The sequence below is a fragment of the Streptomyces lincolnensis genome (assembly GCF_021173675.1).
Classification (GTDB): Bacteria; Actinomycetota; Actinomycetes; order Streptomycetales; family Streptomycetaceae; genus Streptomyces; species Streptomyces lincolnensis_B.
On record NZ_JAIHON010000002.1, the window covers coordinates 113,394 to 228,736 of the forward strand.

Sequence of the window (115,343 nt, forward strand, 5' to 3'; positions counted from 1 at the left end):
TGAGCGTCGGCGCCGCCGAGGTAGCGGTAGAGGGGTTGGCGGTGCGCCGCCGCGGCGGCCTTGGCGGCGGCGAGGGAGACGCCGAGGATCGCGTTGGCGCCGAGCCGGGACTTCGTGGCGGTGCCGTCGAGGGCGACGAGCGCGGCGTCGAGACCCGCCTGGTCCGCCGCGTCCCGGCCGCGCACGGACGCCGCGATCTCCCCGTTGACATGGGCCACCGCGCGGTCCACGCCCTTGCCGTGCCAGCGCGCGGAGTCTCCGTCGCGCAGCTCCACGGCCTCCCGGGCGCCGGTGGAGGCGCCGGAGGGGACCGCCGCGCGCCCCAGGGAACCGTCCGCCAGGACGACGTCGACCTCGACCGTGGGGTTGCCCCGGCTGTCGATGATCCGGCGCGCGGTGACGGTCTCGATGGTTGCGGCGACGGTTCCGGCTGTCTGTGCGGACATGGGAGTCCCTTCCCGTGGTCGTGTGCCGTGGCCCCGGCTGCGACAACGCTGGCGCTGAGCCCGACAACGCCAAACAATACAGCAATGCTGTTCAGTTATGCTGCGCAGTATGGCTGTGCAGTATTGCTGTACAGTCCGGGTGTGCGGCATTGCTGACCAGCGAGATAAAGTGCCCTATGCCCACCCCGGAAGCCGCCGCCATCGCCGCCGAACTGCGTACCGCGATGGGAAAGCTCACCCGGCGCGTCAAACACGAGGACCAGATCCCGCTGGGTCAGGTCGCCGTGCTCGGCGCACTCGACCGCAACGGCGCCATGACCACCAGCGACCTCGCGGCCGATCAGCGCGTACGCCCCCAGTCCATGGCCCGGTCGGTCGGGCTGCTCATGGAACAGCACCTGATCACACGCCGGGCGCATCCCACGGACGGCCGCAAGTCGCTGGTCGAGCTGTCGGACGCGGGCCGCGCGGCGCTCGAAGCGGAGCGCGGCCGCAGGGCCGGCTGGCTCGCCCAGGCCATCGAGGCGGAACTCACGGAGGAGGAGCGGGAGCTGCTGGCACGGAGCGCCGTCCTGCTGGAGCGGCTCGCGACACGGTAGTGCCGCGGCGCGGGGTATGTGCCTCGTCGCGACGCTCCGGTTCGCGTGGGGCGTCGTCGGACATCGCAGGAACGAGCGAAGGTGTCAGTCGGAGTCCGGCTTCACCAAGGTGTACATGACGGAACGCTCGTGCTTGTGGCGCCTGATACGTCCCTTGGCGACCAGGGATTCGAGGGTGTTCCGCACCACCTGAGGTGTGGGGTTGCGATCCGGATGTTTCTCGAGCAGTTCGTCCCGCAGCTCACTGGCCAGACGCGGCTCGTCGTACTGGCTGAGCAGGTCCGCCAGCAGGTCCCCGAGCAGAGGCTGACGCGACTTTCCCTTGGCGCGGGCCTTCGCGGTCTTGCCGGACGCAGCGCTCCTGACCGCTGCCGTGCGGCGCGCAGCGGCTTTGGCCGGGGCCTGCTCCGCCTCCGCGACGACGGGCTCGTCCTGCGACTGCTCGGGCAGACGGGAGGCGTCCGCGAAGTTCTCGTACCGCTCGGCGAGGCTGAGGATGTCTGCCAGGAGAGCCTCCTCCTGCTTCAACACCGTGATCCTCTCCGCCAGCTCCTGCTGTCGCCGACGGTTCTCCTCCAGGTCTGCCGCGGCTTGTGCGGCGTACCGCGCTCGGAGCGTGGCGGCTGATTGGCTGGTCACAATCGTTCACTTCCTCGATATGAATGCCGTTGCGCAGGGGACCCACGCCGAGGTGCCGTGCGGGCACGTGTCAACGCGGGTGGTCGGTGCTTGCGCGAGTTTCTCTCCGGGTGTGCTGCCCGGCAAGTGTGTGGTTGAACGCGGGTCATGGCAACCCGGCATCCCGTCAGGCCATACCTTTACACACACGTATGCCGGGGCAGGGTCCGCGCCGAATACGTGTGACGGGTTCCCCTCGTCAGGCCGCTTGGAATCGATCACCTGGGCTGGCGCGGTGACTGATGAGCAGGAGCGGGTGCAGCCGTCGGGAGTGTGGGCCACGGCGGTGGGGGTGGCCAGGGTGCGGGCGCTGGAGACCCAGCGGGAGAACGCGCTGTTCCGGGACCCACTGGCACGGGCCTTCGCCGCCGCCGGTGGCCTGTGGCCCTCCTCGGCGCCGCTGCCCGACGACGAGGGCGCGCGACGCCGCCGGCTGGCCGTGTCGTTCTCCATCGTCATCCGGACGAGGTTCCTCGACGACCTGTTGGAGCAGGCCGCTGCGTCCGGGGTCCGTCAGGTCGTGCTGCTCGGCGCCGGCATGGACAGCCGGGCCTTCCGGATGGACTGGCCCGAGGGCACCCGGCTGTTCGAGGTCGACACCGCCGCGCCACTGGAGTTCAAGGCTTCGGTGCTGCGCCAGGAGCGGGCCGTCGCACGCTGCGAGCGGATCACCGTAGCGGTGGATCTGCATGAGGACTGGCCAGGCGCGCTGGCCGCCGTCGGGCACGACCCGATCGTGCCGACCGCGTGGATCGCGGAAGGACTACTGATCTATCTGTCCGAGGAAGCGGTGGATCTACTGCTGGCCCGGATCAGCGCACAGTCGGCGGCAGGCAGTCGGCTGGGGCTGACCTTGGGCTCGCGCGGCGTGATCGAGCGGTTCGGCGCGGACGCCGCGCGGGGTTCGGCGGCGTCCCTGTGGGTCTCGGAGATGCCCGACGACCCGGCGGGCTGGCTGGCCGGGCACGGCTGGGAGGCCGACAGCCACACCCTGCGCGAGCGCGCTGCCGCCTACGGCCGCCCGATCAGCACCCCGCCGCAGCGCCAGGAGCGGCCCGGCGGACTGGTCTCGGCGGTCCGCCGGTAGCCGGTAGAGGCGCCGTCTCCGGGTTCCCTGGGTGATCGCCCCTCCGTCCGGCAGGGCCTGCCCGCCGCCGTCGAGGAGCGGCTCGCCGCACATGCTGTCCGGGCCGGGATGGCCGTCCACCATGTGGTCGCCGCGGCGTACGAACACACGCTGACGGCAGACTGGGGCGGCGGTCCGCACCCCCTGGTGAGCCTGATCGAGGCCGGTTCACCGATACTTCAGCAGGCGCGGTATGCGACGGAGCTTCTGTCGCCCCGCGACAGGACATCCTTGAGGAAGGCTGAACACGGTGACGACCGCCGCATATCAGGGTGAGCCCGGATCCAACTCGGCGACCGCCGTGCGTGCTCTCTTCCCCGAGGGCCGTGAACTGCCGTGCACCGGCTTCGAACAGGCCCTGGACGCGGTGACGCTGGGCACCGCCGACGTCGCCGTGATCCCGGTGGACAACTCCGCGGCCGGACGCGTCGCGGACGTGCACCATCTGCTGCCGGAGACGGGCCTGTTCATCGTCGCCGAGCACTTCCTCGCCATCCGCTTCGACCTGATGGGCGTGCCCGGCGCGACTCTGGACCAGGTGGAGTGCGTCCGCAGTCATGTGCACGCCCTGGGGCAGTGCCGCAAGGTGCTGCGGGAGGGCGGCTGGCGCACCCTCGTCAGCGACGACACCGCCGGCGCCGCCCGTGAGGTGGCCGAGCTGGGCGACCCGCGGCACGCGGCCCTCGCCCCGCCCGCCGCGGCCGACCTGTACGGCCTTGAGGTGCTGCGCCCCGAGGTCGAGGACGACCCGGACAACACCACCCGCTTCGTCGTCCTGTCCCGGGACGCCGCGCAGGCCCCGCACACCGGGGCGCCGACGATGACGAGTCTGTTCTTCTGCGTGCGCAACATCCCCAGCGCCCTGTACAAGGCGCTCGGCGGGTTCGCCGGCAGCGGTGTGAACCTCACCAAGATCGAGAGCTACCAGATGGGCGCGGGCCTCAGCCCCAGCCGCTTCTACGTCGAGATCGAGGGCCACCCCGACGACGAGCGCGTCGCCCTCGCCCTGGACGAACTGCGCTTCTTCTCCTCCGAGGTGCGCATCCTGGGCGTCTACCCCGCACACCCGCACCGCGCGAGGAGCTGACCAGCAGGAGCTGACCGGGGAGCACTCGCCCCGCAGGCGCAGGCCGTCGGTGCCGCGCAGGGAGCCCAGGACGTCCACCACTTCCCCGTCACGGCCGCCGGGGGCCAGTACCGGGAGTCCGTCGGCCCTGCCCCTGACGTCTGCCGAGGACTTCGCACGACCGATCTGTCCGCACACGTCCTGTTCGGCGCCGCCTACGGCCGGGGCGCGGCTACGGCGAACTCGCCCGCCTGGGCGCCGAGTTCGACCGGGCCGGAGACCTCATCGCCGGGATCACCCCGGACGCCGACATCGCGATGCTGTACTCGGCACAGCCCGCTCCGGCTCCCGGCCGGCGCGGTGGCCACCCGCGTGGCCAGCGCGCACCCCGGGCTTCGGCCGGCCGGGCCTGCCGGACTCGATCACCGTCGCCACCGGCACCGCCCCCCGACCACTGTGCCGAGGAACAACACCACGCGCGATGTCGACCCCGGGGGTCGCGTCATGGCGTGGCAGCGCCGCCCCGGCCGCGGCTCTGGAGGAACTGTTGTTGGCCGCCCAGGAACCCGTCCGCGAAGAGCGAGCGGGGGGCGATGAGCGCGGTGAGCGTGGTCCTGAGGTCCGACTGCTCGATGGACCGCTTGACCAGTGAATGGGCCGCGTCCGGGTAACGCTCGACCGTCAGCGCGCCGCCCGCGTCCAGCACCTCGCGGTAGACGCGCTCCGTGTCGGCGGTGTCCACGTTGAGGTCGTGGCCCGCCAGGATCAGCAGCACCGGTATGCCACGCAGGGCGCGGAGGTCCTGGGTGGCGTCCGCGGTGTAGTTCTTGGCGATGAAGCTCCAGCGGTCGGCGGTCATGCCGTCCGCGTCGCCGTCCATCGCCCTCATGTACTCCCCGAAGGTCGCGTGCTGGTGCAACAGCCGTCGGACGGAGTCGCTCTCGGCGATCTCGGCCGTCGTGCGGGCCGCCGACGCGCCGTCGGCGCGCAGCTCGGCGAGGAGGTGGTAGCGGCCCTGCCGGAGCCAGTTGATCGCGGGCGAGACGGCGATGACGAAGCTCACGCGCGTCTTGGCGGCGATCTTCGGCAGGACCCAGCCGGCCTGGCTGGCGCCCCAGAGACCGATCCGGTCGGCGTCGATGTCCGGGCGGGCGCGCGCCCAGGCGATGGCGGCGGCCGCCTCGTCGGCACGGTCGTCCATGGACTGGTCGAGCCAGTTTCCGGCCGCGCCCGCGACGCCGGGCTTGTCCCAGGACAGGGAGGCGTACCCGGCCTTGGCGTTCGCCTCCCACAGGGGCTTGTACCCGTCGTCGTGGGTGGCGCTCACAGGGCCGTCGCCATGGACGTAGACGATCAGGCCGTGGTGCTTACGGCCGTCCTTGGGAGTGGCCAGTACGCCGTTGAGGGAGTGGCCGCCATGGCGGATCGAGACCCGCTGCTCGTCCATGTCGTCGGAGTTCTGCCACAGCACCACACCGACGAGACCGGCGGCCACGATCAGGACCGTGACGAGGGACCACACGGCGACGCGGAGCCCGCGCCGTCGGGGATGGACCTTGGGACACATGAGATCTGACCGCCTCTGATCGCGTTGACGATCCATCAAAACTATCACTGCGCAAACGATCGTCGATGAGATGATAGTTTTGAACGGAGGATGCAACACGAAGAGGGGGACCGGCATGGGACTGGAAGCGACGGGCACCGGCACAGGACCGGTGACGCTACGGCGGGGCGTTCCGGCCGGAGCCGAGCGGCGGGCGGCCGAGTTGTACTGGGACGCCTTCGGGCGCAAACTCGGCCCCGCCCTGAACCCGCCGGACAAGGCGGTGCCGTTCCTCGCCGCCCACCTGAACACCGATCGCGCGGTGTGCGCGCTCCTCGACGGGCGGCTCGTCGGACTCGCCGGCTACCAGCTCGACGGCCGGGCCCTCACCGGGGGATCGGCCTCCGCCGTGCTGCGCGCGTACGGACACCTGCGGGGACTGCACCGGCTCCTGATCCTCGCCCTGTTCGAACGCCGACCGGCACCGGGGCAGCTCGTCATGGACGGCATCGCCGTGGACCCGCGCCTGCGCGGCCGAGGCGTGGGGAGCCTGCTCATCGAGGAAGTGGCCGCCGTCGCGGCGGAGCGGGACTGCCGGGAGATCAGACTCGACGTGATCGACGTCAACCCGCGCGCCAGAGCCCTCTACGAGCGACGCGGCTTCAAGGCTGTACGGACCGAGCACACGCCCTGGCTGCGCGGGCTGCTGGGATTCGGAGCGGTGACCACCATGCACCGCCCCGTCGAGGCCAACGGGCCGGGAGGAACGCGCACATCATGACCGACCACATCGAGATCCCCACCCGTATGCTCGTCCACGCACTGGTCCGCGAGGACGGCACCGTCGGCGCGGACGAGCTGTACACGGTCGCCAACTCCCTGGGCATGAGCGACCAGCAGGTGCGACTGTGCCTCAAACGGCTCGTGGCCGAGGGCCGGTTCACCCATGAGGGCCGCGGCCGCAAGGCCGAGCTGCGCGCGAGCGCGGACACCGTGCGGGCCCTCGCCCCCAACGCGGACTTCCTCCGGCACGCCTTCCAGCAGGATGCCGGGCTCGCACCCTGGGACGGCGTCTGGCACCTGGCCGCCTTCGCGGTGCCCGAATCGGCGCGCACGGCCCGGGACTCCTTGCGGGAGACCCTCGTCCACCTCGGCGGTGCCCCGCTCCAGGGCGGACTGTACGTCTGCGCCAACGCCTGGGAACCGTACGTCGAAGAAGCGGCCCACCGCCTCGGCGCCCAGGACGCGCTCACTCTCCTCACCACGACGGATCTGCGCAGGGGCGGCGTCCAGAAGCCCGCCGAACTCGCTCGCGGCCTGTGGCCCCTGCCGGAGATCGCCGACCGGTACCACCGCCTCGGCCGCCTCACCCGGCCGCGCCTCGAGCGGCTCACCGGCCCCGACGTACTCTCCCCGTCCGCGCTCCTCACCGTCGCGGTCGAGCTGGCCGCCGAGCTCACCCGCGCCATGGAGCCCGACCCCTTGCTGCCGCCCGAGCTCCTGCCCCAGCCCTGGCCCGGCACTCAGGCCCGGGAGCTCATCGCCCAGTGCTGGGCGGCCCTGCGCGAACGAGAGAGCGGCGAAACCCGCCCGGTCCTGTTCCGCCGTTACGCCGACATCACCCGAGAAGTGGCGGACCGGGCCGTGCGCTGAACGCGCTCGCGAAGCGCTTCGACGTCTCAAACATGGGACCAATCTTGGGAGTGGCCCTTGTGTACGCCTGGGCGCTCACTTAACCTCGCAGCAATATCGATGCGCTTCGACAGTGAGTCCTGTCGCAGTGAATGGATGTCTGATGCGAAAGCTCAGCCAGTTCCGGTCCACGACACGGCAGCCGACGGCCTACCGCCGGGTGTCCAGGTGCGCCATGAAGGGTTGACGCAATGACGCCGAACGCCGCCTCCCCGGGCCGAGCCGGACTCGACCCGTACGACTCCCGGCACATCGTCTTCGGCACAGTCATCACCGGTGACCCGCGCGTGTGCGGCAGGGTCCACCTCGCCACCAACGGACGCGACGGAGAGCCCGTCTGACGCCTGCCCCTCAGGGGACGACCCGAGGGTTGACAAGCCCGGCCCATCGAATAGTCATGTACCTGACATGACTCGAAAGGAGCCCACGTGCCCAGACGATCAGGCAGACGACTGCTCCGCCTCCTCGCGGCCGTCGTGCTGACGGCCACCGCGTCCTTCACCGCCGCGGTCCACTCCACCGCCTCGGCCGCGCCCGGCAGCCCGGCGCTCACTCCACCGCTGGGCTGGAACAGCTGGAACAGCTTCGGATGCGGGATCACCGAGGCGCAGGTCCGTCAGGCCGCCGACGCGATGGTGTCGTCGGGCATGCGGGAGGCCGGCTACCGGTACGTGGTGGTCGACGACTGCTGGTTCGACCCGCAACGCGATCCGGCGGGCAACCTGCGGTCCAACCCGACCAAGTTCCCGAGCGGGATGAAGGCCCTCGGGGACTACATCCACGGCAAGGGCCTGAAGTTCGGCATCTACCAGGTACCGGGCGAACGCACCTGCGCGCAGACCACCGGCGCCTATCCCGGGTCGACGGGCAGCAGGGGGCACGAGGCCCAGGACGCCGCCACGTTCGCCTCGTGGGGCGTCGACTACCTCAAGTACGACTGGTGCTCCTCCAGCGGTACCCGCGACGAGCAGATCGCGCGCTTCACGCTGATGCGCGACGCCCTGCGCGCCACCGGGCGGCCGATCGTCTACAGCATCAACCCCAACAGCTTCCACGAGATCACCGGCGCCACGTACAACTGGGGCGAGGTCGCCGACCTGTGGCGGACGACCGAGGACCTGCTCGACATCTGGCAGAACGGCAACACCAACAGCTATCCGATGGGCGTCGGCAACGTCCTGGACATCACCGCGCCCCTGGCGGCGCAGTCGGGTCCGGGACACTGGAACGACCCCGACATGCTGGTCGTCGGCCGCCCCGGCCTCTCGCTGACCGAGTCCCGCTCGCACTTCGCCCTGTGGGCACTGCTGAGCGCACCGCTCATGGCCGGCAACGACATCCGCACCATGTCCGCCGACGTGAGCGCGATCCTGCGCAACCCCCGTCTGCTGGCGGTGAACCAGGACTCGCTGGGCGCGGGCGGGCGCCGGGTGCGCGACGACGGCAACACCGAGGTGTTCGCCAAGCCCCTGTCCGACGGCTCGGTCGCGGTGGGCCTGTTCAACCGGGGCGGCGGTACAGCGACGATCACCACCACGGTCGCGCAAGTCGGCCTGTCCGGCGGGCCGTTCACCCTCACGGACCTGTGGACCGGATCCACGTCGAGCACGTCCGGGCAGATCTCGGCGAGCGTCCCCGCGCACGGCGTGGCCGCGTTCCGGGTGAGCGGTGGCAGCCCGCTGGCCGCCACCACCTCGCGGCTGCGCGGCACCGCCTCCGGCCGCTGCCTGGACGTGGACAACGCCTCCACCGCGGCCGGGGCCGCCGCCCTGCTCTGGGACTGCCACACGGCCGCCAACCAGCTGTGGACCACGTGGGCCGGCGGCGAGATCCGCGTCTACGGCGACAAGTGCCTCGACGCCTACAACCAGGGCACCACCAACGGCACCCGGGTCATCACCTGGCCCTGCAACGGCCAGAACAACCAGAAGTGGACCGTCGGCTCCGACGGATCGATCCGCAACGTCCACGCCGGGCTGTGCCTCGACGCCAACGGGGCCGGCACCGCCAACGGAACCCCGCTGGTCCTGTGGAGCTGCAACAGCCAGGCCGGCCAGAAGTGGACTCGCACATGAGGCCCGTAGCGCACGGGCCGGCGGCTCAGCCACCGGCCGGCATTCCCCGGAGGCCACGATGACGACGATTCGGCCGTTACCGGCCACCCGCACCAGCCTCACCCGGGCAGTCGCCTGGATGGTGGGCCTCCTGCTGGCGTTCGCCGTCCTTCCCGCCGCCGTGCAGCCCACGGCGGCCAGGGCCGACAACCCGATCGTGCAGCACATCTACACCGCCGACCCGGCCCCGCTGGTGCACAACGGACGGGTCTACCTCTACACCGGGCACGACGAGGACGGTTCCACCTACTTCACCATGAAGGACTGGCGGGTGTGGTCCTCCGCCGACATGGTCAACTGGACCGACCACGGCTCACCGCTCGGTCTGAACACCTTCAGCTGGGCGTCCGCCGACGCGTGGGCGGGGCAGGCCGTGCAGCGCAACGGCCGGTTCTACTGGTATGTGCCGGTGAAGAACCGGGCCACCGGCCGGATGGCCATCGGCGTGGCGGTGTCCGACAGCCCGACCGGTCCCTTCCGGGACGCCCTCGGGCGCCCCCTGGTGGAGAACGGTGAGATCGATCCGACCGTCTTCGTCGACGACGACGGCCAGGCCTATCTGTACTGGGGCAACCCGAACCTGTCGTACGTCAGGCTGAACGCCGACATGACCTCCTACTCGGGAGGCGTCACCCGGATCCCGCTCACCACCGCGGGGTTCGGCACCCGCACCGGCGACCCCAACCGCCCCACCCTGTACGAAGAGGGGCCGTGGGTGTACAAGCGGAACGGCCTGTACTACATGGTGTTCGCGGCCAAGTGCTGCTCGGAGTTCATCGCCTACTCGACGGCGCCCGGCCCGACCGGGCCGTGGACCTACCGCGGGACGGTCATGCCCACCCAGGGCAGCAGTTTCACCAACCACCCCGGGATCGTGGACTTCAAGGGCAGCTCGTACTTCTTCTACCACAACGGCGCGTTGCCGGGCGGCGGCGGCTTCACCCGCTCGGTCGCGGTGGAGAGGTTCTCCTACAACGCCGACGGCACGATCCCGACGATCACCATGACGAACGCGGGTGCCCCGCAGGCCGGCCCGCTCAATCCGTACGTACGCCAGGAGGCCGAGACGATCGCCTGGGGTTCCGGGATCGAGACCGAACCGTCCAGCGAAGGCGGCATGAACGTCGGCTGGATCGACAACGGCGACCACATCAAGGTGAAGGGCGCAGCCTTCGGGTCCGGCGCGGCCTCCTTCACCGCGCGCGTGGCCTCGGCCGCCACCGGCGGCGGCACCGTCGAACTGCGCCTGGGCGGTCCGAACGGCACGGTCGCGGGCCGGTGCGCTGTGCCGAACACCGGCGGCTGGCAGACCTGGACGACGGTGACCTGCCCGGTCAGCGGCGCGACGGGAACCCAGGACCTGTACCTGCGGTTCACCGGCGGCAGCGGCTACCTGCTCAACATGAACTGGTGGCAGTTCACCCCGGCGGCCACCGTCACCCCACCCGGGTAGTCCGGCGCAGAGGCACGTCCTCGCGATCCTGGTTGCCCGGGGAGGCGGGCAACCAGGTCACCGTTGTACCGCGTGGGGATCGTGAGCCCGTCGGGGTTGCCCGTGGCGTCGAACAGCACCGGCTCGTCGTAGGTGACCATCTCGATCTGCCGGGGCAGCCCGCGGGAGAACCGTCTCGCTCCAGGTCATCGGGATGCGGACGCTGTGGAAGCCCTCCGCCCGGACGGCTTTGCACAGCTCTCTGGTGGCCTTGGGATGGCCCCAGGACGTCTCGTCCGCAATCGCGTCCAGGGTGTTGCCCAGGTTCCGGCTGGGCTGCATCGCCGCGACGGCGTCCATGGCGCGGGCCGGAACCCTGACCGTGGAGCCTGCCTGCTGTGCCGTGCCGCCGGGCGCGGCGAGCGCGTGCTGCCGGACAGTTCCAGGATGACGAGCAGCGCCACCAGCAGGCCGGCCAGGCTTCCGGTACCCCGTCTGCGGTGGTGTGCGGGTTGCCGTACGTCCTTCACGTGTCGTTTCCTTCGGTCGAGCGGGAGGGGGCTGGTTCAGCCGTCGAGGGGCTCGTAGTCGAACCAGTCGAAGTGGACGGTGCCTGCCGCGGCGTACATGCCGATGACCCGGCCGGTGAAGCCACCGGCGACCTCGGTCGACAGGTAACGGCCGTCGAGGGCCGCGAGCTCGGTGAACGTACCGTCGGGCTGCTCGACGCCGAGGGAGACGACGTCGGGTCCCGTGCACGGTCCGTGCGGAGACGGCGGTTCCGTCATCGTGACGGCGAGGACCACCGGCCCGGCGGGCACGGAATGTTCGGCCACGACGGTGCGCAGGGAACCGACACGCGCGACCACCCGCACCCGGGCGCCGGACACCTCGATCGCGTAGTGGTGCCGCTCGTCGAGCCGCACGGCCAGGCCGCCGCTGCCCTCCGCGGCGTCGACCAGAGTGCGCGCCCGGCACGACAGGTGCTGCTGGCGCCGACCGGTGAACACCACCTCGGGTTCGTCCAGGGAGCCGCCCCGTGCGCGGAGCGTCAGCCATCCGGGGCGCTCCTTGGTGGTGCAGTGTTCGGCGGGCCGGTCACGCAGGGAGATCCAGGACGGGCGCAGTTCGGCGTGCTCGAAGTCGTCCCGGTGTTCCTCGGCAGGGCCGGGGGAGAGCGGCCACGGGAGTTCGGGCAGGTCCAGGGTGACCTCGCCGACGACCGGCCAGTCGTCCACCCAGGTCACGGGGGCCAGGAAGGTCTCCCGGCCGAGCACGTGCCAGCCCGGGGTGCCGCCGCCCGGCCGGACGCCGAGCAGCACCATCCACCAGGAGCCGTCGGGGCCCTGGACCAGGTCGGCGTGCCCGGTGTTCTGGACGGGGTGGTCGGTGCCGCGATGGGTGAGGACCGGGTTGGCCGGGCACGGCTCGAACGGGCCGGCGGGTGTACGGCCGCGGGCGATCGACACGCCGTGGCCGCGCTCGGTGCCGCCCTCGGCGATGAGCAGATACCAGTAGTCGCCGATCCGGTACAGGTGGGGAGCCTCCGGGGCCTTGGCGCCGGGCCCGCCGGACCAGAGCCGGTGCGGTGTGTCGTACGTCTGCCCGGTGGCCGGGTCGAGACGGACCTGCGAGACCCCGGCGACCGTGCACCAGCAGGTGCCGTCCTCGTCCCAGACCAGGTCGGGATCGATGCCGGGTACGCCCGGCGCCGGTATGGGGTCCGACCACGCTCCGGCGGGGTCGGTGGCCGTGACGATCAGGTTGCCGCCGCCCTCGGTGCAGTTGGTGACGATCAGCCAGAAGCGGCCGTCGTGGTGGCGCAGGGTGGGGGCGTAGATCCCGCCCGAGGACCACGCCTCCGTCAGAGGCAGCTGCTCCGGCCGGTCCAGAGCGTTGCCGATCTGGGTCCAGTGCACCAGGTCACGGCTGTGGAAGAGGGGCACCCCGGGGAAGTACTCGAAGCTGGAACAGGCCAGGTAGTAGTCGTCGCCGACGCGGCAGACGCTGGGGTCGGGGTGGAAGCCGGAGATCACGGGGTTCACGGGGTTGGTGACGCGTCCGTCCGGTTGGCGCAGAGGGGGCACCCGAGAAGTCCTCTCGTCGGTTCGTGATACGGGCGTGGATGGTTCAGGGAGCGTCGGGAGCCCTGGGGGTGATGCGGAGCAGGACGGCGGACGGTGCGGTGGGCAGGGTCAGGCTCAGCTCGGCGGTGTCGGGTGTCCAGGCGGACTCGGCCCGGCCGGCCGAGGGGTAGAGCAGGTCGACACCGGCGGCGGTGTCCCGCAGGTGGGGCAGGTGAAGCGTCGCCGTGGCGTCGGCTCCGGGGCGGCGCCAGACGGTGAGGTACGTGGTGGCCGGGGACCGCAGGGCCAGGGCGATCCAGGTGTCGTCCCAGGCGGGAAGGCCCAGTGGCCAGGACGGCACGGCTTGCGGCAGGTCGGCGCGGATGGCCTTGTACGCGGCTACCGCCTCGTGGACCAGGGCGCGGGCTTCAGGCTCGAGTTCGGGAATGCGGCCGGAGAGATGGATCCGGCCGAGGAGCGCGTTGGCCATGGTGAAGGCCACCTCGTCGAGGGAGTCCTCCGGCTGCGGGTATGCCCAGACGGCGCCCTGTTCGGGGGTGGCGGCGGTGGGCGCGGAGGCCGCGATGGGCGCGTAGAGGTGGAGGTTCTGCTGGTCGCTGGTGGACTGCAGCTGCGTCCGGGACAGCAGCGCGTGGTCCCAGCGCATGCCGCCGGAGGAGCAGTTCTCCAGGACCAGGTGCGGGTACCGGTCGAGGATGCCGTCGAGCCAGTCGAGGTGCGCCCGGTTGTGGCCGAGCAGACCGGCGGCCGGGGTCTCGCCGGGGTGGTCGCTCGTGCCGGAGCCGGGGTCGATGTTGTGGTCGAGTTTGAGGTAGCCGACGCCCCAGTCGCCGACCAGGCGGTCCACGACCTGGTCCAGGTGGGCACGGGCGGCCGGGTGGCGCAGGTCCAGGTGGTGCCGGCCGGTCTCTGTGACGCGGACGCCGTCGCGGCGGAAGAACGCCTCGTCGGGCAGCGACTCGGCCATGGGACTGCGGACGCCGATCACCTCCGGCTCCAGCCACAGACCGGGAACCATGCCGCGCTCCCGGATGCGGTCCAGTACCTCGTGGATCCCCTTCTCCCCGGGGAAGCGTGAGGCGGCCGGTTCCCAGGCGCCGACGGTGGTCCACCAGCCGCCGTTGTCGCCGTCGTACCAGCCGGCGTCGATCACGAAGTACTCCGCGCCCGCGTCGGCCGCCGCGTCGATGTGCGGCAGCAGCTTCTCGGTCGTGGGGTCGCCCATCAGGCAGTTCATGTAGTCGTTGAAGATGACGGGCAGGCGCTGGTGGTCGGCGTGCGGGCGGCGCTGGGCGCGGCGGTAGCGGGTCAGCGCGGCGAACGCGGCGTCCGGACCGCCGTCTGCGCTGAACGACAACGCGGCGGGTACGGTGCGGAATTCGGTGCCTGGTTTGAGCGAGTGCCGCCAGCCGTGGTGGGTGTCGGTGGGGCCGAACAGCGCCGCGTAGGCCGCCTTGTCGCGCTCGCCGGACTCCCAGTGCCAGCCCCCGCCGTTGTGCTCGACCTGCCACACCCATGTGCGGCCCGTACGCCGGTCCGTCAGGCCGCCCATGGGGAGGTGTCCGCAGCTGGACCAGGTGCCCTGTCCGTTCAGGGCGAAGCCGGACTTGCCGTGCCCGTTGCTCACGCGTCCGCTGTGGACCGGCGTGGTCAGGCGCATCGGCTGTCGGCGCCAACGGCATTCGGAGAGCCAGTCGTTCTCCGCCCACAGCAGGTCCGCGGCGTCGATGGCCACCGGGTCCTGCGGGGTGAGACCGCCCACCGCGAGCGAGCTGACCGACTCCAGGTGCAGCGCGGTCCGCCCTTCGTGGCGCAGGGTCACCTCGCCGCGGAGCACCGGGATGCCGTCCGCCGATCGGTAGGTCACCTCCGCGAGCAGCCCGGTCTCCGGATCGTGGAGGTGCACGGTCAGTGTGTGCCAGTCGCCGTCGCGCGTCGCGTGGTGGGCACGGTGGCGCAGCCTCCCGCCGATTTCGGTGCCGACGAGGCGGTTGCCCGACCAGTCGCGGCCGTGACCCGCGGCCCTCACTTCCACCAGGGGTGAGGGGGGCGAGGCGCGCCGCTCGGGAGGCGCCTCGCCGGGGAGGCCGATACGGGTGAGGTGGGCGGTGCCGTCTTCGCCGACGCCTATCTCGACCTGAAGGGCCTGGTGACCCCATCGGAGGGTCTGCGGTGCGCTGGTCATGGCTGGCCTTTCTGGCGGGGGAGAGGGGGACGGTGCCGTGTGCTCTGTGCCATGTGCTCCGGCCTCTGGACTCAGGCGATACGGAGTACGGCGCAGCCGCCGCCGGGCAGTTCGGACACCGTGCCGCCCGTGAGCAGGTCATGGGCGGGCTCGGGCAGGGGCACGGGTTCGGGGCGGTGGCTGATCAGGAAGCGCCAGCGGCGTCCGTCCGGAGCGTGTCGGGTGACGGCCTCGACCTGCGGGGGCAGGCCCGGAAGTCCGGGGCCCACGCCGGCCTCGTCGAGCAGTCGGGCGACCAGGGCGCCGTAGCCGGCGTCGGTGAGGTGCGTTGAGAGGTACCACCCCTGCCCGGTGCCGAAGTGGTGACGGGTCAGCGCCGGGCTGCCGTTGAGGATCCCGTGGGTGTAGGCGGCGAGCGTCTCGGCGCCCTCGGTGCGCAGGGACTCGCTCCAGGCGGTGCCCTGGGTGCCGTCCGACAGGGTGATCCGCTCGCCGCGCCGTAGCGGCCGGTACTCCTCGACGCGGATGCCCAGCGCCTCGCGCAGAGGAGCGGCCGGGTAGCCGCCGAGGCGGGCGTGGAGACGCTCGTCGACATAGCCGCTCGCGTGCTGGACGACGAGCGTCCCGCCGCCGGCGACGTACCGGCGCAGATTCTCGGCGGCCCGGTCGGAGAGGAGGAACAGGGCCGGTGCGACGACGAGGCGGTAGTGGCCCACCTCGTGTGCGGGGTGGGCGAAGTCGACCGTGACGCCGGCGTCCCACAGCGCGCGGTGCGCCCGGCCGAGTGTCGTGTGGTAGTCGAGTTCCGCGGAGGGCAGGCCGTCCACGTCGAGTGCCCACCACGCGTCCGGGTCGTGCAGGACGGCCACCTGCGCGGACACCGTCGATCCCGCCAGCTCGCCGAGGCGGGCGACCGCCTCCCCGGTCTGTGTGACCTCGCGGAAGATCCGGCTGTCGGGTCCCGCGTGCGGAACCATCGCCGAGTGCCAGGTCTCGGCGCCGGCCCGGGACTGGCGCCACTGGAAGAAGAGGGCGCCCTCCGAGCCGCGGGCGATGTGGCCGAGGGTGTGGCGCAGGATGTCACCGGGGTCCTTGGCGAGGACCCGGTCGCCGTCGTAGACGGTGCTCGTGCCCTGCTCCATCAGCAGCCAGGGACGGCCGCCGCCCAGGGAGCGGGCGCGGTCCGCGTGGAAGGCGACGTCGGCGGCGGCGGACAGGCCGGGCGCACCGGGGTACTGGTCGATGGTGACCACGTCGAGTTCCCGGGCCAGCGCCCACACGTCGATGTTCTGGTACGAGGGCAGCATCAGGTTGGTCGTCACCGGCCGGTCGCTGTGCGCGCGGATCGCGTCCCGCTGCTCGCGGTAGGCGGCGGTGACCTCGTCGGCCCAGAAGCGGCGGAAGTCCAGTTCCTGGCCGGGGTTCTTGTGCCAGTTCGTCGCACGCGGCGGCAGCACCTGTTCCCAGGAGGTGTAGCGCTGACTCCAGAAGGCCGTTCCCCACGCCTCGTTGAGGATGTCGAGCGAGCCGTGGCGGGCGCGCAGCCACACCCGGAAGGAGGCCGCCGTGTGGTCGCAGTAGCACAGGGTGGCGTACTCGTTGTGCACGTGCCACAGCGCGAGGGCGGGATGGTCGCCGTAGCGTTCGGCGAGCGCCCCGGCGATCCGGCGCGCCGAGTCGCGGTACGCGGGTGCGGTGAGGCAGTACGTGTCCCGGCTGCCGTGGACGAGCCGCGTGCCGTCGGGCCGGACCGTCAGCGCGTCCGGATGGGCCAGGGTGAACCAGGGCGGCGGGGACGCGGTGGGGGTGGCCAGGTCGACGGCCACGCCGTTCGCGTGCAGGCGCTCCAGATGGGCATCCAGCCACGCGAAGTCGTAGTGGCCCTCCTCCGGCTCCAGCAGCGCCCAGGAGAAGACGCCGACGGTGGCCAGATTGACCCTGGCCCTGCGCATCAGCTCGTCGTCCTCCTTCCATACCGGCTCGTCCCACTGCTCGGGGTTGTAGTCCCCGCCGAAGGCCAGGCCGCCCAGGCGGTCAGTGATGCTGCGAGTCGTCATGGCGGTTCCTCGGTACGGGGGAATCGGGCAGCTCGCCCGGCCGTGGGGGCGGGCGTGTCGCTCGGCCAGCCGCTACGCGGCCTCGCTGCGGCCGCTCCTGCGATCGAGGGCCGCTGCGTGTCGAAGCGCTTCACTTGCAGGTGCAAGACAAGAAACAAGCGTCATGCGAAACAAGGGCCTCCATGGGGAGAAGCCCTTTGCTGCTTGCCTGTTATCAGCCTGCCAGAAAAGAAGGCCGTGTTGAAGCGCTTCGACAATGTCGCTTCAGAGCCCTGGAACGAGGTCGGCGGTGGCCTGGTCGGTCTACGGACGGACGGTGCCGCCGGTGGCCCAGTAGACCGTGTAGTTGTGGCTGTGCGCGTCGTGGAACGGGCCCACGTCGACGGTGGAGCCGGCCGGAGAACCGCTGGGGAACCCGAGCCCGGAAAGGGCTCAGGTCCCGGGCGTGCGGGTCATCCGGCGGTCAGGGTGGTCCACTTCTGGTTGGAGCCGCCGGTGCAGTCCCACAGCTGGAGTTGTGTGCCGTCGGCCGTGGAGGAGCCCGGAACGTCGAGGCAGCGGCCCGAAGCGGGGTTGCGGTAGCCGCCGTTGTAGGGCTGCCAGACCTGGTTGGCGCCGCCGTGACAGGACCAGAGCTGCACCTTGGTTCCGTTCGCGGTGCCATAGCCGGCGGCGTCGAGGCACTTGCCCATGGAGCGCAGCGTGCCGTCGGTGTAGGCGGACCACACCTGGTTGGCATCGCCGCCACAGCTCCACGTCTGGACGGCGGTCCCGTCGGCTGTGGCGGCGCCTTTGACGTCCATGCACTTGCCGGCGATGCCGGACTGTACGCGTGCGGGGGCGGGGGCGGGGGCGGGGTTCTTCAGCCATCCGGCGCTGTCCGCGGCCCGGACGCCGCGGTGGAAGGCGTCGGCCATCTTCCGGTAGCCCGAGTCGTTGGGGTGCAGGGCGTCGGCCAGGTCGGCCGTGGTCAGGCCGCTCATGTCCACGTACGCGACGTGCTTGCCCGCGGACTGTGCCTCGCTCACGATCTGGGGGATGGCCCGGTTGTAGGCGGCACGGTACTGCTCCTCCGAGCCGCTGGTGGACACGACCAGGGAGGCCACGAGGACGGTCGCGTCGGGGACGGCGGCGGTGATCTGGGTGACCAGCGACTTCAGGCGGGCGGTGGCGGTGGAGACCTGGTAGCTCTCGTTGAGGTCGTTGGTGCCGATCATCAGCGTCACGACGTTGGGCCGGTAACGGGTCAGCGAGGCGTCGGCGAGTGCGGCGATCTGGTGGATCTTGTATCCGGAGTGACCTTGGTTGTCGGGGTCGGACATCGAACCGCCCCGCAACGTGCCCACGAAGTCCAGCGGATGGCCGTCTGTCGCAAGCCTGTTCCACAACGGGCCGCGGTAGCCGTCGCCCGTACTGCTGCCCACACCCCAGGTGATCGAGTCGCCCAACGGCATGACCCGTAAGGGCGTGGTCGGGGCGGCGGAGGCGGGCGTCACACCGGTCGCCGTCACCCCGAGCGCGGCGGCGACGAGCGTGATCAGGGGGAGAAACCAGGGCTTTCTCATGCAGGCGTCCTCTTCTTCGAGTTCTTCCAGTGCTTTGGGTTCTTCGAGTGCTTCCGGTTCTTCCGGTTCTTCGGGTGAACGACGATCACCAGACCCTCGGCAGGCCGGCGATGAAGGAGGTGAGGCGGTCGGAGATGACCCGGTCGTCGTGGGCGGAGTAGTGCCAGTCGCAGCCGAGGAAGTCCAGGCCCGTGTCGTCGAGGAACCAGTGGCGGACCCGGCGGTCGCCGGCGTCGTTGCGCGCCTTGACCACCTGCCGGACATGGTCGGCGTACTGGCCGGAACCCACCGCCACGATGGTCGTGTCGGTCCCGTAGCGCGTGCGCAGCTTCTGGAGGAAGTCGCCGTAGGCGCTGCGGTAGGCGGCCGCGAGGCTGTCCGGCGTCCAGGGCTCACCGGGGTTGACGGCGGTCGAGAAGTCGTTGGTGCCGAGGTTGACCACGACGACCTGGGGCCGCCAGGTGCCCGGGTTCTGCCAGACGTCGCCCGGCACGTTCTGCAGGGCACGGTCGTAGAAGGTCCGGTACGTGACGTCCGACCGGCCTCCGTTGTAGTTGCGCACCATGCCGAGGCCCGAGTAGCCGTTGATCTGGTAGTCGGCGTTCAGTCGCCGGGCGGTGAGGGCGCCGTAGCTCACATCGGAGTTGGTGGTCCGCCTCAGCTGGTCCGAGGTGCAGGTCCGCGAGGTCGAGAGGTTGCCGTAGCCGACGGTGAGCGAGTCCCCGATGAACTCGATCTGGCGTTTGCGGGCGGCGGGTCTGCTCAGTACGGCGCCGCCGGGCGCGGCCACGAAGCCTCCGAAGGCGCTGGTGTACCAGGGGGTGTCGTTGCGCTTGACGAGCCGGACGGTGTGCGTGCTGTTCGACAGGCCGTTGATCCAGTGGGTGGTGTTGCCGGGTGTGACGAGTGTGGCGACGGTGGTTCCGTCGACCTGGACGTCATAGTCGGCGGCCGAGTCGTTGAGCACGATGCCCACGCCGGTGCCGCTGACACGGCCCTCGAAGTACACGCCGGGCCAGCTGTACTGCACGGTGTTCCCGGTGTCCTTGACCCGCCCCGCGGTGTGCGCCTGGGCGAGCACTCCTGTCGGGCGGACGAGATGGCGGGCCGACTGCGCCACCGGCACTCCCTCGGCGGTGCTCGCACCCGACACCAGCGACGCCGCCACACCGGCCACCGCCGCCCACACCCCCATACGCCACCCACGCCCACACCCGACGGCACTGAATAGCATGCGCATGTCACTCAATTGCATCTATGTCCCTTTCGCCGAGTATGGGCTGCCCCGCTACGGCATCGCGTTCGGCTACAGCGCGGCGAAGCTCCACAGCAGGTTGGTGCTGCTGCCGTACGTCCACTGCTTGGTGGCGGAGCCCGAGGAGACGTTGCCGCCGCCGTCGAGGACCAGGCCGGTGGTGCGGTTGGCGATCGAATAGCGGTCGCCGCCCCGGTGGGTGATGGTCCACTGCTGGTTGCTGCCGCCGTTCCAGGCGGCCTGTCGGGCGACGGAGCCGTCGGAGGTGGCGCCCCAGCCGTCGGCGACCATGCCGTTGGCGCGGTTGACCAGCCGGTAGTAGCCGCCTTCGACCTGCTCCGCCTGCCACTGCAGGTTGGGGCTGCCGTTCCAGGTCCACTGCTTGAGTCCGGAGCCGGAGGCGACGTCGCCGCCGCTGTCCAGGGCGAGCCCGTTGGTGGCGTTGGTGATCCGGAAGTAGGTCGCCGGGTCGAACCGGACCCTCAGTGAGGTGATCCGGTCGTTGGCGCCGGTGTCCCTGAGGTCGGGGTGGTCGTCGGTGAAGGTCCAGGAGGTACCGGTGAAGTCGTCTCCGGAGTAGCCGATCACCTGGTAGCCGGGGGCCGCCCGGAGGGAGGACAGTGTGTGCGGGCCCGGTCCGGCGGCGGTCAGGTCGGCCGCGGTGTGGTCGCCGACGGTGAGGACGGCGGCCTTGCCGGTGTAGCCGACGTCGGTGAAGGCGACGGCGCCGGCCAGCGGCCGCAGACCGGGGATCGTGCTGGAGAAGGCGAGCTTCAGCACGTAGGCATGGGCGCTGTACGGCGCGGAGGAGGGCAGGGTGACCGTGAGGCCGGAGGCGTTCTGGGTCGGTGTGGGCAGGTCGATGTAGGTGCCGGCGGTGGTACCGAGGAGCTTGACCGAGGTCAGCGACGAGAGGTTGATCCGGTCCGAGGTGAGGGTCTTGATCGTCAGGGAGCTGCCGGGCCAGCCCAGGACGGTGGCGTACAGGACGTTGTCGGCCTTGTTGCGGGTGAAGCGGATGTCCTGCGGGGTGCCGGCGTGCGGGGTGGTGAAGGAGCCGCCGCCCATCTTCGTCGGGCCTTCGCCGTACGCGGTCCAGGCGCGGGTCGCGTACACCGATTCGCCGAAGCGCTTCAGGTGGTCGCCGAGGGCGAGCAGGATGTCCTTCTGTGCCTGGGGGATGGTGCCGTCGGCCATCGGTGCGATGTTGAGCAGCATGTTGCCGTTCTTGCTGATCCGGTCGAGGAACGAGTGCAGCATCTGCTGGATGGTGTAGTAGCCGATGCCCTGGGTGTAGCACCAGCTGCTGCTGGAGATGCTGTCGTCGGTCAGCCAGTACGGGGTGGTGAGGTCGGCCGGGCCGCCGCGTTCGTAGTCGAAGACCTCGCCCTTGCCGTTCATGCCGTCCTTGTAGGTGGCGACGACCTCGCGGCCCCAGCTGTTGGCCTGGTTGTAGTAGTACGCCAGGAAATTGAGGCGCTGTTGTTCGTCGACGGCGGTCAGGTTGAAGTCCTGCCACAGGATGTCGGGCCGGGCGCGGTCGACGACCTCCTTGAGCTTGTCGAACCAGAGCTGGTTCTCTGCGGCCGACCCCAGTTGTCCGTAGAGCTTCTTGAGGCTGCCGTCCGTCTGGGCGGGGGCGAATTCGTAGAAGCCGGTGAAGTTGAAGGCGTGGTGCATGGCCACCAGCAGCTTGAGGCCCTTGGCGCGGATGGCCGTGGAGAAGAGGTTCAGCAGGTCGAGACCGGGCCCCTTCTGGACCGAGTTCCACTCGTTGACCTGGCTGTCCCACATGGAGAAGCCGTCGTGGTGCTCGGCGACCGGGCCGGCGAACCTGGCGCCGGCGTCGACGAAGAGCTGCGCCCACTCGTCGGGGTCGAACTTCCCGCCGGCCGACTTCAGCTTCGGGGCGAACTCCACGAAGGTGCCCGCCAGGTCCCGCGCTCCGTTGATGAAGTTGTGGTACGGCCACGCAGTCGGCCGGCCGTAGGTCGCGATGTGGTGCTGGTTGGCGTTGTTCCCGCTCTCGTACATGTTGCGCGGGTACCACTCGTTGCCGTAGGCGGGGACGCTGAAGACGCCCCAGTGGAAGTAGATCCCGAACTTCGCGTCCTGGAACCATTCCGGAGCCGGCGGGTGCCGGTCGACGGAGTCCCAGTCGGGCGTGTACGCGCTGGGCATCGCCGCGGCCCCTCCGGCACCGAGCGCACCTCCGGCAATGGTCGCCGTGGCCACGCAGGTCGCGGAGGCCAGCAACTGGCGTCGGTTGATCGAGTTGGACATGAACACATCCCTGATGTGAGAGGGGTGGGGGGAACGCAGAGCCACGCATGAAGGTCGGTCATGTCGTCATGGGATGTCAACAAGGGTGCAGGGATGAAAAGCACCACGTGGCCGGGATGTTTGCGTCACTTGCCGCACTTTTTGTACGTATTACGTGCGCTCAGACATTCCATGTCTGGCGGCCGCCGGGGCCATGTCCCGGCTCGCCGGGTAGCGCGAGCGAGGCGTGATCCGCACCGCGACCGCCGTCCCGCACAGGCATCCCAGTATCATCGGCGTCACTCTCGGCATGCGGACTCCGGAACAGGTCGGACGCGCTCGTGGGGCACGGTGAGGGGAGGGAGTCGCGGTGTCGTTGACGGACAAGGCCATCGATGAGATCCGTGAGCTGATCCGGAGCGGTGCTCTGCCGCCGGGTTCGAAGCTGCCGCCGGAGCAGGACCTGGCCGCGCAGTTGGGGCTGTCGCGCAATCTGGCACGGGAAGCGGTCAAGGCGTTGGCCGTCGCCCGGGTGCTGGAGGTGCGGCGGGGGGACGGCACGTATGTGACCAGTCTGGCGCCGAGTCTGCTGCTGGAGGGGCTGGGCGGGGCGGTGGAGCTGTTGCAAGGCGACTCGGTCGCCCTGCGGGATCTGATGGAGGTGCGGCGGCTGCTCGAACCGGTCGCCACGGCCCTGGCCGCCACCCGCATCTCCAGCGTCCAACTGGCCGAGGTGGAACGGCACTTGGATGCCATGCGCGAGGCCCGCGACGATGTGGAGCAGCTGAACGCCCACGACGTGGCCTTCCACCGCGCGGTCGTCTCGGCCACCGGCAACGAAACCCTCCATGCCCTCCTGGAGGGCATCTCCGGCCGCACTCTGCGGGCCCGTATCTGGCGTGGTCTGGTCGACGACAGGGTCGCGGGCCGCACCCTGGCCGAACACGAGGCGATCTTCAACGCGCTGTCCGCCCGTGACGCCGCTCTCAGCCAGGCCGCCGCGCTGCTGCATGTGAGCAACACCGAGCAGTGGCTGAGGGAACACCTGCGCTCGGGCGAAGCCCTCTCCGCCAGGACGACAGCGGGGACGTGACGGACCGCGAGCCGGTCGGCCGGAAACCTCCCGCCGACCGGCTCGCGCATCCCTGGTCGTGGCCTCAGCAGGTCGAGTTGGTCTGGGTGAGGAGGCCGAGCCGCCACGGGAGGAGGTTGTAGTCGCCGCCCGCGTTGGGGTTCATGCCCTGGTAGAGGTACTGGAGCCGGCAGGACGGGATGGTCAGTGTCTGGTCGTAACCGGCACGGATCATCTCACCGTGACTGATGTCCCTGGTCCAGGCCCCCGACGGGAAGGTGACGTTGTTGGCCCTGGCGAACGGGTTGCTCTCGGACGCGGCCAGCGGGGTCCAGGAGCCGGCGAGGCTGGTCGTCGTCCAGGAGCGGAAGTAGCGTCGGCCGTCCGATCCGATGGCCTCGACCAGAAGCAGGTACTGGTTGGACCCCTGCACCTTGTACACGTTGCTTGCTTCGAACAGTGCGTACTTGGAGTCCTGGGCCGCGATGACGGTGTTGGTGAAGCCGTTCGGGAACTGGCCCACGGTCGTCTGGGAGCGGTACAGATGCCCGTTGTCGTCGGAGGAGAACAGATAGCAGTTGGCGCTGTCGCAGATCACCCACATGTCGACCCAGTAGCCGTTGCCGATGTTCTGCCTGATGATGTCCGGCATCGACGCGTAGAAGTTGCGCGGGGCGCTCCACCCGTTCGGATTGCTGATGTCCGGGTTCGTGGAGTACGACGCGTTGCCGGTCTGGTACACGAGGTACCACAGGCGCTGCGGTGCGTAGTAGAAGACCTGCGGTGCGGCCCGGTACCCGCGTCCGATGGCACTGCGGTCGAGGTAGTGGTGCGTGGCCGAGCCGGCCTGTGACCAGTCACTGAAGTTCAGGTACACCAGGTTGTACCCGGAGGAGCTCGCCGTGCTGGCGAACACGTGGTACTTGCCGTTGTACTGGACGACCGTCGGATCCTTGATGCCGGCGATGTTGTGGGTGGCGTCCGACTTCGGGGAGATCAGCGTCCCGCTGGAGCTCCAGGAGAAGCGGGAGGGCAGTGCGGCGGCGGACCGGGGCGAGGGGGCGTCCGCCTGCTGCGTCGCGACCGCACCGCCCATGGAGGTGAGCGTCGACTGGTAGGCGGGCTTCTTGTTGCCGTTGCGGTCGAACAGCAGGGGGTTCTCCCCGCTGCGCCAGGAGTCGCTGTCGCGGATGCCCCAGACGGTGATGCCGGTGCAGCGCGCCACGTTCATACAGGCCCTGACGGTGTTGGCGTACGCGTTCGGCGGTGCCTGCGCGATGTCCAGTTCGGTGATCTGTACGTCCACGCCGAGGGCGGCGAAGCTCGACAGCGTCGTCTGGAAGCTGGCCGGCGGGCCGCCGGCGCCGAAGTGGGCCTGGAGGCCCACGCAGTCGATGGGCACACCGCGCGCCTTGAAGTCGCGCACCATGCGGTAGACGCCCTGGGTCTTGGCGGCGTTCCAGTCCTCGATGTTGTAGTCGTTGTAGCAGAGCTTGGCCGCCGGGTCGGCGGTCCGGGCGGTGCGGAAGGCCTGCTCGACGAAGCCGGTGCCCAGCACGTCCCGGAAGACCGAGCCGCGCATCTGGCCGCTGCCGCCGTCGGCGAAGGCCTCGTTGACCACGTCCCAGGAGTGGATCCGGCCCTTGTAGCGGTTCATCACCGTGGTGATGTGGTTGTTCATCACCCCGCGCAGCGTGTTCGCGTCCCGGATGGAGCTGACCCAGCCGGGCAGTTGGGAGTGCCACACCAGCGTGTGGCCCCGCATGCGCTGACCGCGGGCCGCCGCCCGGTTCATGATCTGGTCGGCGGCGCCGAAGGTGAACTGTCCGCGGGACCGCTCGGTCGCGTCCCACTTCATCTCGTTCTCGGCCGTCACCGAGTTGAACTCGCGGTCCAGGATGCCGGTGTACGTACCGTCGCCGAGCCTTCCGGCGGCCACCGCCGTCCCGAAGTACCGTCCGGACTGGGCGGCTTGCGCGCCGAGGGTGGAGGCGCGCACGGCGTCCGGCGCCTCGGACGTGGCGGTCGAGGCCTTGGGCGCCGCGGCCGCGGCTTCGGGCGCATCAGGGGCGGCGGTCGCGGCCTCGGGCGCCACCAGGGCGGCCAAGGCCAGGAGTGACAACACCGAGGCCCGGCGACGACCGAGCCGTTTCAGCGGGTTCATGGTTCTCCTCGTGCGGTGAGCGGGGGGTTGGGTCGGTGCGATCGGTGGGACGGGTGGGACGGATGGGATCGGGTCAGGGCGTGGACAGCTCGAACCGCTGGACGCGGACCGCGCCGCCGAGCGCCTGGGTGGCGTGGTTGAAGAGGGCGAATCGGTACCCCATGAAGAACCGCCAGTCGTTGCCCATGGAGAAGGACGGGCCGAGGCGGACGAAGGTGGTGCCGTCGGTGCTGTAGGAGAAGGTGCCGGGGCGTGCGGCGCCGGGACGGATGTCCGCGGCCGCGCGCAGCCGGACGCGGCCGCCGGTCACGGTCACGGCGGCGACCTCGGTGCCGGTGCCGGTGGTGTTCCAGTTGCCGTCCATGGTCAGCCCGTTGACCATCACCACCCGCGTCACGCCACCGTCACGTTTGACACCGATCCAGGCGGAGGAGTCGCGCAGCAGCGCGAGCCCGGCCCGGTCGCCGTCACGCATCGCCGAGAAGTCGAGATCCACCGTGGCCGTGGAGGTCGGACCCTGGATGCGGTGGGTGAGCGTGTTGCGGGCCCAGTACAGGTCGTTGGTGACGGTGGCGGTCCGCAGGGTCAGTCCGTTGCCGACCGACCACTTGCTGTTGTCCGGGTTGTGGTTCCACTCCCACTTCGGCTTCAGGGCCGTGCCGTCGAAGGTGTCGACACCGACCATGGGGGTGACCTGGCGGGGCGGAGTGGGCACGGCCGGGCTGGGATAGGAGGTACCCCAGGCGCCGTTGACGAGTTGCACGACGGGCCAGCCGTCCGAGGTCCAGCTGATCGGCGCCAGGGCGGGCACCCGGCCGCCGGGGTAGGCGTCCACGAAGGCCAGGTAGTACCAGGCACCGCTCTGCGTCTGCACCAGCCCGCCCTGGTGCGGGACGCCGCCGCCGGGGATGGGGCCGCGCAGGTCGAGCAGGACCTGGCGCATCGTGTACGGACCGAAGGGGCCGCTCGACGACTTCAGGATGTACTGGCCGTTCGCGGGCCGGGTCAGAAAGATGTAGTACTGCCCGTTGATCTTGTAGAAGCGCGCGCCCTCCAGGGTGCCGACACTCGACGGCGTGGTGAACACCTGCTGTGTGCGGACCTGGGTGCGGCCGTCGGGGGAGAGCTGGGCCACGCTGATGGTGGTGTTGCCGTACGCCACGTACAGGGTGTCGTCGCTGTCGACGAGCAGCCCGGCGTCGTAGTAGGGCGTGCTGATGGTGGTGAGTCTGCTCCACGGTCCCTCGACGGCCGTGGCGGTGTAGATGTAGGTCCTGGCGAAGTCGATCTGGCCGAGCCAGTAGAAGGTTCCGTTGCTCGGACGGTGGGCCAGTGAGGACGCCCAGATGCCGCGGACGTAGCCGCGGCCACCGTTCAGGTCGTACTTGGCTCCGAAGTCGAGGGTCGGCACCGAGTGTCCGGCGATCTCCCAGTTCACCAGGTCGTACGAGCGCAGGACGGGGGCGCCGGGCGAGTAGTGCATCGTGGAGGCCGAGGCGTAGTAGGTGGCGCCGACGCGGATGACGTCGATGTCCGCGAAGTCCTGCCAGATGACCGGGTTCGTGTACTGCGCCGCGGCCGCGACGCCGCGCTCCGCTCCGATGAGGGGAAGAAAGGAACCCGTCACCAGACCGGTGGCCGCGGCCAGCGCTCGACGACGATTCCAGTGTTGATGAGGGCATGACATATCCATGGCGTTCTCCTTGCGCGGCCGGGCCGTTGTGGGTGGCGCGTGGAGTCGCCGTCGGCCTCAGGGCCGAGCGGCAGGTGCCGTTCGCGGTGTCGGCGTCCAACCGACACATTGAGCACTCTGGATGATAGGAGACCGATACATCCCGTCAATACCTCTCGCATGATTCGGTCCACACATCGAAATATTTCGTTCGTCCGGCGCGCTGCAGACGGTCGGCTTCCACCGCCTTCTGGCGGTCTCACACCTGGTCAGCACCTGTCCGGAGCCGATGCCTTGATCGCGGATCGGGTAAATCGGCAGAGTGCTGACCTGCTCGGCCGGCTCCCTGTAGCCCGGGGCATCCCTGGGACGGATTCCACTTCGATCGTGATAATGGCCGAATCTTGCGGAGACGCCGGGATGCCCCGTGGGCGCCCGGCGCCGCTCACGGCACGTCATGCCCGGGCGCAGGCCGTCCCGTTGAGGCTGAAGGAGCCCGGCGCGGCGAAGGCGCCGCTGTACGTGCCCTGGAACCCGAATGTCTGGCTGCCGCCGGGGGAGATGCTCGCGTTGTGCGTCAGACCCCTCGCCGTGACGGCTCCCGAGAACAGCGTGAGGGCGAGGCGCCAGCCGTCGACGGGTGCCGAACCGGTGTTGGCGACGGCCACGTTCTAGGTGAAGCCGCCCTTGGTGATGTCGGACACCTTGAACAACCTGTTCGAGGCGACCAACGTGTACAAGGTGGCCGGCAGCGACCAGTACCTGCTGCTCCAGGAGGACATCAGCCACGGTGAGTTGGTCCACGCCGGCAACGACCAGACCCTGACCATCGATCCGTGCCGATTGCGGTACGTCTACCAGGGGCCATAGACCCCAGAGCCGATGAGGAGTACATCAGCCTGCCGTGGCGGATGGGTCTGCTCACCCAGACCAACTTCCCCTGCTGACCGCCTGACCGACCGCCTGCACTCGTGAGCCGGACGGTGTTATTCGCCGTGTCCGAGGCGAAAGCGGTGTTGAACTGCCGGTAGGGCGGAACACATGTTCCTGCGGCGCGACTCGGGGCCGTCCGGAACATGGCTCGATACGTAGCGGTGTCCGAACCCCGTGACGGGCGAAGATCGTTGCACTGGCGTGGAACATCTCCTACCTACGACACAAGGGGTAACTGTGACGGATCTTGCGGCCGCGGAGGAGTCGGTGGCACAGCTGTGCACGGTCTGGCGTGCGATGGTGCTCGACCGGGACGCGGACGCGGACGTGCGCGATCTGCCGGGGGTCGCGGTCCGCTGGGCCGACTGCCGTTTCGCCTTCTGGAACGCGATCACCCTGACCGAGGCCGGTGCGGACCGGGAGCTCCTGGAGAAGCGGCTGAGCCAGGCCGCCGACATCATGCGTGCGAAGAACCGGCCGGGCTTCCTGTGGCTGTTCGAGGACCTGCTCGCGGACGACGCACGCGCCGCACTCGACGAGGTGGCGCAGCGCGCGGGCCTCGTCCACGCCTTCCCCGGCACCGGCATGGCCGGCGACCTGCTGCCCATCCCCGAGCCCCACCACCCCGACCTCACCTTCGAGCGGGTGTCCACCGAGGACCAGCTCACCGCCTACGCCGACCTCAACTCCCGCGCCTACGGCTTCGACCTGGCGGACGGCCGCGACGGGCTGGCCGGCTCCGCGCTGTGGAAGAAGGAGGTGTACGCGTACCTGGCGCTGCGGGACGGGGTGCCGGTCGCGTGCGCCGCGACCGTCGAGGCCGAGGGCCGGCTGTTCGTCGTACTCGTCGCCACCGACCCCGACCACCAGCGCCGGGGCTACGGCGAGGCGGTGACCCGCAAGGCGCTGTACGAGGGCGCCCGCGCCACCGGCCTGACCCGCGCCACCCTGCACGCCACCGTCGCCGGGACACCGGTCTACCCGAGGATCGGTTTCGAGCCGAACTCACCGATGCACTTCTACGGCCTCAAGGGCTGAGAGGCTCCAGGAACCGCGTCGTCCCACCGAGCCGTACGACGGGCAGCTGGACGACGCCCTGCTCGACCGGCCGGCGCGCATCGTGCAGCACGAGACCGACCACCTCGACGGCAGGCTCTATCGGAACCGGGGTTCGAGCTGCCGTGCCCCCCGCCGGCCCGCTCGCCGTCGGGCGCCTCGGTGATCCGTGCTTCGGCGAGGCGCTGCTTTGCGCAACCATGGTGGTCGTCACGCATCGGCTGTCGGTTGATCTCTTGTGGGGCGCAGGGCACGTATGGACGTTCGGCAGCTGGAGTACTTCCTCGCGATTGTCGATCGCGGGGGGTTCAACCGTGCGGCCTCGGCTCTGTACGTGTCGCAGCCGTCGCTGTCGCAGGCCGTGCGGGCACTGGAGCGTGATCTCGGCTCCGAGCTGTTCCGTCGCATCGGGCGCAGGGCGGTCCTGACGGAGGCCGAAGGGCCCTGATCGAGCCCGCCCGGGAGGCCGTGCGGAGTCTGGAGACGGCGCGGGCGAGTGTCGCGGCGGTGCATGAGCTGCGTGCGGGGCGCGTGGATGTGGCAGCGATGCCGTCGCAGGCGGTGGAGCCGCTGACGACCTTGGTGAGTGCCTTCAGCCGCCGGTATCCCGGCGTCTCGGTGGCGATCAGAGCGGCGTTCACGTCGCGTGATGTCATCGACATGGTGCGCACGGGTGCCGTGGAGCTGGGGCTTCTGGCCTCCGCCGGTCCGGTCTCCGACAAGGAGGTCGTCTCACACGCGCTGGGACGGCAACGCTTTGTGCTGGTGGTTCCGGCCGACGGCCCGTTCGCCGGTCGGACGGCGGTGGAGTGCCGGGAGCTTGCGGGACAGCGGCTGATCGTCGGGCAGCCGGGTACCGGGATGCGCGCCTACGTCGACGCGCTGCGGGAGCAGGGCGTCGAGTTCACCGTCGCCGCCGAGACCGAGCACCGCGTGTCGCTCATGCCGCTGGTCCTGGCCGGGGTGGGGCTCGCGGTGGTCGCGGATTCCTGGCGGGACCTCGCCCGGCGGCTGGGCGCCCGCGTCCTGGACATCGAGCCGGAGAGCACCTTGGACATCGCCCTCGTCAGCCGCCGCGGGGGCCTGTCGCCCGCGGCCACCGCGTTCGTCGAGGCCGCCACCTCTGCCGCGGAGAGCTGATAGGCGCTGCTTATAAGGGGGACCCGCTTTGCGTCTTGGACGCCCCACGGACCGCCTTGTTGCAATCGACGGCATGACGAACCACCGCATTGCCCTGATCCCCGGCGACGGCATCGGCGCCGAGGTACTGCCCCCGGCACGGCAGGTGCTCGACGTACTCGGCCGCCGCCACGGCTTCGCCCTGTCCTACACGTCGTACGACGACTGGTCGTGCGAGCGGTACCTGCGGGAGGGCGCCATGATGCCCGCCGACGGGATCGACCAACTGCGCGACAAGGACGCGATCCTGCTGGGCGCGGTGGGATACCCGGGGGTGCCCGACCATGTCTCGCTGTGGGGGCTGCTGATCCCGATCCGGCGCAGCTTCCGCCAGTACGTCAACCTCCGGCCCATCCGCGTCTTCGAGGGCATCGACAGTCCGGTGCGCGGCGCACGACCGGGCGAGGTCGATTTCGTCGTCGTGCGCGAGAACATGGAGGGCGAGTACAGCGAGGTCGGCGGCCGGCTCAACCGCGGTTTCCCGGACGAGATGGCCGTGCAGGAGGCCGTGTTCACCCGGGCCGGTGTCACACGTGTGCTGGACTACGCCTTCACGCTCGCCTCCCGGCGCGGTGGCCGGCTGACCTCCGCGACCAAGTCGAACGGCATCGTGCACACCATGCCGTTCTGGGACCAGCTCGTCACCGAGCGGGCCGCCTCGTTCCCGCGGGTCTCCTGGGACCAGGAGCACATCGACGCGCTCGCGGCCAAGTTCGTCCTGGAACCGGCCCGCTTCGACGTCGTCGTCGCCTCGAACCTCTTCGGCGACATCCTCAGCGACCTCGCGGCCGCGGTCGCCGGATCCATCGGCGTCGCTCCGGCGGCCAACCTCAACCCCGAGCGGGACTTCCCCTCGATGTTCGAGCCGGTGCACGGCTCCGCGCCCGACATCGCGGGCCGGGGCATCGCCAACCCGCTGGGCGCGATCTGGTCCGCGGCCATGATGCTCGACCACCTCGGCCATCCCGCCGCGGCCAGGGACATCACGGACGCGATCGCCACGGTCCTCGCCAAGAGCGACATCCGCACCCGTGACCTGGGCGGAACCGCGACCACCGCCGAGTTCACGGAGAAGCTGATCGAGCTCCTCTGAAGCATCTCCTGCTCCGCGTCACGGCCGGTGTGCCCGTCACGCGCCGGGGACAGCTGCTTCCTGCGCGTCCAGGACCAGCACCGCGACGTGCAGGGACGTGCGCTGCAGACCGGATTCCAGGTCGCAGCCGAGGAGCCGTTCGATGGTGTGGAGGCGCTGGTAGTACGCCTGCCGGGACATGCCGGCGCGTTTCGCCGCGACCGACTTGTTCCCGGCCGCCGCCAGATAGGCGCGCAGTGCCGGGAGCAGGTCGCCGTTGTTGCGGTCGTCGTGCTCGATCAGGCGGGTCAGTTGCCGTTCCGCGTACCGCTGAAGACGGGTGTCCGCCCGCAGGACACCGAGCAACTCGGGAAGCCGGACGTCGGCGGGGACGTAGAACCACCGCTCGGGAGAGGCCGGTGTGATGGCCTCGGCGGTCTGCTCCGCCTCCTGCCACGACCGGGCGATCCCGGCGAGGTCGGTCACTCCGGGGCCGACGGCGACGACGGCGTCCGGTCCGAGTTCCTCCCGGGTCAGACGGCCGATCCGCTCGGCGACCGGCTGCCAGGCGCTCGCCTGTGCCAGTGCCAACAGTACGCCGATCCGGCACGGGGCCGTCTCGCCGACCAGGGCGCGGACGCCGGTCTGCGCCAGCGCCTTCGCGATCCGTTCGTCGAGGTGTTCGCCCTCGGTGCCGGTGTGCCGGTGGCGGATGACCACGGCGAAGAGCCGGTGCCCGAAGGCGGGGAGTCCCAGCGCCTCGGCACGGGCGCGCGCGTCCGCGGGGGAGCGGAAGCGGCGTTCGTACAGATCCCGCAGGACGGAGCGGTGGGCCCGGCGCTCCCACCAGGCGGGCCCGGCCAGGCGCGCCATGGTCAGCGCGACCGCCGCCCGCTCCAGCACCAGGACGTGTTCCGGGTCGGGCTCGGCATGGAGCCGGCCCCCCAGCAGGATCAGCCGCCCCCACAGCCCCTGGTGGTCCTGCACCGGCGCGATCAGCCAGCCCTCCGGACCGCTCGGCGTGATCCTCTCCGGTGTCGGGGCGGCCCGCGAACGCCGCGACCAGGCCGACACCACCGGCTCGTACGGCCGACCGAGCAGCTCGCACATCAGGACCCGGTGCGTGAGGTCCTCCAGCACCACGGGGGCGCCGGTGAGCTCCGCGGTGGTGTGCACCAGCTCCTCGGGGTCCGCGCCCCGCAGCGTCAGGGCGGTGAAGATGTCCTGGATGTCCCGGCCGCGGCGCAGCAGCGCCCCCTGGGCGTCGAGGATGAGGGCGTGCACCGCCTGCGTGACATCGATGAACCGGACGCCACGGGCCAGCTCGACCAGCGGCACTCCACGGACACGGCAGGCCGCCACCAGCTCGTCCGGCACTTTGCCGTACCGGTACCCGAGCTCCACGATCAGGCCGGCCGCGCCGACGTCGGCGAGCTGGTCGACGTAGCCGCGCAGCTCGGAGGCGTCCTCGGGATACGGCATGCCGGTCGTCAGCACCAGCTCGCCGCCCTCCAGGAAGTCGGCGGGATTGAGCAGTTCGGTGACATGCACCCAGCGCACCGCGCTGTCCAGCTGGGACTCACCGGCCAGCACACGGGGCATTCCTTCGGCGAGCACGGGCAGACGCAGCACCTCCGCGATGGTCGGCAAGTGCCCGCTCGGGGGACGTCTGGGCGGCATAGGCGGTGCTTTCGTCCGGGGGAATCGGGCTCACCCTCGCACCGGCCACGCACCGTGACAAGAGGGCACCGGCATTTTGTGGAGCCCGCCCGCGCGCAGTGACAGACCGTCTCGAGAAGGCGCCCAGGTGGAACACAGTGTGGGTTGACCTGCAGGTTCCCCCGGGCGGAAAGTGAACGCCATCCCCAGTGGGACCCGAACACGAAGGGTCCGCCCGGTGTCCGCACCACGCTGGGGGCCGACTGCCACGGACCACACCATCGAAAGGAGCGACCTCATGCGCATCCCGAAGCGTGTCGCCGTGATCGGTGCCGGCAGCATGGGCAGCCAGACGATGTGGCGACTGGCCGCCCGCGGAGCCGAGGTCATTGGCTACGACCGGTACGCGCCGGGTCACGACCGCGGCGCGGCCGGAGGCGAGAGCCGTATCTTCCGGGCCGTCCACCTCGGCGAACCCGGGTACGTCCCGCTGCTGCGGCTCGCGGACGATCTGTGGGACGAACTCCAGGCGGAGACGGGCCGGTCGCTGCGGCACCGCAGCGGCTGCCTCGTGATGGGCGAGACCGCCTCACCGTCCATGCGCCTCCTCCTCTCCTCCAGCGCCACCCACCGTCTGGACCACGAGGTACTGGACCGGGACGCCCTCGCCCGCCGCTACCCGCAGCATCGTCTCCCGGACGGACACACCGCCGTACTCGACCGGAGGGGCGCCGTCATCAGACCCGAGGCGTCGGTCCAGGCCGCCGCCGCCCGTGCCGAGCAGTTGGGTGCCCGGCTGCACCGCTACACCCCGGTGCGGGAGATCGTTCCCGTGGCGGGAGGCGGGGTGCGGATCGTCACCGACGACGGTACGGACCACGTGGACGCCGCCGTGGTGACCGTGGGCCCCTGGATCAACACCCTGCTCCCGGACCTCCCGCGGACCGTCGACGTCCGCCGGGTGATCTCCTCCTGGCATCTGCCCACCCGGCACGACTGGTTCGCGGGCGGGGCCCCGCCGTTCGTACGCAGCACACCCCACGACTGCTTCGGGCTCCCGTCGCCCGACGGCATCTCCGTCAAGCTCGGCCTCTCCTACGCACGCCATCGGCCGGTGCCCGAGCCCGAACGGCTCGACCGTACGGTCCGCCCCGAGGAACTCGGCACCTTCCGCGAGCTCATCCGTGAGCTCATGCCCGACCTGAACCCCGACCCCATCAGGCTGTCGGCCTACATGGAGGGCTACACGGAGTCCGGGAACCCGCTCGTCGGTCATCTCCCCGGCGAGGACGACATCATCGTCATGGCCGGATTCTCCGGCAGCGGCTTCAAGATCTCGCCCGCGATGGGAGAGGTCGCCGCCGACCTGGCGCTCGACGGCACCACGGAACACCCCATCGACTTCCTCGCTCCGGTAGGGGCCGGCGCCTCCTGATCCCCGCACGGACGACGTCATCACTCCCCAACCTCGACGTGTCTGTCATGGACATGTCTGACGCGGCCGGCATTGGCCGTACCAGTTCCCCGAAGCAAGAAAGTGGAGTCTCTCCATGAACAAGATCCCCTCACTGCAGTTCCGCCCCAAGTACGTCTCGTTCGACTGCTACGGCACGTTGATCGAGTGGCCGATGACCCCCATCACGCGTGAACTCGTCGGCGACCAGATCCCGGCCGAGGACTGGGACCAGTTCGTCAAGGAGTTCCGCGGCTACCGCTACGACTCGGTCCTCGACAAGTTCTACCCCTACGAGCAGACGCTCCAGGCCGCCTTCGAGGGAGTCTGCCGCAAGTGGGGCATCAAGGCGGCCCCGGACGCGGGCAAGCGGTTCGCCGACGGCGTGCGCAGTTGGGGCCCGCACGCCGATGTGCCGGAGCCGCTGAAGAAGATGGGCGAGCACTACAAGCTGGTGATCCTCTCCAACGCCGAGGACTCCTTCCTCGCCGAGAGCGTGCCCCGGCTCGGGGCGGACTTCCACGCGGTGTTCACCGCGGAGCAGGCCGGTTACTACAAGCCCCGGTACGCCGCGTTCGAGTACATGCTCGACCAGCTCGACGCCTCCCCCGAGGACTTCGTGCACGTCTCCTCGCACACCCGCTACGACCTGATGCCGATGCACGACATGGGCTTCCGCAACCTGGTCCTGCTCGACCGTGGCTACGACCCGGCGACCCACGGCTACGACTACGTGACGGTCAAGTCCCTGGACGACCTCAACCGGATGCTCGGCATCTGACGCGCGACGCACCCCCACTCACCCAGCACAGCACCTTCTTCCAGGCAGGCCCCCGGGTCTCGCGCGGCCGCCCCACGAGCCCCGCGCGCTTCCGTCCGCCGACTCACGGCGTCCTGGCTCCCCACCGGGCCCCGTGCCTCGTCCCCGCACCACGGATTCCCCGAATCCCCAGCGCTCTCCAGGAGACACCGCCATGGAAAACTACCGGATAGGCCGCAGAACCGTACTCCGCACCGCAGGCGCGCTGGCCGCCGCCACCGCGGTGACCGGCTGCGGCACCCTCATGGGCACCGGCGAGAGCCGCGGCTCGTCGGGCGGCGGCAAGAAGCGGCTCGTCGTCAGCAACAGCGGCGGCGCCTACAACGACGCGCTGACCCAGGCGGTCTACGAGCCGTTCGCCAAGGAGACCGGCATCACGATCACCACGGTCAACTACCAGTCGGCGCAGATCATCGCCCAGGTCAAACAGGGCCGTCCGCAGGTCGACCTGATGGACAACACCATGCTGAACTTCCAGAAGATGGCGCGGCTGGAGTGTCTGGAGCCGATGGACCACGACCGGCTGAAGAGTGTCAAGGGCGCCGGCATCGCGGAGCACAACCTGCCTGAGTACGCGCTCGGCAAGAACGTGTGGGCCAGCGTGATGGCGTACCGCACGGACAGCTTGAAGCGTGCCCCCAAGAGCTGGGCCGACTTCTGGAACACACACGCCTTCAGCGGCCCGCGCTCCCTGCAGAGCCCGGATGCCGACATCCCGGAGCTGGAGTTCGCGCTGCTCGCGGACGGCGTGCCGCCGGACAAGCTGTACCCGCTGGATCTGGACCGGGCGTTCGCCTCGCTGTCGCGGATCCGCGGCGATGTCAAGAAGTTCTGGAACACCGGCGCCCTGCCCGCCGTCCTGCTCGGCCGCAAGGAGGTCGTCGCGACCAGCCTGTGGGGCGGGCGCGCGGATGAGCTCATCAAGCAGGGCGTGCCGGTCGCCTACCAGTGGAACGAAGCGCGCCGGCTCACCAACGGATGGGGCATCCCGAAGGGTGCGGCCAACACGGACGCGACCTACAAGCTCATCGACTTCTCGCTGCGCCCCGAGGTGCAGGCGGCGTTCGCCAAGCTCTCCCCGACGGGCGGCCCGGTCGTGCCCGCCGCGACCAAGCTGCTCTCGGACGACGTGCTCGCCACGCTGCCCACCTCGCCGAAGAACCTGAAGACCGGGTTCGACGCGGATGTGGCCTGGTGGGACAAGAACCGTGACGTCGTCGCCAAGCGCTGGCAGGAGTGGGTCGATGCCTGAGCACACCACGAGCCTGACCGCCGGGAGGCTGTCGGCCGACGAGCTGGCCGCCGTCCTGGCACCGCAGTCGTCCTCGTCGTCGGGGAAGTCGCTGTCCGTCACGGGCCTGCGTAAGTCCTACGGCGGGACGACGGTGGTCGACGGTGTGGACATGGAGATCGCGGCCGGTGAGTTCGTCACCTTCCTCGGCTCCTCCGGCTCCGGCAAGACCACCACCTTGATGATGCTGGCCGGGTTCACCGAGCCCGACTCGGGCACCGTCACCGTGGACGGCCGGGACATCACCCGGCTCACCCCCGGGAAACGCGACTTCGGTTTCGTCTTCCAGCAGTACCTGCTCTTTCCCCACATGACGGTCGCCGAGAACGTCGCCTTCCCCCTGCAACTGCGGGGAGTCGACAAGGCGGAGATCCGCCGCCGGGTCGGGGAGACGCTGGAGGCGGCCGGTCTGTCGAAGTTCGCCGGCCGCAAGCCCCGTGAGCTGTCCGGCGGCCAGCAGCAGCGCGTCGCCCTGTGCCGGGTCCTGGTCTACCGCCCGCCGATCGTGCTGATGGACGAACCGCTGGGGGCGCTGGACAAGAAGCTGCGCGACCAGATGCAGAGCGAGATCAAGACCATTCAGCGCGAACTCGGCCTGACCGTCGTCTACGTCACGCACGACCAGGAGGAAGCCCTGGTCATGTCGGACCGGATCGCCATCATGAAGGACGGCCGCATCGAGCAGTTCGACACCCCTCGCGCCCTGTTCGAACGCCCCCGCACGCCCTTCGTCGCCGACTTCCTGGGCGCCGCCAACTTCCTCACCGGCAAGGTCGAGGACGGTGGGGCGGACGACCGCACCCGGGTGCGGCTGGACACCGGAGGCGTGCTCACGGCCCGGGCCCACCCCTGCGTGCCCGGACAGAGCGTGCGCGCCGCCGTGCGGCCGGGCAAGCTGCGCCTGGTCGGTGCCGAGAAGGGCTGTTGTACCGGCACGGTCGAGACCGCGGTGTACGTGGGGTCGCTGACCCGGGTCACGCTCCGCCTGGACGGCGCCGATCCCGGCACACCCCCGCTGCGGATCGAGACCGCCCAGACCCCACCGCGCGTGGGGGAGCGGGTCAGCGTCACCGCCGAGCGCGAGGACGTCAGTGTGTTCACCGAGACGGACGGGGGGTGAACCCGTGGCCGGCACCGCTGTCGCCCCTGCCAAGGTACGTGTGAGGAAGACGTCCGCGCTGCGCGGGCACCGCTCGCGGATCGCGCTGGTCAACGCCGTCCCGGTGACGGTGTTCCTCCTGGTCATGTTCGTCTACCCGATCATCGGGGTGCTCTCCCTGAGCCTGAAGGGAGACAGCGGCGCCTTCACCCTCCACTGGTACGCCGACGCCCTCAGCGGGGCGAACCTGTCGGTCCTGGTCTCCACCGTGCGGATCTCCGCCGAGACCGCCGCCGCCAGCCTGCTGGTCGGGTTCGTGCTGGCCCACGCCATCGCCCGGATGCGGCCCGTCTTCGCCGCGCTCGCGATGCTGATCGTGGTCGTGCCGCACTTCATCAGTGCCCTGGTGCGCACCTACGGCTGGATCATCATGCTCGGTGAACACGGCCTCATCAACAGCCTGGCCACCTCCGTGCACGCCCCCGGCGCCCCGTACTCCCTGCTCTACAACGAGACCGGTGTCGTCATCGGCACCACCTCGGTGATGCTCCCCTACACCGTCCTCGTCCTGCAGGGCGTGATGCGGGGCGTCGACGGCCGGCTCCTGGCCGCGGCGGCGGGTTTCGGCGCGAGCCGGTTCACCATCTTCCGCCGCATCTACCTGCCCCTGGTCGCGCCCGGGATCGGCACCGCGGGGCTGCTCAGCTTCATCCTCTGCCTGGGCTACTACATCACCCCGGCCCTGATGGGCGGCGACCGGCAGACCGTGGTCGCGGCGCTGATCGACCAGCAGGTGATGCAGCAGGACCGGTGGAACTCCGCCGCCGCCTTCGGCGTCATCCTGCTCCTGCTCACCTTCGCCGGCCTGGGCGTCCTCGGCCTGGCCAGGTGGCGTCGCGGCAAGGCACACGCACGAAGGAGCGGCTCATGATGGAACTGCCCGCCACCCGGGCCGGACACGTCGGCCGCGGCCTGAGCGCCACCGCGATCCTGCTGTTCCTGGCCATGCCCATCGTGATCATCCTGGTCACGTCCTTCGGCGCCGACGGCATCGGCACCTTCCCGCCCAAGCAGTACAGCACCCACTGGTACCAGCAGATGGCCGCGCCCGGCGGGAACTGGGCCACCTCCATCGCCCTGTCCAGCCTGGTCGCCGCCCTGACCACGGTGTTCTCCCTGATCCTGGGAGCGACCGCGGCGACCGCGCTCGCCCGCGGCCGGCTGCCGCTGCACGCGGCCGTCTACGGCCTGGTCCTGGCCCCGATGCTCATCCCGCAGGTGGTCATCGCACTCGGACTGTTCCTGTTCTTCGAACCCGTCGGCATGCTCGGCAGCCCTCTGGCGATCGCCCTGGGTCACACCGTGCTCGCCGCCCCCATCGCCATCCTCATCATGATCTCCACCCTCAAGGGCATCGACGAACGCCTGGAGGACGCCGCCGCCAGCATGGGAGCCGGCCGGATGACCATCGCCCGGCGCATCACCTTCCCCCTGGCCACCCCCGGCCTCATCGCCGCCGCGGTGTTCTCCTTCATCACCAGCTTCGACGAGTTCTTCATCGCCCAGTTCATGTCCACCCCCGACACCCGCACCCTGCCGGTCCTGGTCTTCAACGCCCTCCAGTTCGACGTCGACCCGACCGTCACCGCCGTCAGCGCCGTCCTCATCGCGCTGGCCATCCTGGCCCTCGCCCTGGTCGCCGTCGTCCGCAAACTCGGCGGCCACCGCAACGGCCAGAACGTCCTGCCCGTCGAACCCCTCACCTGAGCCCTGAGCCCTGAGCCGCCACGGGCCGCGCCACCGCTGACAGCGCCGTCGGCCGGGCCCTTGGCGATGCCCGGCCGCGCGCCCCATCTCGAAACTCCCCGCAGAGGACCCGCAATGAAGACGATTCCCTACTGGATAGAGACCGCCGGGGTGTTTCCCGACCGGTCCGGCAAGCCGCTGACCGAGGACACCGACGTGGTCGTCGTCGGCGCCGGACTGACGGGGCTGTCCACCGCCCTCCACTCCGCCCGCAAGGGCGCCCGCGTCACCCTCGTCGAGAAGGGCCAGATCGGCTCCGGTGCCTCGGCGCGCAACGGCGGCATGGCCAACCTGGGCTTCACCATCGGCATACACCAGGCCATCCGCCGGTACGGACTCGAACGGGCCCGCGAGATCTACACCTCCTACGGCGAGGCCGTGGACACCGTCGAGCGGCTCGTGAACGAGGAGTCCATCGACTGCCAGTTCCGCCGCGTCGGACGCCTGGGCGTCGCGTCCCGCCCCGCGCACTTCGAAGGCAAGAAGGCCCAACAGCGCGACCTGGCCAAGTACTTCGGACACGAGACCACACTGATCGGCAAGTCCGAGCTGCGTTCCGAGATCGGATCCGACGCCTACCACGGCGGCCTGCTCGACCCGTTCAGTGCCGCACTGCACGTCGGCCGCTTCGTGCGCGGCATGGCCGAGGCGTGCGAGCGCACCGGTGTCGAGATCCACGAGCGCAACGCGGCCATCGGCGTGCGGCGCACCTCCGCCGGCCGGTTCGAGGTCAGCACCGAGCGAGGTGTGATCCGCGCCGGGCAGGTCATGATGGCCACCGACGCCTACACCGACAAGAACTTCCCGTGGCTGCGCCGCCAACAGGTGTGCGTGGGCAGCTTCATCATCGTGACCGAGCCGCTCGGCGAGGAGCTCGCCCGGGACATCATCCCGAAGGCCCGCCTCATCGTCGACTCCAACCAGGTCTGCCACTACTTCCGGCTCACCCCGGACAACCGGCTGCTGTTCGGCGGCCGCGCCCGCTTCGCACCGTCCGATCCCACCTCGGACAAGAAGAGCGGGGCCGTCCTGTTCCGCGAGATGTGCGAGATCTTCCCCCAACTCGCCCGGACGAAGATCGAGTACGTGTGGGGCGGCTCCGTCGGCTTCGCGATGGACCGCATCGTGCACGCCGGGCAGACCGACGACGGCGTCTACTACTCCATGGGATACGCGGGCCACGGCGTGCAGATGGCCACGCACATGGGGCAGGTCATGGCCGAGGTGATGGACGGCCACCCCGAGGTCAGCCCCGTCCGCGACCTGGCCCCGCCCCGCATCCCCCTCTACAACGGCACCGCCTGGTTCCTGCCCTTCGCGGGCGCCTTCTACAAGACGCTGGACCGCATCCGCTGACCGGTCGGCAGCCCCCAACCCGCACAAGGAGAGACCCACGATGACTGTCGTCCGTGATGTTCCCAAGCAGCTGTTCATCGGCGGTGACTGGCAGGACGCCGAGTCCGGCCGGACCCTGTCCGTCGACAACCCGGCCACCGGCGAGGAACTGTGCCGGGTCGCCGACGCCTCACCCGCCGACGGCCGGCGTGCCGTCGAGGCCGCGGTCGCCGCGCAGGCCGCCTGGGCCGCCACCGCGCCCCGCACCCGAAGCGAGATCCTGCGCCGCGCCTACGACATCATCATCGCGCGCACCGAGGAGCTCGCGCTGCTGATGACTCTGGAGATGGGCAAGCCTCTGGCCGAGGCACGGGCCGAAGTCGCCTACGCGGCGGAGTTCTTCCGCTGGTTCTCCGAGGAGGCCGTCCGCGTCGACGGCGGCATGACCACCGCCCCCGACGGCAGGAACCGACTGCTGGTCACCCGTCAGCCGGTCGGCCCCTGCCTGCTGATCACTCCCTGGAACTTCCCGCTGGCGATGGGCACCCGCAAGATCGGCCCGGCCATCGCGGCCGGCTGCACCATCGTCCTCAAACCCGCCCCGCAGACCCCGCTGTCCACCCTCGCCCTGGCGGAGATCCTCACCGAAGCGGGACTGCCGGCCGGTGTGCTCAACATCGTCGTCACCACCGACGCGGCCGGCGTCGTAGAACCGCTGCTGCGCGGCGGGCGGATCCGCAAGCTGTCCTTCACCGGCTCCACCCAGGTCGGCCGCATCCTGCTGGCCCAGTGCGCCGACACCGTCATCCGCACCTCGATGGAACTGGGCGGCAACGCCCCCCTCATCGTCTTCGACGACGCCGACCTCGACGTCGCCATCGAGGGCACCATGGTCGCCAAGATGCGCAACATGGGCGAGTCCTGCTGCGCCGCCAACCGCATCTTCGTCCACTCCTCCGTCGCCGACGAGTTCGCCACCCGTCTCGCCGCCCGCATGGCCGCTCTGAAGGTCGGGCCCGGCACCGAACCCGGCACCGACGTCGGTCCCCTCATCGACATCGCCGGCCGCAGCAAGGCCCATGACCTGGTGGGGGACGCCGTCAAGCGCGGCGCCACCGTCCTGACCGGCGGTGAACTCCCCGAAGGGCCGGGCTGCTTCTACCCGCCCACCGTCCTCACCGGCATCGCCCCCGAGTCGGCGATCATCGACACCGAGATCTTCGGCCCGGTCGCCGCGATCCGCACCTTCGAGACCGAGGACGAGGCCGTCGAGGCCGCCAACGACACCGAGTTCGGCCTGGCCGCCTACCTGTTCACCCAGAACCTCGACCGCGCCCTGCGCGTCAGCGAACGCCTCGAAAGCGGCATGATCGGCCTCAACACCGGACTGGTCTCCAACCCCGCAGCCCCCTTCGGCGGCGTCAAGCAGTCCGGCCTGGGCCGCGAAGGCGGACGCGTCGGCATCGACGAGTTCCTGGAGTACAAGTACATAGCCGTCCCCGTCGGAGCCTGACATGCCCGACCGACTCGTGGTCCTCTACCGCGGCAACCGGCCCCCCGCCACCGAGCTCATCGAGCGCCTCGCCGACACCGTCTACGCCACCGAGGAAGAACTGCCCTACGTCCTCCCCGGCGCCGACGCCCTCCTGACCTGGGTGACCCTCACCCCGGCCGTCCGGGAGGCCTGGCCCGGCAACCGGGAGAAGGCACCCCGCTGGGTGCACGCGGCCTCCGCGGGCGTGGACTCCCTCCTGTTCCCCGCCCTCGTGGACGATCCGGGCGTCGTCCTGACCAACGCCCGGGGGGTCTACGACCAGCCGACCGCCGAATACGTCCTCGGCCTGATCCTCGCCCTCGCCAAGGACTTCCCCGGCACCTGGGAGCACCAGCGGCGCCGGGAATGGCGTCCGCGCCCCAGTGACGGCATCACCGGACGCACCGTGCTGGTCTGGGGGACGGGGCCGATCGGCCGGGCCACCGCACGGCTGCTGCGCGCCGTCGGGATGCGTGTGTGCGGTGCGGGCCGCAGGGCCCGCACGGACGACCCCGACTTCGGCACGGTCCACGGCGCGACCACGCTGCGCTCCGCGCTGACGGAAGCGGACTACGTCGTCCTGGCCGCACCCCTCACCCAGGAGACCCGGGGCATGGTGGACGCCCCCGTGCTCGCCGCCATGAAGCCGGGGGCGCGGCTGATCAACGTGGGCCGGGGCGGACTCGTCGACGAGGAGGCGCTGGTCGACCACCTCACGGCCGGACGGCTGGGCGGGGCGGCCCTGGACGTGTTCGCCCAGGAACCGCTGCCCGCCGAATCACCCCTGTGGGACATGCCCGGCGTGCTGATCTCCCCGCACACGGCGGGCGAGACCACCAGCGAGCGGGAGGCGCTCGTCGAGGTGTTCCTCGACAACCTCACCCGTCACATCGAGGGCCGGCCGCTGCGCAACGTGGTGGACAAGCGGCGCGGATACGTGATCGACGGGACGCCTCCCGCCTGAGCGCGGGTGACACGCACCCCGGCCGGCTCTCATGCCGGCCGGGGCTGCGGTGCTGCCGGGTGTGACGGTCGTGCCACGAGGACGGCGGGATGCGGCATCCCGCCGTCGTTCGAGGAGTGTCAGCGGACGGTGGCGTGGGCGGCCTTCTCGATGACGTCGGCCACCAGACGGGGGTGGGAGACGGCGACGGAGTGGGAGGCAGCGACCTCGGTGGTGTGGGCGTGGGCGCGCTGGGCCATGAAGCGCTGGACGGCGGGCGGGATGTTGAGGTCCTCGGTGGTGACGATGTCCCAGCTGGGGATGGTCTTCCAGGCGGCGGTGGTGGCCTTCTCCTCCAGCGCGGACTGGGCGATGGGCCGCTGTTCGGCGGCCATGAGAGCGGCCTGCTTCGCGGGGACGTCGGCGGCGAACTGGTGGCGGAACCTGTCCTGCCGGATGTACAGGTCGGTGACCGTGGAGCCGTCGGTCTGCTGGTAGGTGACGGGGTCGAGGGCGCCCGGGAGGGTGGAGCCCGGGTACTTGTTGGTCAGCTCCAGGGCGCTCTCGCCGGGGGCCGGCAGGAAGGCGGCGACGTAGACCAGGGCCTTGACGTCGGCGTCGTCGGTCGCGGCCTGGCTGATGACGTTGCCGCCGTAGGAGTGGCCGACGACGATCTTCGGGCCCTTGACGTGGTCCAGGACCGCGCGCAGGGCGGCGGCGTCGGAGGCCGGTCCGCGCAGCGGGTTGGCGGCGGCGACGACCGGGTAGCCGTCGGCGCGCAGACGAGAGACGACGCCGTTCCAGCTGGAGCCGTCGGCGAAGGCGCCGTGTTCCAGGACGACGGTGGGCTTGGGGTGCGTGCCGGCTCCGGCGGCCCCGGCGGTCTCGGTCGCGCCGTTGGCGGTGCCGCTGAGGGCGAACGCGCCGAGCGCGAGCCCTGCCGTGGCCGCCGCGACCGCACCCGTCACCAGTTGCTTGCGTCCACCCTTGAAACTCACCACGACAAACCCCTCTGAGACATGTTTCTCGATACGTGCGGCAGCCGGCCCCACCGGCTGCGTCACCGCTCTGAGTGGTGATGAACTTGCCATGCAATTCGTCACCTGTCAAGATGGTGACGGTAATTCCGGGTCTCCGGTGTGCGAACCTGGACCCTGCGCGGACGACCTGGACGAAAGGTGAGGTGCCATGAGTGACGCCGAGGAGAGGGCGCTGCTGGCGGGCGGCTGTTTCTGGGGCATGCAGGAGCTGATCCGTTCGCTGCCCGGCGTGCTGCGTACCCGGGTCGGTTACAGCGGTGACGACGACAAGCCCAACGCCACCTATCGCGACCACGGCAAGCACGCGGAGTCGATCGAGATCGTCTTCGACCCGACGGTCACCGACTACCGCGCGATCCTGGAGTACTTCTTCCAGATCCACGACCCGAGCACCAGGGACCGGCAGGGCAACGACATCGGTCTGAGCTACCGCTCGGCCATCTTCTACTTCGACGACGAGCAGCGCCGTGTCGCCGAGGACACCATCGCCGATGTCGACGCCTCCGGGCTGTGGCCGGGGCCGGTGGTGACCGAGGTGGTGCCGGCCGGTGACTTCTGGGAGGCCGAGCCGGAGCACCAGGACTACCTGCAGCGCTATCCGGACGGCTACACCTGCCACTTCCCGCGCCCGAACTGGCGCCTGCCCAAGCGCGCCGAGGCCTGATCCGGGGGTCCCGGACGATGATGTCCGCCAGTGCCGACGCACAGCCGGAGAGCGTCCGCTCACCCTTCTCGGCACTGGCGACCCGGGCGTCGCCCGCGACTCCGGACGCGGTGATCCGGTCGAAGGGCACGGCCATGTACACCGGCTCGGTGGACTCCGCGGGCAGCGTGATGCGGGGCCCGTGCGCCTCGTCCAGATGCTCGGTCCGGATCAGCTCGGGGTGGGCGTCATCATGGACGTCTCTCCCTCACGCGCGTGCATGAGACCGTCCTGGGTCTCCAGGGTGTCCCGGACGACCTCCCGTCCGGCCCCGAAGCAGCCGGCGAACGCGATCGGCGTCGACAACTCCGTGGTCAGCTCGGTCGTGAGGGCTTTCAGGGCGGTCATGTTCCCGCCGAAGGCCATGTGATGCTCCGACAGGCCCGTCGGCACGGACGGCGTCACCACCACGCCGGTGTGCTCGGCGGCCGGCACCGCCGCCCGGCGGCACACCTCCGCCCACCGCGTCCCGCGCCGCGAGAGCACGCAGCTCGGCGGCGGTCAGACGGTTCCACTGGACTTCGCTCATCGGGAACTCCTCCTGGTCAGAGGTGGTCGGCGTCGACCACGGCCTGCGCGAAGGCGGTGGGCGCTTCCTGGGGGAGGTTGTGGCCGATGTTCGCGATGGTGCGGTGCTCGTAGGCGCCGGTGAAGTGGTGGCGGTAGCCGGTGCCGTCGCCGGGCGCGGTGAAGGGATCGAGGGCCGGGTCGAGGGTGAGGGTGGGCACGCCGATCGACGGCTGGGCGGCGAGCAGCCGCTCGTAGCGGTCGTAGCGGTGCTCGCCCTCGATGAGGCCGATGCGCCAGCGGTAGTTGTACAGGACGATGGCGGCGTAGTCGGGGTTGAGGAAGGCCTGGGCGGTGCGCTCGTACGTGGCGTCGTCGAAGTTCCAGGTGGGGGAGACGAGGGTCCACACGTAGCGGCACAGCGCCAGGCGGTCCTTCTCGTTGTCCATGGCCTGCTTGCCGCGCTCGGTGGCGAAATACCACTGATACCACCAGTTGTGCTCGACGGCCGGGGCGGCGGGCGAGAGCTGCGCCGTGCGGTCGGTGATGACGTAACCGCTGGTGGAAACAAGGGCCTTGACCCGCCCGGGCCACAGCGCGGCGATGATGTCGGCGGTCCGCGAACCCCAGTCGAAGCCGGCCAGGACCGCCTTCTCGATCTTCAGGGCATCCATGAACGCGACGATGTCCAGGGCGATGGCGGACTGTTCGGCGGTGCGGGGGGGGGGGGGGGGGGGGGGGGGGGGGGGGTGGGGGGGGGGGGGGGGGGGGGGGGGGGGGGGGGGGGGGGGGGGGGGGGGGGGGGGGGGGGGGGGGGGGGGGGGGGGGGGGGGGGGGGGGGGGGGGGGGGCTTCGCGCATCGGGTGGGGGGGGGGGGGGGGGCGGGGTCGGGGGGTGTCCGTCCTCGGTCCGGCGGAACTGTTCCGGCAAGGGGTACTGCGTGTCGGACGCCGGCCGCTGCGGGCGGACACCCCCCGCCCCGTCCCCTCACCGCCGTGGGCGACCACTTCAAACGCTGGGCGCCTGCGCCCACCTCAGGGGCGCGGGGAACTGCGCGACCAGCCACGACGGACCCGCAGCCGCCCTACGACGTGATGGGGCACCCCCATAGGCGCACGGCAACCCCACCCACCTAAGGGGCGCGGGGAACTGCGCGACCAGCCACGATGGGCCCGCAGCCGCCCTACGACGTGATGAGGCGCCCCGATAGGCGCACGGCAACCGCCCCCACCCAGCCGCCGCGGGCATACGCGCGCTACGCCCACCCCCCTTGCCGCCGCCGGGTCCTCCGCAGCAGCCAGAAGAAGAAGGGGCTGCCCAGCAGGGCTGTTAGAACACCCAGCGGCAACTCCGCGGGCGCGGCGATCGTCCGGGCCGCAAGATCCGCCGCCAGCAACACCACCGCTCCGCCCAGCGCACTGCCGGGGATGAGGAAGCGGTGTCCGGGCCCGGCGACCATGCGGAGGAGGTGGGGGACGACCAGGCCCACGAAGCCGATGACGCCCGAGACGCTGACCGCCGCGGCGGTGAGCAGGGCGACGACGAACATCAGCAGGATGCGGAGGCGTTCGACGTCGACGCCCAGATGCCGTGCGGGCCGGTCGCCGAGGGCGAGGAGGTCCAGGCGCCGGGCGTACAGCGGCGCGACGACGAGTCCGAGCACCGCGCACGGCAGCACCGCGAGCACCTTCGGCCAGGTGGACTGCGCGAGTGAGCCCAGTTGCCAGAAGGTGATCTGGTTCACCGCGGCCGTGTCCGCGAGGAAGATGAAGAGGCCGATGAGCGCGCCGGCGAAGGCGTTCACGGCGATCCCCATGAGGATCAGGGTCACGACTTCCGTACGGCCACCGGAACGGGACATCGCGTACACCAGCAGGACCGTGCCGAGGCCGGCGACGAAGGCCATCGCCGGGAGCGTCCACGTGCCGAGGAAGTTCAGGCCCAGCGAGATCGAGGCGACCGCCCCGACCGCCGCGCCGAGCGAGACGCCGATCGTGCTGGGCTCGGCGAGCGGGTTGCCGAAGACGCCCTGCATCAGCGCGCCCGCGCAGCCCAGCGAGGCGCCGATGAGCAGCGCGAGGACGATGCGTGGGAAGCGGACGTTCCACAGCACCGACTCGGCGACCCGGTCCAACTCCGTCCCGCCCAGGCCGATCCGGTGCTGCACGGAGGCCAACACGTCCCCGACCGGCACCGGATACGCGCCGATCCCGGCCGCCACCGGCACGAGCACCAGCAGCGCCGCGAGCAGCCCGGCGGTCAACAGCCAGGCGGTGCCGTGCCGTCCACGCGCGGGTCTCTCGGCCGTCGGCGCGTCCTGCGCGGTCTTCTCCAGTACGGTCATGCCGCAGCCGTTCCTCTCCACGGGTTCGGCCCCACATGGCCGGATGGGACTTAGGTTAGCCTTGCCTGCACTTCGCCGGGCCCGCTCCCCGCGCGCCTCCGCCATCCCCGCGATGCTTCAATTCCCCCGTGACTGACTACGACGTACTCCGTGTCTTCTGCGGAGCGAATGGCGGATACGGCAACGAGCTCGGGGTCGTCCGGGAGGGCTCCGTCATGCCGGACCCGGAGGAGCGTCAGGCGTTCGCGGGCAAACTGGGGTTCAGCGAGACCGTGTTCGTGGACGATCCCGAGCGCGGGATCATCGACATCTACACGCCGACCCTGCGGCTGCCGTTCGCCGGGCATCCCTGTGTCGGTACGGCCTGGTTGCTGGACGTGCCGGAACTCGTCACGCCCGCCGGTGTGGTGGGCACCCGCCTGGACGGCGAGTTCAGCTGGATCGAGGCACGGGCGGAGTGGGCGCCGCCGCGGACGCTGCGGCAGTACGCCACCGCGGCCGAGGTCGACGATCTGCCGGTGCCGCCGCCGGGGGAGTGGATCTACGCCTGGGCCTGGGAGGACGAGGCGGCCGGCCGTGTCCGTGCGCGGGCCTTCCCCGGCCGGGACGACGGCATCGAGGAGGACGAGGCGACCGGCGCTGCCGCCATCCTGCTCACCGACCGGCTGGGCCGCGCCCTCAACATCACGCAGGGCGCCGGCTCGCAGATCCTCACCGCCCCGCAGCCGGGAGGGTGGGTGGAGGTCGGCGGCCGCGTCCTCCTCGAACGCTGAGCCTCAGGCGCTGAGCCGGAACTCCTCGCTCAGTGCCCTGAACACGGCCGTGTTCAGGGCGAACGCCTTCTTGCACTCCGCCACGACCCGCTGCTTCTCCAGGTCGTCCGCGCGCACCGCGTCCAGCAGCTCCCGGTAGCCGCGCTTGAAGGCGGCGGGATTGCCGATCTCCTCGAAGACGTAGAAGCGGACGCCGTCGCCCTTCTTCTCGAAGCCCCAGGTCTTCTCCGCCTTGTCGCGGATGATCTGGCCGCCGGAGAGGTCGCCGAGGTAGCGCGTGTAGTGGTGGGCGATGTAGCCGGCCGGCCAGCGTTCGGCGCACTCCCGTACCCGGTCCGCGTACGCCTGTGTCGCGGGGAGTGCGGAGACGCCCGACCGCCACTCGGGGCCGCGCAGATGCGCCAGGTCCCGTTCCAGGGCCCGCAGCCGGAACAGCTCCGGCCTGATGAACGGGCCGGCCACCGGATCCGACACCAGGCGCTCGGCCCCGGCCTCCAGTGCCTCGTAGACGAACCACAGCTGCTCGGTGTAGCGCGCGTACGCGTCGACGCCGAGTCGTCCGCCGAGCAGATCGCTCATGAACGTCGAGGTCTCCGCTTCCACGTGCTGTTCGTGGGAGGCGGTGCGGATCACTGTCGAGAAGGAGTCCATGGCCCAGATTTTCTATGGTTAGGCTTACCTAAGTCAATGCCTTGCCGACCCTCTGTCGGCAACTTTCCCGACGACTCGTCGGTAAAAACCTACGCGCACAGCAAGAAGCCCGCCCTTCGAGGAGGGCGGGCCGGGAGAGGGGGCGCGTTACGGGAGTGTGAGGATCTCCGCTCCTGAATCCGTCACCACCAGTGTGTGTTCGAACTGGGCCGTGCGCTTGCGGTCCTTCGTCACCACCGTCCAGCCGTCGTCCCACATGTCGTACTCGTGGGTGCCCAGCGTCAGCATCGGCTCGATCGTGAAGGTCATGCCGGGCTGGATCACCGTCGTCGCGTGCGGGCTGTCGTAGTGCGGGACGATCAGGCCGGAGTGGAAGGAGGAGTTGATGCCGTGGCCGGTGAAGTCGCGGACCACGCCGTAGCCGAAGCGCTTGGCGTACGACTCGATGACCCGGCCGATGATGTTGATCTGGCGGCCCGGTTTGACCGCCTTGATCGCGCGGGCGAGGGATTCGCGGGTGCGCTCGACCAGCAGGCGGCTCTCCTCGTCGACGTCGCCGACCAGGTAGGTGGCGTTGTTGTCGCCGTGCACGCCGCCGATGTACGCCGTCACGTCGAGGTTGACGATGTCGCCGTCCCGCAGCACGGTCGAGTCCGGGATGCCGTGGCAGATCACCTCGTTGACGGAGGAGCACAGCGACTTGGGGTAGCCGCGGTAGCCGAGCGTCGAGGGGTAGGCGCCGTGGTCGCACATGTACTCGTGCGCCACCTTGTCCAGCTCGTCGGTGGTGACCCCCGGCGCGATCAGCTTCGCCGCCTCCGCCATCGCCCGCGCCGCGATCCGGCCCGCGAGGCGCATCGCCTCGATCGTCTCGGGCGTCTGCACCTCCGGTCCGGTGTACGGCGTCGGCGCGGGCTTGCCGACGTACTCGGGGCGGCGGATGTTGCCGGGGACGGAACGGGTGGGGGACAGCTCCCCTGGTACGAGCAGCGACTGGCCAGACATGGCAGCGAGTCTAACCAGCGGGGATGGGGGAACATGTCGGTGGCGAAAGGAGCCGGACATGGCCCTGTTCAAGAAGCGCACGGTCGGCAAGCCGGGGGAGTGGTACTACTGCCTCCAGCACAAGAAGGTCGAGGAGGGTCCCGAGTGCCCGGCCAAGGACCGCTTCGGTCCGTACGCCACCCGGAAAGAGGCCGAGCACGCGATGGCGACGGCCCGCGAACGCAATCTGGAGTGGGAGAACGATCCCAAGTGGCACGACGCCTCGGCCGGTAGTCGCGAGGACGACTGACCACCAGGGGGCGAAAACAGGGGGTCACGTGCTCGCCTGCGTGGCCGCCTCGCGTTGCTCGCGCAGCCGTATCGCGTGCTCGTTCGTCCGTACGTCGTACGTCATCAGCTTCGGCAGGCACAGGGCCAGCAGCCCCACCGCGCCCACGCAGAGCAGACCGCCCGACCAGACCGACGTCCGCACGCCCCACCACGCGGCGAAACCGCCCGAGCGGACCTGGCCGACGGTCGGTCCGACCGAGTACGACAGCAGCTCGATCCCGGCGAGCCGGCCGCGCAGCTCGTCCGGGATCGTCTGGTTCCACATGGCCGCGCGGAAGACCCCGCTGACCATGTCGGCGCCGCCGGCCACGGTCAGGAACAGAAGCACCAGCCATACGTTGCCGGCGAGCCCGGCGGCCGCGATCGCCAGCCCCCACAGCGCGGCCGAGAGGACGACCAGCCGACCGTGCCGGTGGATCCGTGAGGTCCAGCCGCTGGTCACGCTCACCAGCAGCGCTCCGAGCGGGACCGACGCGTACATCAGGCCCAGTGACCACTCGGCGTCCAACTCGTCCGCGAGGAACGGCAGTACGGCCAGCGGCATCGCCAGGAACATCGCGGCCAGGTCGACGGCGTAGGTACCGAGGAGTTCCTTGCGGCTCCACGCGTACCGGGCGCCCTCGGCGATGGCCTTCAGCGACGGCTTCGCCGCCTCGTGGGAGGCGGGGGAGGCCGCGATGCGTACGACGAGGACGACCGAGACCACGAAGGTGAGCAGGTCGGCGCCGTATGCCCAGCCGAGCCCCGCGTAGGCGACCACCACGCCGGCCAGCGCCGGGCCCGCGACCCCGCCGAGCGTCCAGCGGAAGGAGTTCAGGGCGGCGGCCGCCGGCAGGTGGTCGTGGGCCACGATCCGCGGCCAGAGCGAGTCCAGCGCGGGGCGCTGCACGGAGACCAGGGCGGAGGACAGGGCGGCGACGACGTACAGCGGCCAGATCGCGGGTGTGGGGAGCAGCGCGTTCAGGAGCAGGGCCGCGGAGAGCAGGCCCTGGCCGATCTCCGTCCACACGATCAGTTTCCGCTTGTCCCAGGCGTCCGCCAGCGCCCCGCCGTACAGCCCGAACACCACCAGCGGGATCAGCTCCACGGCCCCGATCGCGCCCACCGCCGCGGCCGACCCCGTCAGTTCCTTCAGCTGGACCGGCAGCGCGACGAAGGTGAGGAAGCTGCCGAAGTTCGAGATCAGCCCCGAGAACCACAGCCGTCGGAAGTCGCGCGACGCCCGCCAGGGAGCGAGGTCGGGCAGCAGGGCGCGCAGGCCTGACGGGGGTTCGGGGGTGTCATCGGTCACGAAGGGCCATGGTCGGGGGAGGGCCCCTCGTGGGCAACAGGTTTTCGGTGGAGGGGGGCTTAGCGGCGGGTGCGGGTTACCAGCGGGGCGGTGGTGGTGCCGTCAGGATTTCCGCCAGCTGGGAGAGGCGGTCGCGCAAGCGGCGGCGGCCCCGGGGAGCGGGCACCGCGTTCTCGCCGGCCGCCGCGCTCACCAGGTGCTGCACGGTGTCCAGGTCCAGCTCCGCCCCGTCCGGCACGGCGAGGGTCTCGTGGGCCATCGCCGCGAGCTCGCCCGTGTCGCCGCCGAGCGCCAGTACCGTCGCCCCGGCCCGGCGGGCGTCGTGCACCCGTTCCAGCAGCGGGGCGCCCGGCCCCTCGGGCGAGACCACCAGCAGGGTCTCGCCGCGCCGGGCCGCGGTCAGCCGCCCGGGGCCGACGGCCAGGTGCGCCGGGTCCGAGGGGCGCGCGTCATGGCGTACGAGAGTCGGCGCCAGCTCCGGCATGCCCGACCAGGCCGCCTCGTCGACCAGATGGGCCGCCAGATGCCACGGCTCGTAGTCGGGGGTGCCCACGAGCAGCAGTCCGCCGCCGTGCGACACCACCGAACCCCTGAGCGCGCCCGCGAACCGGCGGGTCTCCCCCAACCACTCGGTCCCGGCGAGCACTTCACGCAGCAGCGCTACCCGTACGGCGTCCATGGGCCCGCATCCTGCCGCAACCGGCCCCCTTCCGGCCCGCCGTTCGCCCCGAATTCGCCCGACCCGGGTACTCCGGCGACCGTGCCGCGGCTCACCTGGACGCGGGGGGTGGGAGAGGCGGACGTACAGTCGGGCCATGACCTCTACCTCTCCCGATGGTGCACAGCAGCCCGCCGAGACTCCCGCGAAGGCCCCCGCCAAGGACCCCTGGGACCTGCCCGACGTCTCCGGGCTCGTGGTCGGCGTGCTCGGGGGCACCGGCCCGCAGGGCAAGGGCCTCGCCTACCGGCTGGCCAAGGCCGGCCAGAAGGTGATCATCGGCTCGCGGGCCGCCGACCGCGCGCAGGCCGCCGCCGACGAGCTCGGCCACGGCGTCGAGGGCGCCGACAACGCCGAGACCGCCCGCCGCAGCGACATCGTGATCGTCGCCGTGCCGTGGGACGGCCACGGCAAGACCCTGGAGTCCCTGCGCGAGGAACTGGCCGGCAAGCTCGTCGTCGACTGCGTCAACCCGCTCGGCTTCGACAAGAAGGGCGCCTACGCGCTCAAGCCGGAGGAGGGCAGCGCCGCCGAGCAGGCCGCCGCCCTGCTGCCCGACTCCCGGGTCACCGCCGCCTTCCACCACCTGTCCGCGGTGCTGCTCCAGGACCCGGAGATCGACGAGATCGACACCGATGTGATGGTCCTCGGCGAGGTGCGCGCCGACGTCGAGATCGTGCAGGCGCTGGCCGGCCGCATCCCCGGCATGCGCGGTGTCTTCGCCGGGCGGCTGCGCAACGCCCACCAGGTGGAGTCGCTGGTCGCCAACCTGATCTCGGTCAACCGCCGGTACAAGGCGCACGCCGGGCTGCGTGTCACGGACGTCTGAGTCCATGGGGGACACTGGACGGCGTCAGCGGTGTCCCCCGACAGGAGCTTTGTGACATGCCCCGCCTCGCCCTCTACGCCCTCGTCGTCTGCGTCCTCGCCGTGGCCGCGGCGGTCGTCTCCTTCGCCAAGGGCAGCTTCCTGGGGATCGTGTGGGTGCTGCTCGCGGGGCTGTCGTCCAACATGTGCTGGTACTACCTGAAGCGGGAGAAGGTCAGGAAGTCCGTCACGGGCTGATCTGGCAGTACTGGTTCGACTCCTGCCAGAAGCGGTACAGGTCCTGGCCGCAGTACGTCTCGAAGTCGGTGATCCCCAGGCCGCTCAGGATCGAGTCGATCACGTCGAAGAACGCGGTGTTGACCGCCGGCAGCCACAGCAGCGCGAACACGAACAGCAGGCCGAACGGCGCGAACGGCTCCACCTGGCGCCTGAAGTTGTACGACAGCCAGGGCTCGATGACGCCGTAGCCGTCCAGGCCCGGCACCGGCAGGAAGTTCAGGATCGCGGCCGTGACCTGGAGCAGCGCGAGGAAGGCCAGCGCGAACCGGAAGTCCCGCGGTACGCCGTCCAGCGCGTCCAGCCAGAACGGGGCCGTGCAGACGAGCGCGAACAGGACGTTCGTCAGCGGGCCCGCCGCCGAGATCAGGCTGTGCCGCCAGCGGCCCCGGATGCGGTTCCGCTCGATGAAGACGGCGCCGCCGGGCAGACCGATACCGCCCATGATCACGAAGATCACCGGCAGCACGATGCTCAGCAGGGCGTGGGTGTACTTCAGCGGGTTGAGGGTGAGATAGCCCTTCGCGCCGATCGAGATGTCACCGCTGTGCAGGGCGGTGCGCGCGTGCGCGTACTCGTGCAGACAGAGCGAGACGATCCACGCGGCCGTCACGAACAGGAACACGGCGACGCCGGGCTGCTCGGCGAACCCCGTCCAGGTGGCCCAGCCGGTCACCGCGGTGACGGCGAGGATCCCGACGAAGACCGGGCTGATCCTCCGGTCGCTGTGGCGGGTGGTCGCGGTGGTCATGGGGCTCCCTGGACAGTCGTGCACGCGGTGGGACGGGGGTGGGGCAGGGGTGGGACTGCCCGACCGTACCGGGCGTACGGGGAAAACGTCTCGCGGGGGGCCGGAGGTTCCGTGGAAGGTGGGGGCATGGGGTTTTGGCACGTGTTCTGCGCGGACTGGCGGGCGGACTGGCAGAGGGAGTGCTGCGGTGCGTCCTCCGCCGGCCTTTTCTCCGCCGGGGTTGCCGCCGGCCGAGACCCTCCCCGGCACCCGCCCCTCTACCCCCCCGGTTCCCGCCGCACCGCTGGAACTCCGTGACCGGCCCGGACAGCTCCGGAGACAATGGATCCCGTGCGCTATCGCATCCTCGGTACCACCCAGGCACTACGACCCGACGGGGCGCCCGTCCCGGTCGGTGGGGCGCGGCTGCGTGCTCTGTTGACCGTGCTGGCGCTGCGGGCGGGCCGTACCGTACCCGTGAACCTGCTGGTCGAGGAGGTGTGGGACGGTGATCCGCCCGCCGACGCGCCGGGTGCGCTCCAGGCGTTGGTGGGCCGTCTGAGACGGACGCTCGGCGCGGAGGCGATCGCGTCGGTGGAGGGCGGTTACCGGCTCACCGCCTCGCCCGACGACATCGACCTGCACCGCTTCGAGCGGCTGGTCGAGGAGGGCACGCGCGCGCTGGCCGACGGCGACCCCGCCAAGGCGGCCGTCGTCCTGGACGACGCCCTCGCCCTGTGGCGTGCCCCGGCCCTCGCCGACCTGCCCGACCGGACCGCCGAGGCGGCCCGCCGGGACACCCGGCACCTGGACGCCCTGCGCGCCCGCCACACCGCCGCCCTCGCCCTCGGCCACGCCGAGCAGGCCCTGCCCGAACTCACCGCCCTGTGCGACACCCACCCGCTGGACGAACCCCTCCAGGCCCTGCGCCTGCGGGCCCTGCGCGACGCCGGACGCGCGGCGGAGGCGCTGGCCGCCTACGAGGACGTACGCCGGCTCCTCGCGGACCGGCTCGGCGCGGACCCCGGACCGGAACTGAGGGACCTGCACGGGGAGTTGCTCCGACCCGGAACCGGCCCCGGGACCGGCCCCGGGGGCACCCGGCCCGCCGGGCTCGCCGCCCCCGGCGGGGGTGCCCCGGCCCCGCCGCCCCGCGGCAACCTCCGCGCCCGTCTCACCTCCTTCGTCGGCCGGGAGTCCGACATCGAGGTCATCCGGGGCGACCTCGCGGCGGCCCGGCTCGTCACGTTGCTCGGGCCCGGCGGGGCCGGGAAGACCCGGCTGTCGCAGGAGGCCGCGGAGCAGGAGGCCGCGCGGACCGCGCGGGACACCGCACGCGACGGCGTCTGGCTGGCCGAACTCGCGCCCGTGGACGACCCCGAGGCGGTCCCGGAGGCCGTACTCACCGCCGTGGGGGCCCGCGAGACCGTGCTGTACGGCGCCGGCGCCGAGGCGATGCGCGCCGGGGGCGAGCGCCACGACGACCCCGTGGAGCGCCTCGCCGAGCACTGCGGCCGGCGGCGCATGCTGCTGATCCTGGACAACTGCGAGCACGTCGTGGACGCCGCCGCCCGGCTCGTGGAGGAGCTGCTGGAGCGCTGCCCCGGCCTGACCGTGCTCGCCACCAGCCGCGAACCCCTCGGCGTACCGGGGGAGTTGCTGCGTCCCGTGGAGCCGCTGCCCGAGCCGGTCGCGCTGCGCCTGCTCGCCGACCGGGGCGCCGCGGCCCGGCCCGGATTCCGGGTCGAGGACGACCCCGAATCGTGCGCCGAGATCTGCCGGCGCCTCGACGGGCTGCCGCTCGCCATCGAGCTCGCGGCCGCCCGTCTGCGCATGCTGACGCCCCGCCAGATCGCCGAGCGGCTCGACAACCGTTTCCGACTGCTCACCTCCGGCAGCCGTACCGTCCTGCCCCGCCAGCAGACCCTGCGGGCCGTCGTCGACTGGTCCTGGGACCTGCTGGACGACGGCGAACGGGACGTGCTGCGGCGGCTGTCCGTCTTCGCGGGCGGCTGCGACCTGGCCGCCGCCGAGGCCGTCTGCGGACCCGGCGCGCTGGAGGCGCTCGGCTCGCTGGTCGACAAGTCCCTCGTGGTGGCCGCCCCTTCGGGCGACGGCGCGATGCGCTACCGGCTCCTGGAGACCGTCGCCGAATACGCAGGCGAGCGCCTCGACGAGACCGGCGCGCGAGCCGGGGCCGAGCGCGCGCACCTGACGTACTTCCGTGAACTCGCCCGCGCCACCGAGCCGTTGCTGCGCGGCTCCGCCCAGTTCGAGGCCATCGGGCTGCTGGAGCGCGAGTACGAGAACCTGCGCACCGCCCTGCGCCACGCCGTCACCGGCCGGGACGAGCAGGAAGCGCTGTGCCTGGTGCTGTCGCTGTCCTGGTACTGGCAGATGCGCGACCTGCGCGTCGAGGCCCGCCACTGGTCCCGCGAGGTGCAGACCCTCGGCCCCGACCCGTTCGCCGAGCCCGTCCGCCGCGCCGAAGCGGTGTGGCAGCGCTGCACGGACACCCCGCCCCCGTGGACCGGCGAGGTCCTCGCGGAGGCCCGCCGCGGTCTCCATCTCGTCCATCTCGCCTGCATGGACACCGAGTTGGACGCCTGGCAGACCCCGCGGGCGCAGGCGAAACTGCACGCCATCGCCGAGACCTACGAGCCGGGTCTGCCGCAGACCTGCCGCACCCCCGGCATGCTCTGGTTCTACGCCCTGATGCTCACCGGGAACATGGAGCGGCTGCGTGACGTCATCACCGCCACCGTGGAGACCAGCCGCAACACGCCCGGCTACGACTGGGAGCTCGGCGCGGCCCTCCAGATGCGGGCCAACATCTCCGCCCAGCGCCCCGACTGGGCGTTCGACGCCCCCCGCGACGCCGACGAGTCGCTGCGGATCTTCGAGCGCCTCGGCGACCTGTGGGGAGCCGCGGAGGCCCTCGCCGCCCGCAGCGAGGCCCATGAACGCAGGGGCGAGTGGGAGGCGGCGGTCACCACTTACCGGGCCGCGATCGACTACGCCGAACGGCTCGGCGCGCACGCCCAGGTGGCGGTGTTGCGCGCCCGGCTGGGCAGCGCCCTGATCGAGACCGGGGAGCACGAGCGCGGCGAGAACCTGCTGCGCGAGGTGATCGCGCAGCAGGACGGCGCGCGCAACGACGCGATGCCCGCAGCCCGGCTGTTCCTCGCCGGCCGGCTCGGGATGTCCGGCCGTGTTCCCGAGGCGCGCGAGCAACTCCGCCTGCTGCGGGAGGAGTTCAGTATCGCCTACTTCGTCCTCTTCGACGCCTTCATCCTCGGCTCGGAGGGCTGGCTGGAAGCCGTCGATGGCCGCTACGAGGAGTGTCTGGACCTCACCCGCCGGGCGCTGGAGCAGGCCTCGGACCCGCTGGCCCTGGCCGTCGCTCCCTATATGCGCACCATGTACCTGCACACCGCCGCCCTCGCCCTCGCCGCCGTCGAGGACGGCCGCCGGGCGGACGACGGTGCCCGCTGCCTCGGCGCCGCGGACGCGCTGCTGCCGTCCGCCCATGTGCCGACGTTCATCGAGCGCGAGGTGCGCGGCAAGGCGGTCCTGGCGCTGCGTGCCGTACTCGGCGACGACGCCTACGAGGAGGCGTACGCGCAGGGCGGCGGTCTCTCCCCCGAGGAGGCCACCGCCCTGCTGTGACGCGCGCACCGGGGTGCACGAACGTCAGTTCTTGGTACGGAACTTGTGGATCGCGACCGGCGCCATCACCGCCGTGATCGCCACCGACCAGCCGATGGTCACCCACAGGTCGTGCGCGACCGGGCCGCCCACCATCAGCCCGCGGGCCGCGTCGGCGAGCGTGGACAGCGGGTTGTAGTCGGTGAAGTGCTGGAGCCAGCCCGGCATGGAGTCGGTCGGCGCGAAGATGGACGAGCCGAACTGGAGCGGGAACAGCACCAGGAAGCCCATCGCCTGCACGGACTGCGCGTTCTTCAGGATCACGCCCAGGGTGAGGAACACCCACATGATCGAGGAGGCGAACAGCGCGGACAGCCCCACCGTCGCGAACAGGCCGGGCCAGTTGGTGATCTCGAAGCCGACCAGCACGGAGACGATCATCAGGACGGTGGTGGCGAACAGCATCCGCCCCAACTCCACCGTGATCTTCGCGAACAGCACCGAGCCGCGGCCGATCGGCAGCGACCGGAAGCGGTCCATCACGCCGCTGTTGAAGTCCTGGCTGAAGCCCGTGCCGACGCCCTGGGACATCGTCATGCTCATCATCGCCAGCATGCCGGGGATCACGTACTGCACGTACGCGTCCTGGCCGCCGCCGAGGGCCTGGCCGATCGAGCCGCCGAAGACGTACACGAACAGCAGGGTGAACACGATCGGCATCAGCAGCGCGTCGAACATCGACTCGGGGTCCTGCCGGATCCACAGCAGGTTGCGCCGGATCAGGGCGCCGGTGTGCCGCAGATGGCCGCGCAGCGGGATACGGGCGTCCGCGGCGAGCGCGGGAGCGGTGGTGGCGGTGGCGGTGCTCATACGGCGACCTCCTGGCGGTCGTCGGTGGGTACGGCGTCCTGCGGGGCACTGGCTCGGTGGCCGGTGAGGGACAGGAACACCTCGTCCAGGCTGGGCAGTTCGGTGGTGATCGAGGAGAGCGTGATCCCGCGTGCGGTGACCGCGCCGACCACGGCGGTCAGCTGTTCGTCGCTGAGGATCGGCACGAGGACGTCGCCGCGGTCGGTGTCCACCGTGGTGGTGGCGAGTCCGGTGATGCCCAGCTCGTCCAGCGCGTCGGCGAGGGGGCGCAGGCGCAGCGGATCCGCCGGGCGGATCCGCAGGGCCCGGCCGCCGACCTTCGCCTTCAGCTCCTCGATGGCGCCGCCCGCGATGACCTGGCCGCGGTCGACCACCGTCAGCTCCGAGGCGAGCTGCTCGGCCTCCTCCATGTACTGGGTGGTGAGCAGCACGGTCACCCCCTCGCCGACCATCCGCTTGACCTCGTCCCACACCTCGTTGCGGGTGCGCGGGTCCAGGCCGGTGGTCGGCTCGTCCAGGAACAGCACCGCCGGGCGGCCGATCATCGACGCGGCCAGGTCCAGCCGGCGCCGCATGCCGCCCGAGTACGTCGACGCGGGGCGCTTGGCCGCGTCCGTGAGCGAGAAGCGTTCCAGCAGCTCGTCCGCCCTGGTGCGGGCCTCCTTGCGGGGCAGGTCCAGCAGCCGGCCGATCATGTACAGGTTCTCCCAGCCGGGGAGCTTCTCGTCCACGGACGCGTACTGGCCGGTGAGGCCGATCACCCGGCGCAGCTGCCTCGGCTGTCGTACGGCGTCGTAGCCGGCCACGGTGGCGTGGCCCGCGTCGGGGGCGAGCAGCGTGGACAGGATCCTGACGAGGGTCGTCTTTCCGGCCCCGTTCGGGCCGAGCACCCCCATCACCGTGCCCTCGCGCACGTCCAGGTCCACGCCGTCCAGTGCCTTGGTCTCGCCGTAGTGCTTGACCAGTCCCCGTACGGAGACGGCGGCACTTCCGCCCTCGGGGTTCTTGTCGATTCGCGTCATACCGAGGACGGTCCCACCCCCCACCGACAAACCACCGACAGGTCGCCGACAGGGGGTGCCGGGGGAGGTCGTAGGCCGGCTGCGGGTGGGTGGGGGCTGGTCGCGCCCGCGCGGCGGTAGCCGCATATTCAGCACAGCCCCGCGCCCCTGGGTCTTTCAGCCCGTCCGGCGTTTGAGGACGAGGCCCCTTCAGGGCCGACAGGGGGGTCTGGGGGCGCAGCCCCCAGGGTTGGGACGGGTAGGGGCGGCGGGGGCGAGGAAACGAAACGGCAGCCCGCCGACGGGGGAAGATCGGCGGGCTGCCTCTGTGCCGCGATGGCTCAGTGGACGGAGTGCTCCTCCAAGGGGAACGTTCCGCCGACGACGTCCTCCGCAAACGCCTTCGCCGCGTTGCCCATGAGCGAACGGAGATCGGCGTACTGCTTGACGAACTTGGGAACGCGTCCGCCGGTCAGACCGAGCATGTCGGTCCAGACCAGGACCTGCGCGTCGGTCTCGGACCCGGCGCCGATCCCGACCGTGGGGATGTGGAGCACCCGAGTGACCTCGGCGGCCAGCTCCGCGGGAACCAGCTCCAGCACGACAGCGAACGCGCCCGCGTCCTGCACGGCCTTCGCGTCCCGCAGCAACTGCGCCGCCGCCTCCTCACCACGCCCCTGCACGCGGTAGCCCATCGCGTTGACGGACTGCGGGGTGAGCCCAATGTGGGCCATGACGGGGATCCCGGACTCGACCAGCAGTTCGATCTGTCGGTGGGACCGCTCGCCGCCCTCCAGCTTGACGGCACCGACCCCGGCCTCCTTCACCAGCCGGGTCGCCGAGCGCAGGGCCTGCACGGGACCTTCCTGGTAGGACCCGAAGGGCAGGTCGCCGACGATGAGGGCGCGCGAGGTGCCCCGTACGACGGCGGCGGAGAGCATGGTCATCTCGTCGAGCGTGACGGGCACGGTGGTCTCGTACCCGAGATGGCAGTTGCCCGCCGAGTCCCCGACGAGCATGACCGGGATCCCGGCCTCGTCGAAGACGGACGCGGTCATCGCGTCGTAGGCGGTGAGCATGGGCCACTTCTCGCCACGTTCCTTGGCGAGGGCGATGTCGCGCACGGTGATACGGCGTGTGCCCTTGCCCCCGTACAGCGCCTTGCTGCCGTCGGAGGGTCCCGTCTTCGCGGTCTGGGCAGCCGAAAGCTGCGTCATTGCAACGGCTCCTTCAGTCATCTCGAGGCGCCCTGACGGCGTCCCCGGATCCCCTCCATGGTGGCACTTCGTGCCAGAGAGGGCCAGAGGAGGTCGGTGTGACCGTTCCGGCAAGCCCTCGGAGACGTAAGACCTCGGTAAAAAAATAAGATACGAGACGGTTCCGTATCGAAATTGACCTAGCCTCGACCGCATGACTACCGCAGTCCCTGAACACCGGATACCGGAGGCGGTGCACCGGCGCCGCTGGGCGATCCTCGGCGTACTGATGCTGAGCCTGCTGATCGTGGTGCTCGACAACTCGATCCTGAACGTCGCCATCAAGACGATCTCCACGCCCGCCCCGACCGGTCTGGGCGCCACCCAGGGCGAGCTGGAGTGGGCGATCAACTCCTACACCCTGGTCTTCGCGGGCCTGCTGTTCACCGCCGGCCTCCTCGGCGACCGGCTGGGCCGCAAGCGGATCCTGCTCGGCGGCCTGGTCCTGTTCGGTGTCGGCTCCGCGCTGGCCGCCTTCTCCGGCTCGCCCGGCGAACTCATCACGTTCCGCGCGGTGATGGGCCTCGGCGCCGCGTTCGTCATGCCCGCCACCCTCGCCGTCCTGATGAACGTCTTCGAGCGCGAGGAGCAGCCGAAGGCCATCGGGATCTGGGCGGGCGGGGTGGGGCTCGCCATCGCCATCGGGCCGATCACCGGCGGTGCCCTGCTCGCGCACTTCTGGTGGGGCTCGGTCTTCCTCATCAACGTGCCGATCGTGATCCTCGCGGTCGCCCTGATGCTGTGGCTGGTGCCCGACTCCCGCGACCCGAGCCCCGGCCGCCTCGACCCCATCGGTGTCGTGCTGTCCGTCGTCGGCCTGGTCCTGCTGGTCTACGGCATCATCAAGGGCGGCCAGCTCGCCGACTTCACGGACGCCGCCGTGCTCGCCACCATCGGCGCCGGTGTCGCCGTACTCGTCGGCTTCGTGGTGTTCGAGGCGCGCAGCGACCACCCGTCCATCGATGTGACGTACTTCAGGAACAAGGTCTTCTCGGCCGCGATCGCCGCCATCGCGCTGGTCTTCTTCGCGCTGATGGGCGTGACCTTCTTCTCGGTCTTCTACACCCAGAGCGTGCGCGGCTACTCGCCGCTCCAGACCGGTCTGCTGATGCTGCCGCTGGCCGCCGCCCAGATGATCTTCGCGCCGCGGGCCCGGCTGCTGGTCGACCGGTTCGGCAACAGGGCCACCACCACGGCCGGCATGCTGATCATCGCCGCGACCCTGGCCGCGTTCGCCACGCTGGACGCGGACACCCCGATCTGGATCCTGGAGGTCGTCTTCTTCCTCATGGGCGCCGGCATGGCGCACATCATGACGCCGACCAGTGTCGTCATCATGCAGGCCCTGCCCCGCGAGAAGGCCGGTTCCGCCTCCGCGCTCAGCAACACCTTCCGGCAGGTCGGCGGCGCCCTCGGCATCGCGGTCCTCGGCTCGGTGCTGTCCACGGCCTACCGCAACGGCATCGACGGCAGCCTCGGTGCGGTCCCGGCGAGCCTGCGCCACACCGCGGGCGAGTCCATCGAGGCGACCCTCGGCGTCGCGGCGAAGCTCGGCCCGCGGGGTCGGGCCCTGGTCGATCCGGCCAATGACGCGTTCCTGCACGCGATGCACGTCACCGCGCTGTGGGGAGCGGGCGTGGCCGTGCTCGGCGCGATCGTCGTCGCCCGGTATCTGCCGGGCAGGCCGTCGGCGCCCCAGGAGGGCGAGAAGCAGCCGGAGTTGGCGACGACGGCCGAGTAGGGCCCCACGGGCCCACAGGTCTACGGGCCCACAGGTCTACCGGGCTACGGGCCCACGGCCGGGAGCGGAGAGAGAATCGGCACAGGCCACCACCTCCTCCGTAGAAGGGACGCAGTGAACGTGAACAGCCTCGCCGACCCGCCCGCGACGAGCGGCTCGCCCAAACCCGAGGGCGGCGCCACCCGCGGCAGGCCCCGCAGCGAGGGGGTGGAACGCGCCGTACTCGAAGGCGTGGTGAAGCTCCTGGAGGAGGGGGTGCCGTTCGCGGAGCTGTCCATCGAGCGCATCGCCCGTACCGCCGGAGTCGGCAAGGCCACCATCTACCGTCGCTGGAGCGGCAAGGAGGAGCTCTTCGTCGACGTCGTGCGCTCCGCCGAACCGCCGGATCCGGTCCTCCCCGGCACCTCGATGCGCGACGACCTCGTCGCCTCCCTCGAACAGGTGCGCGAGCGCGGGGTGCTGGCCCGGACCTCGGCGCTCCTGCACAACGTCCACGCCCAGATGAAGAGCAGCCCGAAGATCTGGGCCGCGTACCACGCGAGCGTCGTCGAGCCGCGGCGCCGGCTCCAGATCGAGATCCTGCGCCGCGGACAGCGCGAGGGCGAACTGCGCACCGACCTCGACGTCGAGCTGATGATCGACATGGTCATCGGCCCCATGCTCCTGCGGACCGTCATGCGTCCCGACGCCGATCTCCCCGACGGACTCGCCGAACAGATCGTCGACTCCGTCCTCGAAGGGCTCCGCCCCCCGGGCTCACCGCCCGTCAGCTGACGGGCCGCCAGTTCCCCGTCCGTCAGTTCCGCGCCACCGTAGGACCGAATGTGCGCGTTTCGTCACAGCACGCGCTTTCCCCCTCCGTAATCGGAACTCGCCGCGCCGACTTGTACGTCCTCGTCCAGGTACGGCCGTCCCAGGACGGCAGGATCAGGGCCGATCATCCCCTAGGGTCGTAGAACACGAGGGGATAACGGTGTGCACGGCAGGCAGTGAGGCGACGCGGTATGGCGCAGCAGGCGTACATGACGGAGACGGACAACGGCGGCTCGGGACCCGAGCGCCGCGGGAACCGGATTCGGCGCCTGATGAACCGGCTGACGAACCGCCTGGTGACCGGCTGGCGCGGCGATCCGCGGATCTGGCGCCGGGGGCTCGTCCTCACCGCCGTCGCGGTCGTGGTCGCCCTCATCATGCTGCTGCACGCGCAGATCCCGAACGCCGTCGGCAACCTCGGCAGCCTCGTCGAGACCTTCCTGCCCTGGCTGGGACTGTGCGTCCCGGTCCTGCTGCTGCTCGCGCTGTGGCGCAGGTCGGCGACCGCGCTGATCGCCGTCGTGCTTCCCGCGGTCGTGTGGCTGAATCTCTTCGGCGGGCTCCTCACCGACAAGGCGGCCACCGGCGGTGACTTCACCGTGGCCACGCACAACGTCAACGCCGACAACCCCGACCCGTCCGACACCGCCCGTGACGTGGCCGCGTCCGGCGCCGACGTCGTGGCCCTGGAGGAACTGACCACCTCGGCGGTCCCGGTGTACGAACGGGCACTGGAGTCGACGTACAGGTACCACTCGGTGCAGGGCACCGTCGGCCTGTGGAGCAAGTACCCGATGACCGGGGTCAGGGCCGTCGACATCAAGCTCGGCTGGACGCGCGCCATGCGGGCCACGGTGGCCACGCCCGAGGGGCCGGTCGCGGTCTACGTCGCCCATCTGCCGTCGGTGCGGGTCAAGCTGGAGGCCGGGTTCACCGCCCGGCAGCGCGACAAGAGCGCCGACGCGCTGGGCGAGGCCATCGCCGACGAGAAGGTGGCCAGGGTCGTCCTGCTCGGCGACCTGAACGGCACGATGAACGACCGCTCCCTGAACGCCGTCACCGCCCAGATGCGCTCCACGCAGGGCGCGGTGGGCAGCGGCTTCGGGTTCAGCTGGCCGGCGTCCTTCCCGATGGCCCGCATCGACCAGATCCTGGTCCGGGGGATCGAGCCGGAGAGCTCCTGGACGCTGCCGGAGACCGGGAGCGACCACCTGCCGGTCGCCGCACGTGTGAACCTCACCACGTCATCGTGACCTGACCAGCCGGAATACCGGCCCCTGGGGACTTTGTTCCGCACTTGAACATACGCTTCAAGCACGGACCTCCGCTCTCCCCTGAAAGGCACAGGTTTTCTTCATGCCCCTGGCTCTGCTCGCTCTCGCCGTGGGCGCCTTCGGCATCGGTACCACCGAGTTCGTGATGATGGGCCTCCTGCCCGACGTCGCCGCCGACCTGAACATCTCGATCCCCGAGGCCGGTCACCTGGTCTCCGCGTACGCGCTGGGGGTGGTGATCGGCGCCCCGCTGCTGGCCGCGGTCACCGCGCGCATGTCGCGTCGCAAGGTCCTGATCGGCCTGATGGTCCTCTTCGTCGCCGGCAACGTGCTGTCCGGCTTCGCCCCCGACTACCACTGGCTGCTGGCCGCCCGCTTCGTCAGCGGTCTGCCGCACGGCGCCTTCTTCGGCGTCGGCGCCGTCGTCGCCACCACACTGGTCGCGCCGGAGCGCAAGGCCCGCTCCGTGTCGCTGATGTTCCTCGGCCTGACCGTCGCCAACGTCGCGGGCGTGCCCGTGGCCACGCTCATGGGACAGCACATGGGCTGGCGGGCCACCTTCGTCGGCGTCGGCACGATCGGCCTGGCCGCGATCGCCGCGCTGGCCCTGCTGATCCCGCACGACCACGCGCACGCCCCGCGCGTCGGCGTCCGCCGCGAACTGGCCGCGCTGACCTCCCTCCCGGTCTGGCTGGCCCTCGGCACGACGGTCGCCGGCTTCGGCGCCCTCTTCGCCGCCTACAGCTACATCACGCCCATGCTCACCGACGCCGCCGGCTACGCCGACGCCAGCGTCACCCTCCTGCTCGCCCTGTTCGGCGTCGGCGCCACCGCGGGCAACCTCCTCGGCGGCCGCCTCGCCGACCACTCGCTGCGCGGCACCCTCTTCGGCGGCCTGATCTCCCTGGTGGCGGTGCTGGCCCTCTTCCCGCTGCTGATGTCCTCGGCGTGGAGCGCGGCCCTGGCGGTCGTCCTCCTCGGCACGGCGGCCTTCGCGACCGGCTCCCCGCTCCAGCTGATGGTCATGGAGAAGGCGTCGTCCGCCCCGTCCCTGGCCTCCTCCGCCAACCAGGCCGCCTTCAACCTGGCCAACGCCGGCGGCGCCTGGATCGGCGGCCTCGCCATCGCCGCGGGCTTCGGCGTGACCTCCCCGGCCCTCGCGGGCGCGGCCCTCGCCGTCCTCGGCCTCGCGGTGGCCGGAGCGGCGTACACCGTCGACCGCCGCCGGGTGCCCGCGTCCACACCGGGCCGCGAACGGATCGTCGCCTCGCACGTCCCGCGGGACGTGGAAGCGGTGCGGTGACGTGGAAGCGGTGCGGTACTGACACCGGCACTGACCCCTGTGCGGACCCCTGTACGGGATACGACGCGGGGCCGACGGTTCGTCACCGTCGGCCCCGCGTCGGCGTGTTGGGGGGGCGGGTCGGTCAGAGGCTGGTGAGGAGGTCGTCCAGCGGGGCGGGCACCCGCTCCGGTTCGAGGGCCTCGACGAGGAGACGGCCGTAGCGGATCTTGCGGCCCTTCTTCGTGCCGAGGAAACGGCGCAGCTGCTGGTGCCGGGGGCGGCCGTCCTGGGCGGGCTGGCGCAGGAAGGTCTGCCAGGCCCGCAGGTCGCCCTCGTCCCGGACGATCTCCTCGACCCGTGCCGTGCCCAGCGCCCGGATGAGCTCGTCCTCCAGGTCCGCGACGCACACGAAGAAGTCCCGGTACGGCGCCCCCGCCCGCTGCAGGCCCCGTTCGTAGAAGGGCTCCTCGCGTACGTCGCACAGCCCGGCCAGACGTAGACCGAGCCCGGGCGGGCCGAGGAGTCCGGCGTAGCGGCCGACGTTCATCGCCCCGCCCATCGACAGCACGCACACGCCCTCGGAGGCGAGATCCCGGCCCCGCCGCTCGGCCAGCGCCTCGACGGCCGCGAGGTCGCTCAGCCCCTCCAGCAGCACCGCCGTCCGCACACCCAGCCGCACGGCCAGCTCACCGGCCTCCCCGCCGCAACCGCCGCCCGCCCACTCACCGACCGCGTCCCGGAACGCCCGCATGTCCGCCATGCAGCGAGTCTGTGCCATCCCGGACGCCACGGCACGGAATTTTCTACGGCTCCGTCGTCTGCGTCTTCTCTGGCTTCCACGGTTTCTACGGCTCCGTCGGCGAGGCGGTGTCGGCCTCGACCTGGTGATCGGCCCAGACGTAGCTCTCGGGCAGCAGGTCGGCGATGGGCACGGCCCGGACGCGATCGCCCCGGCCCACGACGACCTTGACGGCGGGGAAGTAGTCGAGCAGCACCTGGCGGCACCGGCCGCACGGCGGGACGACCCCTCGATCACGGTCGCCCACGGCGACGACGGTGTCCAGCTCGTACACCCCCTGGGCGGCGGCCGCACCGATGAGGACCAGCTCCGCGCAGGGTCCGCCCGTGAAGTGGTAGGCGTTCACCGCGGTGACGATCCGGCCGTCGGGAGCGCGGCCCGCCGCCGCCATGGTGTGGTTGTCGCCCCGGCAACGCGTGCGCGCCACCTGGGCCGCGGCCTCGACGAGTTCCCGGTCGCCGGGCCGGAGCGCCGAGGTCATCCGGTCATGCCTCCGGCGAAGGGCGTCGTCCGCCACTGGTCGACGGCCGGGCCCAAGTACTCCAGCAGCGCCGGGAACTGGGGCACGAGGGTGAGGGAGGCGATGGCCCGCAGCATGCCCACGGCGTTCACGAAGCGCAGGACGTCCTCGTTCAGCGGCCGCATGCCGTTGCGCCGCGCACCGCGGTTGTACGCGGACTCGAGGTCGGGTCCGAGGGCGGCCAGGTCCCATTCGACGGGGCCCAGGGTGACCAGCTCGAAGTCGGCGTAGCGGGGCCCGTCGACGCCGGCGAAGACGTTCGCGGGCGGGGAGTCGCCGTGGACGGGCTGGAGGTCGACGTCGGGGAACGCCTTCTCGAACGCCGCGCGGGAGCGCACGAGAGGCTCCAGCACCCGCCACTCCCGGCGGGCCCGGTCCAGATCGGCCGGAGCGAGCAGGCCGGGACTGTCACCGAGGAGGGCGAGACCGTCGGTGACGAACCGCGGCTCGGCCGCGGACAGGAACGACAGCGGGCCCGGATACGCGCGCATCGCGGCGTGCAGGTCTGCGGTGAGCTCGGAGTTCGCCGCGTAGTCGGGTTCCTTGCCCCGGTCCTCCTCCAGGAACTGCCAGAACGTCATCGAGAACCCGTCCCGCCGAACGGGCTCCGGCGGCACGAGGGGACTCGGCGGAATCACCGGGGTCCCCTGGTCCGCGAGCCACAACGTCACGTCCAGCTCCGCCCGCTGACGGCGCGCCAGGGAGTCGAGGTCGGTGTGGGGCGGCAGGACGGTGGGAACGCGGGCCACGACCGGCGAGGGCGCGAGGTGGACGACGACGGAGAACAGGTCGTGCAGAACCCGGGCGTCCGTCACGGTGAGTCCGAGGTCGCGCGCCGCCCCGACAGCCGCGTCCACCGCGGCGGAGGTACGGCTGGCCATGTCCTGGGGGGTCATTAAGTCGGTCACGACAGTGATCGTCGCACGGTCGCGGAGCGGGCGGACAGAGATCTCCTTACCCTTTTCAACTTATAGCGCGGTGGGGGGCTTGCCGCAAGGCCCAGGTCAGGGCGCACAATCGTCGGCCGATGCCACAACCTGCGGAAATGAGGGCACGCGTGCGTGTGTTGCTGTCGACGGACGAGGGACGACGGACGGGGGACGCGGTGACGTCGGACCGGGTCGGGGGATCGCGATGAGTGAGTCGTACGTGCTGGGTCTTCACGAGGTCGACGAGACGCAGGTCGCGGTCGTCGGCGGCAAGGGCGCACACCTGGGCCGGCTGTCGCGGCTCGACGGCGTCCGGGTGCCGGCCGGTTTCTGCGTGACGACGGACGCCTTCCACCGGGTCGTGGCGCAGGAGCCGTCGATCGACGGCCTGCTCGATCGGCTGGCGCGTGTGGACCCGGACGACCGGGAGGCGATCCGCACGCTCGGCGCGCGGATCCGCGAGGCCGTCGAAGGGATCGCCGTCCCGGACGATCTCGCGGCGGAGATCACCCGCGCGCTCACCCGGCTCGGCGACCAGGCCGCCTACGCGGTCCGGTCCAGCGCGACGGCGGAGGACCTGCCCACGGCCTCCTTCGCGGGCCAGCAGGACACCTACCTGAACGTGGTGGGGCCGGCGGCGGTCCTGGAGCACGTCAGCCGGTGCTGGGCCTCGCTGTTCACCGAGCGGGCCGTGATCTACCGCCTGCGCAACGGGATCGACCACCGTACGGTCCGCATGGCCGTGGTCGTGCAGCGGATGGTCTTCCCGGACGCGTCCGGCGTCCTGTTCACGGCCGATCCCGTCACGGGCAACCGGAAGGTCGCCACCGTGGACGCCGGCTTCGGCCTCGGCGAGGCCCTGGTCTCCGGCCTGGTGAACCCGGACGTCTTCAAGGTCCGGCAGGGCGAGGTGGTCGAGAAGGCGATCGCCGCCAAACAGCGCGCCGTTCAGGCCCTGCCGACGGGCGGTACGCGGGAAGTGGCGATCGACTCGCGGCGGCAGGAGCAGCCGGCGCTGACGGACGCGCAGGTGCTACGGCTCGTGGAGCTGGGGCGGCGGATCGAAGCGGACTTCGGCCGACCGCAGGACATCGAATGGTGCCTGGCCGACGACGACTTCCAGATCGTCCAGAGCCGTCCCATCACGACCCTGTTCCCCGTCCCCGAGACCGGCGACCGGGAGAACCACGTCTACGTCTCCGTCGGCCACCAGCAGATGATGACCGACCCCATGAAGCCCCTGGGGCTCTCCATGTGGCTGCTGACGGCCATGGCGCCGATGCACGAGGCCGGCGGGCGGCTGTTCGTGGACGTCACCCGGCGCCTGTCCTCGCCCGCGAGCCGCGCCGGCCTGCTGGACCTCGTGGGGCGGGGCGATCCGCTGGTCAGGGACGCGCTGGAGACCGTCCTCGACCGCGGGGACTTCGTCCCGTCGCTCCCGGACGCCCCGCCCGGCGGGCCGCCGGCCGGCGGAGCGCCCACCCCGGTCGAGACCGATCCGGCCGTCGTCACCGGGCTGATCGAGCGCAGCCAGGCGTCCATCGCCGCCCTTCGGCGCGACATCGGGGCGAAGACCGGACCGGCGCTGTTCGACTTCCTGCTGGAGGCCTTCGAGGAGCACAAACGCGTCCTCGCCGATCCGCTGAACTTCCGGGCGATCATGGCGGGCATGGAAGCCACCTGGTGGCTCAACGACAAGCTGGAGGAGTGGCTCGGCGAGAAGAACGCGGCCGACACGCTGACCCTGTCCGCCCCGGGGAACGTCACCTCGGAGATGGGACTCGCGCTGCTCGACGTCGCGGACGTGATCCGCCCGCATCCGCAGGTGGTCGGGTTCCTGCGGGACGTGCGGGACGACGGCTTCCTGGACGACCTGGCGAAGCTCCCGGGCGGCACCGAGGCACGCGACGCCATCGAGGCCTACCTCGACCGGTACGGCATGCGCTGCGTCGGCGAGATCGACATCACGAGGCCGCGCTGGCGCGAGCGCCCGAGCACGCTCGTTCCCGTGATCCTCGACAACGTCAGGAACTTCGAGGCGGGCGCGGCCCGACGGCGCTTCGAGCAGGGGCTCCAGGCGGCGCGGAAGAAGGAACAGGACGTGCTGTCCCGCCTGCGGGCCCTGCCCGACGGGGAGCGGAAGGCCGACGAGGCCAAGGCCATGATCGACCGGGTCCGCACCTTCATCGGGTACCGCGAGTACCCGAAGTACGACATCGTCAGCCGCTACTTCGTCTACAAGCAGGCCCTGCTGGCGGAGGCCGGGCGCCTGGTGGAGGCGGGCGTGCTCGCGGAGAAGGAGGACGCCTTCCACCTCACCTTCCAGGAACTCCACGACGTGGTGCGCTCGAACCGGGTGGACGAGGAGCTCATCCGGCGCCGCAAGGACGCGTACCGGTCGTACCAGGCACTCACCCCGCCGAGGGTGCTCACCTCGGACGGCGAGGCGCTCAACGGGGCGTACCGGCGCGACGACGTGCCGGCCGGCGCCCTGGTCGGCCTGCCGGTCTCCGCCGGGACCGTCGAGGGACGGGCCCGCGTCGTCCTCGACCTGGCGGACGCCGATCTCGAAGCGGGCGACATCCTGGTCACCACCTTCACGGACCCCAGCTGGTCGCCGCTGTTCGTCGCGGTCGCGGGCCTGGTGACGGAGGTGGGCGGCCTGATGACCCATGGCGCGGTGATCGCCCGCGAGTACGGCCTGCCGGCCGTCGTGGGCGTGGAGGGCGCCACCCGGCTGATCCGGGACGGGCAGCGGATCCGCGTGCACGGCACCGGGGGGTACGTCGAGATCCTCTCCTGACCGGTCACCCCGACCCGGCGGCCTCCGCGCAGGTCACAGGGACTCCCGCCACCCGTTGGTGATCGGCAGCCGCCTGTCCTTGCCGAAGCCCTTCGCGGAGATCTTCGTGCCCGGCGGGTACTGGCGGCGCTTGTACTCGGCGGTGTCGACCATGCGGAGGGTCTTGGCGACCAGCGCGGGGTCGAAGCCGGCGGCGACGATCTCGTCGGCGCCCTTGTCGCGGTCGACGTAGAGCTCCAGGATCGCGTCCAGGACGGGGTAGTCCGGCAGCGAGTCCGTGTCGACCTGGCCGGGGCGGAGTTCCGCGCTCGGGGGCTTGGTGATGGAGTTCTCGGGGATCGGCGGGGTCTGGCCCCGCTCCGCCGCCGCGCGGTTGCGCCACTCGGCCAGGCGGAAGATCCACGTCTTGTAGACGTCCTTGATGGGGCCGTAGGCGCCCACCGAGTCGCCGTAGAGCGTCGAATAGCCCACCGCCAGCTCCGACTTGTTGCCGGGGGCCAGGACGATGTGGCCCTCCTGGTTGGAGATGGCCATCAGCATGGTGCCGCGCAGCCGGGACTGGAGGTTCTCCTCGGCCAGCCCCGTCAGCCCCAGCGACCCCATGTACGCGTCGAACATCGGCTCGATCGGCACCGTGCGGAAGTTGAGGCCCGTGCGGCGGGCCAGTTCCGCCGCGTCGCCCTTGGAGTGGTCGGAGGAGTACTTCGAGGGCATCGAGACGCCGTAGACGTTCTGTGCGCCCACCGCGTCGCAGGCGATCGCGGCGACCAGGGCCGAGTCGATACCGCCGGAGAGGCCGATGAGGACGGAGGTGAAGCCGTTCTTGGTGACATACGCCCGCAGGCCCACGACGAGGGCCGAGTAGACCTCCTCGTCGTCGTCCAGGCGGTCCGTGTAGGAGCCGGTGTGCTCCGGCTCGTAGGCGGGGAGGGGCTCCTCGGAGAGGATGACGCGGTCGATGCGCAGGCCGTCGTCCACCACGCCCGTCGGGGCGTCGGGGGAGGCGGCCGGGAGGTCGAGGTCGAGGACCACGCAGCCCTCGGAGAACTGCGGGGCCCGCGCGATCACCTCGCCGTCCCGGTCGACGACGATCGAGTCGCCGTCGAAGACCAGCTCGTCCTGGCCGCCCATCATGGCGAGGTAGGCGGTGGTGCAGCCCGCCTCCTGGGCGCGCTTGCGGACCAGCTCCAGGCGGGTGTCGTCCTTGTCGCGCTCGTACGGCGAGGCGTTGACGGAGAGCAGCAGGCCGGCCTCGGCGGAGCGGGCCGCCGGGACGCGGCCGCCGTCCTGCCAGAGGTCCTCGCAGATGGCGAGGGCCACGTCGACGCCGTGCACCCGCACCACCGGCATGGTGTCGCCGGGCACGAAGTAGCGGAACTCGTCGAAGACGCCGTAGTTGGGCAGGTGGTGCTTGGCGAACGTCAGGGCCACCTCGCCCCGGTGGAGCACCGCGCCCGCGTTGCGCGGGGCGCCGGCCGGCTGGCCGAACCGGGGCTGGGCGGACTCGGAGCGGTCGAGGTAGCCGACGACCACGGGCAGTTCCCCGAGGCCCTCGTCGGCGAGCCGGCCGGCCAGCGTGCGCAGGGCCGTGCGGGAGGCGTCGACGAAGGACGACCGGAGAGCCAGGTCCTCGACGGGATACCCGGTCAGCACCATCTCCGGGAACGCCACGAGATGCGCTCCCTGCTCGGCGGAGTGCCGGGTCCAGCGGAGGATCGTCTCGGTGTTCCGGGCGATGTCGCCGACGCGCGAGTCGATCTGGTTCAGGGCGAGACGTAGTTGAGGCACGCGTTCAGTGTAATCGTCAGAGCGACGCGATGGGGTGAGGGGCCCTCCGGTATCGCCGGTATCACAGCCCGCCCCGGCGGCGCGTAGCACAGCCCGCCTCCGGTCGCCCGTGTTCCGGCGGAAAGCGGGCTCCCGTCCCACCTCCTGCGATACGACTGGCCGTGACGAAGGAGGAGCAGTGAGTGACTGGCTGTTCGTCGCCGCCACCCTGACCGTAGGCGCCATCAGCAACACCCTGTTCGCGCTCGCCCGCTCGCACCGGCTGCGCGTCCGGGCACGCGAGCGCGCCCGCCTCCCGACGGCACCCCGTCGGGAGGCGGGCGCACCGGCACAGTGCCCCGCCGCCGGGGTCAGCGGCGGTACGACTCCACGTAGCCGCGCGCGGGTGTCCCCACGCCGGTGACGTCGTCGTAGCCCTTCACGGCCTGGAGCGAGCTGTCCTTGCCCAGGGTGCGGACCGAGGTGGCCAGGCCGCCGGTGGCGTCGTAGCCGTTGACGAAGTCGACCCGGGCCACGGCGAGGCCGGAGCCCGTCGGGTTGTCGGTGACGTCGTGGTAGAGCTTCGAGCCGTACTTCGCGTAGATGGCCGGGTTGGCGAAGCCGATCGGCCTGCCGCCCGCGGCCTCCTGCGCGAGAGCCTGTACGGCCGCGATCACCGGCGCGGCGAGCGAGGTGCCGCCGATGCGGTACTCGTCGTATGCCTGGGTCTTCCCGTCCGGCAGGGTCTGCGTCTGGCCGACCAGGAACCCGGTGTTGGGGTCGGCGACCGCCGCGATGTCCGGGACGACCCGGTTGCCCTCGGCGTTGTTGGCCTGGGCGAGCGCGTCCGGGACGACGCCCTTCTGGTAGTCCGGCTCGGCGACGGACTTGCTGGTGCCGCCGCCCGCGCCCGAGGTGAAGGCGCCCGGGAAGTCGGCCCAGCTCTTGCCGTCGTCGGAGAGCGCGGCCTTGAGCGTGCCCCAGCCGGTCTCCCACTGGTACGTGTCGCGCTCGCCGACCGCCAGGGACGTGCCGCCGACCGCGGTCACCCAGGCGGAGCTGACCGGGATGTCGACCTGCTTCGTACCGGAGCTGGCGGCCTCGTCGCCGTCGTCGCCGGAGGAGAAGTAGAAGCCGATGCCCTCCACCGCGCCCAGCTGGAAGACCTGGTCGTAGGCGGCGGCGATGTCCGGGGTCCCGGCGGACTCCACCTCGCCCCAGGAGTTGGAGACGATGTCGGCCAGGTGGTTGTCGACGACCTTGCCGAGCGCGTCCAGCAGATCGGCGTCGGTGCAGGACTGGGCGCCCACGTAGGTGACGTCGGCGGCGGGCGCCACCGCGTGCACGGCCTCGACGTCGAGGGTCTCCTCGCCGTACCAGCCGGCCGCCGAGCAGTCCTTGGTGTTCGTGTACTTCGCGGGCAGCGCCTGGTGCAGCTGTCCGGTCTTCCACGCGGCGTCGCCGTGCTTCTTGGCGTAGGTGGCCGCGTCGTAGGCGATGGTCGGCGAGGCGTAGGCGTCGGTGATGGCGACGCGCACGCCCTTGCCGGTGCGGGTGCCCGCGCCGTACGCGGCCCGCAGCTGCTTGCCGGTGTAGCCCTTGACGGCGTACGGGATCTTGCCGCCGTAGGCGTCCGGCAGGGTGCTCGCGGTGTTCGAGCCGTAGTACGAGGAGAACGGTCCGGCGTTGCGGAACACGGTCTCCGGCGGCGGCAGCTGGTCGTCGTGGCTCAGCAGGTGCGGCGCGTTGTCCAGGCCGGTGACGGTCAGGACGGCGCCGTCCAGGCTCTCCGGGGCGGAGGCCGCCTTCGCCGGGGCGCGATAGGTCGCGGAGCCCTTGGCGTAGTTGTGCAGCTGGGTGCCGAAGGCCTTCTCGGCGGCGGCCACGTCACCGCTGACGGCGACGTAGTGCTCGGTGACGTCCGTGACCTTCAGGCCCGCCGAGGTCAGCCAGGACTTCACCGCCGCGACCTGGGCCGCGGTCGCGCCGAAGCGGGCCTTGGCCTGCCGGGCGCCGAGGTACTTGCCGTACGACGCGGAGGCCGGGTCGGACACGGCCTTCGCGTACGCGGCGAGACCGGCGGCGTCCCGGCCGGCGAGGTAGACCCGGGCGGAGACCCGGCTGGCGTCGGAGGCGGCGCCCTTGTCCGCCTTGGCCGTGGCCCAGGCGGGCTTGGTGCCCGACAGCGTCCGGCGGGCCGGGGCGTCCGCGGCGTGGGCCGCGGGTATGCCGAGCGCCAGCGCACCGGCGAGCATGGGCAGTGTCGCCGCCATGCTCACCCCGGCGCGGACCGTGGCGCGGTTGGATCTCATGGAACCCCCTGGTGTGGTTCGTCGCGAGTGATCACTCGACGGTGGCCACTCTCGCGACGAACCGTTCACGCCAGGGGAATGCCGATGCCAAGAAGGCCCCAATTAACCCGACGGCAAGGCCAATCAAAGACCATTCAACGGTTAAGGCGGTACCAACACCGAGGGTTATCCCGCTATGGGGAGCCGTCGGGGACGGCCGCCGTCAACGCGCCTTCGCACCCCGCTCCTTGAGCATGCCCGCCATCAACGAGATCTCCGACTCCTGGCCGTTGACCATGCCCTGCGCGAGCCGCTTCTCCACGCCGACCGAGCACTTGTCCACGCAGCTCTGGGCCATGTGGATCCCGCCCTTGTGGTGGTCCGTCATCAGCTGGAGGTAGAAGACCTCGGCCTGCTTGCCGCTGAGCGTGTTCAGCTTCTTCAGCTCGCTGTTGGTCGCCATGCCCGGCATCAGCGCCCCGTCCTTGCCGGCCGGCATGCCGCCCATGCCCATCCAGGACATCGGCGACTTCGCGGACACCTTCGGCAGTCCCCACAGGTCGAGCCAGCCCAGCAGCATGCCGCGCTGGTTGGCCTGCGTCTGCGCGATGTCGTACGCCAGTCGCCGCACCTCCACGTCGTCGGTGCGGTCGCGCACGATGTACGACATCTCCACGGCCTGCTGGTGGTGCACCGCCATGTCGCGGGCGAATCCGGCGTCCGCGGACTCGGCGGTCGGGGTGCCGTCTCCGGAGCCGCTGTCCTCGGCGACGGCATAGGTGATCGCGCCCGCCGCGACGAGCACCCCCGCCACGGCCACGGCCACCCCCGCGGACCTCACTGCGACAGACCGTTCGTGCACGCCGCGCCCGGCTCGGGCGTCTGCTTGCCCTGGACGTACTGGGCGAAGAACTTGTCCACGTTCGGGTCGTCGGCGCCCGTCACCGTGCGCTGGTGCCCCCACGCGGACAGCATGATCGGGGCCGCCTGCTTCTCGTCCGGGCTCATCAGGGTGTACGGCGTCTGCTTCACCTTGGCCGCGAGCGCGTCCACGTCGGCCTTCTTCGCCTTGTTCGTATACGTCACCCACACCGCGCCGTGCTCCAGGGAGTGCACGGCGTTCATGTTGTTGATCGCCTTGGTGTAGACGTCGCCGTTGCAGTTCATCCAGACCTGGTCGTGGTTGCCGCCGACCGGCGGTTCCATCGGATACTTCACGGCCTTGGCGACGTGGGTCTGGCCCAGCTTGCCCTTCCAGGTCTTCACGCCGTCCGAGCCGGTGGTGAAGCTCCCGGAGATCCCGGCGTCGCCGGTGGGCTTGGAGTCGGCGGCGGTGCCGGAGTCGTCGTCGGACTGCGAGTTCACCAGCACCGCGCCGCCCACGACGAGACCGATGACGACCACCACGCTCGCCCCGATGGTGAGGGCGCGGTTGCGGCGTTCCCGAGCCCGCTCGGCACGCCGCATCTCCTCTATTCGCGCCTTGCGGTCCGCGTTGCTGCTGTTCTTGGCCGAGCCCATGCGATGTCCTTCAGGGGGAAAGGGGGCGGTCGTGTGGGCTGATCGTAATGGGGAGAGAAAGAACACCCGTAGGCCGGTCACAGGAATGGCCGAAGATCGGGGTCCGGCCGCCGCCCGCCCGAGGCGCGTCCGGCCGTGCGGGAGCGCTCCGATCAGGTCCGGGGGCTCCCGGCATTACGGATGTCGGTCCGAGCAGGCAAGATGGGCGGCAGAGCAGTACACCTGACGGTGGCGAGGCGTTCACCCCGAGGTCGACCGGTCGATCATGGTGCGCAACGCGTTCGAAACGGTGTTGTGGTGTGATGCTCAGGTGCCCGACCGCCTCCTGCGGGACAGGGAGACAGGCGGCCTGACCAGCAAGGATGGGGAAGCGGAAGATGGACAAGCAGCAGGAGTTCGTGCTCCGGACGTTGGAGGAGCGCGACATCCGGTTCGTACGCCTGTGGTTCACGGACGTGCTGGGCTTCCTCAAGTCCGTGGCCGTGGCCCCGGCCGAACTCGAACAGGCGTTCGATGAGGGCATCGGTTTCGACGGCTCCGCGATCGAGGGCTTCGCCCGGGTCTACGAGTCCGACATGATCGCCAAGCCCGACCCCTCGACCTTCCAGATCCTGCCCTGGCGCGCCGAGGCCCCCGGTACCGCCCGGATGTTCTGCGACATCCTCATGCCGGACGGCTCCCCGTCCTTCGCCGACCCGCGGTACGTGCTCAAGCGTGCCCTGGCCCGCACCTCCGACCTGGGCTTCACCTTCTACACCCACCCGGAGATCGAGTTCTTCCTGCTGAAGGACAAGCCGACCGACGGCTCCCGGCCGACCCCGGCCGACAACTCCGGCTACTTCGACCACACCCCGCAGAACATCGGCATGGACTTCCGCCGCCAGGCGATCACCATGCTGGAGTCCATGGGCATCTCGGTGGAGTTCTCCCACCACGAGGGCGCCCCCGGCCAGCAGGAGATCGACCTGCGCTACGCCGACGCGCTCTCCACGGCCGACAACATCATGACGTTCCGCCTGGTCATGAAGCAGGTGGCGCTGGAGCAGGGCGTCCAGGCCACCTTCATGCCGAAGCCGTTCTCGGAGCACCCGGGAAGCGGCATGCACACGCACCTGTCGTTGTTCGAGGGCGACCGCAACGCCTTCTACGAGTCGGGCTCGGAGTACCAGCTCTCCAAGGTCGGCCGCTCCTTCATCGCGGGCCTGCTCAAGCACGCGGCGGAGATCTCCGCGGTCACCAACCAGTGGGTCAACTCCTACAAGCGCATCTGGGGCGGCTCCGAGCGCACCGCCGGCGCCGGCGGCGAGGCCCCCTCGTACATCTGCTGGGGCCACAACAACCGCTCCGCGCTGGTCCGCGTCCCGATGTACAAGCCCGGCAAGACCGGCTCGGCCCGCATCGAGGTCCGCTCCCTCGACTCCGGTGCCAACCCCTACCTCGCCTACGCCATGCTCCTGGCCGCCGGCCTCAAGGGCGTCGAGGAGGGCTACGAGCTGCCCCCGGGCGCCGAGGACGACGTCTGGGCCCTCTCCGACGCCGAGCGCCGCGCGATGGGCATCGAGCCCCTGCCGCAGAACCTCGGCGAGGCCCTGACCCTGATGGAGCGCAGCGACCTCGTCGCCGAGACGCTCGGCGAGCACGTCTTCGACTTCTTCCTCCGCAACAAGCGCCAGGAGTGGGAGGAGTACCGGTCGGAGGTGACGGCCTTCGAGCTGCGGAAGAACCTGCCGGTGCTGTAACGCGCTGGACGGCGGCCCGGAAAGGGGAGTCCACGGTTCCTGTCCGTGGGCTCCCCTCCTCTGTGTGCGGGCCTTCCAGGCGGGTCGCGCGTGCGGCATGATGATCGGCATGACCGCCCGCCGAAAGGCCCGTGCCGCGTAAGCGGCCCGGCGCGTTGCGCGCCGCCTCCCGACCGTCCTCGCAGCCCCCGCGGCGCTGGGACACCCCGCCGCCGGACCGCATCCACGGCCTGTCCGCGGCCACCAGCCTCGCCGTGCACCGGTACGAGGCCTTGTCGGACGACTACTACGTCTTTCCCGGCGTGATCGCCTACGCCCTGCGCCGGTACCGGGACTTCCTGGGGCCGCCGGGGCGTCGGCCGCGCTATCCGTACCTGGACGACTGCGACTGCCGAAGCTGCTCGTTCAGGGATGTCAGACACGCGCGGGACGCGCTCGACGTGGCCGTGCGGGAGCTGCCGCCGCGGGCCCGGGCGGAGCTGGGGCGGGTGGTGGCGGCCTTGGACCGCTCCTACCTCGCCCGAACCCTGCCGGACCCGCTCGCCCACACCCGTCGGCGGAGGGGCACCGACGGGTGGTGGTATCGACGCCTCGAAGGCTGCCGTTACGCGCAGAGCGGCAGCATCTGATGCGGTGATGCGGTGATGCGGGGTTCAGTAGGTCGGCTCGCCGATGCCCAGCAGGTTGCCCTCGCTGTCGCGGAACCACGCGCCGCGTTCGCCGCGGAAGCCCTTGCTCGGGTAGTGGCCCGCCACCTCCGCGACGCCGTCCTTCGTGCGCAGGCCGGGGACGTCGACCTCCTCGAACACCACCCCCCGTGCCCGCAGCTCCGCCATGATCTCGTCCAGGTCCTCGACCACCCACCCCATCTGCGTGAAGGTGCCGGGCGAGACTCCGGCCGAGGCGAACAGGGCGAATTCCGTGCCGCCGCACCGGTACAACAGGCCCCCCGGCCGCTCGTCCACGGGGTCGAGACCCAGCACCTCGGAGTAGAAGCGCCGGGCCCGCTCCAGATCCCGGGCGGGCAGCCGGGTCGCCACGGTCCCCCTGGCCAGCTGGTTCACAGCGTTCTCCCTCCGGGGTCGGTGGCTACTGCCCCCGTGCCGCCAGATCCGCCAGCACCTTGTGCAGCGGTTCCGTCGACCGGCGGCGGTACTCCTGGACGGACCAGCCGTTGCCGTCGGGGTCCTTGAAGTACATGAAGGTGGCGCCGTCGTCGGGGGAGTACTGCACCGGCTCGGAGACGTCGAGGCCGCGCTCGACCAGTTCGGCGTGGGCGGCCTTGATGTCGGCGACGCAGAGCTGGAGGCCCTGGTAGGAGCCGGGCCGCGGCTTCTCGCCCGGGGACATCTCCCAGATGCTCTCGCCGAGCGCGAGCGAGCAGCCGGAGCCCGGGGGCGTCAGCTGGACGATCCGCATCCCCGGCATGACCTCCTGGTCGATGTCCACGTGGAAACCGACCTTGTCCCGGTAGAAGTCCCGGGCCCGGTCGATGTCCGTGACGGGCAGCGGTATCACTTCGAGCGTGAAGTCCATGGTGTGACCCCTTCGTCGACGTCGGTGTCGCTACGAACCGGCGCGGCGGCCCTCAGAAGCGCCACCGCGTCTGGCTGAACGGCTCCCCCTTACCGAAGCCGAAAACGGTGCTCGGCGCCACCGCGAAGACGACAGCATGGCCCGGACCGTGGTGGAAATACCCCTCCCGTACCTCGAAGCGCCAGAAATCTCCGTACTTCGTCTCCCACGCGGCGGCCAGCTCACGCAGCCTGCCGTCGTCCGAGACCCGCACCGCCTCGCCCTCGACCACCAGGTCGTAGCCCTTGTCCCAGATGTTGGTGCCGGTGGTCAGCACGACGTGCGGGTTGTGCGCGAGGTTCTTCGCCTTGCGCTCCGCGGGACCGGTGCAGAAGTGCAGCGCGCCGTGTGCCCAGACCGCGGGCAGCGGGGTCACGTGCGGGCGCCCGTCCGGTCGTACCGTCGAGATCCAGAACAGTTCGGCCGCGGCGAGCAGCGCCTCGGCGTCCGCCCAGGGGATGGCCACGGCCGTTTCGTCGCTGTACCGCGGGTCGAGCAGGGTCTCGGGCTCCGCTCCGGTCGCCGTGCCGGTTTCCTTGTCCGTCATCAGTGGGCCTCCAGACGTCTCTCATCAGTGGCCTTCCCCGGCCTCGCCGGTACAGACCCGTCCGGCCGCCCGAACTCGTCGGTGCACGCCCCGGCGCTTCCGACAGGCTCTGCGGTTAGGCTCGGGCCGGTACGACCTTGATCGGACGGGAGGCCGGGGATGACGGCGCCGGGGCGCAGGAGCAGTACCTTCACGCGGCTGCTGCGGCACGGCTTCACCGATCCCTCGGCCGCCGAGCGGCTCCTGGAGAGCCCGGAACTGTCCGCCGTACGCAATGACCCGGTGCTGCTGGAGGCTCTCGGCGCGACCGCCGATCCCGACCTCGCGCTCCATGGTCTCGTACGGCTCCTGGAGGCGCAGGGCGACCGTGAGCTGCTGGACACGGTGATAGCGGCCAAGCCGCTGCGCGACCGGCTGCTGGGGGTGCTGGGAGCCTCCGCCGCGCTCGCCGACCATCTCGCCCGGCATCCCGGCGACTGGCACGCGCTGGTCATGTACGAGCCGCGGGACCTGCACCCCGGGGTGGAGGAGTTCGAGCAGGGCCTCGCCGAGGCCACCGACCCGGTCTCGCTGCGGGTCGCCTACCGGCGCTGTCTGCTGTCCATCGCCGCCCGGGACGTGTGCGGGACGACCGACCTCGCGGAGACCGCCGCCGAGCTCGCCGACCTCGCCACCGCGACTCTGCGTGCCGCCCTGGCCATCGCCCGGGCCGCCGCGCCCGACGACGCCGCGGTGTGCCGCCTCGCGGTGATCGCGATGGGCAAGTGCGGCGGCCACGAGCTCAACTACGTCTCCGACGTCGACGTCATCTTCGTCGGCGAGGCCGCCGACGGCGCCGACGAGGGCAAGGCGGTCAGGGCGGCCACCAAGCTCGCCTCGCACATGATGCGGATCTGCTCCGAGACCACCGTCGAGGGCTCCATCTGGCCCGTCGACGCCAACCTGCGCCCCGAGGGCAGGAACGGTCCGCTGGTGCGCACGCTCTCCAGCCACCGCGCCTACTACCAGCGCTGGGCCAAGACCTGGGAGTTCCAGGCGCTGCTCAAGGCCCGCCCGGTGGCCGGGGACGTCGAGCTGGGCGAGGACTACATCGCCGCGCTCGAACCCCTGGTCTGGAAGGCGGCCGAGCGCGAGAACTTCGTCGCCGACGTGCAGAAGATGCGCCGCCGGGTGGTGGAGAACATCCCGGCCGCGGAGATCGAGCGTGAGCTGAAGCTCGGGCCCGGCGGCCTCCGGGACGTCGAATTCGCCGTCCAGCTCCTGCAGTTGGTGCACGGCCGGTCCGATGCCTCGCTGCGCAGCGGTACCACCCTGAACGCGCTCCAGGCCCTGGCCGCCGGCGGTTACGTGGGCCGTGCCGACGCCGTCCAGCTCGACGACGCCTACCGCTTCCTGCGCTCCATGGAGCACCGGATCCAGCTCTACCGGCTGCGCCGCACCCACCTCGTCCCCGAGGACGAGGCCGATCTGCGCCGCCTCGGCCGCTCCCTCGGGCTGCGCGCCGACCCGGTCGCCGAGCTGACCCGTGAGTGGAAGCGGCACACCGGTGCGGTACGGCGGCTGCACGAGAAGCTCTTCTACCGGCCGCTGCTCGACGCCGTCGCCCAACTTGCGCCCGTCGAGGCCCGGTTGAGCCCCGAGGCGGCCCGGGAGCGGCTGGTCGCGCTCGGGTACGCGGACCCCGCCTCGGCGCTCCGACATCTGGAGGCGCTGGCCTCCGGCGTCACCCGCAAGGCCGCCATCCAGCGCACTCTCCTTCCGGTGCTGCTGGGTTGGTTCGCCGACTCCGCCGACCCGGACGCCGGGCTGCTCAACTTCCGCAAGGTCTCGGACGCGTTGGGCAAGACGCCCTGGTATCTGCGGCTGCTGCGGGACGAGGGCGCCGCCGCCGAGAACCTCGCCCGGGTGCTGTCCGCCGGGCGGCTCGCCCCCGACCTGCTGATGCGCGCCCCCGAGGCGGTGGCCCTCCTCGGCGACGGCGACGGCGGCGGTCTGGAATCCCGCTCACGGGCCCATCTGGAGCAGGAGATCCTCGCCGCGGTCGGCCGCGCGGACGGCGCCGTCCAGGCGGTCACGGCCGCCCGCGGGGTCCGCCGCCGCGAGCTGTTCCGTACGGCCGCCGCGGACATCGTCGGCTCCTACGGCACCGAGGCCCAGCCCGTCGAGGCCGACCAGGGCGCCCTGGTGGACCTGGTCGGCGGCGCGGTGTCCGACCTGACGGCGGCCACCCTCGCGGGCACCCTGCGCGCGGTCGTCCGGGAGGGCTGGGGGGACACCCTGCCCACCCGGTTCGCGGTCATCGGCATGGGCCGCTTCGGCGGCCACGAGCTGGGCTACGGCTCCGACGCCGACGTCCTGTTCGTGCACGAGCCGCGGGACGGCGTGGACGAACGCGAGGCGACCGACGCGGCGAACAAGGTCGTCTCCGAGATGCGCCGCCTGCTCCAGATCCCGAGCGCCGACCCGCCGCTGCTCATCGACGCCGACCTGCGCCCGGAGGGCAAGTCCGGTCCGCTGGTGCGGTCCTTGAAGTCGTACGAGGCCTACTACCGCCGGTGGTCCCTGGGCTGGGAGTCGCAGGCGCTGTTGCGGGCCGAACCCGTCGCCGGGGACGAGGAGTTGGGCCGCCGGTTCGTCGAGCTCGTCGACCCGCTCCGCTATCCGACGGCCGGTCTCGGCGACGACGCCGTCCGCGAGATCCGGCGCCTGAAGGCCCGTATGGAGTCCGAGCGGCTGCCGCGCGGCTCCGACCCCAAGCTGCACACCAAGCTCGGGCCCGGCGGCCTGTCCGACGTCGAGTGGACCGTGCAGCTGCTCCAGCTGCGGCACGGCTCGCAGGTGGCCGGCCTGCGCACCACCCGCACCCGCGCCGCCCTCGCCGCCGCCCGCGCCGCCGGCCTCCTCTCCGAGGAGAACGCCGCCATCCTCGACGAGGCCTGGGTACTCGCCACCCGCGTCCGCAACGCGGTGATGCTCGTGCGTGGCCGGGCCGGCGACACCTTCCCCTCCGAGGCCCGCGAACTCGCCGCCGTGGGCCGCTACCTGGGCTACGGCCCCGGCCACGTCGGCGACATGCTCGACGACTACCGCCGCACGGCCCGCCGAGCCCGAAGCGTGGTCGACGCCCTCTTCTACACGGGCTGACCACCCGGACCCCGCCCGACCCACCCCACCGAGCGGCTGCGCGCAGCCCCGCCGGCGCACCACAAGGGACGGAACCTGGCCGCCTGGATGCCCGCCGGGTCATCTGCCGCGTCGGTCGGGTCGCCGGTCGAGGCGTCTCGGGGGGACGTGAGTGGGGTCGGCGGCCCGTGGCGCGGGGTTTCTACCGGGTCGTCCATTCGTCGTTGCCGCCCGCTCGCAGGGTGCGGGCGTGGTTCAGGAGGCCCTCCAGGCCCACCTCGAAGGCTCGGTTCGCGCGGCCTTCGCCTACGGCGGCGAGGGCTCGGGCCAGGTGGGGGGTGGGGGTGGTGTCGGTGAGTTCCCACATGGTTTCGGGGGCGGTGAGGTCGAGGGCGGAGCCGAGGACGAGGTTCTCCAGGGCGGTGATCAGGGGCATCACGTCGGCCGGGACGAACCCGGCGTCCAGCAGGAGCGACACCGCCCGCTCGTACTGCTCCAGGACCCGCGGCGCCCGCACCGGGGAGGTCATGAGCAGCGGGATCGCCCGGGGGTGGGCGGCGAACGCGGCCCGGTAGGAGCGTGCCCAGGCGAGCAGCGCCTCGTCCCAGGGCGTGAGATCGAGCGTCCCGGGGTCGATCGCCGAGGCCACCCGCTCGCGCAGCAGTTCCACGATGCCGTCCCGGCCGTCCACGTGGTGGTACACCGAGCCGGTCTGCGCCCCGAGCCGCCTGGCGATCTGCGGCACGCTGAAGTCGCCGTGCTCGTCGACGAGTTGCAGCGCCGTCGTGGTGATGCGCTCACGGTCGAGGAGCGGTGTGCGCGGCCGTCCCATGCTCGACGTTTCTCCTTCAGGTCTTCCCGGATCCCAGGGTGGAGGCTACATTGCCGAAACCGAAAGCCTTTAGATTAATCGGCCCGGGACACCACGACCCCCGCGGTGCCCCGGGGAACGCCGGCCATCCCGCACGCCCGGAACCCTCCCCGTCCGCCGCGCTCGAAGGGCTTGCCCATGTCCGTGACCACCCCCGACGCCTCGGAGGAGAGCACACCGCCCTCCCCGGCGACGCTCCGCCCCGGCTCCCTCGGCACGGCCGACATCGCCTTCTACGTCGTCTCCGCCGCCGCCCCGCTCACCGTCATGGCAGGTGTCGCCCCGCTCGCGATCCTGCTCGGCGGCGTCGGCGCCCCCGCCGGCTATCTCATCGCCGGCGTCACCCTCACCGTCTTCGCCGTCGGCTTCACCACCATGAGCCGCCACGTCAGAAGCGGCGGCGCCTTCTACGCGTACATCACCCGCGGCCTCGGCCGCCCGATCGGCATCGGCGCCGCCCTGCTCGCCCTCGTCGGCTACAACGGCATGGAGACCGGTGTCTACGGCCTCCTCGGCTCCGCCGGCCAGGACACCGCGCTCGCCCTCTTCGGCACCGACATCCCCTGGCTGCCGGTCTCCCTGGCCGGCCTGCTGATCATCGGCTACGGCGGCTACCGCTCCATCGACTTCGGCGCCAAGCTCCTCGGGATCCTGCTCGTCGCCGAGACGGGCATCCTCGTACTCCTAGCGGGCGGCGTCCTGCTGAAGGGCGGCGCACACGGGCTGTCCGGCGTCTCCTTCACCCCGGACCACGTCCTCGTCTCCGGCACGGCCGTCGTCCTCGCCTTCGCGTTCGCCGCGTTCACCGGCTTCGAGTCGACCGTCATCTACCGCCGCGAGGCCCGCGACCCCGAGCGCACGGTGCCGCGCGCGACCTACGCGGCGGTGGGGTTCCTCGGCCTCTTCTACGCGTTCATCGTCTGGATCGTCATCCAGGCCTTCGGCGACGACGAGGTGATCGCGGCCGCGGCCAAGGACCCCGGCGGCCTCTTCTTCTCCGCCATCACCACCTACGTCGGCGCCTGGGCGGCCGACCTGATGCACGTCTTCATCGTCACCAGCGTCATCGCCTCGCTCCTCGCCTTCCACAACGCCATCAACCGCTACGCCCTCGCCCTCGCCGAGGAAGGCGTCCTGCCCAAGGCCCTCGGCCGCGTCCACCCCCGCCACCGTTCCCCGTACGTCGCCGGCCTCGCCCAGACCGCCCTCGGCGCGATCGTCGTCCTCGCCTTCTGGGCGGCCGGCGCCGACCCGTACGGACAGCTGCTGCTCTGGGTCAACACCCCGGGAATGATGGGCCTGTTCGTCCTCCAGCTGCTCGCCGCGATCGCCGTGCCCTGCTACTTCCGCAAGGTCCGGCACCAGGAGGGCGCCCTGCGCACGGTCGTCGCGCCGATCACCGCCGCCGTGCTCCTCGCGACGGCGATAGGGCTCGTCGTCACCCACATCGACCTGTTCACCGGTGCCTCCACGACCGTCAACACGGTCCTGGTGGCCACCGCCCCCGCCGTCTTCGTCGTAGGCCTGGCGCTGGCGTGGTGGCTGCGCGGCCGACGGCCGCGCGTGTACGAGGACTTCGCGTCCGAGCCCGCCGAGCAACCCCGCGTGGCGGCCTCGTAGCCCCCGAGCCATCAGAACAAACCCATCAGAACACCCGCCCACCGCAGAGGAGTTCACCCGGCATGCCCACCCCCGACCTGATCCTCACCGGCGCGAAGGTCCGTACCCTCGATCCCGCCCGGCCGCACGCCACAGCCGTCGCCGTGCGCGACGGGACGATCGCGGCGGTCGGCGACGAGAGCGACGTACGCGACTGGCGTGGGCCCGGGACCGAGGTCGTGGCCCTGGACGGGGCACACCTGGTGCCGGGGCTCGTGGACGCGCACAGCCACCCCGTGTGGGGGCTGGAGATGGCGACCGGCGTCGATCTGTCGGGGGTGGCGGACCTGGACGGACTGAAGGCGGCCCTCAGGGGCGCCGAACCCGTCGACGGGTGGGTGCTCGGCTTCGGGCTCGACCACAACGCCTTCGAGGGCCGGCCCGTCCACCGGACGCTGGTCGAGGACGTCCTCGGCGGGGTGCCCGCCTTCCTGCGCCTGTACGACGGCCACTCGGCCCTCGCGACCGGCCCGGCGCTCGCCGCGGCGGGCGTGACCGGGCCGCGGGTGTTCGGCCAGCGCTCGGAGGTGGTGTGCGACGCCGAGGGGCGGCCCACCGGGCACCTCGTCGAGCACGCGGCGATGGACCTGGTCGTCGGGGTCGCGCCACGCCCGTCGTACGCCGCGCGCCGGGCCCGCCTGGTGGAGCTGCTGTCCGCGATGGCGGCGACCGGTCTGACCGGGGCGCACGTCATGGACGGCGGCGACCCGGAGCTGATCGACTCCGTCGCCCGGGAGACCGTGCTCCCGGTCCGGCTGCGCTTCGCCCCCTGGTGCATGCCGGGGGCGGACCCGGGCGAGCTCGACGCACTCGTCGCGGCGCAGGGCCGGGGCGGGCGGCACTGGCGGATCGACGGGGTCAAGTTCTTCATGGACGGCACCGTCGAGGGCGGCACCGCGTGGCTGGAGCACGCCGACTGCCACGGCCAGGGCACGCAGGCCTTCTGGCCGGACCCGGAGGCGTACGCCCTGGCCGTACGGCGGCTGCACGCGGCCGGTGTCCGTACGGCCACGCACGCCATCGGGGACGCGGCGGTGCGGCACGTCCTGGACGTCGTGGCGGGACTGGGGCCGGACGGTCACGGGCGGCACCGCGTCGAGCACCTGGAGACCGTCCCGGACGCCCTGCTGCCGCGGTTCGCGGAGCTGGGCGTGGCGGCGTCGATGCAGCCGCCGCACACCGCCTACACGCGGGCCGACGGCACCGACGAGTGGTCCCGCCGCCTGGGCGCCGACCGCGCCGGCCGCGCCTGGCGGGTGCGCGACCTGCGGGACGCCGGTGCCACGGTCGCCCTGGGCTCGGACTGGCCCATCGCCTCCTACGACGTACGGGCCGTCCTGGCGACGGCACGGGCACCGCGCGGCGCCGCGTCGGGGCGGCCGGGGCTGACGGGCCTGGAGGCCCTGGAGGGCTGCACCACCCACGCGGCACGGGCGGCCGGCGAGACCGCCACAGCGGGACGCATCACCCCCGGCCACCGCGCCGACCTCACCGCCCTCGCCCTGGACCCGGTACACGCCTCCCCGGACGAGCTGACCCGGTCACCGGTACGACTGACCGTCACCGGAGGCCACGTGGTGCACCGGGACGACTGAACGGCGCCCGCTCAGGTCAGTGCGCCCCGGGGCCCGGCGCCGAGCCCCCCTCGGCGCCACCGACCCACCGCGACCGCGCGTTCCGGCACCGCGCCCACCAGCCTCGGGCGTCCGGACCCGGCTGAGGCCGGCCGCACGCCGCGGCCCGAAGTCGGCCGGGGCCCGGCGGCCACTCCCGCCAGGCCGGACCCCGTCGCCGTGGAGCGCAACAACCCGGCGCCGCCTTCCCCTCGCGACGGTGCACGGCGGACGACGGTGATTGCCGGCAGTGCCGTGGCCGTCCCGGTGCCGCCGGTGCGACGGGCATGTCGCCCCACCGCCGGCCGGTCACTCTCGCGTGGGCCGAGGCCGCTCGCCGTGCGGCGAGGGGGCCGTCGGGGCTTTGGTCCGCTCCTCGTCGAGACAGCGCTCGGCCGCGACGGTGATTGCCGGCAGCGCTGTAGCCGTCCCGGTGCCGCCGGTGCGACGGGCATGTCGCCCCACCGCCGGCCGGTCACTCTCGCGTGGGCCGAGGCCGCTCGCCGTGCGGCGAGGGGGCCGTCGGGGCTTTGGTCCGCTCCTCGTCGAGACGGCGCTCGGCCGCGACGGTGATTGCCGGCAGCGCTGTAGCCGTCCCGGTGCCGCCGGTGCCGGTGCGACGGCATGTCGCCCCACCGCCGGCCGGTCACTCCCGCCTCGGCCGAGTCCCCTCGCCATGCGGCGACGCGGCCGTCGGCCGCTCCTCGTTGCGGCGGGGCTCCTCCACGACGGCCCGCCGCGACGGCGCGGAGGCGGCCGGCGCACGGCTCGGTGCACGGCTCGGTGACGGCGGAGCGACCGGTACCAGCCTGGGCAGGGCGTAGGGCAGGCGGCCGTACCAGAGGCGGGCCACCGTGAAGCCGAAGGCGAGGCAGAGCATGCCGCCGACCGCGTCCAGCCAGAAGTGGTTGGCGGTGGCGACGATCACCACCAGCGTGGCCGTCGGATACAGCAGCCCCAGCACCCGCACCCACGGCACCGAGGCCAGCGCGAAGATCGTCAGCCCGCTCCACAACGACCAGCCGATGTGCATCGACGGCATCGCCGCGTACTGGTTCGACATGTGCTTCAGGTCGCCGGAGGCCATCGAGCCCCAGGTCTGGTGGACCATGACGGTGTCGACGAAGTGGCCGCCGTTCATCAGGCGGGGCGGGGCGAGCGGATACAGGTAGTAACCGACCAGGGCGACCCCCGTGGTCGCGAAGAGCACCAGACGGGTCGCCGCGTAGCGCCCGGGATGGCGGCGGTAGAGCCAGACCAGCACGCCGAGTGTCACGATGAAGTGCAGGGTCGCGTAGTAGTAGTTCATGCCGACGATGAGCCAAGTCACCGAGTTGACCGCGTGGTTGACGGACTGCTCGACGGCGATGCCGAGATGCCGCTCGGCCTGCCAGATCCAGTCGGCGTTGCGCAATGCCTCGGCCCGCTGCTCGGGGACCGCGTTGCGGATCAGTGAGTACGTCCAGTAACTCACCCCGATCAGCAGGATCTCGAACCAGATCCGGGGCCGACGGGGGGTGCGCAGCCGGCGCCAGAACCCCCGTTCCGTGTCCGCCACAGAGGCCGTGACGGGGTCCGGAACGGCTTCTGCGCGGCCGCTCTGCGTCGTCACGGTCGTGTCAGCCATAGGCACAGAGTCTGCCAGAAAAGCCCTTTCGCACCGATCATCCCCCGGTCGGGTTCGACCCGCACGTTCTCCGCCCGACGGACCCCCGAAACCTACTACCGCCGCAGGGCGAAGACCATTCTTCTCCACCCAGCGTAGGAGAGCCGACGACCGTCACGGACGCGAGCGTTCCCCGGGCGCCGAAGCGGTCGATCCGCGTACCACCAGCTCAGGCATGAACACGAACTCGCTGTGGGGCGCGGGAGTCCCGCCGATCTCCTCAAGGAGCGTACGCACCGCCGCCTGCCCCATGGCCGGGACGGGCTTGCGGACGGTCGTCAGCGGGGGATCGGTGAACGCGATCAGGGGGGAGTCGTCGAAGCCGACGACCGAGATGTCCCGGGGCACGTCGAGGCCGCGCTGCCGGGCCGCGCGTATCGCGCCGAGCGCCATCATGTCGCTGGCGCACACCACGGCCGTGCAGGAGCGGTCCATGAGGGCGGTGGCGGCGGCCTGGCCGCCCTCCAGGGTGTACAGGGAGTGCTGGACGAACTCCGACTCGACGGCGCCCGCCGCCAGCCCCAGCTGGTCCTGCATGGTGCGGACGAACCCCTCGATCTTGCGCTGCACGGGCACGAACCGCTTGGGGCCCAGGGCCAGCCCGATCCGGGTGTGGCCCAGTGACACCAGGTGCGTGACCGCCAGCGTCATCGCCGCCCGGTCGTCGGGGGAGATGAACGGCGCCTGCACCTTGGGCGAGAAACCGTCCACGAGCACGAACGGCACGCCCTGGGCGCGCAGTTGGTCGTAGCGCTGCATGTCGGCGGAGGTGTCCGCGTGCAGTCCGGAGACGAAGATGATGCCGGCCACGCCCCGGTCGACGAGCATCTCGGTCAGCTCGTCCTCGGTGGAGCCGCCGGGGGTCTGGGTGGCCAGCACGGGGGTGTAGCCCTGCCGGGTCAGCGCCTGGCCGATGACCTGGGCCAGGGCCGGGAATATGGGGTTCTCCAGCTCCGGGGTGATCAGACCCACCAGGCCCTCGCTGCGCTGCCGCAGCCGGACCGGGCGCTCGTATCCCAGGACGTCGAGGGCGGCCAGCACGGACTGGCGGGTGGTGGCGGCGACGCCCGGCTTCCCGTTGAGGACCCGGCTGACGGTCGCTTCGCTCACCCCCGCCTGCGCAGCGATGTCGGCAAGCCGTGTGGTCACAGGCAGCGACTGTACCGGGCGCCCCTCGCCTTGCCCACCGATCGGACGCCGGGGCCGGGCGGTTGAACGGCCCGCAGGGGGTTGCTGCCTCATGGCGGTCCCTCATGATTCGTCGTGATTCGTCGTCGGCGTCCGGTCCGCAACGGGATGGTCCCGCGCGGGAAGGGCGGACGGCAAGAGCTTGCAGAGTCTTGCACAAACGTCCGGGTGCCCGTCGGACCGGCGGGAAGCCCGGTTACATGCTGGTCTGGAGGAGGTCACGGCGGCGTAACTCTCGCAGCGCCTTGCAATTTTTTGCTGCAAGGCCTTTCGCGTCCGCTTACATCGCTGTTACGTTCGGCGACGCCCGGCGGCCGCAATGGCGCAGTCGGCAGGCGGGAGCGGCAGACGGGGCCGGGTCCTGCCAGGGCCCTGTGGGCCCACCCACGGGCTTTCACCCTCAAGGAGAACTCATGCGGCGTGGCATAGCGGCCACCGCGCTGGTGGCGTCCCTCGCCCTCGCGGCGACGGCCTGCGGCTCAAGCGACAGCGGCGACTCGGCCGACGGTCCGGTCACCCTCACCTGGTGGGACACCTCCAACGCCACGAACGAGGCGCCCACGTACCAGGCGCTGATCAAGGAGTTCGAGGCGGCCAACAAGGACGTCAAGGTCAAGTACGTCAACGTCCCCTTCGACCAGGCGCAGAACAAGTTCGACACCGCCGCCGGTTCCAAGGGCGCCCCGGACATCCTGCGCTCCGAGGTCGGCTGGACCCCCGCCTTCGCCAAGAAGGGCTTCTTCCTGCCGCTGGACGGCACCGAGGCCCTCGCCGACCAGAGCAAGTTCCAGCCCAACCTGATCGAGCAGGCCAAGTACGAGGGCAAGACCTACGGCGTCCCGTTCACCACGGACACCCTCGCCTTCGTCTACAACAAGGCCCTCTTCCAGAAGGCCGGCGTCGAGGCCCCCAAGACCTGGGACGACCTGAGGAAGGCCGCCGCCACGGTCAAGGACAAGACCGGCGTCGACGGCTACTGGGGCTCCACCCAGGCCTACTACGCGCAGGCCTTCCTCTACGGCGAGGGCACCGACACCGTCGACGCCGAGGCCAAGAAGGTCACCGTCGACTCCGCCGCCGCCAAGAAGGGCTACGGCACCTGGCTGAGCCTGTTCTCCGGCAAGGGCCTGCACAAGGCCGACACCACCGCCGACGCCTACGCCCACATCCAGGAGGCGTTCGTCAGCGGCAAGGTCGCCTCGATCATCCAGGGCCCGTGGGAGATCACCAACTTCTACAAGGGCACCGCCTTCAAGGACCGGAACAACCTCGGCATCGCCACCGTCCCGGCCGGCTCCACCGGCAAGGCGGGCGCCCCGACCGGCGGCCACAACCTCTCGGTCTACGCCGGCTCGGACTCCGCCCACCAGAAGGCGGCCCTGAAGTTCGTGAACTTCATGACCTCCGCGAAGTCCCAGACGCAGATCGCCCTGAAGAACTCCACGCTGCCGACCCGCGACGACGCCTACACCGCCGAGGTCAAGGCCGACCCGGGCATCGCCGGCTTCCAGACCGTCCTGCCCGCCGCCCAGCCGCGGCCCGCGCTGCCCGAGTACAGCTCCCTGTGGGGTCCGCTGGACTCCGAGCTGCCGCAGATCGCCGGCGGCAAGGAGTCCCTGGACGAGGGGCTCGGCAAGGCGAAGACCGCGATCGCCAAGCTGGTCCCGGACTTCAGCAAGTAAGCCCCGCGTGGGCCGTCGGATCCGCCAGAACGCCAGAGGGGGACGGATCCGACGGCCACCGGCCTGTGCCCGGACCGTGTAGGCCCAAGATCTTCCAGAAGGTGTCGAACCATGACAGTCGCCATCGACCGCGCGACCGGCAGGCGCCGCGGTGACCGCGCGCCGAAGCCCGGGCCGGTCCAACGCCTGAGGCGGGGCTACCAGAAGCACTGGTACGCCTACGCGATGATCGCCCCGGTGGTGATCGTCCTCGGCGTCCTCGTGCTCTACCCCCTGGTGTACGGCTTCTACCTCACCCTCACCGACGCCAACAGCCTCAACTCGGCGCGCACGATCGGCGTCAACCACATCGACGCCACCTACAAGTTCATCGGCTTCGACAACTACGCCGACATCCTGTGGGGCGACACCGCGTACGACCGCTTCTGGTCGCACTTCATCTGGACGATCGTGTGGACCGCGCTCTGCGTCACCCTGCACTACACGATCGGTCTGGGCCTCGCGCTCCTGCTCAACCAGAAGCTGCGCGGGCGCACCCTCTACCGGATGGTGCTGATCCTGCCCTGGGCCGTGCCGACCTTCGTCACCGTCTTCGGCTGGCGCTTCATGCTCGCCGACGGCGGCATCATCAACTCCTTCCTGGAGACCCTCCACCTGCCGACACCGCTGTGGCTGGAGGACACCTTCTGGCAGCGGTTCGCCGCGATCATGGTCAACACCTGGTGCGGGGTGCCCTTCATGATGCTGTCGCTGCTCGGCGGCCTCCAGTCCATCGACGCCTCGCTGTACGAGGCCGCCGAGATGGACGGCGCGACCGCCTGGCAGCGCTTCCGCCACGTCACCCTGCCCGGCCTCAGGAGCGTCAGCTCCACCGTCGTACTCCTCGGCGTGATCTGGACCTTCAACCAGTTCGCCATCATCTTCCTGCTGTTCGGCAACACCGCGCCCGACGCGCAGATCCTCGTGACCTGGGCGTGGTACCTCGGCTTCGGACAACAGCCGCGCGACTTCGCGCAGTCGGCGGCCTACGGCATCCTGCTGCTGGCCATCCTGATCGTCTTCACCTCCTTCTACCGCCGCTGGCTGAACCGCAACGACCAGCAGCTCGCGATCTGAGGCAGGAGTCCCCATGAGTACGACCACAGTCGAGACCTCCGCCGCGAAGACCGCGCGGACCTCCTCGGCCGGCACCTCCGGCGGGAGCCGGCGCCGCGGCGAGATCGGCCCCGGCGCCCGCCTCGCCTCCCACGGCATCCTGATCGTCGCGAGCCTGGCCGCGCTGTTCCCGATCGTCTGGCTGGTCTATCTGTCCCTCGGCCCGGACAAGGACGACTACCTCCACCCCGGCGGCATCTGGGGCAAGATGACGTTCGACAACTACACGTTCGTCCTTCAGAACACGAAGTTCTTCGACTGGCTCCAGACCACGCTGATCGTCGTGCTCGGCACCACCCTCATCGGCGTGGTCATCTCCGCCACCACCGGCTACGCGGTCTCGCGGATGCGCTTCCCGGGCTACCGGAAGTTCATGTGGGTGCTACTGGTCACCCAGATGTTCCCGGTGGCCGTACTCATGGTGCCGATGTACCAGATCCTGTCGGACCTCCAGCTCATCGACACGTACCTTGGCCTCATCCTGGTGTACTGCACGACCACCATCCCGTACTGCGCGTGGCTGATGAAGGGCTATTTCGACACCATCCCGTTCGAGATCGACGAGGCGGGACGCGTCGACGGGCTGACCCCCTTCGGCACGTTCGCCCGCCTCATCCTGCCGCTGGCCCGGCCTGGCCTGGCGGTGGCCGCCTTCTACAGCTTCCTCACCGCCTTCGGCGAGGTCGCGTTCGCGTCCACGTTCATGCTGTCCGACACGAAGTACACCTTCGCGGTCGGCCTGCAGACCTTCGTCAGCGAGCACGACGCACAGCGCAACCTGATGGCGGCGACGGCCGTGCTGATCGCGATACCGGCCGCCGCGTTCTTCTACTTCGTGCAGAAGAACCTGGTGACCGGGCTGACCGCCGGTGGCACGAAGGGGTAGGGGGCGAGCAAAAGACCCGAGGTGGTCGCGGTCTCCATCCGACCCCGCTGTGACCGCGGCCGCCTCGTCATCCCCGTCCCCTCCCCATACGCACACCTGAACCTGAACCTGATGACCCCGTTACGTAGCAAGGACGCCATGAGCCAGCAGCACTACGCCACTGCCCAGGCACCGACCCCCGCCAAAGCCCAGCGCAGCGACTGGTGGAGGGACGCGGTGATCTACCAGGTCTACCCGCGCAGCTTCGCCGACAGCAACGGCGACGGCATGGGCGACCTGGAGGGCATCCGCTCCCGACTGCCGTACCTGCGCGACCTGGGCGTGGACGCCGTGTGGCTCAGCCCCTTCTACGCCTCGCCGCAGGCCGACGCCGGCTACGACGTGGCCGACTACCGGGCCGTGGACCCCATGTTCGGCAACCTCCTGGACGCCGACGCGCTGATCCGCGACGCCCGCGAGCTGGGCCTGCGGATCATCGTCGACCTGGTGCCCAACCACTCCTCCGACCAGCACGAGTGGTTCAGGCGGGCGATCGCGGAGGGGCCCGGATCACCGTTGCGGGACCGGTACCACTTCCGTCCCGGCAAGGGCGAGAACGGTGAACTGCCGCCCAACGACTGGGAGTCGATCTTCGGCGGACCGGCGTGGACGCGGATCACGGAGCCGGACGGCTCGCCGGGGGAGTGGTACCTCCACCTCTTCGCCCCCGAACAGCCCGACTTCAACTGGGAACACCCGGCCGTCGGCGACGAGTTCCGCTCGATCCTGCGCTTCTGGCTGGACATGGGCGTGGACGGCTTCCGTATCGACGTGGCCCACGGCCTGGTGAAGGCGGAGGGTCTGCCCGACATCGGGGGCAGCGACCAGGTGAAGCTGCTGGGCAACGATGTCATGCCGTTCTTCGACCAGGACGGCGTGCACGAGATCTACCGGCAGTGGCGCACGATCCTCGACGAGTACGCCGGCGAGCGCATCTTCGTCGCCGAGGCCTGGACGCCGACCGTCGAGCGCACCGCCCACTACGTCCGCTCCGACGAACTGCACCAGGCCTTCAACTTCCAGTACCTGAGCACCGCGTGGGACGCGGCGGAGCTGCGCGAGGTGATCGACCGCACCCTGGAGGCGATGCGCCCGGTGGGCGCCCCGTCGACCTGGGTGCTGTCGAACCACGACGTCACCCGCCACGCGACCCGCTTCGCCAACCCGCCCGGCCTCGGCACCCAGATCCGCACGGCGGGCGACCGCGACCTGGGCCTGCGCCGCGCCCGCGCCGCCACGCTGCTGATGCTGGCGCTGCCGGGATCGGCGTACATCTACCAGGGCGAGGAACTGGGCCTGCCGGACGTCGTCGACCTGCCCGACGAGGTCCGGCAGGACCCGGCCTACTTCCGGGGCGCCGGGCAGGACGGCTTCCGTGACGGCTGCCGGGTGCCGATCCCGTGGACGCGCACGGGTCCGTCGTACGGCTTCGGCGGCGGGGGCAGCTGGCTGCCGCAGCCGGAGGGCTGGGGCGAGCTCTCCGTCGAGGCCCAGACCGGTGTGCCCGACTCCACTCTGGAGCTGTACCGCACCGCCCTCACCGTCCGCCGCAGCCGGCCCGACCTCGGCGCCGGCGACTCGGTGGAGTGGCTCCGCGCTCCGGAGGGTGTTCTCGCCTTCCGCCGCGGCGAGTTCGTGTGCGTCGCCAACACGAGCGGCGAGTCGGTGACGACCCCGGCCTACGGCCGTGTGCTCCTCACCAGCGGCGAGATCACCGAGGCGGACGGCGAGACGAAGGTCCCGTCGGACACCACGGTGTGGTGGACGACCGCCTGACAGGCAGCCGACCGCCTGACGGCCTGACAGGCAGCCGACCGCCTGACGGACCGCGCGACTTCGGAGGGCCCGCCACGGCGGGCCCTCCGGGGTGTCAGGCGGACCCGTCGGAGAGCACGCCGAGCTGTCGCAACTGCGTGAAGACGTCCACCACGCCCCAGATCTCGGCGATACGGCCGTCCTCGAAGCGGAAGACGAAGATCTCGTCGTACCTGACGGCCCGGCCGGTCGGCGCGAGGCCGCGGAACTCGCCCCGGTGGGTGCCGGTGACCGTGTTCCGGGAGACGACCCGGTCGCCCTCCGCGATCACGTCCTCCACCGCGACATGGATGTCCGGGAAGGCGCGCAGAAGTACCTCCCACACCCGCTTGAGCGCTCGCGCGCCGGTCTCTCCCATCGGCACCGGGGCGTGGAACAGCACGGACGGGTCGGCCCGCCGAGACGTGACAGACCGACGCGCCCGTGAGCGCGGGGTGGTCGAGAAGGGCACCCCAGGACGCCGTGTGAAAGTTCTTGCCGTTGCTTTCAGGGCTCTTGCTGTAAACCTTGCGCCGGCGGTACGTTCACGCCGGCGCCGGGCAAAGACGCCCGGCCGTCCGGCAAGGAGCCCCCACGTGATATCGAGATGGTCCGCGACCGCCACCTCCGTGGCCACCGCGCTAGCCGCCGCGGCGGCCGTGCTGGCCCCCGGCACCGCCCACGCCTCCCCGCCCGGCACCAAGGACGTCACCGCCGTCCTCTTCGAGTGGAACTTCGCCTCCGTCGCCAAGGAGTGCACCACCACCCTCGGCCCGGCCGGTTACGGCTACGTCCAGGTCTCCCCGCCCGCCGAGCACATCCAGGGCCCGCAGTGGTGGACCTCGTACCAGCCGGTCAGCTACAAGATCGCCGGCCGGCTCGGTGACCGCTCGGCGTTCCAGAACATGGTCAGCGCCTGTCACGCGGCCGGGGTGAAGGTCGTCGTCGACACCGTCATCAACCACATGTCCGCGGGCAGCGGCACCGGCACCGGCGGTTCGTCGTACTCCAAGTACACCTACCCGGGCCTGTACTCGTCCCCCGACTTCGACGACTGCACCGGCCAGATCACCAACTACCAGGACCGCTGGAACGTCCAGCACTGCGAACTCGTCGGCCTCGCCGACCTGGACACGGGCGAGTCCTACGTCCGCGGCGCGATCGCCGGCTACCTGAACGACCTGCTTTCCCTCGGCGTCGACGGCTTCCGCGTCGACGCGGCCAAGCACATCGACACCGCCGACCTGGCGAACATCAAGTCCCGGCTGAGCAACCCGTCGGCGTACTGGAAGCAGGAGGTCATCCACGGCAGCGGCGAGGCCGTCCAGCCCACCGAGTACACGGGCAACGGTGACGTCCAGGAGTTCCGCTACGCCTACGACCTCAAGCGGGTCTTCAACAGCGAGAACCTCGCCTACCTGAAGAACTACGGCGAGGGCTGGGGCTACCTGAGCAACTCGGTCGCGGGAGTCTTCGTCGACAACCACGACACCGAGCGCAACGGCTCCACCCTGAGCTACAAGGACGGCGCCAACTACACCCTCGCCAACGTCTTCATGCTGGCCTGGCCCTACGGCGCCCCGGACATCAACTCCGGCTACGAGTTCTCCGACACGGACGCCGGACCCCCGGGCGGCGGCTCGGTGACCGCCTGTTGGCAGGACGGCTGGAAGTGCCAGCACAACTGGCCGGAGATCAGGTCCATGGTCGCCTTCCGCAACGCCACCCGCGGCGAGGCGGTCACCGACTGGTGGGACAACGGGGGAGACGCCATCGCCTTCGGCCGGGGCGCCAAGGGCTTCGTGGCCATCAACCACGAGTCGGGCTCGCTGAGCCGCACGTACCAGACCTCGCTGCCCGCCGGGACGTACTGCAACGTGCAGAACAACACGAGCGTGACGGTCGACTCCGGCGGCCGGTTCACGGCGACGCTGGGCGCCAACACGGCCCTCGCGATCCGCGCCGGGAAGGCGAGTTGCTGAGCCCCGGACGAGCGAGGGCCAACTCCCGCCGCTGAAAGTTCTTTCCGTTACTTTCAGGACTCTTGCTGTAAGCCTTTCGGCGGCGATACGGTCACGCGGGGTCGGACCCACAGAGCCGTACGCGCAAGGAGTCCACTGCTGTGATATCGAGACGGCCGGTGCCGCCCAGGCGCCGTATCCACCGTGCCGGAAAGGTCGCCGCGGTCACCGTGACCGCGGTGGCCGCGGCACTCGTCCAGCCTCTCGCGGCTCGGGCCGACACCCCGCCCGCGCCCCCGTCCGACGCGAAGCTGGCCAAGGCCGAAGCGCGCCACGACCTGACCCGCGAGCAGTTCTACTTCGTCCTGCCGGACCGTTTCGCCAACGGGGACACCTCCAACGACAGGGGCGGCCTGACCGGTTCGCGCCTCGCCACCGGCTACGACCCCACCGACAAGGGGTTCTACCAGGGCGGCGACCTCAAGGGCCTGGCCAAGAGGCTCGACTACATCAAGGGCCTCGGCACCACCGCCCTGTGGATGGCCCCGATCTTCAAGAACCGGCCCGTGCAGGGCACCGGCGCCAACGCCTCGGCCGGCTACCACGGGTACTGGATCACCGACTTCACCCAGGTCGACCCGCACTTCGGCACCAACAAGGACCTCGAAACCCTCATCTCCAAGGCCCACGCCAAGGGCATGAAGGTCTTCTTCGACGTCATCACCAACCACACCGCCGACGTGGTCGACTACGAGGAGAAGTCCTACGAGTACCTCTCCAAGGGCGCGTTCCCGTACCTGACGAAGGACGGCGAGCCCTTCGACGACGCCGACTACGCGGCCGGCACGAAGGGCTTCCCGGACGTCGACACCGACTCCTTCCCGCGCACGCCGAAGGCCGCCGCCGACACCAAGGTCCCGTCGTGGCTCAACGACCCGACGATGTACCACAACCGCGGCGACTCCACCTTCGCCGGTGAGAGCTCCACGTACGGCGACTTCTCCGGTCTCGACGACCTGTGGACCGAGCGCCCCGAGGTCGTCGGCGGCATGGAGAAGATCTATCAGCGCTGGGTCAGGGACTTCGACATCGACGGCTTCCGGATCGACACCGTGAAGCACGTGAACATGGAGTTCTGGACCCAGTGGGCCACCGCCCTCGACGCCTACGCGGCCGAGCGGGGGCGCGAGGACTTCTTCATGTTCGGCGAGGTCTACTCCGCCGACACGAACGTCACCGCCCCGTACGTCACCCAGGGCCGCCTCGACGCCACGCTCGACTTCCCCTTCCAGGAGGCGGCACGCCAGTACGCCTCCCAGGGCGGCAGCGCACGCAAGCTCGCGGGTGTCTTCGGCGACGACTACAAGTACACGACCGACAAGGCCAACGCCTACGAGCAGGTCACCTTCCTCGGCAACCACGACATGGGCCGCATCGGGACCTTCCTGAAGCAGGACAACCCGAAGGCCACGGACGCGGAACTCCTCGCCAAGGACCGGCTCGCCAACGAGCTGATGTTCCTCGGCCGCGGCAACCCCGTCGTCTACTACGGCGACGAACAGGGCTTCACCGGAGCGGGCGGCGACAAGGACGCCCGCCAGACGATGTTCGCGTCCAGGACGGCCGACTACCTCGACGACGACGAGATCGGCACGGACCGTACCCACGCCAGCGACGCCTACGACACGAACGCCCCGCTGTACCGGCAGATCGCCGACCTGTCCAGGCTCCGCAAGGCCAACCCGGCGCTGACGGACGGCGTCCAGACCGAGCGGTACGCGGCGGACGGCGCCGGGATCTACGCCTTCTCGCGCACCCGGGCCGGCCGGGAGTACGTCGTCGCCCTCAACAACGCCGACGGGCCCAGGTCCGCGACCTTCGCGACCGGCTCGGCGAACATGGCCTTCAAGGGCATCTACGGCACTGACGCACAGGTCACCTCCGGCGCCGACAAGAAGATCACCGTCACCGTCCCCGCCGGCTCAGCGATCGTCCTCAAGGCCGCCGGCAGGCTCGCCGCACCCGCCACGAAGCCGACGATCACCGTCGAGGCCCCGGCCACCGGCGCCACCGGCACCGTCGACATCACCGCCGACGTCGACGGCGGGCAGCTCAACCGGGTCGTCTTCGCCGCCCAGGTCGGCGACGGCACGTGGCGCACCCTCGGCTCCGCCGACCACGCGCCCTACAAGGTCACCCAGACCATCGGCAAGGACGTACCGCCCGGAACGGCCCTGCGCTACAAGGCCGTCGTGATCGACTCGGCGGGCCGGACCGCCGGTGCCACCGCCACGAGCACCACCGGCACCCCGCCCGTCCAGGAGCCCCCGTCGGCCTCCTCCCGCGACTACGCGATCGTCCACTACAAGCGCGCCGACGGCGACTACGACACCTGGGACCTGAACGTCGAGGGCGAGCGCCATCCGTTCATCGGCAGGGACGCCTACGGCGCCTTCGCCTACGTCAAGGTGAAGCCGGGCACCTCGGACGTCACCTTCCGCGTCGTCGGCCAGGACGGCACCGAGGACGTCCCCGCCGACCGCACGATCGACCTCACCCGGACCGGCGAGGTCTGGATCGAGCAGGGCAAGGAGGCCGTACAGACGGAAAGGCCGGAATACCCGGCGCAGGACACGACGAAGGCGATCCTGCACTACCACCGTGCCGACGGGAACTACGACGGCTGGGGCCTGCACGTCTGGACGGGCGCCGCGAACCCCACGGACTGGTCGAACCCGCTGCAGCCGGTGCGGACCGACAGCTACGGCGCGGTCTTCGAGGTGCCGCTCAACCCGGGTGCCACCAGCCTCAGTTACATCCTCCACAGGGGCGACGAGAAGGACCTCCCCACCGACCGGTCGCTCGACCTCACCGCCGACGGCCACGAGGTGTGGCTGCTGAGCGGTCAGGACAAGCACCTGCTCCCGCAGCCGCCCGGGTCCGCCGCGGCGCTCGACCTGAGCACCTCCAAGGCGGTCTGGATCGACCGGGACACGGTCGCGTGGAACGGCTCGGAGGCGGCCGCCTCCACCCAGCTGCTGTACTCGCGCGACGGCTCGATCACCGTGGACAAGGGCACCCTGACCAGCGACGACGAGCGATGGCTGCGGCTCACCCGGACCACGCTCACCGACGCCCAGAAGGCCGCGTTCCCGCACCTGAAGGACTACACGGCATGGTCCGTCGACGCCCGCGACCGCGACCGCGTCGAGCAGGCCCTCACCGGACAGCTCGTCGCCTCCCAGCGGGCCGCGAACGGCGCCGTGCTCGCGGCGACCGGCGTCCAGATCGCCGGCGTACTCGACGATCTGTATCCGGCCGCCACGAAGGCCGAGTTGGGCCCGACCTTCCGCGACGGCCGTCCCACGCTGTCCGTCTGGGCGCCCACGGCACAGTCGGTGAAGCTGGAACTCGACGGCTCCGCCGTCAGGATGCGGCGCGACGACACCACCGGAGTCTGGTCCGTCACCGGCCCCAGGTCCTGGAAGAACAAGCCCTATCGGTACCTCGTGAAGGTGTGGGCGCCCGGCGTCGGCCAGGTGGTCACCAACAAGGTCACCGACCCCTACTCGGTCGCCCTCACCACGGACTCCGAGCGCAGCCTCGTGGTCGACCTGGACGACAGGTCGCTGGCCCCGAACGGCTGGTCGACGTACACCAAGCCCGAGGCCGTGCCGCTGAAGGACGCCCAGATCCAGGAGCTGCACGTCCGGGACTTCTCCGTCGCCGACCGGACGGCCACCGCCCCCGGCACCTACCGCGCCTTCACCGACAAGGACAGCGACGGCTCCAAGCACCTGCGTGAACTCGCCAAGGCGGGCACGTCGTACGTCCATCTCCTCCCGGTGTTCGACCTCGCCACCGTCCCGGAGAAGAAGTCCGACCGGGCGACCGTCGACTGCGACCTGGCCGCCTTCCCCGCCGACTCCGACAAGCAGCAGGAGTGCGTGGCGAAGGCCGCCGCGAAGGACGCCTACAACTGGGGCTACGACCCCTACCACTACACGGTGCCCGAGGGCTCGTACGCGACGGACCCCGACGGCACGGCCCGTACCGTCGAGTTCCGCGAGATGGTCAAGGCGCTCAACGAGGACGGCCTCGGGGTCGTCCTGGACGTCGTCTACAACCACACGGCCGCGAGCGGCCAGGCGAGAACGAGCGTCCTCGACCGGATCGTGCCCGGCTACTACCAGCGGCTCCTCGCCGACGGCTCGGTGGCGAACAGCACCTGCTGCGCCAACACGGCCACCGAGAACGCCATGATGGGCAAGCTGGTCGTCGACTCCGTCGTCACCTGGGCCAGGGAGTACAAGGTCGACGGCTTCCGCTTCGACCTGATGGGCCACCACCCGAAGGCCAACATCCTGGCGGTCAGGAAGGCCCTCGACGGGCTCACCCCCGCCAAGGACGGCGTGGACGGCAAGAAGATCATCCTGTACGGCGAGGGCTGGAACTTCGGCGAGGTCGCCGACGACGCCCGGTTCACGCAGGCCACGCAGCAGAACATGGCGGGCACCGGCGTCGCGACCTTCTCCGACCGGGCGCGGGACGCCGTACGCGGCGGCGGGCCCTTCGACGAGGACCCCGGCGTCCAGGGCTTCGCGTCCGGGCTGTACACCGACCCCAACTCCTCGCAGAACAACGGCACTCCGCAAGAGCAGAAGGCCCGCCTGCTGCACTACCAGGACCTGATCAAGGTCGGCCTGTCCGGCAACCTCGCCGACTACCGCTTCACCGACACCGGCGGCCGGCAGGTCAAGGGCTCCGAGGTCGACTACAACGGCCGGCCCGCCGGCTACGCGGACGCCCCCGGGGACGCCCTCGCCTACGCCGACGCGCACGACAACGAGTCGCTGTTCGACGCGCTGACGTTCAAGCTGCCCGCCTCGACGAGCGCCGCCGACCGGGCCCGGATGCAGGTCCTCGCCATGGCGACGGCCGCCCTCTCGCAGGGGCCGGCCCTCTCCCAGGCGGGCACCGACCTGCTGCGCTCCAAGTCCCTGGACCGCAACTCCTACGACAGCGGCGACTGGTTCAACGCCATCCACTGGAACTGCGCCGACGGCAACGGCTTCGGACGCGGGCTGCCGCCGGCCGCCGACAACGCCTCCAAGTGGCCGTACGCCAAGCCCCTGTTGAGTTCCGTGAAGGTCGGCTGCCCGCAGATCGAGGGCGCCTCGGCCGCGTACCGGGACCTGCTCAGGATCCGTACGGCGGAGCCGGTGTTCTCGCTCGGCACGGCCGGCCAGGTGCAGTCGGAGCTGTCCTTCCCGCTGTCGGGGAAGGACGAGACACCCGGGGTGATCACCATGGAGCTCGGTGATCTGGTCGTGGTGTTCAACGCGACGCCGACCCGGCGGGAACAGCGGATCGAGGCGCTGGCCGGGACGGCATATGCCCTGCACGCGGTACAGAAAGCGGGTGCGGACTCTACCGTCAGGTCGTCGTCCTACGAGCGGGTTTCGGGCACCTTCGCCGTTCCCGGACGGACCGTGGCCGTATTCTCCCGTACTTCCTGACAAGGGCATTACCTTGGTGGGGCGGACCGTGAACCCGGTCCGCCCCACCGGTGCTTTCCAAGGGCTGGCAGATGGACGTCGACGGCAGGCTGACAGGCACGACCGTGATGGTCGTGGACGACACGGAGGTCAACCGGTACGCGATGGGTACCGTGCTGAGCCGCGCCGGGCACCGGGTGGTCCCGGTCGCCACCGGCGGGGAGGCCCTCGCCGAACTCGACACACGGCTGCGCAAGGGCACCCTGCCGGACGTGGCGCTCGTCGACGTGGGGCTGCCGGACATGAGCGGCTTCGACCTGTGCCGGCTGCTCAAGGAGCGGCCGCACACCGCCGGGATGCCCGTCGTGCACTTCTCGGCCGCCGCCACGGCCCCCGTCAACCGCTGCCAGGGCCTGGACGCGGGATCCGAGGCCTATCTGAAGGTGCCCGCCGAGCCCCTGGAGATCGAGGCGGTGGTCCGGGCCGCCGTACGCAACGCCCAACTGCGGGCCGACGACCGGGCGCTGGTCCGGCGGCTCACGCTGCTGTCCGAGACGATCGTCACCATCCAGGCGGCGCGTTCCCTCCAGGAACTCGCAGGAGCGGCCGCCGAGGGCGTGTCCCGGCTCACCGGCACGCCCGCCGCCGTCTTCGTCCTCGACCAGGACGGCCGGCTCCACCGCGGTCTGTCGCGGGACCGTATCCCCGTCGCCCTGCCGGACGAGGACGCCGACCGCACCGTCGCCACCCTGCTGCGGCGGCTGGGCCGGGGACAGGCCGGCGTGCAGCTCACCACGGTGCCCGCACAGCTGTGGCCGACCGGGTTCTTCCGGCCCGGTGTGGAGCACGACGCCCGCCTCGCGCTGGCCCTCGCCCAGGACGGCAGGGCCGCGGTGTGCCTGGCCGCGCCCGCGCGTGGGATCCGCCGGGTGGGCCTGGAGAGCGAGACCCTGCTGGCCCAGCTCGCCCAGGCCACCGCGCTCGCCGCCGAGCCGCTGCTCATGTACCAGGTCGAGCGGCATGTCGCCCTCACGTTCCAGCGCAGCTTCCTGCCCCAGCCGCAGCGGCTGCCCGACCTGCCGGGCCTCGACGTCGTGGTCCGCTATGTGCCCGCCTCCCGGCAGACGGAGATCGGCGGTGACTTCTACGCCGCCCTGCGCACCGACGCGGGCGTGCTCACCGCGGTCGGCGACGTCGTCGGCCACTCGCTGGAGGCGGCGACCGTCATGGTCGAGATCCGGCACGCGCTGCGCGCCTACGCCGTCGACGAGAGCGACCCGGCCGTGCTCGCCGAACGCCTGGACCGGATGCTCCAGCGCTACCACTCCGACGTCACGGCCACCGTCTGCCTGGCCCTGGTCACCCCCGACACCGGACGCGTCCGCATCGCCAACGCCGGCCACATCCCGCCGCTGCTCATCCGCGACGACGGCGACGCCGACTACGTCAAAGCCGCCGGTCCGCTGCTCGGCGTCGGCCTGTTCCACCCGGAGCCCACCGAACTGTTCCTCGACCCCGGCGACCGGCTCCTCATGGTCACCGACGGCCTGATCGAGACCCGCGGCACAGACCTCTCGGCCTCCATGGAGCAGCTCCGCGCGGCCGCCTCCGGCTCCCTGCCCGGCCTGGACGCCCTCTGCGACACCCTCCTGGCCTGCTTCGGGCACGAGAGGGAGGACGACATCGCGATGCTGGCCCTGCGGCTAGGGTGACTCGTGACGCCGTAGAACAGGAGTGCCCACGCCATGCCGCAGATCACCGTCGACCACTCGTCCTTCCTCTCCTTCGACCGTGAGGGCTTCGCGCGGGACCTGCACACCGCCGTCGTGGAGATCGCGGCCGCCAAGCCGGAGGCCTGCAAGACGCAGTTCCGCCCCAGCGAGGTCACCGCGTTCGGCTACGAGGACCCCACCGACCTCGGCCACGCCGTCGTCCACGTCACGATCGGCCTCCTCACCGGCCGCACCGACGAGACGAAGGCCGAGCTGACCGAGGCCGTGCTGCACCTGCTGAAGAAGCACGTGGAGGACGACGGCCCCGCTGTCCTGCACGCCTCGGCCGAGGTACGCGAACTCGACGCCTCGTACCGCAAGTTCGAGGCCTAGGCCTCAGCCGCCGTACTCGATCGCCGCGCCGCCGACACCGGTGGTGAGCGGGCCGTCGCATCCGACACCGGTGCTGCTGGTCCCGCCCGGCGGTACGTACATCCAGTTCGAGTAGCCGTCGAGGGACCAGCCGCAGATGGCGCGGACGGAGAACGCGTGCGTCTGCGTTCCGGGGTTGTAGCACTCGCCGTAAGCGGTGTCGTTTTTGATCCAGGTGTGGCACCGAAGCACATTGCCCTCGGCTGCCGCGGGTGAGGCGGTCGCGAGGCCGACTCCGCCGGCGAGGAGGATCCCGGCTGTTCCGGTGACCAAGGCGCGCTTGTAGAGGTTCTTCATGGCGTGCCTTTCTGTTCCCACCCGTTTCCAGGTGTCCGGATCAGTCAAGGCCACAAGCGCCACGGCCGGAACCTGAGACCTCCGAGGGTCCCTGGACCGGCGCTACGAAGCCAGCACGATCAGCTTGGCGGCCAGGTCGGTGAACGGGCCGTCCTGCGGCTCGTCCTTGAGTATGTGGCGCAGCAGCTCGGTCATCTCCTCGTCGAAGGCCGCGCTCACCGCGGCGAGCGCGGCGAAGTCGTGGACGAGCTTCAGTTCCAGCTCGGCGCGCGGGATGCGTCGGCCGTCCAGCCAGATCAGGGCCGTCGACTCGACCAGTGAGATCCAGGAGCGGATGACCATGTCCAGCCGGGCGGGCGGGTCCTCCACCAGCAGATGCGAAAGAATCTGGTCATACGCGATCTGCCGTACGGAGTCGATGAGCGCGTTCGTCGCCGACGAGCCCACCGCCGGACCGCCGCGCATCAACGCCGAGAAACCGGGCCCGTGCTCGTCGACGAAGTCGAAGAAGCGGCGCATCACCCGCAGCAGCCGGCCCCCCAGCGGACCTTCGTGCGGTTCCACGAACCGGCTCGCCAGATCCTCCGCCGCACGCTTCAACGCGGCCTCGTACAGGCTGAGTTTGCCGGGGAAGTAGTGGTAGACCAGCGGCCGTGAAATGCCCGCGGCCGCGGCTATCTCGTCGATGGAGACCTCGTTGGGCGAGCGACGGCTGAACAGGTCGAGGGCGACGCCGATCAACTGCTGCCGCCGCTCCTCGACTCCCATTCTTCGGCGTACCCCGGTAGTCATACGAACACCTTACCGATCGGATCCGGCCCCGAACGGGCCGGTCCGACCACCGGTGTTCACCGGTCGAGCGTCTGCTCGCACATGGCCGGCTAGCCGAGCCCGTTGACCGACCGGCCGTTCTCCAGCGTGCCCTTCAGACCGGCCTGGGCGCCCTGCCGGGTCTTCACCGCCAGCAGGTTGCCGCGGGCGGAGCCGGCGACGCCGCCCGTCGCGCTGACCGACGACGTGCCCCGGCTGCCGGCCGCGAGGAGATACCAGGACCCGGCCCCCGACTTCCACAGCACGCCGGCCAGCACATGCGGGTCGCGCGGGCCGCAGGCCGGGACGTTCTCGGCCTTCGCCGCGACGGCGCCGAACGCCCCGCCCGGCGTGTGGAACTGCGCCAGGACGCGCGTGCCGTCGCCCCGCCAGGTCTCGGCGCGCGTGCACACCCAGGTCGCCGAGCCGCTCGCGTCGGGCAGCGGCTGCGCGGCGTACTCCCAGGCGTTCACGGACCGGACGCCCTGCGAGCGCACCGCGGACAGCGAGCAGGCGAACGGTGCCCAGGCCCGCAGCGCCCGGGCACCGGAGGCATCGCGCGCGGACCCCGGACGACCCGCGGTGAGCCGGGCCGGGACCAGTTCGCCGAGGTCCGACGCCAGGCGGGTGCCGGAGGCGTCGGTCAGCTGCAGCACGTTCCAGGAGGCGCAGGAGCCGGTCTGGACGGCGGGGCTGGCCATCGGCGCGGTGACACCGTCGGTCAGGGTGAGGTCCATCGCGCCCGAACCCGGCTTCGACAGATCCCGCTCGGCCGCCTTCGTCACCCAGGGGGCCATGAGATAGCGGACGTTGCCGTCGGCGCGGCCCAGCACCACCGCGCCCGCCTCGGCCCCGGACGCGCCGTCGACCCGCGCGAAGTCGAGCGCGGCGCCCTGCGTGCTGTCCTTGGGCTCGGCGTACCGGGCGATGCGCAGACCGTCGTAGAGGATCACCACGCGGGCGTTGTCGACGGTTCCGGCGTACAGCAGCTGGGGCGGTCCGGACGGGCCGCCGGCGGGGGTGCCGGGGGTGACGGAGACCTGGACGGTCTCGCCGGGTCGGGCCCAGACGGCGAGGGCGCGGCGCAGCAGCGCCTGGTCCCCGGTGAGGTCACCGCGCGCGGGCCACACGGAGAAGTCGGTGCGGGCGGAGGTCTTCCACGCGGCGGGCGCGACCCTGGTCACCTGCTCCGGGTCCAGGGCCGCCTGGGCCGCCGGATTCTGCGCGTACACCGGCGCGGCGGCACCGTCCCGGCCCCAGCCGTCGCCGGGCAGGCCGAGCAGCGCCCCGCACACGGCGACGGCCGCGGCACCGGCGAGCGCGGCCCTCATGTGCTGCCTGCGCCGCATCAGATCGGTGGGCCGGGCCTGCAGCGAACAGGCGTCGAACTCGGGGGAGTCCAGCAGCGCGTACTGCGCCGGTACGCCGTCGGCCTCCTCCAGCGCGCCGTCCGCGTCCTCGACCCCCGCGGCCGACAGGACCTTGCGTACGTCGCCGTCCGGGAGCTTCTCCAGGCCGCGCAGCACATACGCGGCCCGGCCGGGCCCGGACAGGGCCGACAGCCGCTGGTCGAGGGCGAGTTCGTCGGCACCGCCGGAGCGCGGGAAGAGCTTCAGGCCCCACACCTGGGGCAGCAGCGGCGGCAGCTGGGACCGCTTGGGCCAGGCCCGCAGGCTGAGCGGCACGCCCGCCTCCAGCGCCGAACGCAGCACCCGCAGCCGGACGAAGGCGTACCCAGGGTCGCCGTCCCGGCCGGTCGACTGGGCCGGGATCACCGGTGCGGAGGACCGGCTGCGGGGAAGGGCGCGCTGGGTGAGGGCGTGTGCGGTCAGGACCCGCCTGCTCCGGCCCAGGCCGGGCGGCAGCACCAGATGGGCGAGCCGGACGAGCCGCGGGTAGTGCTCGACCAGCGCGGCCTCGGCCTGCTCGACGTCGACGACGGGATCGGCCGACGAGGCGGCGGAGGAGGGGGCGGGGCGCGGGGCGACATCCTGTGACTGCACGTTCAGCAGAACGAGCGAATCGTTGGATGGTCACCTGGCTGCGGAGAGTTACCCTCCGGGCCGGTCCGGCGACGGCTCCACCAGCGCCCGTGCGTAGTTCGCCATGGACCGCTGGTAGCGCGGCAGATGGGGCGCCAGGGCGCCGAGCACCAGGGACAGGCCCTCGCGGTCCCGGCCGAGGCTGGACAGACACAGCGCGAGCGTCGCCCGTACGGCGTCGTCCAACTCGTCGGAGGGCCCGTCCAGTTCGGGCATCAGCAGCTTGACGCCCTCCTCGGCCCGCCCGACGTTGCGCAGGGAGCTGGAGAGCTGGATCCTGGCCCGGCGCCCCTGGTAGCCGTCGAGGCCGCGCGCGAGCGCCTCGCGGTACAGCGGCACCGCTTTGTCCGAGCGGCCGGTCGAGTCCCAGGCGCAGGCCTGCTCGAAGGGGCCGCGGGCGCTGCCGTCCGGCAGTTCGGCGACCAGCGCGTCGATCACGGCCCGGAAATCGGCCGCGTCCGCCTCCGCATAGTCGTCGAGGGTCGCCCAGGCGGCGGCCACACGGTCTTCCCAGTCCTGGTTCACCGGCTCACCCTCGCACACGCGTCCCAGCGAACGCACCGGTATTTTGAGCGCTCCGGGCGTCGGAGCCGTATCGACAACGAGGGCCCCTCGCCGGGGCCCCGTGCGGCATGTGGCCGGAAGGAACCGGAGGATCAGATGAAGGTGACCCGACCGAGCCTCGCGCTGGCCGGCGCGGCGGCGGTACTGGCACTGGCGGGCTGCGGATCCGGCGAGGCCGCCGTTCCGGAGACGGCCACCGGCAGCCTCGAACACCTGGCCGCCGAGGCGAAGTGCAAGCCGAACATGCAGACGGACGCGGACGAGATCCGCCAGGCCCTGTGCAAGAACACCGACGGCCGGTTCGTCCTCGCGACCTTCGCCACCGACCGCGGCCAGCGCGAGTGGCTGAACGGCGCCAAGGACTACGGCGGCTACTACCTCGTCGGCCGCAAGTGGGTCGCCGTGGGCGAGGAGAAGACGGTCGACGCCCTGCAGAGCAAGCTCGGCGGGGACATGGAGGAAGGCTCCGAGCACATGAACCCCGGCGGCAGCCACAACCAGAGCGGCGGCCACCAGGGCTGAAACACCGGACAACGTGAAAAGGCCGGCGGTGGGAATTCCCACCGCCGGCCTTTTCAGTGGCTCAGGACCGGTTCAGAACTACTGGCAGTCCTGCCCGCTGTTGATGCACTGGACCATCTGGTTCATCACGTTCTCGTCGAAGAAGTTGATGAAGTCGTTGTGGTCCGTGATCGGCTTGTGCAGCTGGTCCGGGAAGGAGTCCACCGCGAACGGGTTCGCGAGCTGCCCGTTGTTGATCTGCGGGGCCGGGACGTCGTAGACCAGACGCACCTGGAGCTGGGGGATGGCCTGGAAGCCGTTCGAGCAGGTGCCGTCCGCCTCCACGAAGTCCACGTGGGTGCGGTGGTTGGCGCTGTCGATGTTCTGGCCGTCCCAGCAGCTCTGGAAGTTGGACGTCCGCACCACGCTGCTGCCCTCGGGGCAGATCGGGTACTTGTCCGTCACCTGGCGGTCCTCGAAGCCGGTGCAGCTCCAGGACGTGTTGGCGTTGTTCAGACCGTTGGTGAAGGACTTGGCGTCACCGGTGATGATGCGCAGCGCGGTCGGCATCGCGACGACATCGCTGGTGCGGTTGCCGACGAACTTCAGCTCGGCCTGGGCGGGCTCGACGATCTTGCCGACGTTGCCGTCCTGACCGCCGCCGGGCTGGCCCTGGTCGATGTCCTGCGTACCGTCCTGGATCCGGATGACCGGCCAGAAGTACGTCGACTTGTCGCCCTGGTTCTGGCAGGTCGTCTCGCCGTTGGCCAGGTCCTCGTCGCTCGCGAAGGCGTTGTTGTTCTGGTTGCCGACGTAGTCGTGCTGGTGCTGGGCACCGTTGGACACGCCGGGCGCCACGATCACGTTGTCCGAGTTGCGGTTCTCGTTCTCGTTCGTGCCGCACTGGGTGGTGAAGCTGCCCGTCGAGCCGCCGTCGCCGTTCGCGGCCAGGCCGTTCGGCAGGTTGCGGGAGTTGGGCTGGACGTCCTCGATGTTGATGAAGTCGTCGGCCGCCGGGCCGTTGCCGGCCTGGCCTCCGTTGCCCTGGTTCCCGCCCTGGTCCTGACCGCCACCCTGGTCCTGACCACCGTCGTTCTGGTCCTGACCGCCGTTGTTCTGGTCCTGACCGCCGTCGTTCTGGCCGCCGCCGGCGTTGCCGTCGTTGGTCTCCGGCTGCTCGGCCGGGACGCCCTGACACTGGGCGAACTGGTCGAGGCCCTGAGGCCGCTGGCCGCCGGCGCGGTTGATGTTGATGCCGATCCGGTCGAGCGTGGCCACACGCTTGGACTTGAGCGGGCCGAGGATGGCGTTGTTGACGAAACCGGCGTCACCGGCCTGCGCCTGACGGGTGTCCGCCAGACGCTTGTAGGCCTCCGTGATCTGCCTGTCGAGCAGCGCCAGCTCCTTGGCCACACCCTTACGCGCGCTCTTCGGCACCTTCGTCAGCTTCTGGCCGACGTCGGGGCAGTTGATCGTCGCGATCTGGTTCGCGGTGGCCTTCGTCCTGTTCTGCCCCGAGCCCGACTCATGGGCCGAGGCGTAGAAGTTGGCCCAGATCAGCCCGCCCCCACCGAGCGCTAGGGCCGCCGCCCCGGCTACGGCCTTGGTGGCCATCGGCGTGCGGCGTTTTCTTGTGTTGCGTCCCATGGAACTCCTCTGACTTCCTTGCGGGGCAGCATCGAGGCGCCCGACAGGAGTGAAGCGGCGCCCCTGAATACGGAAGCGGTCCCACGGGTGTTCACCCGTCTCAGAAATTGCTGAGAGATTCTGAAGACATTTCCGACCCAACTGCACAGGAAACACCGGCAGTTGTTGATCCACCACGGCAGGTGCGGAACCGGCGGGCCGATATCAGCCGTCCTGGTCCAGATAGGCGAGAACCGCCAGGACGCGGCGGTTGTCGTCGTCCGACACCTCCAGGCCCAGTTTGGCGAAGATGTTGGAGGTGTGCTTGGCGATCGCCCGTTCCGTCACGACCAGCTTCTCGGCGATCGCCGCGTTGGAACGGCCCTGCGCCATCAGCTCCAGCACCTCCACCTCGCGCGGGGTCAGCCGCCCCAGCGGCCGGTCGTCGGCCGCCCGCCGGGACAGCAGCTGCTGGATCACCTGCGGATCCATCGCCGTCCCGCCCGCAGCCACCCGCCGTACGGCGTCCACGAACTGCTCCGCGTCGAACACCCGGTCCTTGAGCAGGTAGCCGACCCCGCCGGTGCCGTCGGCGAGGAGTTCACGGGCGTACAGCTGCTCCACGTGCTGCGACAGCACCAGCACCGGCAGCCCGGGTCTGTCGCGGCGGGCGTCCAGCGCGCACTGCAGGCCCTCGTCGGTGTGCGTGGGCGGGAGCCGGACGTCCACCACGGCGACGTCCGGCTCCAGTTCGGCGAGCGCGCGGGCCAGCTCGGGCCCGGTCTCGACGGCCGCGGCGATCTCGAAGTCGTAGGCCTGAAGGAGCCGGACGAGTCCGTCGCGCAGCAGGAACAGGTCTTCGGCTAGGACAACGCGCAAGGGATCTCCAGGGTGACCATGGTGGGGCCGCCCGCTGGAGAGCTGACGGCCAGGACGCCGTCGAATGTACCCAGTCGCCGCTCGACTCCGGCGAGTCCCGAGCCGGCTCCGATCACCGCGCCGCCCTTGCCGTTGTCGGTGACGGAGATCCGCAGCATGCCGGCGCCTTCGACGCCTTCGTCCACTACGTGATGCAGGTCGATCCAGATCCGGTCGGCGCCGGAGTGCTTGACCGCGTTGGTGAGCACCTCGCTGACCGCGAAGTACGCGGCCGACTCCACGGGGGCCTCGGCGCGACCGGACAACTCCACGTTCACGTCGGTGGGGACGGGCATCCGCAGCGCCAACGCCCGTACGGCGTCGCCCAGTCCGCGTTCGGCGAGGACCGGGGGGTGGATGCCGCGGACGAGTTCACGCAGCTCGGTCAGGGCGTCGGCGGAGGACTGGCGGGCCTGCGAGAGAAGGCGCCTGGCCTGCTCCGGGTCCTTGTCGAGGAGCATCTCGATGGTCCCCAGGTCCATGCCCATGGCGACCAGCCGGGCCTGCGCCCCGTCGTGCAGGTCCCGCTCGATGCGCCGCAGTTCGGCGGCGGAGGTGTCCACGGCGTCCCGCCGGGTGTCGGTCAGCACCTTCACGCGCTCGGCCAGTTCGCGCTGGTTGGAGGCGAGAACGGCCCGGGTGAGCCGGAAGTGGGCCTCCAGCAGCCGCGGGGTGAAGAAGTGCGCGAGGAAGAGGAGCCCGAGGCCGAGGGCGCCGGCGGCGAGCGCGGTGGCCTGCCCGGTGACCGGGACGAAGCCGTACCAGTACCCGTCGGGGAAGACCCGCCACAGCCCCGCCGCCAGCGCGAACCCCTCCAGCGGGTAGATCAGCAGCGCGGCCGGCAGGACCGCCGTGACGAACCCCGCCGTCATGTCCACCGGCAGCCACCGCAGATCCCGCCAGGTCGCCGGGTCGCGCAACATCCCGAAGGTACGCGTCCACGGGTTGGCGCTCTCGGACACCGGCCGGTACGCCGACGGGATCCGCACCCCGCACCACTCGGCCGCGAGAACCCGCCGCCAGTCCGCGAAGATCCGTACGCCGGTGAGCACCCAGGGCGTGGTGACGATCCCCACGCCGATCGGGATGAGCGCGATCGACACCAGGGAGAGCACGAAACAGAGCACCGCCCCCGGCAGCACCACCAACGCCAGCCCGAGCCCCCGCAGTGCCGCAAGCCCCGTCCCCCGGGCCCTGGTCCCCTTGCCGCTGCCGCTGCCGCTGCCGCCGCCGCTGTTGCCGCTGTCACTCATAGTCTCGGTGGTCATGGCGCAAGTCTGGCCGAGCCCGGGACACCGGTCACTGGTGCTGAGCGGCCGGTCGGGGGGTGGTGCCAGATACACCACTGGCGGTGCTTTCCAATCTTCGGCTGCGCTCTCCACCCCGGGTGGCGCTCTCGAACCTTCGGCGGTGCTTTCCACTCCGGGCGGCGCTCTCGAACCTTCGGCGGTGCTTTCCACTCCGGGCGGCGCTCTCGAAGCTCCGGCGGTGCTTTCCACCCCGGGCGGCCCTCTCCACCTCCGGCCGCGTCACCGCCACCCGTCCGTCCTGCTGCCGTCCGGTCTGCTTCCGTCCGGCTGCACCGCGGGCGTCTGCCTCGCCCGGGTCGGACCCGCCCCGCCGTCGCCCGTCCCGCTGCCGCCAGCCGCCCCGGCTCCCGTTCGCCCCGCTCCCGTCCGGCTGCGCGACTGCATACGTCCTGCTCCCGTCCGCCCCGCTGCGCCGCGGGCGTCTGTCTCGCCCGGGTCGGACCCGCCCCGCCGTCGCCCGTCCCGCTGCCGCCAGCCGCCCCGGCTCCCGTTCGCCCCGCTGCCGCCGACCGCGCCGCCGGTTTCCGCCCCGCATGAGCCCGTCGCCCCCGTCGGCCCTCACCTCGCCCCGGCTCCGGCCCCAGCGCCCGCCCCCGTGCCCGTCGGCCGCGCCGCGGACACCCGCTTCGCTTCGGGTGACCGAGCTGTCGGCGCCCGCCTCGCGGAGCCGGTCGTGGCGTCACCGGCCTTTGTCCCGTCGGTGCTGCCGCCTCAGCGCGTGCCCCGGTTCTTCGTCAGTACCCTCGCCTCCAGTTCCGGGTCGAGGCCCACCTCGGGGCGGTCCGGGCGGTGGGGGGCCGTGCCGTCGAGGCTCTGGAGCCAGGTCCAGGTGTCGGTGACGGTCTGGGCGACGGGGCGGGTGCGGAGGCCGGTCGCGAGGGCGCGGGAGACGTCCGCGGTGTGGAGGGCGCCGTAGGCCTCGCTGTCCGGGGGCAGCCATACGGGCAGGTGCAGCCATGGTTCGATGCCCGCGTCGAGGATGGCGTCCGGGTCGGTCCAGCGCAGGTCGGCGGTCGAGCCGGTGGCCCGCGCGCAGGCGTCGAGCAGGGTGCCCATGGTGGCGTGGCCCGGGGGACCGACCAGGTTGTAGGGCCCGCTCGACCCGCGCTCCACCCCGTCGAGGATCCACTCCGCGAGGTCACGGACGTCGATGTACTGGAGGGGGAGGTCCCGTGGCCCGGGGGCGAGCACCGGGCCCCCGCGGGCGATCCGGTTCAGCCACC

93 protein-coding genes and 4 pseudogenes (2 of these 97 cut by a window edge) are annotated in these 115,343 nt (G+C 71.0%); 49 read left to right on the top strand and 48 right to left on the bottom strand.

What is annotated here, in order from left to right; all coding sequences use genetic code 11:
* Nucleotides 1–446, bottom strand: the 5' end (the start) of a protein-coding gene (gene eno / locus K4B79_RS04090) for a phosphopyruvate hydratase (RefSeq protein WP_232024851.1). Its footprint begins 862 nt before the window's first position; 446 of the gene's 1,308 nt are visible here — the first part of the coding sequence; the start codon lies at nucleotides 444–446; its stop codon lies beyond the left edge, outside the window.
* A gap of 176 nt (nucleotides 447–622) precedes the next feature.
* Between eno and K4B79_RS04095 the strand changes: the two genes are divergently transcribed.
* A complete protein-coding gene (locus K4B79_RS04095) occupies nucleotides 623–1,045 on the top strand; it encodes a MarR family winged helix-turn-helix transcriptional regulator (RefSeq protein ID WP_232024852.1) in 423 nt (140 codons plus the stop codon).
* 84 nt (nucleotides 1,046–1,129) lie between these two features.
* Here K4B79_RS04095 and K4B79_RS04100 read toward each other — a convergent pair whose 3' ends face one another.
* Nucleotides 1,130–1,684 (bottom strand): hypothetical protein, encoded by a 555-nt coding sequence (locus K4B79_RS04100; protein WP_232024853.1) that lies wholly within the window; start codon nucleotides 1,682–1,684, stop codon nucleotides 1,130–1,132.
* A 274-nt stretch (nucleotides 1,685–1,958) separates the two neighbouring features.
* Here K4B79_RS04100 and K4B79_RS04105 point away from each other — a divergent pair, with 274 nt between their 5' ends.
* Complete coding sequence (locus tag K4B79_RS04105; RefSeq protein ID WP_308280382.1) at nucleotides 1,959–2,810, top strand: class I SAM-dependent methyltransferase; 852 nt, start codon at nucleotides 1,959–1,961, stop codon at nucleotides 2,808–2,810.
* Between the two features lie 289 nt (nucleotides 2,811–3,099).
* Nucleotides 3,100–3,936: a prephenate dehydratase gene (locus tag K4B79_RS04110; protein ID WP_232024854.1), complete on the top strand. Its 837-nt coding sequence runs from the start codon at nucleotides 3,100–3,102 to the stop codon at nucleotides 3,934–3,936.
* A gap of 481 nt (nucleotides 3,937–4,417) precedes the next feature.
* Here K4B79_RS04110 and K4B79_RS04115 read toward each other — a convergent pair whose 3' ends face one another.
* The gene (locus K4B79_RS04115) at nucleotides 4,418–5,482 is read right to left on the bottom strand and encodes an alpha/beta hydrolase family protein (protein WP_232024855.1); all 1,065 of its coding nucleotides are present in this window, start codon (nucleotides 5,480–5,482) and stop codon (nucleotides 4,418–4,420) included.
* 115 nt (nucleotides 5,483–5,597) lie between these two features.
* On the opposite strand from K4B79_RS04115, the gene K4B79_RS04120 reads away from it, so the two are divergent.
* The 5 genes from K4B79_RS04120 to K4B79_RS04140 all read left to right on the top strand — a co-directional run bounded on the left by K4B79_RS04120 (nucleotide 5,598) and on the right by K4B79_RS04140 (nucleotide 10,720).
* Complete coding sequence (locus tag K4B79_RS04120) at nucleotides 5,598–6,242, top strand: GNAT family N-acetyltransferase (protein ID WP_232024856.1); 645 nt, start codon at nucleotides 5,598–5,600, stop codon at nucleotides 6,240–6,242.
* Nucleotides 6,239–7,114, top strand: coding sequence for a PaaX family transcriptional regulator C-terminal domain-containing protein (locus tag K4B79_RS04125; RefSeq protein WP_232024857.1), 876 nt, complete (start codon nucleotides 6,239–6,241; stop codon nucleotides 7,112–7,114). Before K4B79_RS04120 ends, K4B79_RS04125 begins: the two co-directional genes overlap by 4 nt.
* Nucleotides 7,115–7,344: 230 nt before the next feature.
* A complete protein-coding gene (locus tag K4B79_RS04130; RefSeq protein ID WP_232024858.1) occupies nucleotides 7,345–7,494 on the top strand; it encodes a hypothetical protein in 150 nt (49 codons plus the stop codon).
* 87 nt (nucleotides 7,495–7,581) lie between these two features.
* The gene (locus K4B79_RS04135; protein ID WP_232024859.1) at nucleotides 7,582–9,228 is read left to right on the top strand and encodes a glycoside hydrolase family 27 protein; all 1,647 of its coding nucleotides are present in this window, start codon (nucleotides 7,582–7,584) and stop codon (nucleotides 9,226–9,228) included.
* A 58-nt stretch (nucleotides 9,229–9,286) separates the two neighbouring features.
* The gene (locus K4B79_RS04140) at nucleotides 9,287–10,720 is read left to right on the top strand and encodes a glycoside hydrolase family 43 protein (protein ID WP_232024860.1); all 1,434 of its coding nucleotides are present in this window, start codon (nucleotides 9,287–9,289) and stop codon (nucleotides 10,718–10,720) included.
* Nucleotides 10,721–11,265: 545 nt separating this feature from the next.
* Here the strand turns inward: K4B79_RS04140 and K4B79_RS04150 are convergent.
* The 6 genes from K4B79_RS04150 to K4B79_RS04175 form a co-directional block, all read right to left on the bottom strand.
* The gene (locus K4B79_RS04150; RefSeq protein WP_232024861.1) at nucleotides 11,266–12,786 is read right to left on the bottom strand and encodes a glycoside hydrolase family 43 protein; all 1,521 of its coding nucleotides are present in this window, start codon (nucleotides 12,784–12,786) and stop codon (nucleotides 11,266–11,268) included.
* Between the two features lie 43 nt (nucleotides 12,787–12,829).
* Complete coding sequence (locus tag K4B79_RS04155) at nucleotides 12,830–14,971, bottom strand: alpha-galactosidase (RefSeq protein WP_232024862.1); 2,142 nt, start codon at nucleotides 14,969–14,971, stop codon at nucleotides 12,830–12,832.
* Between the two features lie 71 nt (nucleotides 14,972–15,042).
* A complete protein-coding gene (locus K4B79_RS04160; protein ID WP_232024863.1) occupies nucleotides 15,043–17,028 on the bottom strand; it encodes a beta-galactosidase in 1,986 nt (661 codons plus the stop codon).
* A 452-nt stretch (nucleotides 17,029–17,480) separates the two neighbouring features.
* Nucleotides 17,481–18,593 carry a ricin-type beta-trefoil lectin domain protein gene (locus K4B79_RS04165; RefSeq protein ID WP_232024864.1) on the bottom strand — a complete coding sequence of 371 codons (1,113 nt, stop codon included), beginning with the start codon at nucleotides 18,591–18,593 and terminating at the stop codon, nucleotides 17,481–17,483.
* Nucleotides 18,594–18,678: 85 nt separating this feature from the next.
* On the bottom strand, nucleotides 18,679–19,788 hold the full coding sequence (locus tag K4B79_RS04170; RefSeq protein WP_232024865.1) for an SGNH/GDSL hydrolase family protein: 1,110 nt from the start codon (nucleotides 19,786–19,788) through the stop codon (nucleotides 18,679–18,681).
* Nucleotides 19,789–19,899: 111 nt separating this feature from the next.
* Nucleotides 19,900–22,131 (bottom strand): alpha-L-fucosidase, encoded by a 2,232-nt coding sequence (locus K4B79_RS04175; protein ID WP_232024866.1) that lies wholly within the window; start codon nucleotides 22,129–22,131, stop codon nucleotides 19,900–19,902.
* A gap of 349 nt (nucleotides 22,132–22,480) precedes the next feature.
* Between K4B79_RS04175 and K4B79_RS04180 the strand changes: the two genes are divergently transcribed.
* Nucleotides 22,481–23,203, top strand: a complete 723-nt coding sequence (locus K4B79_RS04180; protein ID WP_232024867.1) for a FadR/GntR family transcriptional regulator — start codon at nucleotides 22,481–22,483, stop codon at nucleotides 23,201–23,203.
* A 64-nt stretch (nucleotides 23,204–23,267) separates the two neighbouring features.
* Here the strand turns inward: K4B79_RS04180 and K4B79_RS04185 are convergent, their stop codons facing one another.
* The 3 genes and pseudogenes from K4B79_RS04185 to K4B79_RS04195 all read right to left on the bottom strand — a co-directional run.
* Complete coding sequence (locus tag K4B79_RS04185) at nucleotides 23,268–25,346, bottom strand: non-reducing end alpha-L-arabinofuranosidase family hydrolase (protein ID WP_232024868.1); 2,079 nt, start codon at nucleotides 25,344–25,346, stop codon at nucleotides 23,268–23,270.
* 73 nt (nucleotides 25,347–25,419) lie between these two features.
* Complete coding sequence (locus K4B79_RS04190) at nucleotides 25,420–27,033, bottom strand: glycoside hydrolase family 43 protein (protein WP_232025418.1); 1,614 nt, start codon at nucleotides 27,031–27,033, stop codon at nucleotides 25,420–25,422.
* Between the two features lie 440 nt (nucleotides 27,034–27,473).
* A pseudogene (locus tag K4B79_RS04195) lies at nucleotides 27,474–27,689 on the bottom strand (cellulose binding domain-containing protein); the annotation flags it as partial.
* Between the two features lie 22 nt (nucleotides 27,690–27,711).
* Here K4B79_RS04195 and K4B79_RS04200 point away from each other — a divergent pair.
* The 5 genes and pseudogenes from K4B79_RS04200 (at nucleotide 27,712) to K4B79_RS04215 (ending at nucleotide 31,279) form a co-directional block, all read left to right on the top strand.
* Nucleotides 27,712–27,888, top strand: coding sequence for a non-reducing end alpha-L-arabinofuranosidase family hydrolase (locus tag K4B79_RS04200; RefSeq protein ID WP_308280383.1), 177 nt, complete (start codon nucleotides 27,712–27,714; stop codon nucleotides 27,886–27,888).
* Nucleotides 27,889–28,188: 300 nt separating this feature from the next.
* Nucleotides 28,189–28,989 (top strand): GNAT family N-acetyltransferase, encoded by an 801-nt coding sequence (locus K4B79_RS04205; protein WP_232024869.1) that lies wholly within the window; start codon nucleotides 28,189–28,191, stop codon nucleotides 28,987–28,989.
* Nucleotides 28,990–29,071: 82 nt separating this feature from the next.
* Entirely contained in the window at nucleotides 29,072–29,173 is a 102-nt protein-coding gene (locus K4B79_RS48530) for a hypothetical protein (protein WP_374208417.1), read from the top strand.
* Nucleotides 29,174–29,263: 90 nt separating this feature from the next.
* Nucleotides 29,264–30,147 (top strand): annotated as a pseudogene (locus K4B79_RS04210) (LysR family transcriptional regulator).
* 73 nt (nucleotides 30,148–30,220) lie between these two features.
* Nucleotides 30,221–31,279: a tartrate dehydrogenase gene (locus K4B79_RS04215; protein ID WP_232024870.1), complete on the top strand. Its 1,059-nt coding sequence runs from the start codon at nucleotides 30,221–30,223 to the stop codon at nucleotides 31,277–31,279.
* A 36-nt stretch (nucleotides 31,280–31,315) separates the two neighbouring features.
* On the opposite strand, the gene K4B79_RS04220 is transcribed toward K4B79_RS04215, so the two are convergent.
* Nucleotides 31,316–32,890, bottom strand: a complete 1,575-nt coding sequence (locus tag K4B79_RS04220) for a PucR family transcriptional regulator (RefSeq protein ID WP_445276255.1) — start codon at nucleotides 32,888–32,890, stop codon at nucleotides 31,316–31,318.
* 325 nt (nucleotides 32,891–33,215) lie between these two features.
* Here K4B79_RS04220 and solA point away from each other — a divergent pair, with 325 nt between their 5' ends.
* From solA to K4B79_RS04265, 9 genes are all read left to right on the top strand, one after another.
* Complete coding sequence (gene solA / locus K4B79_RS04225; protein WP_232024871.1) at nucleotides 33,216–34,352, top strand: N-methyl-L-tryptophan oxidase; 1,137 nt, start codon at nucleotides 33,216–33,218, stop codon at nucleotides 34,350–34,352.
* A gap of 115 nt (nucleotides 34,353–34,467) precedes the next feature.
* Nucleotides 34,468–35,151, top strand: a complete 684-nt coding sequence (locus K4B79_RS04230) for a haloacid dehalogenase type II (protein ID WP_232024872.1) — start codon at nucleotides 34,468–34,470, stop codon at nucleotides 35,149–35,151.
* Nucleotides 35,152–35,344: 193 nt separating this feature from the next.
* Complete coding sequence (locus K4B79_RS04235; protein WP_232024873.1) at nucleotides 35,345–36,442, top strand: ABC transporter substrate-binding protein; 1,098 nt, start codon at nucleotides 35,345–35,347, stop codon at nucleotides 36,440–36,442.
* Entirely contained in the window at nucleotides 36,435–37,601 is a 1,167-nt protein-coding gene (locus K4B79_RS04240; protein ID WP_232024874.1) for an ABC transporter ATP-binding protein, read from the top strand. The genes K4B79_RS04235 and K4B79_RS04240 overlap by 8 nt, the downstream gene beginning before the upstream one ends.
* Before the next feature lie 40 nt (nucleotides 37,602–37,641).
* Nucleotides 37,642–38,511, top strand: coding sequence for an ABC transporter permease (locus tag K4B79_RS04245; protein ID WP_232024875.1), 870 nt, complete (start codon nucleotides 37,642–37,644; stop codon nucleotides 38,509–38,511).
* Nucleotides 38,508–39,347, top strand: a complete 840-nt coding sequence (locus K4B79_RS04250) for an ABC transporter permease (RefSeq protein WP_232024876.1) — start codon at nucleotides 38,508–38,510, stop codon at nucleotides 39,345–39,347. The genes K4B79_RS04245 and K4B79_RS04250 overlap by 4 nt, the downstream gene beginning before the upstream one ends.
* A gap of 114 nt (nucleotides 39,348–39,461) precedes the next feature.
* Nucleotides 39,462–40,742 carry an NAD(P)/FAD-dependent oxidoreductase gene (locus K4B79_RS04255; protein WP_232024877.1) on the top strand — a complete coding sequence of 427 codons (1,281 nt, stop codon included), beginning with the start codon at nucleotides 39,462–39,464 and terminating at the stop codon, nucleotides 40,740–40,742.
* 40 nt (nucleotides 40,743–40,782) lie between these two features.
* On the top strand, nucleotides 40,783–42,234 hold the full coding sequence (locus K4B79_RS04260) for an NAD-dependent succinate-semialdehyde dehydrogenase (protein WP_232024878.1): 1,452 nt from the start codon (nucleotides 40,783–40,785) through the stop codon (nucleotides 42,232–42,234).
* Between the two features lies 1 nt (nucleotide 42,235).
* Nucleotides 42,236–43,219, top strand: a complete 984-nt coding sequence (locus K4B79_RS04265; RefSeq protein WP_232024879.1) for a D-2-hydroxyacid dehydrogenase — start codon at nucleotides 42,236–42,238, stop codon at nucleotides 43,217–43,219.
* A 119-nt stretch (nucleotides 43,220–43,338) separates the two neighbouring features.
* Here the strand turns inward: K4B79_RS04265 and K4B79_RS04270 are convergent, their stop codons facing one another.
* The gene (locus K4B79_RS04270) at nucleotides 43,339–44,199 is read right to left on the bottom strand and encodes an alpha/beta fold hydrolase (RefSeq protein WP_232024880.1); all 861 of its coding nucleotides are present in this window, start codon (nucleotides 44,197–44,199) and stop codon (nucleotides 43,339–43,341) included.
* Nucleotides 44,200–44,386: 187 nt separating this feature from the next.
* Here K4B79_RS04270 and msrA point away from each other — a divergent pair, with 187 nt between their 5' ends.
* Nucleotides 44,387–44,902 (top strand): peptide-methionine (S)-S-oxide reductase MsrA, encoded by a 516-nt coding sequence (msrA, locus tag K4B79_RS04275; protein WP_232024881.1) that lies wholly within the window; start codon nucleotides 44,387–44,389, stop codon nucleotides 44,900–44,902.
* A gap of 76 nt (nucleotides 44,903–44,978) precedes the next feature.
* Here the strand turns inward: msrA and K4B79_RS48535 are convergent.
* From K4B79_RS48535 to K4B79_RS04290, 4 genes and pseudogenes are all read right to left on the bottom strand, one after another.
* A pseudogene (locus K4B79_RS48535) lies at nucleotides 44,979–45,116 on the bottom strand (creatininase family protein); the annotation flags it as partial.
* Nucleotides 45,113–45,427 (bottom strand): creatininase family protein, encoded by a 315-nt coding sequence (locus K4B79_RS04280; RefSeq protein ID WP_232024882.1) that lies wholly within the window; start codon nucleotides 45,425–45,427, stop codon nucleotides 45,113–45,115. The gene K4B79_RS04280 and the pseudogene K4B79_RS48535, both read right to left, overlap by 4 nt.
* A 59-nt stretch (nucleotides 45,428–45,486) precedes the next feature.
* Nucleotides 45,487–46,170, bottom strand: a pseudogene (locus tag K4B79_RS04285) (alpha/beta fold hydrolase); the annotation flags it as partial.
* Between the two features lie 533 nt (nucleotides 46,171–46,703).
* Nucleotides 46,704–47,792: a FecCD family ABC transporter permease gene (locus K4B79_RS04290; protein WP_232024883.1), complete on the bottom strand. Its 1,089-nt coding sequence runs from the start codon at nucleotides 47,790–47,792 to the stop codon at nucleotides 46,704–46,706.
* A gap of 128 nt (nucleotides 47,793–47,920) precedes the next feature.
* Between K4B79_RS04290 and K4B79_RS04295 the strand changes: the two genes are divergently transcribed.
* Nucleotides 47,921–48,565, top strand: a complete 645-nt coding sequence (locus tag K4B79_RS04295; protein WP_232024884.1) for a PhzF family phenazine biosynthesis protein — start codon at nucleotides 47,921–47,923, stop codon at nucleotides 48,563–48,565.
* 3 nt (nucleotides 48,566–48,568) lie between these two features.
* On the opposite strand, the gene K4B79_RS04300 is transcribed toward K4B79_RS04295, so the two are convergent.
* Together K4B79_RS04300 and map are read right to left on the bottom strand one after the other, a co-directional pair.
* The gene (locus tag K4B79_RS04300; RefSeq protein WP_232024885.1) at nucleotides 48,569–49,216 is read right to left on the bottom strand and encodes a biliverdin-producing heme oxygenase; all 648 of its coding nucleotides are present in this window, start codon (nucleotides 49,214–49,216) and stop codon (nucleotides 48,569–48,571) included.
* 147 nt (nucleotides 49,217–49,363) lie between these two features.
* Entirely contained in the window at nucleotides 49,364–50,221 is an 858-nt protein-coding gene (gene map, locus K4B79_RS04305) for a type I methionyl aminopeptidase (RefSeq protein WP_232024886.1), read from the bottom strand.
* A 58-nt stretch (nucleotides 50,222–50,279) separates the two neighbouring features.
* On the opposite strand from map, the gene K4B79_RS04310 reads away from it, so the two are divergent.
* A complete protein-coding gene (locus K4B79_RS04310; RefSeq protein WP_232024887.1) occupies nucleotides 50,280–50,510 on the top strand; it encodes a hypothetical protein in 231 nt (76 codons plus the stop codon).
* Between the two features lie 24 nt (nucleotides 50,511–50,534).
* Here the strand turns inward: K4B79_RS04310 and K4B79_RS04315 are convergent, their stop codons facing one another.
* Nucleotides 50,535–51,842 carry an MFS transporter gene (locus tag K4B79_RS04315; protein ID WP_232024888.1) on the bottom strand — a complete coding sequence of 436 codons (1,308 nt, stop codon included), beginning with the start codon at nucleotides 51,840–51,842 and terminating at the stop codon, nucleotides 50,535–50,537.
* 76 nt (nucleotides 51,843–51,918) lie between these two features.
* A complete protein-coding gene (locus K4B79_RS04320) occupies nucleotides 51,919–52,521 on the bottom strand; it encodes a hypothetical protein (protein WP_232024889.1) in 603 nt (200 codons plus the stop codon).
* Between the two features lie 136 nt (nucleotides 52,522–52,657).
* Between K4B79_RS04320 and npdG the strand changes: the two genes are divergently transcribed.
* A complete protein-coding gene (npdG, locus tag K4B79_RS04325; protein ID WP_232024890.1) occupies nucleotides 52,658–53,389 on the top strand; it encodes an NADPH-dependent F420 reductase in 732 nt (243 codons plus the stop codon).
* Nucleotides 53,390–53,445: 56 nt separating this feature from the next.
* Nucleotides 53,446–53,625, top strand: coding sequence for a hypothetical protein (locus K4B79_RS04330; protein WP_232024891.1), 180 nt, complete (start codon nucleotides 53,446–53,448; stop codon nucleotides 53,623–53,625).
* Here K4B79_RS04330 and K4B79_RS04335 read toward each other — a convergent pair.
* Nucleotides 53,615–54,415, bottom strand: a complete 801-nt coding sequence (locus tag K4B79_RS04335; protein ID WP_232024892.1) for a site-2 protease family protein — start codon at nucleotides 54,413–54,415, stop codon at nucleotides 53,615–53,617. The two genes, K4B79_RS04330 and K4B79_RS04335, sit on opposite strands and share 11 nt — an antisense overlap.
* Nucleotides 54,416–54,736: 321 nt before the next feature.
* Here K4B79_RS04335 and K4B79_RS04340 point away from each other — a divergent pair, with 321 nt between their 5' ends.
* Nucleotides 54,737–58,063 carry an AfsR/SARP family transcriptional regulator gene (locus tag K4B79_RS04340; protein WP_232024893.1) on the top strand — a complete coding sequence of 1,109 codons (3,327 nt, stop codon included), beginning with the start codon at nucleotides 54,737–54,739 and terminating at the stop codon, nucleotides 58,061–58,063.
* A gap of 24 nt (nucleotides 58,064–58,087) precedes the next feature.
* On the opposite strand, the gene K4B79_RS04345 is transcribed toward K4B79_RS04340, so the two are convergent.
* The 3 genes from K4B79_RS04345 to panB form a co-directional block, all read right to left on the bottom strand.
* Nucleotides 58,088–58,912: an ABC transporter permease gene (locus K4B79_RS04345; protein ID WP_232024894.1), complete on the bottom strand. Its 825-nt coding sequence runs from the start codon at nucleotides 58,910–58,912 to the stop codon at nucleotides 58,088–58,090.
* A complete protein-coding gene (locus tag K4B79_RS04350; protein WP_232024895.1) occupies nucleotides 58,909–59,934 on the bottom strand; it encodes an ATP-binding cassette domain-containing protein in 1,026 nt (341 codons plus the stop codon). Before K4B79_RS04350 ends, K4B79_RS04345 begins: the two co-directional genes overlap by 4 nt.
* Before the next feature lie 320 nt (nucleotides 59,935–60,254).
* Nucleotides 60,255–61,130 (bottom strand): 3-methyl-2-oxobutanoate hydroxymethyltransferase, encoded by an 876-nt coding sequence (gene panB / locus K4B79_RS04355; protein ID WP_232024896.1) that lies wholly within the window; start codon nucleotides 61,128–61,130, stop codon nucleotides 60,255–60,257.
* A gap of 193 nt (nucleotides 61,131–61,323) precedes the next feature.
* On the opposite strand from panB, the gene K4B79_RS04360 reads away from it, so the two are divergent.
* The 4 genes from K4B79_RS04360 (at nucleotide 61,324) to K4B79_RS04375 (ending at nucleotide 66,300) form a co-directional block, all read left to right on the top strand.
* Nucleotides 61,324–62,910, top strand: coding sequence for an MFS transporter (locus K4B79_RS04360; protein WP_232024897.1), 1,587 nt, complete (start codon nucleotides 61,324–61,326; stop codon nucleotides 62,908–62,910).
* Between the two features lie 114 nt (nucleotides 62,911–63,024).
* Nucleotides 63,025–63,684 carry a TetR/AcrR family transcriptional regulator gene (locus K4B79_RS04365; RefSeq protein WP_374208418.1) on the top strand — a complete coding sequence of 220 codons (660 nt, stop codon included), beginning with the start codon at nucleotides 63,025–63,027 and terminating at the stop codon, nucleotides 63,682–63,684.
* 311 nt (nucleotides 63,685–63,995) lie between these two features.
* Entirely contained in the window at nucleotides 63,996–64,976 is a 981-nt protein-coding gene (locus K4B79_RS04370; protein ID WP_374208430.1) for an endonuclease/exonuclease/phosphatase family protein, read from the top strand.
* A gap of 103 nt (nucleotides 64,977–65,079) precedes the next feature.
* The gene (locus tag K4B79_RS04375) at nucleotides 65,080–66,300 is read left to right on the top strand and encodes an MFS transporter (protein WP_232024899.1); all 1,221 of its coding nucleotides are present in this window, start codon (nucleotides 65,080–65,082) and stop codon (nucleotides 66,298–66,300) included.
* Between the two features lie 124 nt (nucleotides 66,301–66,424).
* On the opposite strand, the gene K4B79_RS04380 is transcribed toward K4B79_RS04375, so the two are convergent.
* The 3 genes from K4B79_RS04380 to K4B79_RS04390 form a co-directional block, all read right to left on the bottom strand.
* The gene (locus K4B79_RS04380) at nucleotides 66,425–67,042 is read right to left on the bottom strand and encodes a TOPRIM nucleotidyl transferase/hydrolase domain-containing protein (protein WP_232024900.1); all 618 of its coding nucleotides are present in this window, start codon (nucleotides 67,040–67,042) and stop codon (nucleotides 66,425–66,427) included.
* 85 nt (nucleotides 67,043–67,127) lie between these two features.
* Nucleotides 67,128–67,562, bottom strand: a complete 435-nt coding sequence (locus K4B79_RS04385; RefSeq protein WP_232024901.1) for a cytidine deaminase — start codon at nucleotides 67,560–67,562, stop codon at nucleotides 67,128–67,130.
* Nucleotides 67,559–68,509 carry a phosphotransferase gene (locus K4B79_RS04390; RefSeq protein WP_232024902.1) on the bottom strand — a complete coding sequence of 317 codons (951 nt, stop codon included), beginning with the start codon at nucleotides 68,507–68,509 and terminating at the stop codon, nucleotides 67,559–67,561. Before K4B79_RS04390 ends, K4B79_RS04385 begins: the two co-directional genes overlap by 4 nt.
* A 226-nt stretch (nucleotides 68,510–68,735) precedes the next feature.
* Between K4B79_RS04390 and rph the strand changes: the two genes are divergently transcribed.
* Nucleotides 68,736–71,333, top strand: coding sequence for a rifamycin-inactivating phosphotransferase (gene rph / locus K4B79_RS04395; RefSeq protein ID WP_232024903.1), 2,598 nt, complete (start codon nucleotides 68,736–68,738; stop codon nucleotides 71,331–71,333).
* A gap of 33 nt (nucleotides 71,334–71,366) precedes the next feature.
* Here the strand turns inward: rph and K4B79_RS04400 are convergent, their stop codons facing one another.
* Complete coding sequence (locus K4B79_RS04400; protein ID WP_232024904.1) at nucleotides 71,367–73,121, bottom strand: NAD+ synthase; 1,755 nt, start codon at nucleotides 73,119–73,121, stop codon at nucleotides 71,367–71,369.
* Nucleotides 73,122–73,299: 178 nt separating this feature from the next.
* Here K4B79_RS04400 and K4B79_RS04405 point away from each other — a divergent pair, with 178 nt between their 5' ends.
* On the top strand, nucleotides 73,300–73,524 hold the full coding sequence (locus tag K4B79_RS04405; protein WP_232024905.1) for a hypothetical protein: 225 nt from the start codon (nucleotides 73,300–73,302) through the stop codon (nucleotides 73,522–73,524).
* Here K4B79_RS04405 and K4B79_RS04410 read toward each other — a convergent pair.
* The 3 genes from K4B79_RS04410 to K4B79_RS04420 form a co-directional block, all read right to left on the bottom strand.
* Complete coding sequence (locus K4B79_RS04410) at nucleotides 73,472–75,412, bottom strand: S53 family peptidase (RefSeq protein WP_232024906.1); 1,941 nt, start codon at nucleotides 75,410–75,412, stop codon at nucleotides 73,472–73,474. The two genes, K4B79_RS04405 and K4B79_RS04410, sit on opposite strands and share 53 nt — an antisense overlap.
* A 202-nt stretch (nucleotides 75,413–75,614) precedes the next feature.
* Entirely contained in the window at nucleotides 75,615–76,217 is a 603-nt protein-coding gene (locus K4B79_RS04415) for a DUF305 domain-containing protein (RefSeq protein ID WP_232024907.1), read from the bottom strand.
* A gap of 11 nt (nucleotides 76,218–76,228) precedes the next feature.
* A complete protein-coding gene (locus tag K4B79_RS04420) occupies nucleotides 76,229–76,912 on the bottom strand; it encodes a DUF3105 domain-containing protein (RefSeq protein ID WP_232024908.1) in 684 nt (227 codons plus the stop codon).
* 377 nt (nucleotides 76,913–77,289) lie between these two features.
* Between K4B79_RS04420 and K4B79_RS04425 the strand changes: the two genes are divergently transcribed.
* Both K4B79_RS04425 and K4B79_RS04430 read left to right on the top strand, forming a co-directional pair.
* On the top strand, nucleotides 77,290–78,651 hold the full coding sequence (locus K4B79_RS04425; protein ID WP_232024909.1) for a glutamine synthetase family protein: 1,362 nt from the start codon (nucleotides 77,290–77,292) through the stop codon (nucleotides 78,649–78,651).
* 131 nt (nucleotides 78,652–78,782) lie between these two features.
* Nucleotides 78,783–79,280 carry a hypothetical protein gene (locus tag K4B79_RS04430; RefSeq protein WP_232024910.1) on the top strand — a complete coding sequence of 166 codons (498 nt, stop codon included), beginning with the start codon at nucleotides 78,783–78,785 and terminating at the stop codon, nucleotides 79,278–79,280.
* A gap of 24 nt (nucleotides 79,281–79,304) precedes the next feature.
* Here K4B79_RS04430 and K4B79_RS04435 read toward each other — a convergent pair whose 3' ends face one another.
* The 3 genes from K4B79_RS04435 to K4B79_RS04445 are packed head-to-tail and all read right to left on the bottom strand — an operon-like array spanning nucleotide 79,305 to nucleotide 80,773.
* On the bottom strand, nucleotides 79,305–79,715 hold the full coding sequence (locus K4B79_RS04435) for a VOC family protein (protein ID WP_232024911.1): 411 nt from the start codon (nucleotides 79,713–79,715) through the stop codon (nucleotides 79,305–79,307).
* A 25-nt stretch (nucleotides 79,716–79,740) separates the two neighbouring features.
* Nucleotides 79,741–80,187 carry a VOC family protein gene (locus tag K4B79_RS04440; protein WP_232024912.1) on the bottom strand — a complete coding sequence of 149 codons (447 nt, stop codon included), beginning with the start codon at nucleotides 80,185–80,187 and terminating at the stop codon, nucleotides 79,741–79,743.
* A gap of 52 nt (nucleotides 80,188–80,239) precedes the next feature.
* On the bottom strand, nucleotides 80,240–80,773 hold the full coding sequence (locus tag K4B79_RS04445) for a pyridoxamine 5'-phosphate oxidase family protein (RefSeq protein ID WP_232024913.1): 534 nt from the start codon (nucleotides 80,771–80,773) through the stop codon (nucleotides 80,240–80,242).
* A gap of 159 nt (nucleotides 80,774–80,932) precedes the next feature.
* Between K4B79_RS04445 and K4B79_RS04450 the strand changes: the two genes are divergently transcribed.
* On the top strand, nucleotides 80,933–83,917 hold the full coding sequence (locus K4B79_RS04450; RefSeq protein ID WP_232024914.1) for a bifunctional [glutamine synthetase] adenylyltransferase/[glutamine synthetase]-adenylyl-L-tyrosine phosphorylase: 2,985 nt from the start codon (nucleotides 80,933–80,935) through the stop codon (nucleotides 83,915–83,917).
* 181 nt (nucleotides 83,918–84,098) lie between these two features.
* Here K4B79_RS04450 and K4B79_RS04455 read toward each other — a convergent pair whose 3' ends face one another.
* On the bottom strand, nucleotides 84,099–84,728 hold the full coding sequence (locus tag K4B79_RS04455; RefSeq protein ID WP_232024915.1) for a TetR/AcrR family transcriptional regulator: 630 nt from the start codon (nucleotides 84,726–84,728) through the stop codon (nucleotides 84,099–84,101).
* Between the two features lie 177 nt (nucleotides 84,729–84,905).
* Between K4B79_RS04455 and K4B79_RS04460 the strand changes: the two genes are divergently transcribed.
* Together K4B79_RS04460 and K4B79_RS04465 are read left to right on the top strand one after the other, a co-directional pair.
* Nucleotides 84,906–86,387 carry an APC family permease gene (locus tag K4B79_RS04460; RefSeq protein ID WP_232024916.1) on the top strand — a complete coding sequence of 494 codons (1,482 nt, stop codon included), beginning with the start codon at nucleotides 84,906–84,908 and terminating at the stop codon, nucleotides 86,385–86,387.
* 62 nt (nucleotides 86,388–86,449) lie between these two features.
* Nucleotides 86,450–88,021, top strand: coding sequence for an amidohydrolase (locus tag K4B79_RS04465; RefSeq protein WP_232024917.1), 1,572 nt, complete (start codon nucleotides 86,450–86,452; stop codon nucleotides 88,019–88,021).
* 664 nt (nucleotides 88,022–88,685) lie between these two features.
* Here the strand turns inward: K4B79_RS04465 and K4B79_RS04470 are convergent.
* A complete protein-coding gene (locus tag K4B79_RS04470) occupies nucleotides 88,686–89,666 on the bottom strand; it encodes a phosphatase PAP2 family protein (RefSeq protein ID WP_232024918.1) in 981 nt (326 codons plus the stop codon).
* Between the two features lie 153 nt (nucleotides 89,667–89,819).
* Nucleotides 89,820–90,854: a LacI family DNA-binding transcriptional regulator gene (locus tag K4B79_RS04475; protein WP_232024919.1), complete on the bottom strand. Its 1,035-nt coding sequence runs from the start codon at nucleotides 90,852–90,854 to the stop codon at nucleotides 89,820–89,822.
* A gap of 452 nt (nucleotides 90,855–91,306) precedes the next feature.
* On the opposite strand from K4B79_RS04475, the gene K4B79_RS04480 reads away from it, so the two are divergent.
* The 4 genes from K4B79_RS04480 (at nucleotide 91,307) to K4B79_RS04495 (ending at nucleotide 96,431) form a co-directional block, all read left to right on the top strand.
* On the top strand, nucleotides 91,307–92,575 hold the full coding sequence (locus tag K4B79_RS04480; protein WP_232024920.1) for an extracellular solute-binding protein: 1,269 nt from the start codon (nucleotides 91,307–91,309) through the stop codon (nucleotides 92,573–92,575).
* Nucleotides 92,576–92,686: 111 nt separating this feature from the next.
* A complete protein-coding gene (locus K4B79_RS04485; RefSeq protein WP_232024921.1) occupies nucleotides 92,687–93,691 on the top strand; it encodes a carbohydrate ABC transporter permease in 1,005 nt (334 codons plus the stop codon).
* Nucleotides 93,692–93,704: 13 nt separating this feature from the next.
* A complete protein-coding gene (locus tag K4B79_RS04490; protein ID WP_232024922.1) occupies nucleotides 93,705–94,616 on the top strand; it encodes a sugar ABC transporter permease in 912 nt (303 codons plus the stop codon).
* Between the two features lie 138 nt (nucleotides 94,617–94,754).
* Nucleotides 94,755–96,431 (top strand): glycoside hydrolase family 13 protein, encoded by a 1,677-nt coding sequence (locus K4B79_RS04495; RefSeq protein ID WP_232025421.1) that lies wholly within the window; start codon nucleotides 94,755–94,757, stop codon nucleotides 96,429–96,431.
* A gap of 94 nt (nucleotides 96,432–96,525) precedes the next feature.
* On the opposite strand, the gene K4B79_RS47665 is transcribed toward K4B79_RS04495, so the two are convergent.
* Entirely contained in the window at nucleotides 96,526–97,161 is a 636-nt protein-coding gene (locus K4B79_RS47665; RefSeq protein WP_308280389.1) for an ester cyclase, read from the bottom strand.
* Between K4B79_RS47665 and K4B79_RS04505 the strand changes: the two genes are divergently transcribed.
* From K4B79_RS04505 to K4B79_RS04520, 4 genes are all read left to right on the top strand, one after another.
* On the top strand, nucleotides 97,046–98,431 hold the full coding sequence (locus K4B79_RS04505; RefSeq protein ID WP_232024924.1) for an alpha-amylase: 1,386 nt from the start codon (nucleotides 97,046–97,048) through the stop codon (nucleotides 98,429–98,431). The genes K4B79_RS47665 and K4B79_RS04505 overlap by 116 nt on opposite strands.
* 140 nt (nucleotides 98,432–98,571) lie before the next feature.
* Nucleotides 98,572–103,929 (top strand): pullulanase-type alpha-1,6-glucosidase, encoded by a 5,358-nt coding sequence (gene pulA / locus K4B79_RS04510; RefSeq protein WP_232024925.1) that lies wholly within the window; start codon nucleotides 98,572–98,574, stop codon nucleotides 103,927–103,929.
* Between the two features lie 71 nt (nucleotides 103,930–104,000).
* The gene (locus K4B79_RS04515) at nucleotides 104,001–105,620 is read left to right on the top strand and encodes a fused response regulator/phosphatase (protein ID WP_232025422.1); all 1,620 of its coding nucleotides are present in this window, start codon (nucleotides 104,001–104,003) and stop codon (nucleotides 105,618–105,620) included.
* A 33-nt stretch (nucleotides 105,621–105,653) separates the two neighbouring features.
* On the top strand, nucleotides 105,654–106,013 hold the full coding sequence (locus K4B79_RS04520; protein WP_232024926.1) for a 5-carboxymethyl-2-hydroxymuconate Delta-isomerase: 360 nt from the start codon (nucleotides 105,654–105,656) through the stop codon (nucleotides 106,011–106,013).
* 3 nt (nucleotides 106,014–106,016) lie between these two features.
* Here the strand turns inward: K4B79_RS04520 and K4B79_RS04525 are convergent, their stop codons facing one another.
* The 4 genes from K4B79_RS04525 to K4B79_RS04540 form a co-directional block, all read right to left on the bottom strand.
* The gene (locus K4B79_RS04525) at nucleotides 106,017–106,349 is read right to left on the bottom strand and encodes a hypothetical protein (protein WP_232024927.1); all 333 of its coding nucleotides are present in this window, start codon (nucleotides 106,347–106,349) and stop codon (nucleotides 106,017–106,019) included.
* 102 nt (nucleotides 106,350–106,451) lie between these two features.
* Nucleotides 106,452–107,141, bottom strand: coding sequence for a TetR/AcrR family transcriptional regulator (locus K4B79_RS04530; RefSeq protein ID WP_232024928.1), 690 nt, complete (start codon nucleotides 107,139–107,141; stop codon nucleotides 106,452–106,454).
* Between the two features lie 89 nt (nucleotides 107,142–107,230).
* Nucleotides 107,231–109,162: a hypothetical protein gene (locus tag K4B79_RS04535; RefSeq protein WP_232024929.1), complete on the bottom strand. Its 1,932-nt coding sequence runs from the start codon at nucleotides 109,160–109,162 to the stop codon at nucleotides 107,231–107,233.
* A gap of 48 nt (nucleotides 109,163–109,210) precedes the next feature.
* Nucleotides 109,211–109,726, bottom strand: coding sequence for a tetratricopeptide repeat protein (locus K4B79_RS04540; RefSeq protein WP_232024930.1), 516 nt, complete (start codon nucleotides 109,724–109,726; stop codon nucleotides 109,211–109,213).
* 135 nt (nucleotides 109,727–109,861) lie between these two features.
* Here K4B79_RS04540 and K4B79_RS04545 point away from each other — a divergent pair, with 135 nt between their 5' ends.
* Nucleotides 109,862–110,287, top strand: coding sequence for a hypothetical protein (locus K4B79_RS04545; protein ID WP_232024931.1), 426 nt, complete (start codon nucleotides 109,862–109,864; stop codon nucleotides 110,285–110,287).
* 78 nt (nucleotides 110,288–110,365) lie between these two features.
* On the opposite strand, the gene K4B79_RS04550 is transcribed toward K4B79_RS04545, so the two are convergent.
* The 4 genes from K4B79_RS04550 to K4B79_RS04565 all read right to left on the bottom strand — a co-directional run.
* Nucleotides 110,366–111,913: a DUF1996 domain-containing protein gene (locus K4B79_RS04550; RefSeq protein ID WP_232024932.1), complete on the bottom strand. Its 1,548-nt coding sequence runs from the start codon at nucleotides 111,911–111,913 to the stop codon at nucleotides 110,366–110,368.
* Nucleotides 111,914–112,117: 204 nt separating this feature from the next.
* Nucleotides 112,118–112,771, bottom strand: a complete 654-nt coding sequence (locus tag K4B79_RS04555) for a LuxR C-terminal-related transcriptional regulator (RefSeq protein ID WP_232024933.1) — start codon at nucleotides 112,769–112,771, stop codon at nucleotides 112,118–112,120.
* On the bottom strand, nucleotides 112,756–114,078 hold the full coding sequence (locus tag K4B79_RS04560; protein ID WP_232024934.1) for a sensor histidine kinase: 1,323 nt from the start codon (nucleotides 114,076–114,078) through the stop codon (nucleotides 112,756–112,758). Before K4B79_RS04560 ends, K4B79_RS04555 begins: the two co-directional genes overlap by 16 nt.
* 753 nt (nucleotides 114,079–114,831) lie before the next feature.
* Nucleotides 114,832–115,343, bottom strand: partial view of an NAD-dependent epimerase/dehydratase family protein gene (locus K4B79_RS04565; RefSeq protein WP_232024935.1) — the final stretch only. The gene runs 532 nt beyond the window's last position; the window shows 512 of its 1,044 coding nt (coding positions 533–1,044); its start codon lies beyond the right edge, outside the window — the gene reads right to left on this strand; its stop codon occupies nucleotides 114,832–114,834.

Bases quoted from the DNA above. Each gene is read 5' to 3' on its own strand.
- K4B79_RS04095 (WP_232024852.1), top strand. From the start codon at position 623: ATGCCCACCCCGGAAGCCGCCGCCATCGCCGCCGAACTGCGTACCGCG.
- K4B79_RS04115 (WP_232024855.1), bottom strand. From the start codon at position 5,482: ATGTGTCCCAAGGTCCATCCCCGACGGCGCGGGCTCCGCGTCGCCGTG.
- K4B79_RS04120 (WP_232024856.1), top strand. From the start codon at position 5,598: ATGGGACTGGAAGCGACGGGCACCGGCACAGGACCGGTGACGCTACGG.
- K4B79_RS04125 (WP_232024857.1), top strand. From the start codon at position 6,239: ATGACCGACCACATCGAGATCCCCACCCGTATGCTCGTCCACGCACTG.
- K4B79_RS04130 (WP_232024858.1), top strand. From the start codon at position 7,345: ATGACGCCGAACGCCGCCTCCCCGGGCCGAGCCGGACTCGACCCGTAC.
- K4B79_RS04140 (WP_232024860.1), top strand. From the start codon at position 9,287: ATGACGACGATTCGGCCGTTACCGGCCACCCGCACCAGCCTCACCCGG.
- K4B79_RS04155 (WP_232024862.1), bottom strand. From the start codon at position 14,971: ATGACCAGCGCACCGCAGACCCTCCGATGGGGTCACCAGGCCCTTCAG.
- K4B79_RS04160 (WP_232024863.1), bottom strand. From the start codon at position 17,028: ATGACGACTCGCAGCATCACTGACCGCCTGGGCGGCCTGGCCTTCGGC.
- K4B79_RS04165 (WP_232024864.1), bottom strand. From the start codon at position 18,593: ATGAGAAAGCCCTGGTTTCTCCCCCTGATCACGCTCGTCGCCGCCGCG.
- K4B79_RS04170 (WP_232024865.1), bottom strand. From the start codon at position 19,788: ATGGGGGTGTGGGCGGCGGTGGCCGGTGTGGCGGCGTCGCTGGTGTCG.
- K4B79_RS04175 (WP_232024866.1), bottom strand. From the start codon at position 22,131: ATGTCCAACTCGATCAACCGACGCCAGTTGCTGGCCTCCGCGACCTGC.
- K4B79_RS04185 (WP_232024868.1), bottom strand. From the start codon at position 25,346: ATGAACCCGCTGAAACGGCTCGGTCGTCGCCGGGCCTCGGTGTTGTCA.
- K4B79_RS04190 (WP_232025418.1), bottom strand. From the start codon at position 27,033: ATGTCATGCCCTCATCAACACTGGAATCGTCGTCGAGCGCTGGCCGCG.
- K4B79_RS04200 (WP_308280383.1), top strand. From the start codon at position 27,712: ATGTCGGACACCTTGAACAACCTGTTCGAGGCGACCAACGTGTACAAG.
- K4B79_RS04215 (WP_232024870.1), top strand. From the start codon at position 30,221: ATGACGAACCACCGCATTGCCCTGATCCCCGGCGACGGCATCGGCGCC.
- solA (WP_232024871.1), top strand. From the start codon at position 33,216: ATGCGCATCCCGAAGCGTGTCGCCGTGATCGGTGCCGGCAGCATGGGC.
- K4B79_RS04230 (WP_232024872.1), top strand. From the start codon at position 34,468: ATGAACAAGATCCCCTCACTGCAGTTCCGCCCCAAGTACGTCTCGTTC.
- K4B79_RS04235 (WP_232024873.1), top strand. From the start codon at position 35,345: ATGGAAAACTACCGGATAGGCCGCAGAACCGTACTCCGCACCGCAGGC.
- K4B79_RS04240 (WP_232024874.1), top strand. From the start codon at position 36,435: ATGCCTGAGCACACCACGAGCCTGACCGCCGGGAGGCTGTCGGCCGAC.
- K4B79_RS04250 (WP_232024876.1), top strand. From the start codon at position 38,508: ATGATGGAACTGCCCGCCACCCGGGCCGGACACGTCGGCCGCGGCCTG.
- K4B79_RS04255 (WP_232024877.1), top strand. From the start codon at position 39,462: ATGAAGACGATTCCCTACTGGATAGAGACCGCCGGGGTGTTTCCCGAC.
- K4B79_RS04260 (WP_232024878.1), top strand. From the start codon at position 40,783: ATGACTGTCGTCCGTGATGTTCCCAAGCAGCTGTTCATCGGCGGTGAC.
- K4B79_RS04265 (WP_232024879.1), top strand. From the start codon at position 42,236: ATGCCCGACCGACTCGTGGTCCTCTACCGCGGCAACCGGCCCCCCGCC.
- msrA (WP_232024881.1), top strand. From the start codon at position 44,387: ATGAGTGACGCCGAGGAGAGGGCGCTGCTGGCGGGCGGCTGTTTCTGG.
- K4B79_RS04290 (WP_232024883.1), bottom strand. From the start codon at position 47,792: ATGACCGTACTGGAGAAGACCGCGCAGGACGCGCCGACGGCCGAGAGA.
- K4B79_RS04300 (WP_232024885.1), bottom strand. From the start codon at position 49,216: ATGGACTCCTTCTCGACAGTGATCCGCACCGCCTCCCACGAACAGCAC.
- map (WP_232024886.1), bottom strand. From the start codon at position 50,221: ATGTCTGGCCAGTCGCTGCTCGTACCAGGGGAGCTGTCCCCCACCCGT.
- K4B79_RS04310 (WP_232024887.1), top strand. From the start codon at position 50,280: ATGGCCCTGTTCAAGAAGCGCACGGTCGGCAAGCCGGGGGAGTGGTAC.
- K4B79_RS04320 (WP_232024889.1), bottom strand. From the start codon at position 52,521: ATGGACGCCGTACGGGTAGCGCTGCTGCGTGAAGTGCTCGCCGGGACC.
- npdG (WP_232024890.1), top strand. From the start codon at position 52,658: ATGACCTCTACCTCTCCCGATGGTGCACAGCAGCCCGCCGAGACTCCC.
- K4B79_RS04330 (WP_232024891.1), top strand. From the start codon at position 53,446: ATGCCCCGCCTCGCCCTCTACGCCCTCGTCGTCTGCGTCCTCGCCGTG.
- K4B79_RS04335 (WP_232024892.1), bottom strand. From the start codon at position 54,415: ATGACCACCGCGACCACCCGCCACAGCGACCGGAGGATCAGCCCGGTC.
- K4B79_RS04340 (WP_232024893.1), top strand. From the start codon at position 54,737: ATGGATCCCGTGCGCTATCGCATCCTCGGTACCACCCAGGCACTACGA.
- K4B79_RS04345 (WP_232024894.1), bottom strand. From the start codon at position 58,912: ATGAGCACCGCCACCGCCACCACCGCTCCCGCGCTCGCCGCGGACGCC.
- K4B79_RS04350 (WP_232024895.1), bottom strand. From the start codon at position 59,934: ATGACGCGAATCGACAAGAACCCCGAGGGCGGAAGTGCCGCCGTCTCC.
- panB (WP_232024896.1), bottom strand. From the start codon at position 61,130: ATGACGCAGCTTTCGGCTGCCCAGACCGCGAAGACGGGACCCTCCGAC.
- K4B79_RS04360 (WP_232024897.1), top strand. From the start codon at position 61,324: ATGACTACCGCAGTCCCTGAACACCGGATACCGGAGGCGGTGCACCGG.
- K4B79_RS04370 (WP_374208430.1), top strand. From the start codon at position 63,996: ATGAACCGGCTGACGAACCGCCTGGTGACCGGCTGGCGCGGCGATCCG.
- K4B79_RS04375 (WP_232024899.1), top strand. From the start codon at position 65,080: ATGCCCCTGGCTCTGCTCGCTCTCGCCGTGGGCGCCTTCGGCATCGGT.
- K4B79_RS04380 (WP_232024900.1), bottom strand. From the start codon at position 67,042: ATGGCGGACATGCGGGCGTTCCGGGACGCGGTCGGTGAGTGGGCGGGC.
- K4B79_RS04385 (WP_232024901.1), bottom strand. From the start codon at position 67,562: ATGACCTCGGCGCTCCGGCCCGGCGACCGGGAACTCGTCGAGGCCGCG.
- rph (WP_232024903.1), top strand. From the start codon at position 68,736: ATGAGTGAGTCGTACGTGCTGGGTCTTCACGAGGTCGACGAGACGCAG.
- K4B79_RS04410 (WP_232024906.1), bottom strand. From the start codon at position 75,412: ATGAGATCCAACCGCGCCACGGTCCGCGCCGGGGTGAGCATGGCGGCG.
- K4B79_RS04420 (WP_232024908.1), bottom strand. From the start codon at position 76,912: ATGGGCTCGGCCAAGAACAGCAGCAACGCGGACCGCAAGGCGCGAATA.
- K4B79_RS04425 (WP_232024909.1), top strand. From the start codon at position 77,290: ATGGACAAGCAGCAGGAGTTCGTGCTCCGGACGTTGGAGGAGCGCGAC.
- K4B79_RS04440 (WP_232024912.1), bottom strand. From the start codon at position 80,187: ATGGACTTCACGCTCGAAGTGATACCGCTGCCCGTCACGGACATCGAC.
- K4B79_RS04445 (WP_232024913.1), bottom strand. From the start codon at position 80,773: ATGACGGACAAGGAAACCGGCACGGCGACCGGAGCGGAGCCCGAGACC.
- K4B79_RS04450 (WP_232024914.1), top strand. From the start codon at position 80,933: ATGACGGCGCCGGGGCGCAGGAGCAGTACCTTCACGCGGCTGCTGCGG.
- K4B79_RS04455 (WP_232024915.1), bottom strand. From the start codon at position 84,728: ATGGGACGGCCGCGCACACCGCTCCTCGACCGTGAGCGCATCACCACG.
- K4B79_RS04460 (WP_232024916.1), top strand. From the start codon at position 84,906: ATGTCCGTGACCACCCCCGACGCCTCGGAGGAGAGCACACCGCCCTCC.
- K4B79_RS04465 (WP_232024917.1), top strand. From the start codon at position 86,450: ATGCCCACCCCCGACCTGATCCTCACCGGCGCGAAGGTCCGTACCCTC.
- K4B79_RS04470 (WP_232024918.1), bottom strand. From the start codon at position 89,666: ATGGCTGACACGACCGTGACGACGCAGAGCGGCCGCGCAGAAGCCGTT.
- K4B79_RS04480 (WP_232024920.1), top strand. From the start codon at position 91,307: ATGCGGCGTGGCATAGCGGCCACCGCGCTGGTGGCGTCCCTCGCCCTC.
- K4B79_RS04485 (WP_232024921.1), top strand. From the start codon at position 92,687: ATGACAGTCGCCATCGACCGCGCGACCGGCAGGCGCCGCGGTGACCGC.
- K4B79_RS04490 (WP_232024922.1), top strand. From the start codon at position 93,705: ATGAGTACGACCACAGTCGAGACCTCCGCCGCGAAGACCGCGCGGACC.
- K4B79_RS04495 (WP_232025421.1), top strand. From the start codon at position 94,755: ATGAGCCAGCAGCACTACGCCACTGCCCAGGCACCGACCCCCGCCAAA.
- K4B79_RS04515 (WP_232025422.1), top strand. From the start codon at position 104,001: ATGGACGTCGACGGCAGGCTGACAGGCACGACCGTGATGGTCGTGGAC.
- K4B79_RS04520 (WP_232024926.1), top strand. From the start codon at position 105,654: ATGCCGCAGATCACCGTCGACCACTCGTCCTTCCTCTCCTTCGACCGT.
- K4B79_RS04525 (WP_232024927.1), bottom strand. From the start codon at position 106,349: ATGAAGAACCTCTACAAGCGCGCCTTGGTCACCGGAACAGCCGGGATC.
- K4B79_RS04530 (WP_232024928.1), bottom strand. From the start codon at position 107,141: ATGACTACCGGGGTACGCCGAAGAATGGGAGTCGAGGAGCGGCGGCAG.
- K4B79_RS04545 (WP_232024931.1), top strand. From the start codon at position 109,862: ATGAAGGTGACCCGACCGAGCCTCGCGCTGGCCGGCGCGGCGGCGGTA.
- K4B79_RS04550 (WP_232024932.1), bottom strand. From the start codon at position 111,913: ATGGGACGCAACACAAGAAAACGCCGCACGCCGATGGCCACCAAGGCC.
- K4B79_RS04560 (WP_232024934.1), bottom strand. From the start codon at position 114,078: ATGACCACCGAGACTATGAGTGACAGCGGCAACAGCGGCGGCGGCAGC.